The following is a 106,534-nucleotide window of genomic DNA, read 5'->3' as shown; positions in this document are numbered from 1 at the left end:
GTGTCGCGGCTACCCCGGCATCCATGCCGGGGTGCCCACTGCGCACTACCTGCCTGCGGCCATCGTGGTTTAACGGGGCGCCTAAGATCAAGATCAAAAGCCAGATCAAAAGCAGAGCAACAGCAAAGCCAGAGCGCGAAGCTGCCTTCCCCTGTGGGAGCGGGCTTGCCCGCGATGACGGTGTATCAGTCGATAAATCTATTGGCTGACCTGCCGCCATCGCAGGCAAGCCAGCTCCCACAGGGGGACCGCGCACGCCTCGACGATCAGGTCGGCTGTCAGGCCGCCTCGCTTTGCTTGTGATTTTGATCTCAGGCGCCCCGTTAAACCACGCTGGCCGTCATCCGATATTGATTTGGGGGGTAACCCGGCAGGACGCCGGGTTAGCCGCGCTGGGCCATGGATGGCCCATCGCGGCGGCCCCCCAAATCAATGTCGGATGACGGGCACACCGAGCCTGGGCGAGGTGCCGAGTGGTGGGGCAAGAGCCCTTTGCTTACTTTGGGGCTCTTTTCCAAAGTGAGCCGCCGTAAGGGCGGAACCAATAGCCGCCGTAACCGCAGCAACGGATATGTACACAACCCCAGAAGAGAGTTGTATAGCTACCTATGCCCATCGCGAACAAGCCCACATCAATCGGTGCAGGTCTTTAAATTTCGCTCACGTTGACCCACCGCTCCTCCCGCGCCGCCAGCCGAAGCGCTGTCGCCAACCGCTCCACCTCCCACGCCGCTTCAAAATCAGTACCCGCGGCACCTTGCCCGGCCAGGGCCATGATCAACTCCTGCACTTCCAGGGTTTTCAGTTCGTTGTACCCCAACTGATGCCCCGCCGCCGGGCTGAACGCGGCATAGCCGGGCAGGGCGGGGCCCGCCAGTAAACGCTGGAACCCCTGTTCACCGGCACGAAACAGGCGCAACTCATTCAATCGCTCCTGATCGAACGCCAGGGTGCCGTGTGTGCCGCTGATCTCGAAGCTCAAGTGATTCTTGTAGCCGTGCTTGAGCCAACTGCTGCTGACGGTGCCGCGTGCGCCATTGGCAAAACGCAGCAAGGCATGTACCTGATCATCCACCGCAATCGAACGCCACTCGGTACTGCCAGGGCTGGCCGGGCGTTGGGCGTGGACGGTCTGGCTGTCGGCGCACACCTTGCTCACATCGCCCACCAGGTAACGCGCCATCGCCAGCAGATGACTGCCCAGGTCCGCCAGGGCGCCACCGGCATGCTCCACCTCACAGCGCCAGGACCAGGGCGACGCCGGGTCGGCCATAAAGTCTTCACTGAACTCGCCCTGGAAACTGATGATCTGCCCCAGCTCGCCCGCGTCGATCATCTGTCGCGCCAGGGCGATCATCGGGTTGTGCTGGTAGTTGTAGCCGACCCGCGTCACCACTCCAGCCTCGTAGGCGGCGAGGCGCATGGCGTCGGCTTGCTGCAGGCTGGTCGCCAGGGGTTTTTCGCAATACACCGCCTTGCCCGCCGCCAGTGCGGCCATGGCCATGGGGTAGTGCAGGTGGTTGGGGGTGGTGATAGCGACCAGGTCCACGTGCGGGTTATCAATCAATTGTTGCCAGTCGCCATGGGCCTGGGCAAAGCCCCAGGCGCTGGCGCAACGTTGCGCGCGCTTGGTATCGGCATCGGCCAGGGCCGCCAGCGTCAGGTTGAAGGGAAGCTCAAACACCGCACGGGCGTTATTGAACGCCAGTGCGTGGGCACGGCCCATGAAGCCTGTACCGATCAGGCCGATTCCGAGTGAGCGCATGGCGGTGGTCCTTTTGAATTATTGTTTCAGGAGCGCAATTAATAGAATAAAAATTCCCAATGATCAATATATGGAATAAAAATATCGCCTAGCGGATGCGGGCAACTCATCATTTCAGCGAATGCAGCTATATTCAGCGCGAGGGCAAAAGGCCTTTAGTTAACAAAAGATAACGTAGCGCCGATTGTCAGACGATTCGAAAGCCCGATAGGATGGCCCCTGCTTCCTCAAGGGGCTCTAGATTGCAGGTTTGCGCACTGCGAACACCCTGGAAGGTGTTACGACCTAACAATAATAAATGGGAGAAAGGTCTATGAGTGAGCCTGTCATGGGTGTGGGTTTTTGCCGCCCGCTCGCGTCGCGCAAGGTCGCGGTGCTGGCTACAGCGCTCTCGCTGCTGGGGGTTGTCGCGTTATCGACGGCTGCCCAGGCTGCAACCGACGCCGCAGAACCTGCGGCATTTGCCATTGAATCGCCAAGGGCCGAAAAAGGCCTGATGATCGACGTCGTGCAGGCCGGCAAGCGCCTGGTGGCGGTCGGTGATCGCGGGCATATCCTCTATTCCGATGATCAGGGCGCTACCTGGGTGCAGGCCAAGGTGCCGACCCGGCAATTGCTCACGGCGGTGTTTTTTATCGACGACCAGCATGGCTGGGCGGTCGGGCATGACGCCAAGATCCTCGCCAGCAGCGATGCCGGGGCCACCTGGAGCGAGCAGTTCAAGGACCTCAGCCGCGAAGCACCGCTGCTGGACGTGTTGTTCAACGACCCCAACCACGGCTTTGCCGTGGGCGCCTACGGTGCGCTGATCGAGACCACCGACGCCGGCAAGACCTGGGAGGATGTCAGCGACCGCCTCGACAACGAAGACCAGTACCATCTCAACGCCATTGCCCGGGTCAAGGATGCCGGCCTGTTTATCGTCGGCGAGCAGGGCAGCATGTTCCGCTCCAGCGACGAGGGGCAGACCTGGGAAAAACTCGAAGGCCCTTACGAGGGCTCGCTGTTTGGCGTGATCGGCACCGCCCAGCCCAAGACCCTGTTGGCCTACGGTTTGCGCGGCAATCTGTTCCGTTCCACCGATTTTGGCGACACCTGGGAGCCAGTGGCGCTCAAGGCCGCCCGTGGCGCCCTGGAGTTCGGCCTGTCGGGCGCGACCTTGCTCGACGACGGCACCCTGGTGGTGGTGGGTAACGGCGGCAGCGTGGTGGTCAGCCACGACGATGGCCTGACGTTCAGCGTATTCAATCGCCCGGACCGCATTTCACTCTCGGCAGTGACGGCGGCGGGCAATGGCGACTTGATTCTGGTGGGGCAGGGTGGCGTGCGCGTCGCCGAGCCAACCGGCGCCGAACGCAAAAAACAATAAGAAGGCGGGGACAGAATGAGCAGTCATCACAACGATAAAGCGACCTTTCTTGAGCGCCTGATCTTCAATAACCGCCCGGCAGTGATCGTCATCTGCCTGCTGGTGAGCATTTTCCTGTTCTGGCAGGCGACGTTGATTCGCCCGTCCACCAGCTTCGAAAAAATGATCCCCCTGCAACACCCCTTCATCGAAAAGATGATGGAGCACCGCAACGACCTGGCGAACCTGGGCAACACCGTGCGCATCTCGGTGGAGGCCAAGGACGGTGACATCTTCTCCAAGGAGTACATGGAGACCCTGCGCCAGATCAACGACGAAGTGTTCTACATCTCCGGTGTCGACCGCTCCGGCCTCAAGTCCCTGTGGAGCCCCAGCGTACGCTGGACCGAAGTGACCGAGGAGGGCTTTGCCGGCGGCGAAGTGATCCCGCAGAGCTACAACGGCTCGCCGGAAAGCCTCGACCAGTTGCGCAACAACGTGCTCAAGTCCGGCCAGGTCGGGCGCCTGGTGGCCAACGACTTCAAGTCGAGCATCGTCGATATCCCGCTGCTGGAGTCCTACCCGGACCCGCAGGACCAGGGCAAGTTGCTGGCCCTGGACTACCAGAAGTTTTCCCACGAACTGGAAGACAAGATCCGCACCAAGTTCCAGGAGCAGAACCCCAACGTCCAGATCCATATCGTCGGGTTCGCCAAGAAGGTCGGCGACCTGATCGACGGCTTGATCATGGTGGTGCTGTTCTTCGGTGTCGCGTTCGTGATCACCCTGGTGCTGCTGCTGTGGTTCACCAACTGCGTGCGCAGCACCATCGCAGTGTTGATCACCACGCTGGTGGCGGTGGTCTGGCAACTGGGCTTGATGCACTTTTTCGGGTTCGGCCTGGACCCGTACTCGATGCTGGTGCCGTTCCTGATCTTCGCCATCGGTATTTCCCACGGCGTGCAGAAGATCAACGGCATCGCCCTGCAATCCAGTGAGGCCGACAACGCCCTGACGGCGGCCCGCCGCACGTTCCGGCAACTGTTCCTGCCGGGGATGATCGCGATTCTCGCGGATGCGGTGGGCTTTATCACCCTGCTGATCATCGACATCGGCGTGATCCGTGAACTGGCCATCGGCGCCTCCATCGGTGTGGCAGTGATCGTGTTCACCAACCTGATCCTGCTGCCGGTCGCGATCTCCTATGTGGGCATCAGCAAACGCGCGATTGCCAAGAGCAAAAAGGACGCCAACCGCGACCATCCGTTCTGGCGCCTGTTGTCGAACTTCGCCAGCCCGAAAGTCGCGCCGATCTCCGTCGCCCTGGCCGTGATCGCCTTTGGTGGCGGCCTGTGGTACAGCCAGAACCTGAAGATCGGCGACCTCGACCAGGGCGCCCCGGAACTGCGCCCGGATTCGCGCTACAACAAAGACAATAACTTCATCATCAGCAACTACTCCACCAGCTCCGATGTACTGGTGGTGATGGTCAAGACCAAGGCAGAAGGCTGCTCGCGCTACGAAGCCATGGCGCCCATCGACCAGTTGATGTGGAAGATGCAGAACACCGAGGGGGTGCAGTCGGCGATCTCCCTGGTGACCGTGTCCAAGCAGATGATCAAGGGCATGAACGAGGGCAACCTGAAATGGGAAACCCTGTCGCGTAACCCGGATGTGTTGAATAACTCCATCGCCCGTGCCGATGGCCTGTACAACAACAATTGCTCCCTGGCGCCGGTGCTGGTGTTCCTCAACGACCACAAGGCCGAGACCCTCGACCGTGCGGTGCATGCGGTGCAGGACTTCGCCAAGGAAAACAACAAGGAAGGCCTGGAGTTCATCCTCGCCGCCGGCAACGCCGGGATCGAAGCGGCCACCAACGAAGTGATCAAGGAAGCCGAGCTGACCATCCTGATCCTGGTCTACCTGTGCGTGGCGACCATGTGCATGATCACCTTCCGCTCCTGGGCGGCGACCCTGTGCATCGTGCTGCCGCTGGTACTGACCTCGGTGCTGGGCAACGCGCTGATGGCGTTCATGGGTATCGGCGTCAAGGTCGCGACCCTGCCGGTGGTGGCGCTGGGGGTGGGGATTGGCGTGGACTACGGCATCTACATCTACAGCCGCCTGGAAAGCTTCCTGCGCGCCGGTCTGCCGTTGCAGGAAGCCTATTACCAGACCCTCAAATCCACCGGTAAAGCCGTACTGTTCACCGGCCTGTGCCTGGCGATCGGCGTGTGCACCTGGATCTTCTCGGCTATCAAGTTCCAGGCCGATATGGGCCTGATGCTGACCTTCATGCTGCTGTGGAACATGTTCGGTGCACTGTGGCTGCTGCCGGCACTGGCGCGGTTCCTGATCAAACCGGAGAAACTGGCGGGGCAGAAGGGCAACTCCTTGTTCGCCCACTGACCCAAGAAGCCCCCCCTGTGGCGAGCGGGCAATTCCGCTCGCCACAGCCGGTCAGGGAGCCAGCGGCAGGAACCAGCGCTGCACCAACGCCTTGCCGATCAACCCGCGATGGACATCCACGACTGCCTGGGGGCTTTGCGCCCTGGCCAGTTGCGAGTAGTAACTCTGCTTGCGCTGCTCCCGGGTTTTCAGGTGGGCCGCGGTATACAGTTCCTTGGGCGTATCGGCCGCCGGGTAGTGCAAGTGCGCATACCACAACGGATAGCCGCCCTGGTCGTTCACCGCATACTCCTGGACAAAATCCCGACGCTCGCCACTCAGTTGGATACGCTCCCCCAGCAACCCTATGTTGGCGCGCTTCTGTTCGATCAGGTACTCGAGGTTGCCGTGGGTCGGGGGCAGGTCCAGGCACAGCTGGGTACGCAGCGCCAGGCCTTGCGCACTCAAGCGCAACGCCGCCTGGCGCATGTTGTTAACCAGGGTTTGATCCGCTGACGTACGCGCCTCGGCGGGTTGGGCCTGAATCGCCAGATGCAGTTCGTTGGCCAGTCTGTCGTAACGCACCGCTTCAAATTGCAGCACTTCCTGCACTTCTTGCGGGTGCCGGGAGATTCTCCGGTATTGCTCGCCACGGCGCAGGTGTTCTTCGAGCATGGCCAGCAGCTTGCGGGCTTCACCCTTGACCAGGCTCAGACTGCGCGGTGCTGGCGCAGAGGCCGGTGGTCGCGACTCCTTGTATTCGATCCACTGGTCCCCCCGTTGTGAATACATGGCCAGCAGTTGGTCACTGACCTGGGAGCGAACCTCCACCGTTTCCACCGAGCCCACTGGCTTGACCTCACCGATAAAGGTGCCCTTTTTCGGGGTACGGATCACTTTTTTCAGAGGCTTGCCGATCATTGCCGGGCTGCGTCGGCTCGGGCGCCTGGGGGGCTGGGCGACGGGCTTGATTTCGCCGGCCAGTTGCTTGGCGGCGTCCTGGTACAGTCCCTCTACCAGCGTGACCAGCTTGGCAAAATATTCGCTGTCCAGCTCATCGGCATTGACGATACCCAGCCCCTGCAACGAATCCAGGCCCCGGCCATAGTGTTCCACCAGGCTTTCCAGCACGCTCACGCGGTCCTCGGCCGTCAGTTCCAGGTCGTTCAGCTCACTGTGGGTACGCAAGTGTTCCTGCAGGGGCTCAAGGATGTCGATCAGTACATCGACCAGTGGATGATCCGGGTACTTGTGGGTCATCAGTTCGTAGTTGCGCATCAGCAGATCCTTGACGGCCAGGGCGCTGATTTCCTGCGGACGGTCCCAGGTCAGACGGTTGTAGTATTCGCTGCCGGCGGTGCCCAGGTTGAACAGTTGGTCCAGGTAGCGGTCGCGCAGCTCCAGCCAGTGGATCGAACGCTCATTGATGGCAATCATTTCGCGGATGAACCGCTGGTAAGCCGCAAAGTCACTGAGCACAGCCTCGGCCAGGCGTGTGCTTCGGGACGTGAAGTGACTGTTGTTGCGGTACAGCGCACCGCGATCTTTCTCGGCCACCACCACATGCTTGCGCGTATTGTTGACGATGTTTTCCAGCAAGCTCGCCACCGATTCGGGTGGCAAGGCAATCCCCAGCTCGCTGCGTTCTTTCAGGCTGTCCAACTGCTGCTGGTATTCCAATGTCTGTTCCTGCAGGGCCGTATCGAAGCGCTGGCGACTGTCAGCCTGTTGCGCTTCGCTGAAGCGTGGGTCTTCGGCGGTCCTGGTCATCACCCCCAGGAAAATCTCGATCCGGTTTTGCCGGGCCACCTGACCCTGGATGAACTGTTCGTAAGAACGCTTCAGTTGGCTGACCCGTTCAGCCCGTCGCTGACGTTCGGCGGCGATTCGCCTGGGGGGCATGCCACCGCGCAGGCGCAGGCGGGTGTCTACCGACCACACGCCGTTGGCATCGCTGCGCAGGTAAGGGCCGCTGCGGTTGGGGTCGCCAGGGGCGACGACCCTGATGTCGCCCTCCGGCTCCAGGCTCACTTGCAACCACTCGCCGTTCGCCTCGGCGTGCCAAATGTTTTCAACCAGGTACAGCCCCCTGCGTGGCCCATTCAGCACGGGGCGGGGCAGGGGCGTCGGCCGGATGGCCTTGAAGCTGCTCAGCCGCACGCGCTGGGCTGGCGTCAGGCGTTGACGGGTCTGGGCAAAGCTGAAGTCCAGCACATTGCGGCGGGTGTCCGGCAACACACCTGGCAGGGCCACGGCTCCCTCGCGAACCGTCGGCGCCGCGGGCACCGGCCATTGTTCGGCAATACGCGGCGCGAGGGCCGAAGGCAGTGCACGCGCCTTGAGCCCGGCAGCCAGGGGCGGGTAAGACGCGGTCACCTCGGGCGTCGCCTCGAACAGCAGCAGGCCGAGGTTGAGCAGCAGATCGACGGCAGCCAGTTCCCGGGTCTGGCGGTCGGGCGCATCCAGCGCCGGTATGTCCTGGTCCAGGCTGGCCATCAGGGCCATCAACCAGCCGGTGAGCATCGCCCGACCACGCAGCAACGGCAGCAGCAGGTTGCCGAACAACAGGCTGCTGCCTTCCAGCAGTACCCGCCAGCGGCTCTCGCTGTTGGACACCGACTCGCGGTTGGCCTGTTGCACCAAGCCACGGGCGTGGTCGCTGAACAGGTAGCTCATCAGGCGCCCGGTCACCAGGCATTGTTGTAATTCATCGTTGATGCCATCGCTGGACAGGCGCGCCGGCACCGGCTTATTCAGGGGGGCAAATTCATCGCCCTGGCCGAAGCGCAGGTAATGTGGTTCGCGCAAGCCACCGTGGGCATAGATCGGCCGGGCGCTGTCGCTCAGCCAGGTCAGCACACTGTCCTGTAGCTCGCCGGGCTGGGCGATGGCCTCGAACAGCGCCTCGCGGCTGGCGAATTCCAGAAGCGCTTGGGCATACAACGGGCGGTACAGCAGATGAGGGCCGACCTCGGCGTCCCGCGTTTCGATCAAGTACATGTTGCTGACGCTGTCGGGAGAGGCGCCAGGGGCCCGCACCAACGCCAGATGACGGATCACCACCTGGCGGTTATCAACCTGCTGCTCGGCAACATTGCCCTGCATCAGCGCGGCCACCAGGCGCGTGCCCTGGCGGCTTACGCCGGCCTGTTGTTTGAGGCACAACTCCAGCGCCAGCAACGGCAGTTGCGCGGCCTGCTGATCGGCAAACAACGCTTCACGCTGCTGCGCCTCGGGACTGTCGCCCAGCAGGTGCTGCTCCAGCAGGCGGGGGTAGTGCTGGCCGATATCGACCTTTTCAATGAGGCCACCGGCGCCCATCAAATAGTCGGCGGTCAGCCACGACGGCAGCGCCAGGCCATGGCGATGGGTCAGGGTCACGGTGCCGCTGGGGCGGCTGGCCAGGTTGTCGATGGCCATGTCCGTGAGGCTCATGCGCTCGTGGCGGATAATTCCGACGGTGCCCGGATAGCCAGCGGTGACGGCGAAGGTCAGTTGCAGGTCGTCGGGGTGCAGCGCGGCGACAGACGGCGGCGTCGGCAACAGGGAATCGAAGTTCACGGCGTCGTGTTGCAGCGTTTGCAGCAGGGTCTTGACGGTGTAGGTGCGGATATCGTCCAGATCACTGAGGAAGTGGCGCCCGCCGCCGCGCTGTTTGGCGCTGGCCAGCGCCAGGGCATAACGCCGGTAAGTCGCGCGGTCGTCGGCGCTGGCCTGTTGCAGCCAGCTCGGCAGGTGTGGGCGCAGGGTGTCCAGGGCCTGGGGTGGGGCGGCCGGCGAGTCGCGGAAAAACCGGCCGGGATCGGTGAGTTCAGCATACAGCGCCTGCCAGGCGCTGAAGGGCTGGGCCGTGGGCAGGCGCAGGTTGCCCAGGTCTGCCAACTGGCGATTGAGGATCATCGCCGCCTGGTGTTCGAAGATATCGCCGTCGGGCTCGTAGCGCTGGATGAGGATATCGTCGACCTGATATTGGCTGCCCAGGCGCTGGCCGTAGGCCTGGACCAACCCATCCATGGAGGCGAACACTTCAATGCCGCCGCCGGGGCTGCACAGCAGCACCGGCATCTTGCCGTTCACGGCGCGGACCAGCACCAGTTCCGGACTCAGCAGGTGGCTGCTCTGTTCCCCGCTCTTGAGGGTGACTTCCAGGCCATAGGCGAACACCACACCCTGGCCATGGCGGGCGATTCGCGCTTCACGGTCGGGGATGGCCACCAGTTGGTCGATCGCCTCCTGCGCCTGGGCATCCAGGCCTGTGGGGCGAAGGGCGGATACGCGCAAGGTGTCCATCAGCACGTGCGCAAGCCAGCGCCAATGCCCGGCGTCCCAATACTCGGCCAAGGCATTTTGCAGGGCGATGGGCAGGGTCTGGGGCAGTTCGCCAACCAGGCGTGCGATGACCTGCATATTGAGTTGTTCCCCGGTCAAACCGGGCAGTTTCAGACGTTTTGGCGGCTCGTCGGAGAGGTACCAGGGCACGTTGTCCACATCGCTGAAGTCCAGCGCTATGCCACTGGCCAGCGCATCCTGTACCACTGGCATAAATGGCTGTAACAGCCAGCTGCGGCGTTGCGGCCGGGCCAGGCGCGTGCGACTCAGGTCTATCGTCAGCGTTGGGTACTGGGCGCCGATGGCCGCGGCGAGTTGTTGGCGGATCACCGTTTCCAGCGCGGGGCGATCAGCAAATCGAGCGCTCACGGCATGGGCGATGGAGGAGGGGGTGAGGTTTTGCATAAACATCCTTTTTATTGGCAGTAGATGCCTTCATGGCGGGGTTTTAGGCGGGCAACAGGCTGAGAAACAGGCGTTGGTCAAACGGCGCGGTGATCGGGTGGTACAGGTCTCGCACGATGGCCTGGCTGTCTGCACCGGCCTGGGCGATCAAGTCCCGCAGGGTCACAAAGCGCTGTTCGGGGCGCTTGAGATGGGCGGCGGTGTAGGCACTGGGCAAACTGTCGGCCTGGCTGTAGTGGAAGTGGGCGTACCACAGCACCGTGAGGCTGTTTTTCTCGCGCACGGCGAACTCCGACACGTAGTCCCTGGACGCGGTACGTTGGGCGCCGTGGACCAGGCCGATATCAATCGCGCCGTGGCTACGCAGGAACTCAATGTGTTCCTGGCGCGGGCGCTGGGCCTTGTAGCCCTCGATGCACTGCTGCGTGCCTTGGCAGCGCAAGTCGCTGGCGCGCCGGCGCAAGCGTTCCACGGTCTGCGGCATGTCCGGTTTGTCCCCATGGTGGTTGGCCAACTCGGTCGCGACCGTTTCGAGGCGCTCGGCCTGGTGCGCGAGCATGTCGCGCCAGTCTTGCGGGTTGAGTTCATCGCGGCGTGTCGGGTCGCTGAGCTTCTTTTTCTGGAATTCGATAGAGCGCTCGATACCGGGCACCTCTTCCAGCAGCCGTTGTGCCTGGGTGCGCAAGGTCGCCAGGGACGGCGCCGGTGATGGCTCGACCGGCGCGGTGGGCTGGGCGTCGACAATCTCTACCCAGCCCTCATTGGGATGCTCCATAAAGCGCCCGCTGACCTGCTGGGTAATCGGGTTACGGGTCACGATGGTGGGGAAGGGGATGTCGCTTTGCGCGGGTTCCAACTCGCCGACCAGGGCACCCTTGTCCCGTGATTTGAATACGCGTTTGGTTCGCGACGTCGTGCGTACCGGTTTAAACGGCGTCGGTTGTGGCGGCAGGAATTCATCCTCGCGCAACAGGGCCGCCAGATCCGTCTCGGCGCTGTCACGGGAGGTGTGCAGGCGCTCGATCAGCAGCGGCATATACCTTGGGTGTGCCAGGGGCGAGTCCAGTTCCAGCAGGCTCTGGTAAATCTGCAGTCGGCGGCGGTAATGTTTGATCAGGTTGCTCAGCACGGCCTTGCGCTCGGCTGGGGTGAAGCCTTCGGTGGTCAGTAGCTCCAGGTGTGAGTCTTCCAGAGGCGACAGCGAGGATTGCAGGTGGTCATGGCGCGCCAGGAAGTAGTGTTCCTGGGGCGTGGTGGCCGGGATCGTCTGGTCGATGCTCAACTCGGTCAGCACATCCAGGGATTCGAGGGTGGCGTTGAGGCGGTTGTAGAACCGGCGCTTGGGGTGACCATTGAGGTACTTGAGGCGTTGCGCGGGGCCGGTCTTCAAGCGTGCGGCCATTTCCTCCAGGGTGTTCTCAATGGCAGTCATCGCCTGGGCGTGGCGCTCGGAAACCGCAAAGTTGGTCTCCAGCAGATCCTTGACATAGCGCATCGCCCCGACATCGTGGGCTGCGCCTTGCAGTTCGATCAGCGACTCGCCCTGTTCGGAAATGAATGTTGCCAGGTAGAGGGATGACAACTGGCTGACGCGGATTTCATCGGTGGCCAGAATCGACTGATATTGCTCGATGCACTGCCCTTCGTAGTCGAAGCGACTGTCCACTTCTTTCATTTGGCCATAGGCCGTGATCAGCTCGCGCCGCTGTTGCAGCAATTCGGCGGCGGCCTGATCGAAGCGCTCCTGAAAAAGCTGGAAGGCGGTCCTGGTCCGGGAGCGTTGGGCGACTTTGTCGCGGTGCTCGGCTATCAGCGCCGGGTCGTCCGGTTTGCTGCGCAAGCTTAGGCGCGTTTTGCCCAAGGCGTTATGCGCTTGCTCGAACTTCAAGCGGGCGGCATCCAGCACCTGGTCGATCGGTTGCAGGCGCTTGATCAGGACGCTGATCTGATCACCGATGCGATTAATTTCCTCCGACACCTGGCTGCGTTGCTGATCGATTTGCGCCAGCTTGGCCTTGAGCCGGTTCTTCGGCCCGCCACCGCGCAGTTTCAGGCCCAGGTCCAGGCTCCAGCGACCCTGGGCATTGCGTGTCAGCTGGAAGCCGGGGTGCTGCGGTTTGTGCGGATGAACCAGGAACACTTGGCCCAGGTCCGGCAGGACATTCACGCGAAACAGCAGGCCGGCCACCGAGGCATGCCACTGCTGATCAATGCGGTACAGGCCCTTGAAGGCACCGATGCTCACCGGTAAGGGCGGCGGCACCGGCCAGGGTACATGCAGTTCGTGCAGGGCCTCCAGCAGGCGCTGGCGACTGCTGTCCCGCGCGTTGGAGTGGATAAAGTCCACCAGGGTCTGGTCGCCGGCCGGTGGCTCGGCGGGCAGGCCCACCGTGCCTTGTTCGATCACTGTCGGCGGGTGGGCCGTCGTCGCCGGGCGGCGCAGTGCCGCGAGGGTCAGCGCCAAGGCCGGCTCGGTGGTGTGCGCCGCCTGCTCAAGGGTAGGGGTGGGCCGGGAGGCCACGTGCAACAGAATCAGGCCGATGTTGAGCAGCACATCGACCCAGGCCAGTTCCCGCGCAGCGGCGTCATTGCCTTGCAGGGCGAGAATATCGTGGCGCAGGCTGACCGCCAGTTGTGCCATCCAGCCCGCCGCCATTGCCGGCCCGCGCAGCAGCGGCAGCAGAGCGTTAAACAGCAGCCAGCCACCTTCCAGCAGCACTTTCCAGCGGCTTTCGGCATTGGACACCGAGTCCCGGTCTGCCAGGTCCACCAGTGCCCGGGCATTGCTGCCGTACAGGTATTGGGTCAGGTTGCCCGTGGCCAGTGCCTGCGCCAGGGAACCGGGGATTTCGCCGCCATGGCTGTCCTGCGCCAACTGGGCGGGCGGTGGGGCAGGCCATTGCACGCTGTCGTCACCCTGGCCGAAGCGCAGGATATGTGGGCTGTGAAAGCCATTATGGCTGTAGATCGGCCGGGCCTTGTCCGTCATCCAGGACAATACGCTGTCTTGTAGCGCGCCGGGTTGTGCGATGGCGTCGAACAGGGCCGCACGGCTGCTGAATTGCTGCAGCGCGTCCTGGTACAACGGGCGGTAGAGAATCGGCGGCCCGGCGTCGCTAGCGCGCGGTTCGATGATAAACATGTTGCTGACGATATCCGGCACGGCACCGGGCTTATGGGCGAAGGCCAGAGGGCGGATCACGATGTCCTGGGCATCCACCACCCGCCCCGACAGGTTGCTGTGCAGTACCGCCTTGACGTAGCGATAACCCAGGAAGGTAAACCCCTGTTGCCCGCGAATCGCCAACTCCAGGGCTTGGCGCGGCAACTGTACCGCCAGCTCCTGGCCGAACAGCGCTTCACGCCGACGGGCTTGGGCGGTGTCCCCCAACAGCTGTTCGCGGATTGTCTGCGGGTAGTGCCGGCCGACGTCCACCTGGCGGATCAGCCCTGGGGTGCTATGGAGCAGGCCCTTTCCCCCCAGGACGTAGTCTTCGGTCAGCCACTGCGGAACGTCCGCCCCCGAGGTGTCGCGCAGGGTCAGGCGACCCTGGGGCGCGGCGGCGAGGTTGTTGATCGCCAGTTCGCTCAGGCTCATGGTCTGCTGTGCCAGATAGCCGCTACGCAGGTCTCCCACTGGGACATGGAAGGTCAGCGCCAGGTTGTCCGGCTCCACGCTGGACTCGGGGTGGTCGCGGCGCATCTGCTCGCGCAGGGTGCGGGTGGTGAAGGCTTGCAGGTTTTCGACGCCGCTCAGAAAGGATGCACCGCCGGTTTGCCGTTGCAGGCGCGCCTGGTCCAACAGCCCTTGGCGATAGGCAAAGCGCTGCTCGGCATCGGCTGCCAGCAGCCAGGGGGGCAGCGCCGCCTGCAGGACAGGCTGCAGCGTCGGGTCCGGCGCGGGGGCGGCGATAAACAAGGGCACAGGGTCGCTGGCGTCGGTGACCTGCTGCTCCAGGGCGCGTAGCCCTTCGGTAGCCGGCAAACGGATGGCTTGAAGGTCGTCCAGTTGCTGGTTGAGCAGTAAGGCGGCCTGGGTATCGAAGAGATTGCCATCGGGCTCGTAACGCTTGACCACCAGCGTGTCCGCTTGCAAGCGGCTGGCCAGGCGTTGGCCCCAGGTGTGGGTGAAGGCCTCGATTGAGGCAAAGGGCTCGACATTGCCCGACGCCTGGCACAGCAGGATCTGGGTGCCCTGCACCAACAGCAGGTCGGTGCTTAGCAGGCGGGCTTCGCGGTCCTGGTTGCTCACGCAGGCTTGCAGGCAGTAGGCATGCACGAAACCTGCGGGCGCGGCCTGGCGCTCGCGGCGATCGGGCTCGCCGGTCACGCTATCGAGCATGTTCCGGGCGGGGCCGCTCGGCAGCAGGCTTGCGGTGTTTTTCAGGGTGTCGCACAGCAGGTCGCCAAGCCATTGCCAGCGGCTGACGCCGGTTTCTGCGTCGAGGTTCCAGTAGCTCGTCAGGGCGTGTTGCAAAGCGATAGGCAGGGTAAAGGCGAGGTCCAGAATCACCCGTTCAATGACGGTCATATCCGGCTCGCGGGGGCCATTGGCTTCATAGGTCAGGCGCGACGGCGGTCGTTGGGACAGGAAGCAGCGGCGTTCGTCGATGACCAGGGTCAGGTTCAGGGCCGTGCCCTTGCCCAGGTGATCGAGGACGACGTCGATCAGGCGCTTGAGATCCCAGCCGCGCCGTTGGTTGGGGGTGGCCAGCCTGACCGTAGACACATCCAGGCGCAGCACTGGAAAGTGTTCCAGCAGGCGTTCCTGCAGGTGTTGCTCAAGCACCTGGCGCAAGCCCGGGCGATCGGCGAACTGGCGGGCGACGGCCAGGGCCGGGGTGTTGCTGCGGTGAGTGAACAGCGATGGGCCAGGGGGTGGGGCGGGTAAAGTGTCCGGCATAAAAGATTCCGTTCTGCGCGATGGGGTTCCTCCGCAGAATGGCAAGCCGCTGGGGCCGCAGTGTGGTAGCCGGTTATCGCGACACGACGGCGAACACGGTTTGGCCTATCATCAACGTTTTTCCACTGATGAATGATCCTGATGACTGCTGCCACTCTGCCTACTGCACTCCACACCAGCGACATGCTCGAAATCGATGGCCTGCATGCTTTTGATTTCACCTTCGATGACCGGCAGTTGCTGATCAAGAGCATGGACGGTCGGGCCGAGAAACGTTGGACGTTCAGCATCGCCCAGGTGCAGGCCGCGACGTTTGATGAAGCCTTGCAAAGCTGGACGCTCACCGGTGACTCGGGCGAGCACCGCCTGGTGTGCCTGAGCGCCATCACCGGCAGCAACGAAGACGAGGACGACGAACATGCTGATGCGTAAATTCTGGCCCCTGCTGATGGCCGGCAGTGTCGGTGCGATGTCGGTCCAGGCCGCTACGGCCGATACCTTTGATCTGCTGGTGGGCAGCTACACCGCCGGCACCAGCGAAGGCATCTATCGCCTGCAGTTCGACAGCCGTACCGGCCAGTTCAGCGGCCCGCCGGTGCTGGCGGCCAAGGCGCAGAACCCGTCCTGGCTGACCTTGTCCCCGGACCAGAAACGCCTGTTCGTGGTCAATGAAAACGGCCCGGGCCAGCAGGACGAAGTCGGGCGTGTCAGCAGCTATCGCATTGACCCGGCCAACCACCAACTGACCCTGATCAACCAGGTGCAGAGCCTGGGCAACGAACCCACCCACTCAAGCCTGGCCGCCGATGGGCGTTACCTGTTTGTTGCCAACTACTCGGTGCTGCAAGATCCGGGCGGCAGCCTGGCGGCCCTGCCGGTCGATGCCGAGGGCAGGCTGGCGCCACCGGTGCAACTGAGCGGGCACCCGGCCAGCGGCGTCAACCCCGAGCGCCAGGCGTCCAACCATGTGCATTCGGTGGTGTCGTCGCCGGATGGCAAGTACGTGTTTGTACAGGACCTGGGGGCGGACCGGATTTTTGCCTACCGCTACGACCCCAAGGCCAACCCTGAGCGGCCGCTGACCCCCGCCGATCCGGATTCCGTGCAGTTGCCGCCGGGCAGTGGCCCGCGTCACCTGCTGTTCAGTGCCGATGGCAAGCATGCCTGGCTGACCACCGAGATGAGCGCGCAGGTCGCGGTGTACGACTACCAGGACGGCAAGCTGAGCGAACGCCAACGGGTGGACTTTGCCGCCGGGCAACCGCTGTCGGACAAGGCCGGCGCGGCATTGCACGCCTCCAGCGACGGCAGGTTCCTCTACGTCAGTAACCGTGGCACCGCCAATCAGATCGTGGTGTTCGCCATTGATCCGGCCAACGCACAGCTGAAAGAGATCCAGCGCCGCGCCGTGGACGGCGATCATCCCCGTGAGTTCAGCCTGGATCCGAGCGGCAGGTTCCTGTTGATTGCCAACCAGAAGAGCAACCAGATCGTGGTGATCGAGCGCGATAGCCAGACCGGCCAACTGGGCAAAACGGTACAAAAACTGCCGATTGATGCTCCCAGCGATCTCAAGTTCCTGGTGCGTCAATAAGCCACAGGCCCCGGTGTACGGGGCCTGACTCCTTGTATTAATCCCAGTGATAACGGCTACTGTTTCAAAGCATTTCAGCGAGCCGGAACCCAGGCGTAAGTTTGCTCCAGGGCCTTCACAAGCCATCCAGCCAACTGAACACAAGGGTTACCGCCATGAACTTCAATCTCTTCTCGATCATTGCCGCTTCCGCTGTTTCCGCCACCGTCGCCTTGCCAGCCAGCGCCAGCGTGGAGATCAGCAGCAAAAAATCCAGCACCAGCGCCTACACCCAGAAATACCTGCAACAGAGCGCCAACTTCTACGCCGCCCTGGATCACAAGACCCAGCAGTGAGCAGCACTCGGCTTCAGGTTTTTGCCATCACTGCGGTAAACAACGGCGCCGCCAGAAAACGCTGCAGCCACTGCTGCAAACGTAGATACGGCGTTGTTGCAAACCACTCCCGATCCACATGGGCAAACTGGCGTATGAACGGCATCAGCGCCACGTCCGCCAGGCTCAGGTGATCGGCCAGCAGGTAATCACGTTGCGTCAGCAATCCCTCCAGCTGGCGCAAAAACACCTCGCCTTCGGCGCGATAGTGTTCCATCGGCTGCTCCGGGTAGCGCTCGGCGTATTTGTAGCGATTCAAATGCACCTTGAAGGCCTGGTCATTCTCGCCAATCAATTGCGCCATCAGCCTCTGCGCCGCCGGATCAGCCTCGAGCAGCCAGTCCTCGGGGTCGTTCTGCGCCAACGCCCAGTGCATGATCGCCAGGCTCTCGTCGATCACCTGGCCACCCACACACAACACCGGCACCGTGCCCTTGGGTGACAGCGCCAACATCTCGGCCGGCTTGGCCTTGAGGCTGACCTCGACAATCCGCAGCGCCACCCCTGAATACCGCAGGGCCATTCGCGCGCGCATGGCGTAGGGGCAACGACGGAACGAAAACAGCAGCGTCTCGCTCACTTGACCTCCAGGGTGCTCAGGCCATTGCCCTGGCGCTTGACCTGGATCTGCACCGGTATCCGCTCGTGCATTTCCTGCACATGGGAAATCACCGCCACCTTGCGCCCCTGGGCCTGCAGGCCGTCGAGGGCATCCATCGCCAATTGCAGGGATTCGGGGTCCAGGCTGCCGAAGCCTTCGTCGATAAACAGCGACTCGATCTTCAAGGTGCTGGAGGCCATCGACGCCAGCCCCAGGGCCAGCGCCAGGGAGACCAGGAACGTCTCGCCGCCGGACAGCGAGTGCACCGAGCGCAGTTCATCGCCCATTTCCGTGTCCAGCACCAGCAGGCCGAGCATGCTGCCGCCGCGCTTGAGGCGATAACGGCGTACCAGTTGGCGCAGTTGCACGTTGGCGTGGTGCACCAGCAGGTCGAGGTTGTAGGCCTGGGCGAACTTGCGGAACTTGTCGCCGGTGGCCGAGCCGATCAGCGCATCCAGCCGCGCCCAGCGCTGCCACTCTTCATAGGCCTTGGCGGTGGTGAGTGCCAGGCTCTGGTTGGCGTCCTGGCGTCGCTGGTCTTCGGCTTGTTGGGCGCGCAGTTCGGCGCAGTGTTTCTCGGCGTTGTGCAATTGCTGATTAAGGTCGGCCAGGGCCGCATCCAGCTGTTCGGCGTCGAGGTTGCCGTTGTGCAGGGCCTGGTGGTCCTTGAGGCGTTGCTCGCGCTCTTGTAGCAGGACTTTGGCCTGTTCGATGGCTTTTTCGCTGTGCTGCACCTGCTGGCGCAGCGCGCTGACAGCCGCCTCGTCGAACGCCAGCAGGTGCGCCAGGCCGGCGTCGTCGAGCTGCGGATGCTGGGCGCGCCACTCGCTGATACGGCTGTGCAACGCCTGGAGTTCGCTGTCCAGGGCTTGCTGGCGCTCCTGGCGGGCCTTGAGGTCGGCGGCCAATTGGATCAGTTCGCTGCGGGTGTCCTGCAACTGCTGATTGGCCTGGGTTTCGCTCTGGCGTGCCTGTTCCACCGCCTGCTCAAGGTGCTGCTGCCAGTGCTCGGCACTGCTGTGCTCACCCACCAGGGCGCTGAGTTGTGCCTGGGCGGCCTGCTGTTGGGCGCTCAGCTCAGCCAATTGTTGCTGCAACACGGCCAGCTGTTGTTGGCGATGTTGCTGGCGGTCCTGTTCTTTTTCGAGGGTTTGCTGGCGCTGTTGCTGCTCGGCCAGTTCATCCTTCTGGTAGCCGAGCTGCTCCAGGCGCTGGCTGATCTGTTGGTCCAACAGCATGAACGTGGCCGCGGGCTCCGTGCGCAGGCCTTCGAGGGTCTCGGCCGGTAGCAGGCTGGCGAAAGCATTGAGCTCTTCGTCCAGGCGCTCGCGGTCGCTGGCCAGCTCCCGTTGCTGGTCGATCAACTGCTGGCGGGCCTGTTGGCTGGCATCCTGGGCGGCTTGCAACTGTTGCTGCAGGCGCCCGGCATTTTGTTGCAGGTTGAGCAGGGCGCCCTGGCGCTGTTCGTCCTGGGTGATGCTCTGGCTGAGCTGGCCCAGTTGCTGCGCCAGCCAGGCGCTGCGTTTGTCGCTGTCCTGGTTGAACAGGGTGGCGCTCAACGGATGGGCCTCGAGGCTCGGCGCCAGGGCCTGGCGCTGGCTCGCCAACTGCTCCTGCTGTTGCAGGAACTCCTTCTGCTGGGCGATCAAGCCGCCAACTTCGCCGCGCAGGTCGGTGAGCTTTTCCTTGAGGGTCTCGACGGCGAGCTGTGCAGTGGCCTCTTCGTTTTCATCGTGGCGCGTGAGGCTGTGCAACAAGGCTTCGGGCTGATGGTAAGGATGCTCGACGCTGCCGCACACCGGGCAGGGCTGATCATCCTGCAATTGCCCGCGCAACTCCTCGACACTGGCACTGCGTGCCAGCCGCTGACGCTCCAATAACTGCTTGGTCACGCTCAGGGTCTGCTCGGCCACTGTCAGCTCGGCCTTGGCTTGCAGGCCGGTCTGGTTCAACTGCTCGCGTTGTTGCTGGGCGGTGGCCTGCTTTAGGGCCAACTCCTGTTGTTGCTGGTCCAGCTGCTGCTGGCTGTCCCAGAGCCGCGTCAGGTCTTCGAAGGCCCGTTGCTGCTTGCGATTGTCCTTGAGCAGGCTGTCGAGCAACTGGATCTGCTCGGCCACGGCGTGGGGTTCGGCGCCGGCTTCCTGATACAGCAGGTCCAGGGCTGCGCGCTGCTGAGTCCATTGCTCGCTGACGCGGTTGGCGCGTTCTTCCAGTTGCGGCAGTTCGGCCTGGCCCTTGTTCAGGCGATTGCCGATCAGCATCAGCTGTTGCAGGCGGTCGCGGTAGGCGTTCCAGGCGTCGCTCAAGGGCGCCAGCCCGGCGCTGCGCTCAAGCTGTGCCGCCAGTTGTTGCAGGCGGCTGGCGACCTGCTGTTGCTGGGCGTGCAAGGCATCGAGCGCGGCCTGGCCCTCGGTGCAGGCGGTTTGCCCCAGTTGCAGCTGTTCGTTGCTTTGGGCCAGCTCGCGGGTCAGGCGGGCGAGGCTGCTTTGTTCGTCGAAGGCCTGGCGCAGCAGCGGCACCGCGTCGGTCTGTTGTTGCAGGGCTGCGGCCAAGGCGCTGTGTGCGCTGGCTTGCTGCTGTTGCAACTGCTCCTGGCGCGTGTGCAGGGCGCTTTGTTGTTCAAGGTGCTGGCGGATCTGCACGGCCAGGGGGGCCAGTTGGCCGGTCAATTCGCTGTGCCGCGCGAAATGATGACGCTGCGGTGCCAGTTGCTCCAGGTGGTTCAAGTCCTGGCGCTGCTGGCCTTGGCTGTCCCATTGCTGTTGGGCTTGCTGCAACTGTTCGGCTGCACTGTGCTGGCGCTCTTGCCACTCGCGCAGTTCCTTGAGCCAGGTGTGCTGCAGTTCCAGTTGCTTGAGCTGGGCCTGCTGGGTCTTGAGCTGGTGCTGGGCTGCGCTCAACTGTTGATCCAGCTCGGCGCGGGCCTCGGCCGGCAACGGCGTGACGCCGGTCGCCTGGTCTTGCAGCAGCTTGTGGGCTTCCTTGGCCTCCCGTGCCTTGACGAACGCACGCTGGCCCAACTGGGTGTAGAGCGCGGTGTCGGTGAGCTTTTCCAGCAGTTCGCTGCGCTCGTTGTCGTTGGCCTTGAGAAAGGCGCTGAACTCACTTTGCGCCAGCAGCACGGCGCGGGTGAACTGTTCGAAGTTCAGGCCCAGGGCCAGTTCCAGCTGGGTCTTGTATTCGGTTTTCTGGCTGGCCAGCAGTTGCTCGCTGTCCAGGTCGATCAGGCTTTGCCGGCTGTTCTGCAGCTTGCCGCTGGCCTTGTCGCGGGCACGGTTGGCTTCCCAGCGCGCGCGGTAGCGCCGGCCGCTGACGCCGATAAAGTCCACCTCGGCATACCCGCCGCCGGTACCGCGGCGGATCAGGGTGCGCGGGTCGCCGATGGAGATATCGGTATCGGCATCGGGCATTTTCGCCTGGCCGGTATCGCCCAGGCGTGGCACGGCGCCAAACAGCGCCAGGCACAGGGCGTCGAGCAAGGTACTTTTGCCGGCGCCGGTGGGCCCGGTGATCGCAAACAGGCCGGCACTGGCCAGGGGCTCGGCGGTAAAGTCGATCTCGAATGGCCCGGCCAGGGACGCGAGGTTTTTCAGGCGGATGGCGAGGATCTTCATGGCAGTTGCTCCTCCTGTTGTACTTCCTGGAGCAGCACGGCGAAATCCTTGAGGGTCTGTTCGTCCACGTCATTGCCGTAGCTTTCCTGCCAGGCACGGCTGAACAATTCCTGGGGCGTGAGCTGGTCGAGTTCGATCAACTGCTCTTGGCCATGGTCCTGGCCTGCGCCGCTGCCGGCATACTCGGCGGCGATGCGCACCAGGCGCACGGCCTTGCCCAGCAGGGCGTTTTCCACTTGCTGGCGCAGGTCGGGCTGGGGTTCGTCGAGGCGCACCCGCACCTCCAGCCACGGCTGGCGCTGGGTTTCGGCCAGCAGGTCGACATCGGGCAGCTCCGCCAGTTGCTTGAGGATCTCGGCCAGGGGTGCGGCTTCCAGGCGTTGCAGATGCACGGCGCGGGGGATCAGGCGCGATTCGACGCTGATCAGGGTGTCGCCGTCCAGTTGCACGTCGAGAATCTGGTGTTGATAGCCGATTTCGGAGAACGACAGCGGGATCGGCGAGCCGCAATAACGGATGCGCTCCTCACCATTGACCCGCTGCGGCTTGTGCAAATGGCCGAGGGCGACATAGCTGACACTGGCATCGAACAGACTGGCCGGCAGCGCTTCGGCGTTGCCGATGATCAGGCTGCGCTCGGAGTCTTCCGACACCGAGCCGCCGGCCATATGTGCGTGGCTGATGGCAACCAGCGCCTGGCCCGGCTGGCGCTTGGCGTTGGCCGCCGCGATCAGGCGCTCATGCACCTGGCCGATACCCTTGAGGTAATCGTCGCCCAGCAGTGCGCCAGTGACCTCGGCCGGGCGCAGGAACGGCAGCGCCAGGCACCAGCCGGCCACAGCCCCGGTTTTGTCCGGTAGAGCAATCAGCAAGCGCTCCACATCCAGTTGCCCGTCATCCAGCCACAGCACCCGGCCCAGGGCATGGGTGCGCAAACGCCGCATCAACGGCGCCGGCAGCTCAATGCGCGAGCCGGAGTCGTGGTTGCCGGCGATCATCACAATCGTCAGGTCGGGGTTTTGTTCATGGGCGTTGATGATGAAGTCATACAGACGCTCCTGGGCCTTGAGCGGCGGGTTGACCGTGTCGAAGATATCGCCGGCAATCAACAGCACATCGGGGCAGTGCAGCTTGATCTGGCCCAGCAGCCACTCGAGAAAACAGGCGTGCTCGAAGTCGCGTTCCTGGCCGTGGAGGTTTTGGCCCAGGTGCCAGTCGGAGGTGTGAAACAGACGCAAGGCGAACTCCGTGGGGAATAGAGAAAGGAGGGGAGTTTACCTGTAAATGGTAATGGGGCGCCCAAGATCAACAGCAAAGCCAGAGCGCGAAGCTACGGGGCTTTGTGGGAGCTGGCTTGTCGGTGATGGTGGGTTTGTGTACATATCAGTTGCTGCGGTCACGGCGGCTATTGGTTCCGCCCTTACGGCGGGTCACTTTGGAAAGCCCCAAAGTAAGCAAAGGGCTCTTGCCCCACCACTCGGTGCCTCGCCTAGGCTCGGCATGCCCGCAGTCAGGCATTGCTCCGTGGGCCCGCCGCGATCGGCCATCCCTGGCCGTGTCGCGGCTACCCCGGCATCCATGCCGGGGTACTCACTGCGCAATACCTGCCTGCGGCCATCGTGGTTTAACGGGGCGCCTAAGATCAAAAGCAGAGCAACAGCAACAGCAAAGCCAGAGCGCGAAGCTGCCTTCCCCCCTGTGGGAGCTGGCTTGCCTGCGATGACGGTGTATCAGTCGATAAATATATTGGCTGATACACCGTCATCGCAGGCAAGCCAGCTCCCACAGGTGTATGCGCACGCCTCGACGATCAGGTCGGCTGTCAGGCCGCCTCGCTTTGCTTTTGATCTGAGGCGCCCCGTTAAACCACGCTGGCCGTCATCCGATTTTGATTTGGGGGGTAAACCGGCAGGACGCCGGTTTAGCCGCGCTGGGCCATGGATGGCCCATCGCGGCGGCCCCCCAAATCAATGTCGGATGACGGGCACACCGAGCCTAGGCGAGGTGCCGAGTGGTGGGGCAAGAGCCCTTTGCTTACTTTGGGGCTCTTCCAAAGTGAGCCGCCGTAAGGGCGGAACCAATAGCCGCCATGACCGCAGCAACGGATATGTACACAAACCTAAGAATCACTAAAAAGATGTGTAGATACCTATGCCGCGATGGGGCCAGTGACCCCCCCCAAAAAAAACCTCACTCCACCCGAGTCTCCCCGGTAAACACCAACGTCCCCCGACACTTGCGGCACAAATACCGCCGCCCCTGATTCACCAACCCATGGCGCTGGGCCGAGAACGGGAAGTCACTGTCGGCACACGGGCACCGATAGATATAGCGGGTCACCCGCCGACGCTGAATCTCATAGGTATGGCAGCGATCGGGCGGCAGTTCGTAGACCCCGCGCATGATCAACTGCCATTCCTCGCCATGGGGCTGGATGCGCTCGCCGAACAATTGGTGGGCGATCAGGTGCGCCACTTCGTGGGCCACCGTCTGTTTGAGGAAGTGTTGGCTGTTTTCCCGGTACAACTGGGGATTGAAGCGCAGCAGGTTCTCGTGCAAATGCGCGACACCGGCTTTCTGCCCACGCAGCTTGAGGCTGACCTGGGGGCGTTTGAAGCTTCGTTTGAAAAAGGATTCGGCTTGCAGGAAACAATCTTCGACGCGGGTATTGAGTTGCTCGGGCATGCTGTACATATCTCCAGAGATGTCCAGTATGCCGCATCCAGGGGTGTTTCCGAATCGGTCAGGCGCCGAATGGTCATGCATAACGCAAAAGCCACCTTGCGGTGGCTGTTCCTGCGCTGAAAAGACGGCTAGTTGGTGTAGATCGGACCGACGCCCAGGCCCCAGACAATCACGGTAAACGCCATGATCGCCACCAGGACCACCAGGCCTACCGCCAGCACCGAGCTGGAAAACAGGAAGCCTTCATCGGGGTCGATGCTCATAAAGGTCGGCAGCCCCACATAGAGCAGGTACACCGTGTAGCAGATGGCGGCCGTACCGACGACCATGCCCAGCCACATATGCGGATACAGCGCTGCCAGCCCGCCGATAAACAGGGGCGTGGCGGTATAGGTAGCGAACGCCACGCAGCGCGCCATGCTGGGGTTGGCGTCATAGGTGCGCGCCATCCAATGGATGAAGGCGCCCATTACCGCAACGCCGCCGAGCATCGCCAGGTAGGACATGATGGTCATCCACAGCGCACTTTCCTGGGTCAGCATGACCGGGGAGCGATTGCCGATGACCCAGCCGACCTGGGTGGTGCCGATAAAGGCTGATACGGCGGGGATCGCCGCGAGAATCAGCGTATGGGTGAGGTACATGTGGCCGATGCTTTCTTCTTTATCGCCACGAATTTCCCGCCATTCCTGGTCGGGATGGGTGAAAAGCCCCACGACGTGATGGATCATGCCAGTCACTCCTGTCGTTATTGCCATCGCCCCCCAAGCGGAGCGCCCGCCGGCCAAGTGGCCTGAAAGGTCTGGATATGTGTGCGACCTTATGTCGCAGTATAGGAAGTCATGACCGGAAAAAGTGTGGGGTTTTAGAGCAAATTGCGCTGTAAACACTGGGCTTAATCGCGCCTGGGTCTGTGACGTGGAATGCAGCCCCCTGTGGGAGCTGGCTTGCCTGCGATGGCGGTGGGTCAGCCATGCATTTGTCGACTGACCTACCGCCATCGGGAGCAAGCCCCTCCCACATTGGAACTCGGTCGTTCATATCGTTAAAATACTCGGCTTTTCGTCCCACACCTTTTCGCGGATCCAAGCGCCATGGGCACCCTTACCGTCAATCAGAACAAACTGCAAAAACGCCTGCGGCGCCTGGCCGGTGAGGCTGTCGCTGACTTCAACATGATCGAAGAGGGCGACAAGGTCATGGTCTGCCTGTCCGGCGGCAAAGACAGCTACACCATGCTGGACGTGCTGCTGCACCTGCAAAAGGTCGCGCCGATCAAATTCGACATAGTGGCGGTCAACATGGACCAGAAGCAGCCCGGGTTCCCCGAGGACGTGCTGCCGGCCTACCTCAAGACCCTGGGCATCGAGTACCACATCGTCGAGAAAGACACCTATTCGGTGGTCAAGGAGCTGATTCCGGAAGGCAAGACCACCTGCTCGCTGTGTTCGCGCCTGCGCCGTGGCACGCTGTACACCTTTGCCGATGAAATCGGTGCGACCAAGATGGCCCTGGGTCATCACCGCGATGACATCGTCGAGACCTTCTTCCTCAATATGTTCTTCAACGGCTCCCTCAAGGCCATGCCGCCCAAGCTGCGCGCCGACGACGGGCGCAACGTGGTGATCCGCCCGCTGGCGTATTGCAACGAGAAGGACATCCAGGCCTACTCCGACTTCAAGCAATTCCCGATCATCCCCTGCAACCTCTGCGGCTCCCAGGAGAACCTGCAGCGCCAGGTGGTCAAGGACATGCTCCAGGAGTGGGAGCGCAAGACGCCGGGGCGTACCGAAAGCATTTTCCGCAGCCTGCAGAACGTGATCCCCTCGCAGTTGGCCGACCGCAACCTGTTTGACTTCACCAGCCTGCGCATCGACGAAACCGCGGCTTCGCGCTTCGTCAACATTGTGAACCTCTGAGCCTTTTCCAGGCTCTGACAGACGGCGCTGATGGGCGCCGTTTTCATTTCAACCCGTAGGAGAGGGCATGCGCGATTACAAATGGCTGCACGAATACTGTCTGAACCGCTTTGGTTCGGCAGCCGAGCTGGAAGCCCACCTGCCCGTGCCCAAGACCCCGGCGCAACTGCGCCAGATCAGCGACGACCGCTACCTGTCGACCCTGTCGCTGCGGGTGTTCCGCGCCGGGCTCAAGCACAGTGTGGTGGACGCCAAATGGCCGGCGTTCGAGCAGGTGTTCTTCGGCTTCGATCCCGAGAAAGTCGTGCTGATGGGCGCCGAGCACCTTGAGCGCCTGATGCAGGACACGCGGATCATCCGCCACCTGGGCAAGCTCAAGAGCGTGCCGCGCAATGCGCAGATGATTCTCGACGTCGAGCAGGAAAAGGGCAGCTTCGCGGCATTGATCGCCGACTGGCCGGTGACCGACATCGTCGGCTTGTGGAAATACCTGAGCAAGCACGGCCACCAGTTGGGCGGGTTGTCGGCACCGCGCTTCTTGCGCATGGTCGGCAAGGACACGTTTGTGCCGAGTTATGACGTGGTTGCGGCATTGAATGCGCAGGAGATTGTCGACAAGGCCCCCACCAGCCTGCGGGACCTGGCGACGGTGCAGGCGGCGTTCAACCAGTGGCATGCCGAGAGTGGGCGGCCGATGTGCCAGTTGTCGATGATGCTGGCGTTTACCGTCAACCATTGAGACCGCGATGGGGCCTGATCGGCCCCACATAACCCTCAGGCTGGCTGACCTTCCCCCGCCAACCGCCGATTCAGCTGGAACCGCCAGCGCACATACAGCAGCGCCGTGCAGAACACCGCCAGGCTTGCCAGCATCTCCAGCACGCCAAACCACTGGCGGTTCGGGTCATAGGCCGCCAGGGCGCCCTTGATGAAATACAGGTTCACCACAAAACACATCCACGAATGCCCGCGCGCACTGCCCATCAGCATACCCGGCGCGAGGATCAGCAGCGGCACCAGTTCGATCAGCAGAATGACCCAGGGCCGTGCACCATGCAGGTCGGCGATCAGCAGGTAATACACGCAGAGCAACCCCACCAGGCCGAAAAACGCCAGCAGGCTCAAGGCCCGTGCCACTTTGACCCGGGGCTCCAGCCAGGCCTGGGCCGGCAGGACTTTAGGCTTCTTGGCCACGGCCACTCTCCAGTTTCGCCGCAGTCTTCGCCAGGCGCAGGCCCAGGGCACGGCACAGGGCGATTTCATGGGGGTCCAGGGCACGTTTGCCATCGGCGCCGGAATGGTGGCTGGCGCCGTAGGGCGTACCGCCGCCCTGGGTGTCGAGCAGGGCCTGTTCGCTGTAGGGCAGGCCGGTGATCAGCATGCCGTGGTGCAGCAACGGCAGCAGCATCGACATCAAGGTGGTTTCCTGGCCGCCGTGCAGGCTGGCGGTCGAGGTGAAGACCCCGGCCGGCTTGCCGACGAGGGCGCCGGTCAGCCACAGGTTGCTGGTGCCGTCGAGAAAGTACTTCAAGGGCGCGGCCATGTTGCCAAAGCGCGTCGGGCTGCCCAGGGCCAGGCCCGAACAGTTCTTCAGATCGTCGAGGCTGGCATACAGCGCGCCTTCGGCCGGGATGCTCGGGGCGATGGCTTCGCACTCGCTGGAGATCGCCGGCACGGTGCGCAGGCGCGCTTCCAGGCCGCCTTGCTCGATGCCTCGGGCAATCTGCCGGGCCATTTCACTGACCGAGCCGTTGCGGCTGTAATACAGCACCAGGATGTAGGGCGCGCTCACGGCAGAAGCTCCAGGATGTTTTCCGGCGGCCGGCCAATCACGGCCTTGTCGGCAGTGGCCAGGATCGGCCGTTCCATCAGCTTGGGATGGGCGGCGATGGCGGCAATCAATTGCGCCTCGCTGAGGCTGGCGTCGGCCAGGTTGAGGGTCTTGTATTCGTCTTCGCCGGTGCGCAGCAATTGCCGGGCGCTGATCCCCAGCTTGCCGAGCAGGGCTTCAAGCTGCGTGGCGTCCAGCGGGGTTTCCAGGTAGCGCACCACGTTCGGCGTGAGGCCACGGGCTTGCAGCAGTTCGAGCGCACCGCGGGATTTCGAGCAGCGCGGGTTGTGATAAAGCGTCAGATCGGTCATGTGCGGGTCGCATCTTGCGTAAGGTGGCGGGTATTCTACCTGCGCTGCGGCGTGTCCTTAAACCGTAAGAGGCGATCGGCCGCAGCCCACGTTCATTTTTGCTAAGGATTACCCCATGACACGGCGACTGATAGGCGCACTGGCAGTTATCACCACACTCCTGCTCAGCGGCTGCGGCAATGATTATGGCGTTGACCAATACGGCCAGAAAGTCGCGTCCGAGCGCGTCGACAAACAATGGTTGGTGATCAATTACTGGGCCGAATGGTGCGGCCCGTGCCGCATCGAAATCCCCGAGCTCAACGCCCTGGCCGAGCAGCTCAAGGGCCAGCCGGTCAGCGTGTTCGGCGTCAACTTCGATAATGTGCAGGGCGAAGAGCTCAAGAGCGCCAGCGAGAAGCTGGGCATCAAGTTCACGGTACTGGCACAGAACCCCGAGGCGATTTTTGATATCCCGCGCAGCGAAGCGTTGCCGGTGACCTACATCATTGATGACAAGGGCAAGGTGCGGGCGCAGATGTTGGGCGAGCAGACGGCGGCGGGGGTATTGGCCAAGCTCAAGGAACTGCGCGGCTAAACGGTTGCTCGCTGGCGATTGCGGTATGCCCGGCACACCGCAATCGTCAACGGATCAGCCTTCTTCCAGCCACAAACGCAGTGGCTTGCCCTCGGCAGGCCAGAAACGGGTCTGCTCGATGGGCGAGATGTCCCAGCGCTGCACGGTTTCCAGGGCCTTGAAGAAGCGCTGTTCCTGCTCCATCAGGGCTTCGGCACACAGCTTGCGGGTGCTGCCGATCTTGCCGAAGCTGAGTTTGTCACCCTCCAGGCTGTACGGCGCGAACCAGTGGTTGCAGCCGCCATTGCCATAGGCCCGGCCATCGGCACCGAGGGTCACGGTCAGGTGGGCGTAATCCATCAGGGGCCGTTCGCCGATCCACTCCACGATGTAGCTGTGATCCTGCTTGAGCTTGACCTCGTCGCTGGCGCAGCCGGCAAGGCCTGCGCCCAGCACTGCGATCATCAGCAGGCTCTTCATGGCGCGGCCTGCTGGCATTTCGGGCAACGGTGCTTGTCGCCGACGGTGGCCCAGCCCAACTCGGCAATGCGCGCAGTGGCGGCCGGTTGCAACGGTTCCTTGGTCAACTTGGTTTCCACCGCGAACTCAAACTCCAGCACGGCGTCGCAGCTGTCGCAATTGACCTTCCAGGTGTGAATCTCCAGCTCGCCGAACTTCGGCCCTTGCGCCATGGCAACCCATTGCCCGGCCGGGCGGATGGAGTAGCGCGCATCGCCTTCGACGGTCAGGCGCATCGACAGGGTCTTGCTGCCGCGCAAAGTGACGATCAGCACGTCGCCATGCTTGATCGAGCCACCATTGCCGGTGACTTGATAACGACCGGGCACCAGGGCGCGGCATTCGATCAGGGTGTGTTGTGGGCTCAGCAAACTGAAGCGGAAATCGTGTTCGGCCATGGATCCTCCAAATAGGCGCGGCATCCTATCACGCTCGCCTGTTCACCATGCGCGCGGTAGATGACCGTTGATCATCCCTGTACCAGGTTTTGCGCCTGGCCGTTGGCCCAGGCCTGGATGTTGGCCAGGGTGGTCCCGGCAATCGCCGCCAGGGCCTCGCGTGTGAGGAATGCCTGGTGCGCGGTAATGATCACGTTGGGGAAGGTCAGCAGGCGTGCTAGCACGTCGTCCTGCAAGGGCAGGTCCGAACGGTCTTCAAAAAACAGCTGGGCCTCTTCTTCGTACACATCCAGGCCCAGGTAGCCCAGCTGTCCATCCTTGAGCGCTTCGATCAATGCAGGGGTGTCCACCAGGCCGCCGCGCCCGGTGTTGATCAGCATCGCTCCCGGCTGCATATGGGCCAGGGATTGCGCATTGATCAGGTGCTTGCTGTCGGCGGTCAGCGGGCAGTGCAGGCTGATGATTTGTGCCTCGGCCAACAAATGGGGCAGGCTGACATAGCGCGCGCCAAGGGCTTCGACCTGCGGATTGGGGTAGGGATCGTATGCCAGCAAGCTGCAGCCAAAGCCGGCCATGATCTTGGCAAAGGTCGCGCCGATCTGCCCGGTCCCCACCACACCCACGGTCTTGCCCACCAGGTCGAAGCCGGTCAGGCCGTGCAGGCTGAAGTCGCCGTCGCGGGTACGGTTGTAGGCGCGGTGCAGGCGGCGGTTGAGGGCCAGCACCAGGGCCACGGCATGTTCGGCCACTGCATGGGGCGAGTACGCGGGCACCCGCACGATGGTCAGACCCAGGCGCTTGGCGGCGGCCAGGTCCACATGGTTGTAGCCGGCCGAGCGCAGGGCAATCAGTTGTGTGCCGCCGGCCGCGAGGTGTTCGAGCACCGGGGCGCTGAGGTCGTCGTTGATAAAGGCACAGACCACTTCGTGCTTATCGGCCAGGGCCACGGTGTCGAGGTTCAGGCGTGCCGGTTGGAACTGCAACTCCATGCCCGCGGGCAAGGGTTCGGCGAGAAAGCTGTCGCGGTCATAGGTCTGGCTGCTGAAGAGGATGATGCGCATCAAGGGGCTCCCTGCAAAATAGCGTGTGGTGACACAAAACCTGTGGGCGCCGGCTTACCGGCGCCCACAGGAGATGTTGCCCGTCATTGGCGTTGGGCGTGTTGCTCTGCATCAGGCGTTGACCCGGGCCTCGCTGGCAAGGCGGGCGATGGCCATGTCCAGTTCATCCAGGGCAGCCATGGCCTTGGCGTCATCCTGCTTGAGCAAGGTTTCGGCGCGTTGGCAGGCTGCGCGCAATTGCGGCACGCCGCAGTAGCGGGTGGCGCCGTGCAGGCGGTGGACCCGTTCGATCAGGGCATTGTTGTCGTTGGCTTCGCGGGCGACGCAGACGGCCTCACGGTCAGCTTCCAGGGACGCCAGCAACATGGCCAGCATATCGGCGGCCAAGTCCGCCTTGCCGGCCGCCAGGCGCAAGCCCTCCTCATGGTCGAGTACCGGCAGTTGCGCGGCGGGGCCGTGGCCTTCGACTGCGCGTTCCGGGCCTTGATTGCGCAAGGCCAGGCCGGTCCATTTCAGCACCACCTGGGCCAGTTGCCGCTCGCTGATGGGCTTGGTCAGGTAGTCATCCATGCCGCTTTGCAGCAGGGCGCGTTTTTCATTGGCCATGGCGTGGGCCGTCAGGGCGACGATAGGCAGTGGCGTGCCGTGGCGCTCGCTTTCCCACTGACGAATCGCCTCGGTGCTCTGGCGCCCGTCCATGCCGGGCATCTGCACGTCCATCAGCACCAGGTCGAAGGCTTCTTTCTTCACCGCTTCGATGGCGCTGTAGCCACTTTCCACGGCCTGGACCTTGGCACCCATGTCTTCGAGCAGGGTCTGTACCAGCAGCAGGTTGGCCGGGTTGTCGTCGACACACAGCACCCGTGGCGCACGGCTGGACAACGGCTCGCCCGGTTCACTGCGCAAGGGGCGCGGGCTGATCAGGTCGGACAGCGCCCTGCGCAATTTACGGGTGCAGGCCGGCTTGGCCTGCAACTGGCTATTGGGGTTGGGCACCGACAGGTTGAACAGCATCTGCTCGGTGGTCGGGCACAGCACCAGCACTTTGCAGCCCAGGTGCTCAAGGTCCCACAGGTGTTGGTTGAGGCGCTCCGGCGGAATATCGTTGGCGGTGATGCCCAGTACCGCGAGGTCGATGGCCTGCTCGGTCTGGTGTGCGCTGGTGATGCCGTTGGTCAGGTTCTCCAGGCTGTTGAACGGCGTGACCTCCAGGCCGCAGTCTTCCAACTGGTGTTGCAGGGCCTGGCGCGCCAGTTCGTGGTTCTCCAGCACCGCCACACGCCGGCCCAACAGCGGCGGGGCGGGCAAGTCTTCGATATCGTCGCGGGTTTTTGGCAGGTTAAGGCTGATCCAGAACTCCGAACCCTCGCCTGGCGTGCTGTCGACGCCGATTTCGCCGCCCATCTGCTCGATCAGGCGCTTGGAAATCACCAGCCCCAACCCGGTGCCACCGGGCTGACGGGACAAGGAGTTATCCGCCTGGCTGAAGGCCTGGAACAGGGCGCGCACATCCTGGTTCGACAGGCCGATGCCGGTGTCCTGCACGCTGATGCGCAGTTGCACGCTGTCTTCATGCTCGTCTTCGAGCATGGCCCGGGCGACGATGGTGCCTTCGCGGGTGAATTTGATGGCGTTGCTGACCAGGTTGGTGAGGATCTGCTTGAGACGCAGCGGGTCGCCCACCAGGGACAGCGGAGTATCGCGGTAGACCAGGCTCACCAGTTCCAGCTGTTTGGCATGGGCGGCCGGGGCGAGGATGGTCAGGGTGTCTTGCAACAGGTCGCGCAGGTTGAACGGGATACTGTCGAGCACCAGCTTGCCGGCTTCGATTTTCGAGAAGTCGAGAATCTCGTTGATGATGCCCAGCAGGTTGTCGGCGGATTTTTCAATGGTGCCCAGGTAATCCAACTGACGGGGCGACAGTTCGCTTTTCTGCAACAGGTGGGTGAAACCGAGGATGCCATTGAGCGGTGTGCGGATTTCATGGCTCATATTGGCCAGGAACTCCGACTTGATGCGGCTGGCCTCCAGGGCCTCCTTGCGGGCCAGGTCCAGCTCGATGTTCTGGATCTCGATGGTTTCCAGGTTCTGGCGCACATCTTCGGTGGCCTGGTCGATGCTGTGTTGCAGTTCTTCCTGGGCGTTTTGCAGGGTTTCGGCCATGCGGTTGATGCCGGACGCCAACTGATCCAGCTCTTGGCTACCCAGGGGCGGCAAACGGGTTTCCAGGTTGCCGTCCTTGAGCTGCGCCACCGCTTGTTTGATCTGGCCGATAGGCGAGTTGATCGTGCGGCTGATACGCAGGGCCAGGGCCGCCGTGCAGATCAGGCCGATGGCAATCAACAGCAGGCTGGCGAACAGGCTGCGATAGCCGCGCAGCAGCATGCCGTTGTGGGACAGTTCCAGTTCGACCCAGCCCAGCAGGCGATCGGCTTCGTCGGGAATCAGCTCGCCGGCGAGGTTGCGATGGCGGCCGAACACCGGCAGCAGGTAGCGGGTGGCGTCATTGCCGGTGCGTTGCAGCAGGTGTGAGCTGTTGCCGATGGGCGGCTGGTTGAGCATGGTCGGGCCAGCATGGGCCAGGGCCGAGCGGTCGGGCGCCAGGAAAGACACGGCCCGCACGTCGACTTGCTCCAGAGACTGGGTGGCGATGCGTTCCAGCAGGTCGGTGTTCTTGTTACCCAGTGCCGGTGCCACCAGCGGCGCCAGCTGTTCGGCGATCATCTCGCCGCGATTGAGCAGTTGGGTTTGCAGCTCCGAGAGCTGCATCCAAGTGAAATATCCGCCCAGGAGCAATGCCATCAGGCTGGTAGGCAACAAGGTCAGCAACAGTACGCGGCCTTTTATCCCCATTCTTCTTAGCACGCCACTCTCCTGCTACCACACTGATGTCGAGATTCTACGCAGGCATCCGGCCTGCGCTACCTGCGCAGTGTAGCCATATGAGGGGCTTGGAATCTTGCAAAAGATGCTTGAGGGGGGTGATGGCGGGCTTATTGAACCCATATCCACTGCTGCGGTGCTCACCGGGACACCGCGGGTTGTCAGGCAGACAAACCAGCTCACAACAGGGGCGTTCGCCGACTACCGATTACGTTGCTGCCGTTTTTTCCACTGATGCCCCACCCACCACCGCCAATACACCATGGTCATGCAGTACGCCAGCGCGCCCAAGACCAGGCCCAGCACCACCGAGCCCAGGAGGAACGGCTGCCACATGGTCGACAGTTGCCCGCTGATCCATTCCCAGGTCAGTTCATCGGGCAGGGTGCGGGCGGGGATGTTCATCAGCCAGGTGCCGGTCATATAGGTGCAGAAGAACACCACGGGCATGGTAATCGGGTTGGTCAGCCACACCAGGCTCACGGCAATGGGCATATTGCCGCGCACGGAAATGGCGAGGAAGGCCGCCAGCAACATCTGCAAAGGTATGGGAATGAAGGCGGCAAACAGGCCGACAGCCATGGCCCGGGCAACTGAATGCCGATTGAGGTGCCAGAGGTTGGGGTCATGGAGCAGCGTGCCGAGAAAGCGTAAGGACTTGTGTTCCCGAATGCTGGTCGGATCGGGCATGTACCGTTTGAATAAGTGCCGTGGCATAAGGGGTCCAGATCAGTTCGAGGGTCAAGTATGCCCGTATTCTACGAACGGGAAATTCAGACTTTGTGACAAAAAATCATAGTTCGCCCTGAACCACTCGGCTAACACTCAATGGGTCACTCTCAAGGAATGATCCATGCGTACAGGGATGTTTGCGCTAGCGTTGGGGCTGCTGGCGTTGCGCCTGCTGCCCGTCTTGCCGCCGGTCGGTTGGTTGCTGGTGTTGCCGGTGGTGGCGTTGATGCTACTGCCGTTTCGTACTTATCCGCTGGCATTTTTCCTGTTGGGCCTGGCGTGGGCCTGTTTCAGCGCGCAACGGGCGCTTGACGACCGGCTCATGCCCGCGCTGGACGGCCAGACCCGCTGGCTGGAAGGGCGTGTCAGCGGGCTACCGCAGCAGAGTAGTGGGGTGGTGCGCTTCGAACTGAGCGACAGCCGGTCACGCCAGGACCGGCTGCCCCAGCGCATCCGTGTGAGCTGGCAGGGCGGCCCTCCTGTGCGCAGTGGTGAGCGCTGGCGTTTGGCCGTGACCCTCAAGCGACCCTCCGGCCTGTTGAATTTCCAGGGCTTCGATCAAGAGGCCTGGCTGTTGGCCCAGCGTGTGGGGGCGACGGGGTCGGTCAAGGATGGCCAGCGCCTGGCGCCGGCCCGACATGCCTGGCGCGATGGGGTCCGCCAGCAGCTATTGGCGGTAGACGCCCGGGGGCGTGAAGCCGGGCTGGCCGCATTAGTGCTGGGCGATGGCTCCGGCTTGGCCGCCGAGGATTGGCGCATTTTGCAGGACACCGGCACCGTGCATCTATTGGTCATTTCCGGCCAGCATATCGGCCTGTTGTCGGGGTTGATCTATGCCTTGGTGGCCGGGCTGGCCCGCTACGGCTGCTGGCCCAGGCGTTTGCCCTGGCTGCCTTGGGCCTGCGGCCTGGCATTTGCCGCAGCGCTGGCCTATGGCTTGCTCGCCGGCTTTGCCGTGCCAGTGCAGCGGGCCTGTGTGATGGTGGGGCTGGTGTTGCTGTGGCGCCTGCGGTTTCGCCACCTGGGGATCTGGTGGCCACTGCTGCTGGCCCTGAATGCGGTGCTGCTCCTCGAACCCCTGGCCAGCTTGCAACCGGGTTTCTGGCTGTCATTTGCCGCCGTGGCCGTGTTGCTGCTGGCCTTCAGCGGCCGCCTGGGGCCCTGGCGGGCGTGGCAGGCCTGGACCCGTGCCCAATGGCTGATCGCGATTGGGCTGTTTCCGCTGCTACTGATCCTCGGTTTGCCGATCAGCTTGAGTGCGCCGCTGGCCAATCTGTTTGCAGTGCCGTGGATCAGCCTGCTGGTGTTGCCGCTGGCGCTGGCGGGCACGCTGTTGCTGGCGGTGCCATGGCTGGGCAGTGGCCTGTTGTGGCTGGCGGGGGGCGCGCTGGATTGGCTGTTCAAGGCCCTGGCCTGGCTGGCCGGGCACGTGCCAGCCTGGATGCCGGCCGAGGTGCCTGTGGGCTACTGGTTGCTCAGTCTGCTGGGCGCGGTGCTGTTATTGATGCCCAAGGGCATTCCCTTTCGCCTGCTGGGTTGGCCCCTGTTGCTGCTGGCGGTGTTCCCGCCCCGTGAGTCGATCCCGTTGGGCCAGGTGGCGGTGGAGCAACTGGATGTCGGCCAGGGCTTGTCGATCGTGTTGCGCACCCGCAACCACGTGCTGTTGTATGACGCCGGGCCACGGGTGGGGGATTTCGATCTCGGCGAGCGCGTGGTATTGCCGGCGCTGCGCAAGCTGGGGGTTGGCCAGGTGGACTTGATGCTGCTCAGCCATGCCGACGCCGATCATGCCGGTGGCGCGGCGGCGGTGGCCCGTGGGTTACCCGTCCTGCGCGTGGTGGGCGGGGAAACCCGGGGGTTGCCGGCGTTCCTCGGCACCCAGGCCTGTATCAGCGGTGAGCAGTGGGAGTGGGACGGCGTGGTGTTCCAGCTGTGGCAATGGGCAGATGCCCGCAACGGCAACGCGAAGTCGTGCGTGCTGCAGGTCCAGGCCAATGGCGAGCGGTTGCTGCTGACCGGCGATATCGACCGCGAGGCCGAGCGGGCCTTGCTGGCCACGCCCCTGGCGGTCGCCACGGATTGGCTGCAAGTGCCCCATCATGGCAGCCGCAGTTCCTCGTCCTGGCCGTTTGTCCAGCAACTGGCCCCCAAGGCGGTGCTGATCTCCCGTGGGCGAGGCAATGGTTTCGGTCATCCGCACCCGCAAGTGATGGCGCGTTACCAGTATTTGCGCAGCACCCTTTATGACAGCGCCGAACAGGGCGCGGTGCGTCTGCGCCTGGGGGCTTTCGAGGCGCCGGTCATGGCACGCAGCCAGCGCCGTTTCTGGCGCGCGCCTGTCATCGACAGTTACCAAAGGCCGGTGCCTGCGACATGATGGCTGTCGGCCGGCAGGCCCTTCCTCGCCAGCCTATATGCTAAAGTGGCGCACTTTTTCGAGGGGACATTCACTGTGTGGGAATTGGTCAAATCCGGCGGCTGGATGATGTTGCCGATCATTCTGAGCTCCATCGCCGCACTCGGCATTGTTGCCGAACGCCTGTGGACCCTGCGCGCCAGCCGTGTAACCCCTGATCATCTGCTGGGGCAGGTCTGGCGCTGGATCAAGGACAAGCAACTGGACAAGGAAAAGCTCAAGGAACTGCGGGCCAATTCCCCTCTGGGCGAGATCCTCGCTGCGGGCCTGGCCAACTCCAAGCACGGTCGCGAGATCATGAAGGAGTGCATTGAAGAAGCTGCCGCCCGGGTAATTCACGAACTGGAGCGCTACATCAATGCCCTGGGCACCATCGCGGCAATGGCGCCATTGCTGGGCTTGCTCGGTACCGTGCTGGGCATGATTGATATCTTCAGTGCCTTCACCGGGTCCGGCATGACCACCAACGCCTCGGTATTGGCCGGGGGTATTTCCAAGGCCCTGATCACCACGGCGGCGGGCCTGATGGTGGGTATCCCTGCGGTGTTTTTCCACCGATTCCTGCAACGCCGCATCGACGAGTTGGTGGTTGGCATGGAGCAGGAAGCCATCAAGCTGGTGGAAGTGGTCCAGGGCGACCGTGATGTCGACCTGGTCGAGGGCAAAGCGTGAAATTTCGCCGCAAACCCCGGGAAACGGTCGATATCAACCTGGCGTCGTTGATTGATGTGGTGTTCATCCTGCTGTTGTTTTTTGTCGTCACCACCACCTTTACCCGGGAAACCCAACTACGGGTCGAACTGCCGGAAGCCGTCAGCGGCTCGCCGGCCGAAGACCAGCAGCTCAAGCAACTGGAGATCACCATCAGCGCCGAAGGGGTGTTTTCGGTGAACAACCAGTTACTCGAGAAAAACGACGTGGCCAGCGTGATGGATGCGCTGCAGAAGGAGTCCGGCGGCGATACGCAAATGCCGCTGTCCATCAGCGCCGATGGCAAGACCCCACACCAGGCTGTGATCACCGCGATGGATGCAGCCGGCAAGCTCGGTTTCAGCCATTTGCGCATGACCACCGTCGAGGCGGCGGGGCAACCCTGATGGCCTTGTCCGATCGTTTGCTCAAGGCCTGGTATGACGGCCACCCGGCGCTCAAGCTCCTGCAACCACTGGAGGCACTCTATCGCCGGGTGGTCAGGCGCAAGCGCGAGCGGTTCCTGGCGGGTGAGGGCACGATCTACCAAGCGCCGGTGCCTATAGTAGTGGTCGGCAATATCACTGTGGGTGGCACGGGCAAGACGCCGTTGATCCTGTGGTTGATCGAGCATTGCCAGCGCAGTGGCCTGCGGGTCGGTGTGGTCAGCCGTGGCTACGGGGCCAAGCCTGCGCAGTTGCCATGGCGGGTGCAGGCCAGCGACAGCGCGCAAGTGGCCGGCGACGAGCCCTTGTTGATCGTGCAGCGCAGCGGCGTCCCGCTGATGATCGACCCCGATCGCAGCCGGGCGGTGCAGGCCCTGTTGGCCAGCGAGACCCTGGACCTGATCCTGTCCGACGATGGCTTGCAGCATTACCGTCTGGCCCGTGACCTTGAGTTGGTGCTGATCGACAACGCCCGTGGCCTGGGCAATCGCCGCTGCCTGCCTGCCGGGCCGTTGCGCGAGCCGGCCGAGCGCCTGCACAGCGTCGATGCCCTGCTATATAACGGCGCCGGGGCTGATCGCGAGGATGGTTTTGCTTTCCGTCTGCTGCCGACCACGTTGGTCAACCTGCTGACCGGCGAGCGGCGGCCGCTGGACCATTTTCCCGTGGGGCAACGGGTGCATGCGGTCGCGGGCATCGGCAACCCGCAACGTTTCTTCAATACCCTCGAAACGCTACACTGGTTGCCGATACCCCATGCGTTTGCCGACCATGCGCCCTACAGCGCCGAGGTCCTGAATTTTACGCCGTCACTGCCCCTGGTCATGACCGAAAAGGACGCGGTGAAGTGCCGCGCCTTTGCCCAGGCACACTGGTGGTACCTTGCAGTCGATGCCGCACCGTCACCGGCGTTTATCGCCTGGTTCGACACGCAACTGATGCGTCTGCTGCCTGCTCGACTTTTGCCTTAAAACGTTTTTATCCAGGAAACCCCCATGGACACCAAACTGCTCGATATCCTCGCTTGCCCGATCTGCAAAGGCCCGCTCAAGCTCAGTGCCGACAAGACTGAACTGATCAGCAAGGGCGCCGGCCTGGCGTACCCGATCCGCGACGGCATCCCGGTGATGCTGGAAAGCGAAGCCCGCACCCTGACGACCGACGAGCGCCTGGATAAATGACCACTGCCTTCACTGTTGTCATCCCCGCGCGCTACGCCTCCACCCGCCTGCCCGGCAAACCGCTGCAGATGATCGGCGCCAAGCCGATGATCCAGCTGGTCTGGGAACAGGCCTGCAAAAGCAGCGCCCAACGCGTAGTGGTGGCCACTGATGATCTGCGGATCATTGAGGCCTGCAAGGGTTTTGGCGCCGAAGCGGTACTGACCCGTGAAGATCACAACTCCGGCACCGACCGCCTGGCCGAAGTGGCCACGCACCTGGGCCTGGCGCCGGACGCCATCGTGGTCAATGTGCAAGGCGACGAGCCGTTGATCCCGCCGTGTGTCATCGACCAGGTCGCGGCCAACCTGGCCGCCCACGCCGAAGCGCGCATGGCGACCCTGGCCGAGCCTATCGAAGACCTCGAGACCCTGTTCAACCCGAACGTGGTCAAGGTGGTCAGCGACATCAATGGCCTGGCCCTGACCTTCAGCCGTTCGACCCTGCCCTGGGCGCGCGACGAATTCGCCAAACAGCGTGATGTGTTGCCGGCGGGCGTGCCGTATCGCCGCCATATCGGCATTTACGCCTACCGCGCCGGCTTCCTGCATGACTTCGTCACCTGGGGCCCGTGCTGGCTGGAAAACACCGAGGCCCTGGAGCAATTGCGGGCCCTGTGGCACGGCGTGCGCATTCATGTCGATGATGCGATAGAAGCGCCGCCGGCCGGTGTCGATACGCCGGAAGACCTCGAGCGCGTGCGTCGGTTGCTGGGGGCTTGATGGAAGTCCTGTTTGTCTGCCTGGGCAATATCTGCCGCTCGCCCACCGCCGAGGGTGTGCTGCGCCACAAACTGCGGGTCGCCGGGTTGGCGGACCAGGTCGAGGTGGCGTCTGCCGGTACCGGTGAATGGCATATCGGCAAGGCCCCGGACAAGCGCAGCCAGCAAGCAGCGCTGCGTCGTGGCTACGACTTGTCGGCCCAGCGCGCCCAGCAGGTGTCGCGCGCCGACTTTGCGCGCTACGACCTGATCCTGGCGATGGACCAGAGCAACCTGCGCAACCTCAAGGCCATGCAACCGGCCCAGGGCAAGGCCGAGCTGGACCTGTTCCTGCGCCGCTACGATGGGGCAGTGGATGAAGTGCCGGATCCGTACTACGACGGCGAGCAAGGTTTCGAGCAGGTCCTGGACCTGATCGAGGCCGCCTGTGATTTGCTGGTGATCGAATTGAAGGGGCGGTTATGAGTCTGGATGTGCAGCCCCAGGTTTCCCTGAAGGCCTTTAACAGTTTTGGCATTGATGTGCGTGCGCAATGGTTCGCCGAAGCCCATAGCGACGCCGATGTGCGCGAGGGCCTGGCCTATGCGGCCGCACAGCAGTTGCCGTTGCTGGTGATCGGGGGCGGCAGCAACCTGCTGCTGACCCAGGATATCCCGGCGTTGGTGTTGCGCATGGCAACCCAGGGGATCCGAGTACTGCACGACGACGGCCAGCAGGTGGTGGTGGAAGCCGAGGCGGGCGAGGCCTGGCATCCGTTTGTGCTATGGACCCTTGCACAAGGGTTCTCTGGCCTGGAAAACCTCAGCCTGATTCCCGGCACTGTCGGGGCGGCACCGATGCAGAACATTGGCGCCTACGGTGTCGAGATCAAGGATGTCTTCGCCGGGCTGACCGCCCTCGACCGCCAGACGGGCGAGTTGCGGGATTTCAGCCTGGAGGAATGCAACTTCGCCTACCGCGACAGCCTGTTCAAGCACGAAGTGGGGCGCTGGCTGATCCTGCGGGTGCGTTTTGCCCTGAACCGCGTCGCACACCTGAAACTCGGCTATGGCCCGGTGCAGCAGCGCCTGGCGGAGCAGGGCATTGCCCAGGCGACCCCGAGCGATGTCAGTCGGGCCATTTGCAGTATCCGCAGTGAAAAGCTGCCCGATCCTGCGGTCTTGGGCAACGCCGGCAGTTTCTTCAAGAACCCACTGGTCTCCCAGGAGCTGGCGGCGCAGTTGCAGCTGCAATATCCCGATCTGGTGGCCTATCCCCAGGCCGATGGGCAAGTGAAGCTGGCGGCCGGCTGGTTGATTGAAAAGGCCGGCTGGAAGGGCTTTCGCGAGGGTGATGCCGGCGTGCATCGCTTGCAGGCGCTGGTGCTGGTCAATTATGGCGCGGCCACCGGCCTGGATATTTCCAGCCTGGCCCAGCGCATCCAGCGCGATATCGCCGAGCGCTTCAAGGTCGACCTGGAAATGGAGCCCAATCGTTATTGAGCTACGCTTCTAGCGTGTTGAACCAAGCCCTGCATTGCAGGGCTTTTTTGTTAATGCTGGGTTAACTTAGCAGGCTAACGATGCCTGTTTATTGTTCGATAGACCCTGTTTATCAAAGGCCCGGTGAAGACCTGTCTTCACAAGAGAGCCCGATTAGCCTGAGCCATCTGCGTGTACCGACTCCGCTCCCTTGAAAGCGGCAGATAGCTCGACCCCATAATCCAATCACTATGCGGGCGTGCCCATGATTACTCTGAAACTCAACGGTCAAGATCATCCACTGGATGCCACCGAGGATATGCCTCTGCTGTGGGCGATCCGTGATGTAGCGGGTTACAACGGCACCAAGTTCGGTTGCGGCATGGGCCTGTGTGGCGCCTGCACCATCCATATCGACGGTGCGCCGGCGCGCAGTTGCATCACGCCCATCGGCTCGGTCAAAGGGCAGAACGTCAGTACTATCGACAACCTGCATAACGACCCGATTGGCCAGGTGGTGCAGCAGGCATGGCTGGATACGGCGGTGGCGCAATGCGGCTACTGCCAGGGCGGGCAGATCATGTCGGCCACGGCCTTGCTGAAAACCAACCCCAACCCCAGCGATGCACAGATTGAAGAAGCCATGGTCGGCAATATCTGCCGCTGCGGCACCTATAACCGCATCAAGACGGCGATCCGCCAGGCCGCGACTCAGTTGCAGGGAGCCAAGGCATGAGCCAGTTACCGAGCAATTTCGCCCTGAGCAACCTTAGCCGGCGCGGTTTCCTCAAGGGCGTCGGCGCGACCGGCGCGCTGGTGGTGGCTGCCAGTTGGGGCTTGCCCCAGGCCTTTGCCGACGAAGTGAAGCAATACGGTGGGGCCGCGATGCCCAATGGCCTGGTTGATGATCCCAAGGTCTATGTCAGCATCGCCACCGATGGCACCGTCACCGTGATCTGCAACCGCTCGGAGATGGGCCAGGGCGTGCGCACCAGCCTGACCATGGTGGTGGCCGATGAACTGGAGGCCGATTGGGCGCTGGTGAAGGTTGCGCAGGCGCCGGGCGATGAAGCGCGTTTTGGCAACCAGGATACTGACGGTTCGCGCAGCATGCGCCATTGGTTCGAACCGATGCGCCGGTGCGGCGCCGCCGTGCGAACCATGCTGGAACAGGCCGCTGCCGAGCAGTGGAAAGTCCCGCTGGGCGAATGCCGTGCACAGCTGCATAAAGTCATTCACCAGCCCAGCGGCCGCGAACTGGGCTATGGCGCCCTGGCCGCTGCCGCCAGCGCGTTGGCAGTGCCGGCGCGCGACAGCCTGCGACTCAAGCAGCCCTCGGAGTTTCGCTATATCGGCAAGGAAGCCACCAAGGCCATCGACGGTGCCGATATCGTCAACGGCCGGGCGGTGTACGGCGCCGATGTGCATTTTGACGGCATGCTGTTCGCGACCATTGCGCGGCCCAAGGTATACGGCGGCAAGGTCAAGTCGTTCGATGCCAGCGCGGCGCTGAAAGTCCCCGGGGTGATCAAGGTCCTGCAAATCGAAAGCCGACCCATACCCTCGGAATTCCAGCCATTGGGTGGTGTGGCGGTGGTTGCCAGCAATACCTGGGCGGCGATCAAGGGCCGTGAGGCGTTGCAGATTGTCTGGGACGACGGCGCGAATGCTGGCTACAACTCCACCGACTATCGCAAGACCCTCGAGGCCGCGGCGCTCCAGCCCGGCAAAGTGGTGCGCAATACCGGCAGTATCGAGCAGGCCCTGAACGATGCCGACAGCACCCTCGAAGCCACGTATTACTTGCCACACCTGGCGCAGTCGCCGATGGAGCCGATGGTGGCCGTAGCCCGTTATCAAGACGGGCGATGCGAGGCCTGGGCTCCGAGCCAGGCACCTCAGGTCACGCGGGAACGGGTGGCCGAGCGCCTGGGCCTGCCGTTCGATAACGTCACGATCCACGTCACCCTGTTGGGCGGTGGCTTTGGGCGCAAGTCGAAACCGGATTTCATCATCGAAGCTGCGCTGCTGGCCAAGGAATTCCCCGGCAAGGCCGTGCGGGTGCAGTGGACCCGTGAAGACGATATTCATAACTCCTACTTCCATACCGTCTCCGCCGAGTACCTCAAGGCCGGCCTGAACAAGGACGGCCTGCCCTCTGGCTGGCTGCACCGCACCGTGGCACCCAGCATCACTGCGCTGTTTGCGCCGGGCATGAACCACGAGGCGGCGTTCGAGTTGGGCATGGGCTTTACCAACATGGCCTACGCCATTCCCAATGTGCGCCTGGAAAACCCCGAAGCGGCTGCCCACACCCGCGTTGGTTGGTACCGTTCGGTGTCGAACATCCCCCATGGGTTTGCCATTCAGAGCTTTGTCGATGAACTGGCCCATAAGGCCGGCCAGGATCCGCTGAAATATCAACTCAAGCTGCTGGGCCCGGATCGTCAGATTGATCCGCGAACCTTGAGTGAAGAGTGGAACTACGGCGAGTCCCCCGAGCGTTATCCGATTGATACCGCGCGCATGCGCGGCGTGCTGGAAACCGCCGCCAAGGCCGCCGGCTGGGGGCGCACGCTGCCCAAGGGGCGCGGCCTGGGGCTGGCGGTGCACTACAGCTTTGTGACCTATGTGGCGGCGGTGATCGAGGTGGAGGTCAAGGATGATGGCACGCTGATCGTGCATAAGGCTGATATTGCGCTGGACTGCGGACCGCAGATCAACCCGGAGCGCATCCGCTCACAGTTCGAGGGCGCCTGCGTCATGGGCTTGGGCAATGCGGTCCTGGGAGAAATCAGCTTCAAGGATGGCAAGGTCCAGCAGGACAACTTCCATATGTATGAAGTAGCGCGCATGTCCCTGGCCCCCCGGGAAATCGCCATACATTTGGTCACGCCAGAAGGAGAGGTGCCCCTGGGGGGCGTCGGTGAGCCAGGCGTGCCACCGATTGCGCCGGCGCTGTGCAACGCGATATTTGCCGCCACCGGCAAGCGTATCCGCAGCTTGCCCGTGCGTTATCAACTGCAGGGCTGGCAGCAGGCGGCGAAAGCCTGATGGACAGCGTGGATCTGAACGTCCTGCGCAGCGTGCTGGAGTGGCGCCGCGCGGGGCAGCGGGTGGTGCTGTACAGCGTGGTCCAGACCTGGGGCAGCGCGCCACGGCCGCCGGGGGCGATGCTGGCCCTGCGCGGCGATGGGGTGGTGATCGGCTCGGTTTCCGGTGGCTGCATTGAAGATGACCTGATCGCTCGGCTTTACGATGGTCGCTTGCCTGACGAAGGGCCGCCGGTGCAACTGGTGACCTATGGCGTGACCCGGGATGAAGCGGCGCGCTTTGGCCTGCCCTGCGGCGGCACCTTGCGCCTGACGGAGGAGCGGGTAAGTGATCCTGCCTGGGTCGCCGAGTTGTTGGCGCGTTGTGAGGCCCATGAAATAGTGGCCCGGGAGTTGGACTTGGCGACGGGCACCGTGCGTCTGAGCGCGGCGAGCCAGTCCGACATTGTCAGTTTTGATGGTGAGCGCTTGCGGGCCATCTACGGCCCGCGCTGGCGCCTGTTACTGATCGGTGCGGGGCAGCTGTCGCGCTATGTGGCAGAAATGGCGCGGCTGTTGGATTTTGAAGTGCTGATCTGCGATCCACGCCAGGAGTTTGTCCATGGCTGGGAAGAGCAACACGGGCGCTTTGTGCCGGGAATGCCCGATGAGGCCGTGCTCAATATCCAGACGGACGAGCGCACGGCCATTGTGGCCCTGACCCATGATCCGCGCCTGGACGACATGGCGCTGCTGACCGCGTTGAACTCCCGAGCGTTCTACATTGGAGCCCTGGGCTCGCGGGCCAATAGTCGCAAGCGTCGGGAAAACCTGGCGGTGTTGGGGCTGGGAGCCGAGGCGATTGCGCGGCTGCATGGTCCGATCGGACTTCATATCGGCAGTCATACGCCGGCAGAGATTGCCTTGTCGTTGATGGCACACATCGTCGCGATCAAGAACGGTGTGGAACTGCTGCAAGCAAAACCGGTGCGGGAGGCGGTCAGTTGACGAGCGCCATTACCGCCATCGTCCTGGCCGCGGGGCAGGGCAGCCGGTTCCGCGCGCAAACCGGCCAGGACAAACTGCTGGCCCCTTGTAGGGGGCGAGATGGAGTGACACGGCCGGTCTTCGAGCAGGTGTTGGTCAATTTACCGACCTGTATCACCCGGCGCTGGGTCATCACCTCGCCTGCGCGCAGCGAGGTCATTCGCCTGGCCAGGGCATACGGTTGCGAAGTGCTGCTTGTGGATTCGGCGGGCATGGGCGACAGCATTGCGGCTGCCGTGGCCGCCAGTGGCCCGGCGGCGGGTTGGCTGGTGGTGTTGGGGGATATGCCGTTTATCCAGGCGGCGAGTATTGAGCGGGTGATAGAGCGGGTGGAGGGTGTCAGTGTGCCGGTGCATGCTGGTCAGCAGGGCCATCCTGTTGCGTTTGGCCCGGCACTGGGGCCTGCCTTGATGGGGTTGACTGGGGATCGTGGGGCCAGGGCGGTGTTTGCCCTGGCTGAGGTGCGGGAAGTGCCGGTGGATGATCCTGGGGTGTTGTGGGATGTGGACGTGCCGCAATCACTGGAATTCAGGTAGGGGCTGGAAGAGCTGGTCGGGGTGTCAGGTATTTATCCGTCATCGTTAACGATCATCGCAGGCAAGCCAGCTCCCACATGTCGCATAAAAAAGCCCCGCCTGATTGCTCAGGCGGGGCTTTTTAATTGCCGTTGGAATTAAGCGAGGGGTTTAGGCTCGTGCTCTTCTTCCAGGGCTTTTGGGTTGTGCTCTACCACTTCTTCAACGGAACGCAGGTTCTCGTCGATGGTTGGGGCAGTGTGCTCAACTTCTGCTTCGATGGCCGGAGCTGGCGCAACCGCTTCGACGACGGCCGGGGCCGCCGCCGCTGCTGCTTCGGCTTCTTTCTGCAGACGCTCGGCTTCACGCTTGCGACGACGCACTTCACGCGGGTCGTTAGGCGCACGGCCGTTTTCGGTCAGGGCGCTGACAGGGGCTTCAACCACTGGGGCGACCACTTCGGCAACCACTGGGGTTTCCACAACCACCGGAGCAGGCTCGGCAACCACAACCGGTTCTGCAACCACCGCTGGTTCGGCGATAACCACTTCAGCAACCGGTGCTGGAGCTTCTTCTACCGGTGCCGGGGCAGGTGCTTCGGCGACGACGGCCGGCTCGGCAGTCCACTGGAAGGCGGTCTGTTCTTCGCGAACTTCACGCACTTCTGGGGTTGCTTCAGCGGCTGGCGCGTCGACAACAGCTTCGACCACAGGCTGGGGCTCAACCACGATTGCAGGTGCAGCCACTACTTCGGCTTCAGGCTGGGCTTCGCGGACCGGTGCAACTTCCACTTCTACAGCGGCAGGTGCTTCGACCACGGTGGTGGCTTCGACAACCGGTGCTTCAACTGCGGCAGTTTCCTGCACGGCAGCGGTGGCACGTTCGGCCTGCTGGTTGGCTTCGGCTTCGGCAGGTGCACTGATGACCGAGCTGGCAACTGCAGCGGTAACGGCCAGGCCAGCAGCCAGTTCGGTGCTGGTGGGTTCGTTGTTGGCGCTTTCTTCAGTGGCTTCGCCGGTCTCTTCCGAGCCTTCGATCACATTGCCGTTGGCGTCACGCTGACGCTCACGGCGGTTGCTGCGGCGACGCTGGCCACGGGAGCGGCGGCGTGGACGATCGCCTTCGGCGTTGTCCTGGCCATCTTCCTGTGGCTGTTCGTCGTTGTTCAGCAGTTCTTCTTCGCTGGCTGCGGCAGCCTGCTCGGCGCGTGGTTGACGCTCTTCACGCGGTGGGCGTGGAGCGCGTTCTTCACGGGGCTGGCGGGCCGGGCGTTCTTCGGTCGCGACATCAGTTGCTACGGCGGCAACAGCTGGGGCTGCGTCCAAAGGTTCACGCAGTTCACGTACACGTTCTTCACGCTCGCCACGTGGCTTGCGATCTTCACGCGGGGCGCGAGGGGCACGCGGTGCGCGTTCTTCACGTGGTGCACGCTCTTCGCGCGGAGCACGTTCTTCACGGGCTACGGCCGGGGTTTCTTCACGGGCTTCGCGCGGCTGGCGCTCTTCACGGGGTGCGCGCTCTTCACGCGGTGCACGTTCTTCGCGAGGCTTGCGCTCTTCGTCACGGCGACCGTTGCGGTTACGGCTCTGCTGGCGACCGTTGCGACGCTCTTCGTTGCGGGCAGGGCGTTCAGCGGCTGGCTTCTCGACCACGGCTGGAGCAACAGGCTCTTCCTTGGTGGCGAACAGGCTGACCAGCGACTTCACCAGGCCCTTGAACAGGCTTGGCTCCGGCAGGACGGCAGGCGCGGCCACCGGGGCGGCGACTTCAGTCGGTACCGGTGCGTTGGCACGGGCCGGTGCGGTCTTGACCGCGGCTTCCTGGCGCACCAGGGTGCGGGTTGCGGCGGCTGGCTGGACTTCTTCGACTTCGGCAGCGGCAGCGGCGATTTCGTAGCTGGACTGGCCGCTGTGGGCTTCCGGGCTGTCATCACGCAGGCGCTGGACTTCGAAGTGCGGCGTCTCGAGGTGATCGTTCGGCAGGATCACGATACGGGCACGGGTGCGCAGTTCGATCTTGGTGATCGAGTTGCGTTTTTCGTTGAGCAGGAAAGCTGCAACCGGGATCGGCACTTGTGCGCGGACTTCGGCGGTGCGGTCTTTCAGGGCTTCTTCTTCGATCAGGCGCAGGATCGCCAGGGACAGCGATTCAACGTCACGGATGATGCCGGTGCCGTTGCAACGCGGGCAGACGATGCCGCTGCTTTCGCCCAGGGATGGACGCAGGCGCTGACGGGACATTTCCAGCAGGCCGAAGCGCGAGATACGGCCAACCTGTACGCGGGCACGGTCGGCTTCCAGGCATTCGCGGACTTTTTCTTCCACGGCGCGCTGGTTCTTGGCCGGGGTCATGTCGATGAAGTCGATCACGATCAGGCCGCCGATATCACGCAGGCGCAGTTGGCGAGCGATTTCTTCGGCTGCTTCCAGGTTGGTCTGCAACGCGGTTTCTTCGATGTCGCTGCCTTTGGTGGCGCGCGCCGAGTTGATGTCGATGGACACCAGGGCTTCGGTCGGATCGATCACGATGGAGCCGCCGGACGGCAGTTCGACCACGCGCTGGAAGGCGGTTTCGATCTGGCTTTCGATCTGGAAGCGGTTGAACAGCGGTACGCTGTCTTCGTACAGCTTGATCTTGCTGGCGTACTGCGGCATCACCTGGCGGATGAAGGTCAGGGCTTCGTCCTGGGCTTCAACGCTGTCGATCAGCACTTCGCCGATGTCCTGGCGCAGGTAGTCGCGGATGGCGCGGATGATCACGTTGCTTTCCTGATAGATCAGGAATGGCGCGGAGCGGTCCAGGGACGCTTCTTTAATAGCGGTCCACAGTTGCAGCAGGTAATCGAGGTCCCACTGCATTTCTTCGCTGCTGCGGCCAAGGCCGGCAGTGCGCACGATCAGGCCCATGTCGGCCGGAGCGATCAAGCCGTTCAGCGCTTCACGCAGTTCGTTGCGCTCTTCGCCTTCGATGCGACGGGAGATGCCGCCGGCACGCGGGTTGTTCGGCATCAGGACCAGGTAACGGCCAGCCAGGCTGATGAAAGTGGTCAGGGCGGCGCCCTTGTTGCCACGTTCTTCTTTTTCGACCTGGACGATGACTTCCTGGCCTTCGCTCAGGACGTCCTTGATGTTCACGCGGCCTTCAGGGGCTTTCTTGAAGTATTCGCGGGAGATTTCTTTGAGGGGCAGGAAGCCATGGCGCTCAGAGCCAAAATCGACAAAGGCAGCCTCAAGGCTTGGCTCGATGCGAGTAATCCGGCCTTTATAGATGTTGGCCTTCTTCTGCTCGCGTGCACCGGACTCGATGTCCAGGTCGTAGAGGCGTTGGCCATCTACCAGTGCAACACGCAACTCTTCGGGTTGAGTTGCGTTAATCAGCATTCTTTTCATGTTGTACCGTCGGTTTCCGGGCTGCCGGAAACGGCGTTCGGCACACACGACTTCTCACGGTCGGTGTCAGGTGCGTCAAGAGTGGTTGGCCACTCCAGTGTCCAGCAATACCGGCCAATTGGGCTGGTATCGCGACTTACGCGTCCTGCTTGCTGTGGTGACTTAATAAGCACTCAGTCAGGAGGAGGAATCAACCGGCGACTGTGGACGAGATGAAGCGTCTAAATATAAGCCTAGTGCTACACAGTCCGACGGTTGTGCATCTCCACCCTACACGTATCCCTGATAATTCGGGTGCTGCCGCGCGCAGAATCCGCAGCGGGTTGGCATTTACCGTGTTCTCCAATGGGGAGTTCACGCTCATGGCTAATAACAGGCGTTGTTTCCGAAGCATTCGCCGTGGTCTGGTACAAGACTGACTGCACTTTGTGAACTGGCCGTAAATATCGGCGCAAGAGACGAGTAATCACTCTGTTTCTTGCACTCGCTTCAGGCCTCATGTCACCTGCGCTTGTTACAATCTTGAGCCTTCCAGTGTGGCAAGAGCCCCGTAGGACGGCCTCGCGTCCTGATGAATTGCGATGGTCAGGGGCGGCAGTTTGCCGCGAGTCCTCTGTCCAGGCCGCTTTTGGCGGCGTTCGCGACTATAGCAGCAATGATTAAGTGCTTCAATTCCATAAAAAATTGTTATCATTCCCGACATGACGACTACCACCCCCCCGACCCCCAGCGTCCAGCTGCTTGAGGTCTCGCCGGAATATGCCGGCCAACGCATCGACAATTTTCTTCTGGCCAGGCTCAAGGGCGTGCCCAAGACCTTGATTTATCGCATTTTGCGTAAAGGCGAAGTGCGCGTGAACAAGGGCCGGATCAAGCCTGAGTACAAGCTGCAGGCGGGCGATATCGTCCGGGTGCCGCCGGTTCGCGTGCCTGAGCGTGACGAGCCTGTGCCGCTGGCCCAGGGCCTGTTGCAGCGCCTTGAAGCGTCGATTGTCTTCGAAGACAACAAGCTGATCGTGATCAACAAGCCGTGCGGCATTGCGGTGCACGGCGGTAGCGGCCTGAATTTCGGGGTGATCGAAGCCTTTCGTCAGTTGCGTCCGGATGCCAAGGAGCTGGAACTGGTCCATCGCCTGGACCGCGACACCTCCGGCCTGTTGATGATTGCCAAGAAGCGCAGCATGTTGCGTCACCTGCATACCGCCCTGCGCGGCGATGGCGTGGACAAGCGCTATATGGCCCTGGTGCGTGGCAACTGGGCATCTTCGATCAAGAGCGTGCGGGCACCGTTGCAGAAGAGCAACCTGCGCTCCGGCGAGCGCATGGTCGAGGTAGACGAGGAGGGCAAGGAGGCGCTGACCCTGTTCAAGGTGCTGCGGCGCTTCGGTGACTTCGCAACCATGGTCGAGGCCAAGCCGGTGACCGGGCGTACCCACCAGATTCGTGTGCATACCCTGCATGCGGGTCACTGTATTGCGGGCGATACCAAGTACGGCGACGAGGGTTTCTCCAAGGAGATTCGTGACCTTGGCGGCAAACGCCTGTTCCTGCATGCCTACATGCTGACGGTGCCGTTGCCCGATGGTGGCGAATTGAAATTGCAGGCCCCTGTGGATGAGATGTGGGCCAAGACCGTGGAGCGCCTGAGTGTCGCGCCCTGACTACAAACTGCTGATTTTTGACTGGGATGGCACCCTGTGTGATTCCATTGGTCGGATTGTCGAGTCCATGCACGTGGCCTCGACCCGTTCCGGCTTCGAGCTGTGCAGTGATCTGGCGGTCAAGGGCATTATTGGTCTGGGATTGCCCGAAGCCATTCGCACCTTGTACCCGCAGATCGCTGACAGTGAGCTGGTGGCGTTTCGCGAGCATTACGCCGATCACTACATTGCCCTTGAGTCCGAGCCTTCGCCTTTGTTTGAGGGGGTGGTGCAGTCGTTGGCGGCATTGCGTGAGCAGGGCTATCACCTGGCCGTGGCCACCGGCAAAGCCCGGCGTGGCCTGGATCGGGTGCTCAAGGCCAATGGTTGGGAAGACTATTTCGACGTCACCCGCGCTGCCGATGAAACCGCGAGCAAGCCCCATCCATTGATGCTGGAGCAGATCATGGCTCATTGCGGCGTGTCTGCCCGTGAGTCGTTGATGGTCGGCGATGCTTCGTTCGATCTGTTGATGGCGCGCAATGCCGGCATGGACAGTGTCGCCGTCAGCTACGGCGCCCAGTCCCCCGAAGCCTTGCAGGCTTACGAGCCGCGACTGACGATTGATCGGTTTTCGCAATTGCACGCCTGGCTCAACCAGGCCCATTAAGTTTTTGCTGGGGTAGATGGCATGACCGATGAGTGGAAGGCACCGACCAAGTCCGGTGCTGACAATGGCGATGATAAAAGCTGGAAGTTGTTGGAAAAGACCCTTCTGGCGGGCGTCCAGGAACAGCGCCGCGCCCGGCGCTGGGGGATCTTCTTCAAACTCCTGACCTTCACCTACCTGATTGGCATGCTGGTGTTGTTCAGTCCTTTGGTCGATATGGAAAAAAGCGCCGCCCGCAGTGGTAGCTATACCGCGTTGATCGAGGTGAGCGGGGTGATTGCCGACAAGGAGTCGGCCAGTGCCGACAATATCGTCAGCAGCTTGCGCACGGCCTTCGAGGATCCCAAGGTCAAGGGCGTGGTGTTGCGCATCAATAGCCCTGGCGGCAGTCCGGTGCAGTCGGGTTACGTCTATGACGAGATTCGCCGGCTGCGTGCCTTGCATCCAGAGACCAAGCTGTACGCGGTAATCTCTGACCTGGGCGCCTCGGGTGCCTATTACATCGCCAGCGCCGCCGACCAGATCTACGCCGACAAGGCCAGTCTGGTGGGTTCCATTGGCGTGACGGCGGCCGGCTACGGTTTTGTCGGGGCAATGGAGAAGCTGGGGGTTGAGCGTCGTACCTACACCTCCGGGGAGCACAAGTCGTTCCTTGACCCGTTCCAGCCGCAAAAGGCTGACGAAACCCAGTTCTGGCAGAGCGTGCTCGACACCACTCATCGCCAGTTCATTGCCAGCGTCAAGCAGGGGCGCGGTGAGCGGCTCAAGGATAAAGAACATCCGGAGTTGTTCTCGGGCCTGATCTGGTCGGGTGAGCAGGCATTGCCGCTGGGCTTGATTGATGGTCTGGGCAGTGCCAGTTCAGTGGCGCGGGATGTGATTGGCGAGAAGGAGTTGGTGGACTTTACCGTCCAGGAATCGCCGTTCGACCGTTTCTCCAAGAAGCTGGGGGCCAGTGTGGCGGAGAAGCTGGCGCTGTACATGGGCTTCCAGGGGCCGGCCTTGCGCTGATCTCGCGATTGGCATAGCTCAAAATGTGGGAGCGGGCTTGCCCGCGATTGCGGTGGGTCAGCCAACCAATGGGTTGCTGACAGGCCGTCATTGCGGGCAAGCCCGGCTCCCACATTGTTTTTTGTGGGGTTCTCAGGGGATTTGCACGCCTTCGGCCAGCAACATATCCACCAGGCGGATCAGCGGTAGGCCGATGAGGCTGGTGGCGTCTGGCCCTGCGGTGCTCTGAAACAGGCTCACTCCCAGTCCCTCGGCCTTGAAGCTGCCAGCGCAATCGTAGGGCTGCTCAATCCGCAGGTAGCGCTCGATCTGTGCCGGCGCCAGTTGGCGCATTGTGACGGTGAAGGGGATGCAGTCCACCTGGCAGTGCCCGGTGTCACTATTGAGCAGGGCCAGGCCGGTCAGGAAGCTGACCTGTCTGCCGCTGGCCGCCAGCAATTGCTCGCGGGCCCTTTCAAAGGTGTGGGGCTTGCCGATGATCTGGCCGTCCAGGGTCGCCACCTGGTCCGAACCGATGATCAGGTGCCCTGGATGGCTGCCGGCCAGGGCGCGGGCTTTCTCTTCGGCCAGGCGCTTGACCAAGTCGATCGCGGACTCATTTATGCGATGGCTTTCGTCGATATCCGGAGAGCTGCAGATGAACGGCAGATGCAGGCGGTTCAACAGTTCCCGGCGATAAACCGAGCTGGAAGCGAGTAATAAAGGCAACATGTGGCTCTCCTCAAGGCAGTCGCGGATTCTAGCGAGCGGACAGTCTGGCGCACAGGGCTGAATTTCCTTTGACATGGGCGGGTGCATCCCTATAATGCTGCGCCTATGTTGAATGACCCGATTCCACCTCACGTTGACCCGCGCAAATTGGCTGATCGTGGCACCACCCTCCAAGGTGAAGTGTTGCTGGCCGATTTGGAGAGACTCTGCGACCCGCTTTCCGACACTGTCGGTACGGTGCAGGCTAAATTCGTTTTTGAGCGAGATGAACGTAAATCTGTGGTAATCCACAGCTTTATCGACACCGAGGTCAAAATGGTTTGCCAGCGTTGTCTTGAGCTGGTCACCCTGCCGATCCACAGCGAATGCAGTTATGCTGTGGTGAAAGAGGGTGCGAATACCCAGTCGTTGCCGAAAGGTTATGACGTGCTGGAACTGGGCGAAGATCCTTTGGATCTGCATGCACTGATCGAGGAGGAGCTTCTGCTCGCCTTGCCCATTGTGCCTGCTCATCATCCGGAAGAATGCCAGCAGCCGGCGGGGCTCGATGACGAGTCCGAACCGAGCGAGGACGAGGTAACGCGGTCCAACCCGTTCAGTGTATTGGCGCAGTTAAAGCGTGACCCAAACGTTTAGGAGTTAATCAATTATGGCTGTTCAGCAGAACAAAAAATCCCGCTCTGCCCGTGACATGCGTCGTTCGCACGATGCCCTGACGGCAAGCACTCTGTCTGTAGAAAAAACCACCGGTGAATTTCACCTGCGTCACCACGTATCGCCAGAAGGCGTATACCGTGGCCGTAAAGTGATCGACAAGGGCGCTGACGAGTAATCACTTGTCTGCTCAAGTCATCGCGATTGACGCAATGGGCGGGGACTTCGGTCCCCGCAGCATTGTCCAGGCATGCATTGCCAGCCTGTCTGCTACGCCCTCGCTGCACCTGACCCTCGTCGGTCAACCTTCCCTTCTTGAAGAACTGATTGCCAGTCATCCGGCTGTGGATCGCGCGCGCCTGACAATAATGCCGGCCAGCGAAACCATCGGCATGGATGAAAAGCCGGCCCAGGCCCTGCGTGGCAAACCTGATTCGTCAATGCGCGTGGCGCTTGAGTTGCTGCGCGATGGCAAGGTCCAGGCCTGTGTCAGCGCTGGCAATACCGGGGCCTTGATGGCGCTGTCGCGGCATGTGCTGAAAACCCTGCCGGGTATTGATCGGCCGGCGATGGTCGCGGCGATTCCGACGCAGGGTGGCTATTGCCAGTTGCTGGACCTGGGGGCAAATGTCGATTGCAGCGCCGAGCACCTGCTGCACTTTGCCCTGATGGGCTCGGTCGCGGCCGAGGCGCTGGGTGTGGTGCGGCCACGGGTGGCCTTGCTGAACATCGGCACCGAGGACATCAAGGGCAACCAGCAGGTCAAGTTGGCCGCTAGCCTGTTGCAGCAGGCGCGGGGCTTGAATTACATCGGGTTTGTCGAAGGCGATGGGTTATATCGTGGCGAGGCCGATGTGGTGGTTTGTGACGGGTTTGTCGGAAATATCCTGCTTAAGTCCAGCGAAGGCCTGGCTACGATGATTGCTGCGCGGATCGAGGCGTTGTTCAAGCGCAATCTGGCTTCGCGGCTGGTGGGTGCCTTGGCGTTGCCGTTGATGCGGCGCTTGCAGGCGGACCTGGCTCCGGCGCGGCATAACGGCGCAAGCTTCCTCGGTCTGCAGGGTATTGTGGTAAAAAGCCACGGTTCTGCAGGTGTCCAGGGCTTTCAGAGTGCTATTGCGCGCGCGCTGATCGAGATCCAGGAGAACCTGCCGCAACGCTTGCATGGCCGTCTTGAGGATCTGTTGCCTTAGGCGAATCGGGCCGGGAATGCTTAAATGTGACCGGCCAGTTCAATTGACCATCCAATCTGTCAGTTTCTTGCGCTCCCAGCTGTGGGGCGTCAATTCACCGACGACCAGATCATTAGGGGCTTGTTACATGTCTACATCCCTCGCATTCGTCTTTCCAGGGCAGGGTTCGCAGTCCCTCGGCATGTTGGCCGAGCTGGGCGCGCAATACCCGCTGATCCTGGAAACATTCAAGGAAGCTTCCGCGGCCTTGGGCTACGACCTCTGGGCATTGACCCAGGACGGTCCGGAAGAACTGCTCAATCAAACCGATAAAACCCAGCCGGCCATCCTGACGGCGTCCATCGCGCTGTGGCGCGTTTGGCTGGCCGAAGGCGGCGCACGCCCGGCTTTTGTTGCCGGTCACAGCCTGGGCGAGTACAGCGCCCTGGTTGCGGCAGGCAGTCTGACCCTCGCTGAAGCGGTCAAGCTGGTAGAGCGCCGTGGCCAACTGATGCAAGAGGCGGTTCCGGCCGGGCAGGGCGGCATGGCCGCGATCCTGGGCCTGGACGACGCGGTGGTGATCGAAGCCTGTGCCGAAGCGGCCCAGGGCGAAGTGGTCAGCGCGGTAAACTTCAACTCCCCTGGCCAGGTGGTGATCGCCGGTGCCAAGGCTGCAGTTGAGCGTGCCATCGAAGGCTGCAAGGCCCGTGGGGCCAAGCGTGCCTTGCCGCTGCCGGTCAGCGTACCGTCCCACTGCGAACTGATGCGCCCGGCGGCCGAGCGTTTTGCCGAGTCCGTCGCCGCCATCAACTGGCAGGCACCGCAGATCCCGCTGGTGCAAAACGTCAGCGCCGACGTGGCCCCGGACCTGGAAACCCTCAAGCGCGACCTGCTGGAGCAACTGTACAAGCCGGTGCGCTGGGTTGAATCCGTGCAGACCCTGGCTGCCAAGGGCGCGACCCAACTGGTTGAGTGTGGCCCGGGCAAAGTCCTGGCCGGTCTCAACAAGCGCTGCGCCGAAGGCGTGTCGACTTCCAATCTCAATACCCCGGATGGCTTCGCAGCCGCCCGCGCCGCACTGGCCTGAACTAAGGAGAAGCCTGCATGAGTCTGCAAGGTAAAGTTGCACTGGTTACCGGCGCAAGCCGTGGCATTGGCCAGGCGATTGCCCTGGAACTGGGCCGTCAGGGCGCGGTAGTGATTGGTACTGCCACCTCCGCCTCGGGCGCCGAGCGTATCGCCGCGACCCTCAAGGAAAACGGCGTGCAGGGCACCGGCCTGGAGCTCAACGTGACCAGCGATGAGTCCGTGGCTGCCGTGCTTGCCGAGATCACCGCACAATTCGGTACGCCGGCTATTCTGGTGAACAACGCCGGTATCACCCGTGACAACCTGATGATGCGCATGAAAGACGACGAGTGGTACGACGTGGTCGATACCAACCTGAACAGTCTGTTTCGCCTGTCCAAGGGTGTTTTGCGCGGCATGACCAAGGCGCGTTGGGGGCGAATTATCAATATTGGCTCCGTAGTGGGTGCCATGGGCAACGCAGGCCAAGTAAACTACGCCTCTGCCAAGGCCGGCCTGGAAGGTTTCAGCCGTGCCCTGGCGCGTGAAGTCGGCTCGCGGTCGATTACGGTCAACTCGGTGGCTCCAGGGTTCATCGACACCGATATGACCCGCGAACTGCCAGAAGCGCAGCGTGAAGCGTTGCTGACGCAAATTCCGCTGGGTCGTCTGGGCCAGGCTCAAGAGATCGCCAATGTGGTCTCTTTCCTGGCATCTGACGGTGCGGCATACGTGACTGGGGCTACAATCCCGGTGAACGGCGGGATGTACATGAGTTAAATTGTGACGGATCGCTTCAAAAAAATGTCATACGAGCTGTCTAAAATCCGTTATAAAGCTGCAATCTATTTATAGACAGGTGGTCGGTAGGGTACGAGGGTGAAGCTTTCAGTTGAAAAGCTGAAAAGCCTTTCTATACACTTACCCACTGGCCAGCTGCCTGAATTTGTCCATTAGGAGTGAAAACAAGGTATGAGCACCATCGAAGAGCGCGTCAAGAAAATCGTTGCCGAGCAACTGGGCGTTAAAGAAGATGAAGTGAAAAACACTTCTTCCTTCGTTGAAGACCTGGGTGCCGACTCCCTTGACACCGTTGAGCTGGTGATGGCTCTGGAAGAGGAATTCGAGACCGAAATCCCGGACGAAGAAGCTGAAAAAATCACTACTGTTCAAGCTGCTATCGACTACGTTACTGCTCACAACGACAAGTAATTTGTAGTCGTCGCTTGCTGTTGGGAAAAACCGCACTGCTATAACGGCGTGCGGTTTTTTCTTTAGGTTTGATGCAAAGTGTCGTCATCAAGAAAAAGGAGAGTGCTGTGTCGCGTAGACGCGTCGTAGTCACCGGTATGGGTATGTTGTCGCCACTGGGCACGGATGTGCCGAGCAGTTGGCAGGGCATTCTGGCTGGCCACAGTGGTATTGGTCTGATTGAGCATACGGACCTTTCTGCCTATTCCACCCGTTTTGGCGGCTCGGTAAAGGGCTTCAATGTCGAGGAATATCTCTCGATCAAGGAATCCCGCAAACTCGACCTGTTCATTCAATACGGCCTGGCAGCCGGTTTTCAGGCAGTGCGTAATGCAGGCCTGGAAGTCACCGATGCCAACCGTGAGCGCATCGGCGTGGCCATGGGTTCGGGTATTGGCGGTTTGACCAATATCGAAGAAACCAGCCGCACGCTGCACGAATCCGGCCCTCGTCGAATTTCACCGTTCTTCGTCCCGGGCTCGATCATCAATATGATTTCCGGTTTCCTGTCCATCCATCTGGGTGCCCAGGGGCCTAACTACGCCATTTCCACGGCGTGCACCACGGGCACTCACTGCATCGGCATGGCGGCGCGCAATATCGCCTATGACGAGGCGGACGTGATGATTGCCGGTGGCGCCGAAATGGCCGCCTGTGGCCTGGGCATGGGCGGCTTCGGCGCGTCCCGTGCGCTGTCGACGCGCAATGACGAGCCAACCCGCGCCAGTCGTCCGTGGGACAAGGGCCGTGATGGCTTTGTACTGTCCGACGGTGCCGGTGCCCTGGTCCTCGAAGAGCTGGAGCACGCCAAAGCGCGCGGCGCAACGATCTATGCCGAGTTGATCGGTTTTGGCATGAGTGGCGACGCGTATCACATGACGTCGCCACCCGCCGACGGCGCAGGTGCTGCGCGCTGCATCAGCAATGCGTTGCGCGATGCGAAGATCAATGGCGATCAAGTGCAGTACATCAATGCCCACGGCACCTCGACACCCACTGGCGATCTGGCGGAAGCGCAGGCCATCAAGTCGGTGTTCGGTGAGCACGCCTACAAGCTGGCGGTCAGTTCTACCAAGTCCATGACCGGTCACCTGCTGGGTGCGGCAGGCGCGGTTGAGGCGATCTTCAGTGTGCTGGCGATCAAGGACCAGGTCGCACCGCCGACCATCAACCTGGATGAGCCGGATGAAGGCTGCGACCTGAACTTCGTACCTCACGAGGCGCAGAAAATGCCGATCGACGTGGTGCTGTCCAACTCGTTCGGCTTTGGCGGTACCAACGGTTCCCTGGTGTTCCGCCGGTTCGCCGAGTAATGCGCAGCTGGGTCGACGGTCAGCCAGCGGACGCAGTGCCGCTCAAAGATCGCGGCCTGGCCTACGGCGATGGTTTGTTTGAAACCCTCGCGGTCAAGGCCGGGCAGCCCGTGCTGCTCGACCGCCACCTGCAACGCCTCGACGAGGGTAGCAGGCGCCTGGCGCTCGTTGCGGATCAGGCACTGATCCGCGACGAGTTACTGGCCTATGCGGCGGCCCTCGGTGACGGCGTGCTCAAGTTGATCCTGACCCGGGGCGATAGCCTGCGGGGGTATGGCATCAACGCAGGCGCACCCGTGCGCCGTATCCTGCAAGGCAGCCCGCCTGCTACCTATCCCCCGGCCCACGGTTCATCAGGTGTACGCCTGTTCCCATGCGCCACGCGTTTGTCCGAGCAACCCTTGCTCGCCGGCCTCAAACACCTCAATCGCCTTGAACAGGTCCTGGCTCGCGCCGAGTGGCAGGATGCCGATCACGCGGAAGGATTGATGCTGGATATGTCCGGGCGCGTCATCGAAGGCGTGTTCAGCAACCTGTTCCTGGTGGATAACGGCCAGTTGCTGACCGCCGACCTGAGCCGCTGTGGTGTGGCTGGCGTCATGCGGGCCGAGCTGTTGGCCCGTGCCGAGGCGTTGGGGGTCGTCACGACCGTGACCGATATCAGTCTTGCGCAGCTGCAGCGGGCTGACGAAGTGTTTGTCTGCAATAGCGTATATGGCATTTGGCCGGTGCTTGGATGTGGGCCAATGAGCTGGTCGGCCGGGCCGCTCACCCGTAAACTGCAAGGCATTGTTCGCGCGCTATTGGGTGTTTGATTTGAGACGTAAAATTGTATTGCTGCTGGAGATCGGTCTGGTCCTGGCGGGTTTGCTATTGGGCTTTTCCGCCTGGAAGCTGAACTCGGCCTTGAAGCAACCGCTGAATCTGCCCCAGGAGCAATTGCTGGATGTAGCTGCTGGCGCGACCCCTACGGGTACTTTCAATCGTCTGGAAAGTGACGGTGTGCTGGAGGATGCCTTTTGGCTGCGTCTCTACTGGCGCTTCAACCTTGACGGCCAACCGCTGCACAGTGGCGAATACCGCATGACGCCAGGCCTGACGGCCCAGGGCCTGATTGGCCTGTGGCAGCGTGGCGAAGTGGTGCAGTACAGCCTGACCCTGGTGGAGGGCTGGAACTTCCGCCAGGTACGCAGTGCCTTGGCCAAGCATGAAAAGATCGAGCAGACTCTGTCGGGCTTGAGTGACACTGAGGTGATGGAAAAAATCGGCCATCCCGACGTGTTCCCCGAAGGGCGGTTCTTCCCCGATACCTACCGTTTCGTGCGCGGCATGACCGATGTCGAATTCCTGAAGAAAGCCTATAACCGCCTGGACGACGTACTGGCCCAGGAATGGCAGCGACGTGCCCCGGATGCGCCCTATACCGACCCCTACCAGGCGCTGATCATGGCGTCTCTGGTCGAGAAGGAAACCGGCGTGCCTGAAGAGCGTGGGCAGATTGCCGGGGTGTTTGTGCGGCGCCTGAAGATTGGCATGCTGCTGCAAACCGATCCCACGGTGATCTACGGCATGGGCGAGCGCTACAACGGCAAGTTGACGCGCGCGCACCTGAAAGAAGCCACACCCTATAACACCTACATGATCAGCGGCCTGCCGCCGACGCCGATTGCCATGGTTGGCCGCGAGGCGATTCATGCCGCGTTGAATCCGGTGCCGGGCAGCAGCCTGTATTTCGTGGCCCGGGGCGATGGCAGCCATATTTTTTCCGATAGCCTGGACGCCCATAACGCGGCGGTGCGCGAGTACCAACTCAAGCGCCGCGCCGATTACCGCTCCAGCCCGGCACCCGCGCCGACCACCGTTGAGCCTGCCGCGCCTGACGCTGCGCCCGCGCAAAGCCCGCAATGACTCTGACTAAGGACTGCCTGTGACTGGCTTGTTTATTACCCTGGAAGGCCCGGAAGGCGCTGGCAAGAGTACCAACCGTGAATACCTGGCCGAACGCTTGCGGGCTGAAGGTATCGAGGTGCTGCTGACCCGCGAGCCTGGCGGCACGCCCCTGGCCGAGAAGATCCGTGAGGTGCTGCTGGCCACTGGCGACGAGGTCATGCACCCGGACACCGAGCTGTTGCTGGTGTTTGCCGCCCGTGCCCAGCACTTGGCCGAAGTGATTCGCCCGGCGCTGGCCCGGGGCGCGGTGGTGATCTGCGACCGCTTCACCGATTCCACCTACGCCTATCAGGGCGCTGGCCGCGGCCTGTCCCTGGAGCGCATTGCGACCCTGGAGACCTTCGTCCAAGGCGACCTGCGCCCGCACTTGACCCTGGTCTTCGACCTGCCGGTAGACATCGGCCTGGCCCGGGCCAGCGCCCGTGGGCGCCTGGATCGTTTCGAGCTGGAAGGCCGAGCCTTTTTCGAGGCGGTGCGTGCGGCCTATCTCAAGCGTGCCGAAGCCGCGCCGTCGCGCTACTGCCTGCTGGATGCCGCTCAGCCCCTGGAACAGGTGCAGCGGGCCATCGATGAGCTGCTCCCCAAACTGTTGGAGCTGTACCGTGGCTGAAGCCTATCCGTGGCAGGACAGCCTCTGGCAGCAATTGGCCGGGCGTGCCCAGCACGCCCATGCCTATCTGCTCCATGGGCCGGTAGGCATCGGCAAGCGTGCCCTGGCCGAGCGCTTGATGGCCCGCCTGCTCTGCCAGCAGCCGGCAGGGCTGGAGGCGTGCGGGCACTGTAAGTCGTGCCTGCTACTCAAGGCCGGCAGCCATCCGGACAACTACGTGCTGGAACCGGAGGAGGCGGACAAGGCGATCAAGGTCGACCAGGTGCGCGACCTGGTGAGCTTCGTGGTGCAGACCGCGCAGATGGGCGGGCGCAAGGTGGTATTGATCGAGCCGGTGGAGTCGATGAATATCAACGCCGCCAACGCCTTGCTCAAGAGCCTTGAGGAGCCTTCTGGCGATACGGTGTTGTTGCTGGTGAGTCACCAGTCCAGTCGTCTGCTGCCGACCATTCGCAGTCGCTGCGTGCAACAGGCCTGCCCACTGCCAAGCGAGGCCATGAGCTTGCAGTGGCTGGGCCAGGCCTTGCCCGAATGCACTGAGCAGGAGCGGGTCGAATTGCTGACCCTGGCAGCCGGCTCGCCCTTGGCAGCGGTCAGCCTGCAGGCCCAGGGCGTACGCGAGCAGCGTGCGCTGGTGGTCGACGGGGTGAAGAAGCTGCTCAAGCAGGAGCAGTCTGCCACGCAGTTGGCCGAAGGCTGGAAAGACGTGCCGCTGTTGCTGCTGTTTGACTGGTTCTGCGACTGGTCCAGCCTGATCCTGCGCTACCAATTGACCCAGGACGAAAACGGCCTGGGCTTGATGGACATGCGCAAGGTGGTGCAATACCTGGCGCAGAAAAGTGCCCAGGACAAGGTATTGAACATCCAGGACTGGATCCTCGCCCAACGCCAGAAGGTGCTGGGCAAGGCCAACCTGAACCGGGTGCTGCTGCTTGAGGCCCTGCTGGTGCAGTGGGTCGGGCTGCTCGGTCGACGTTGATATTTTCGGGGCCGAAGGATGTTTTGTCGGCCAGACACTTCCTGTGACGCAAGTTGTAACTTCTTATGCTCGTAGATTCCCATTGCCACCTTGATCGCCTCGACCTCGCCGCCCACAACGGCTCCCTGGACGCTGCCCTCGACGCTGCGCGTCAGCGTGGCGTCGGGCACTTCCTGTGCATTGGCGTCAGCGCCGAGAACGCCGCCGACGTCAAGGCCCTGGCCGAACGCTATGCCGATGTGGATTGCTCTGTGGGCATCCACCCCCTGGACCTCAAGCCCGGTGAAGCCCCGGCCCTTGAGTGGCTGCTGGACGAACTCAATCACCCGCGGGTGGTGGCTATTGGCGAGACCGGCCTGGACTACCACTACGAGCCGGAAGCCGCCGAGTTGCAGCAAGCCTCGTTCCGCCTGCACCTGCAAGCGGCGCAGCAGACCGGCAAGCCGGTGATCGTGCATACCCGCGGCGCCCGCGCCGACACCCTGGCCTTGCTGCGCGAAGCCGCTCTGCCCCAGGCGGGTGTGTTGCACTGTTTTACCGAGGACTGGGAGATGGCCAAGGCGGCCCTCGACCTGGGGTTCTATATTTCCTTGTCGGGCATCGTCACCTTCCGCAACGCCGAGGCCCTGCGGGACGTGGCGCGCCAGGTGCCGGCCGATCGCTTGCTGGTCGAGACCGATTCACCCTACCTGGCGCCGATCCCCCATCGCGGCAAACCCAACCTGCCGGAATATGTGCGGGATGTGGCGGATTACCTGGCAATGCTGCGCGGCGAGTCGGTGGAGCGTTTTGCCGAGCAGACCACCGCCAACTTCAAGCGTCTGTTCCCGCTGGCCCACGTTCGCTGAATCCCAGGCAAAAAAAACCCGGGTTCTGGGGGGTGAATCCGGGCTAAGACCATTAGGAGTAAACAAGGATACGCGGTCCGTTGGTACCCATATCGGTGTGTCACTTGGGGGAGATGTCACACCGACAGATGAAGTATTGATCAGTATCCCGTGCAGTCCAGCCGCTTCTGGTCGTTTTTTAAACAGATTTGGAATACATCCGCTTCGCTTGAGTTCTCATGGGCGGCAGTACATCGTGCGAATCTATGCTTTATTTCTGACCGATAGCGCCTGATTCGTTGGCGTGCTGTAAGTTTAGTGTATGGGTTGTTCATATAGGCGTTGCCCAACGACCGTGCAGTCGGGATAATCCCTCGCACCGGGTAAAACGTTCCGTCATCGGCACGCTCATCCCTTCCAATACTGACCTCTGCAGACCTCTTTCTATGCACAAAGAACCCCGTAAGGTCCGTGAGTTTCGCCGCCGTGAGCAGGAAATTCTCGACACCGCGCTCAAATTGTTCCTCGAACAGGGTGAAGACAGCGTCACCGTCGAGATGATTGCGGATGCCGTGGGTATCGGCAAAGGCACGATCTATAAGCACTTCAAATCCAAGGCCGAGATTTACTTGCGCCTGATGCTCGACTACGAGCGCGATTTGAACGAGTTGCTGCATTCGGCCGATGTCGACAAGGACAAGGAAGCCCTGTCCCGGGCGTACTTTGAGTTCCGCATGCGGGACCCGCAGCGTTACCGCCTGTTTGACCGCCTGGAAGAAAAAGTGGTCAAGGGCCACCAGGTGCCGGAAATGGTCGAGGAACTGCACAAGATCCGTGCCTCGAACTTCGAACGCCTGACCCTGCTGATCAAAGGCCGGATCAGCGAAGGCAAGCTGGAAGACGTGCCGCCTTACTTCCATTACTGCGCCGCGTGGGCGTTGGTGCATGGCGCCGTGGCGCTGTACCACTCGCCATTCTGGAGCAATGTGCTGGAAGATCAGGAAGGCTTCTTCCAATTCCTGATGGACATCGGCGTGCGCATGGGCAACAAGCGCAAGCACAGCAGCGACCAGCCTAACCCCGAGACGCCTGCCACCTAAGGCATTCATCCGGGCAATGGCCGGCTGATTTACTGCCGTATGTGATAACCCAGGAATATACTCAGGCAAGGACCTTGCTAAAATCTGATTTATGAGTCAGGTTTTAGCGCGCCCGAATTATCCTCTGCCGGAGTGATCCATGATCGTTGATCGTCAAGGCAGGCGTTTTCGCAATTTGCGGATCAGCCTGACCTCAGCCTGCAATTATGCCTGTACCTACTGCGTGCCCAACGGCAAGCGGCTGGTGGCTGCGCAGGACGAACTCTCGGCCGAGGCCATGGCGCGTGGCGTGGCCTACCTGATCGAGGCAGCGGGCATTGATCGCCTGCGGATCACCGGCGGCGAGCCGCTGGTCAGCCCCAAGCTCGAAACCTTTATGCAGGCCGTCGGGCAGATGGGCTTGAGTGATATCAGCCTGACCACCAATGGCCAGTTACTGGCGCGCAAGTTGCCACTGCTGGTGGATGCCGGCATTCGTCGTATCAATGTGTCCCTCGACACCCTGGATGCCGATGCCTTTCGCGGGATTGCCCGGGGCGGCGACCTGGCCACGGTGCTCGATGGCATGGACCAGGCGCGTGCGGCGGGGATCAAGATCAAGGTCAATATGGTGCCGCTGCGCGGGCAGAACCTCGACCAGGTGATGCCGCTGCTGGAGTATTGCCTGGCGCGCGGTTATGAATTGCGTTTTATCGAGTTGATGCGCATGGGCCACCTGGCCAGCGACTCCAACGCCTTCCTGCAGCAATTTGTCAGCCTGCAACAACTGTTGAGCCTGATTGGCGAACATCACGAATACCTGCAGGCCGACGCCCCGGTGGATGCCACGGCCGTGCGCTATGAAATTCCCGGCCAGGGCTACTTCGGCGTGATCGCCAATGAAAGCGTGCCGTTTTGCCGAACCTGTTCACGCCTGCGCCTGTCTTCCACAGGTTGGCTGCACGGCTGTCTGTCTTCGAGCAACCGCCACTATGTCGGCGACTTGTTGGACAAGCCGCGTCATCAGGCCTTGCCGGCGTTACAGGGCTTGCTGGTCAAGGCCTTGGGCGATAAGCAGGAAGTGGCGTTTTCGGGCGGGGCGACGGTGATGAAGATCATTGGCGGCTAGCCAGGCAAGCTGGCGCAAAATCTGCATCTCGTGCCCATTCGCCGGTTTTCCGTCACCGGCTTCTGGAGGATAGGATGCGTAGTCTGGTTTTGTTGCTGGCGTCGTTTGCGCTGGGTGGCTGCATGACAGTCAGCGATATGGCCGAAGGCACTCGCTATCAGATGAGCGATGCCGGTTTGCTGGACCACAGCGACACACGTCGTTCCAACTCGGTTCGCATTCAGCCCGATTCCTTTGTGTTTATCGCCCAGGGTGCGTTCACGCCGCCGGGCAGTGCCTACCCGCGACCCAATGTGGTGGCCGAAGAGGCCTTCAACGGTTTTATCGAATACTTCCCCATGGTCCGCCGCGCCCGCGCCCCGGAAGGTTTGGAGCAGGCCATGGCCGAAGCCCGTGAAGCAGGTGCCCATTACCTGTTGTACACGCGGTTCGCCAAGGCTGATGATCGCATTGGCAATGCAGATGAATGGGCCGACCAGGAAGCCCTGGACCGGCTGGGTGTCGACAGTGGCGTGATCCAGATTATGTTGATCGAGACCAGCACCCAATATTTGATTGATACTGCACGGATTCGCAGTCGTGGCGGTTTACTGACGTTCCACGACAATAAACCCGAAGATTTGCTTGGCCCACCGTTGCGGCAATACGCCCGCAGCCTGCTGGGCATGAGCGACCAGTAATTCAAAGGAGAACAGCATGACGGGTTCGGCCAAGGCCAATGATTTGTTGGCACAGTTGCCCAAGGGCAAGGGACCGGCTCCGGTTCATCTGTGGAACCCGGATTTCTGTGGCGATATCGACATGCGTATCGCCCGCGACGGCACCTGGTACTACCTGGGCACCCCCATCGGGCGTAAACCGATGGTCAAGCTGTTCTCCAATATCATCCGCCGCGATGGCGATGATTACTTTTTGATCACTCCGGTGGAAAAGGTCGGGATCAAGGTAGATGACGCGCCATTTGTGGCGGTGTCGATGGAGGTCGAGGGGCAGGGCGAAAGCCAACTCCTGCGGTTTACCTCCAATGTCGAAGACGTCATCGAAGCCGGCCCCGAACACCCGTTGCGGGTGGTGATTGATCCGCAGACCCAGGAACCGTCGCCCTACGTGCGGGTGCGCAACAACCTTGAAGCACTGGTTCATCGCAACGTGTTCTACCAGATGGTGGAGCTGGCGGTGACGCGCCTGATCGACGGCGAGAGTTGGCTGGGCATCTGGAGTGGCGGGGTGTTCTTTCCGATAGGCCTGGAACCCAGGGATTGATACCGGCGTGACGCAGAATATCTACGATACCCCAGCCTTTTTCGCGGGCTACAGTCAAATGGGCCGCTCCCTGCAAGGGTTGGCAGGTGCGCCGGAATGGCCCGCGTTGCAGGCGTTGTTGCCGCTGATGCAGGGATTGAAGGTGGTGGACCTGGGCTGTGGTTATGGCTGGTTCAGCCGCTGGGCCCAGGAACAGGGCGCCGAACAGGTGCTGGGGCTGGACGTCTCACAGAAGATGCTGGCGCGGGCGAAGGAAATGACTTCATCCTCGGCCATTACTTATGCCATTGCCGACCTCGAGCAGCTTGATCTGCCCGATGCGGCTTATGACCTGGCCTACAGCTCGCTGGCCTTTCACTACATCGCCGATCTACCCGGGCTGTTTGCCCGTATTCATAAAGCCCTGAAGCCGGGAGGACGGCTGGTTTTCTCCATCGAGCACCCGATCTTCATGGCGCCCCGGCAACCGGGCTGGCAGGTCGATGAGCAAGGGCGTAAAAGCTGGCCGCTGGACAGTTATCAACTGGAAGGGCCACGGGTCACCGACTGGCTGGCCAAGGGTGTGATCAAGCAGCACCGTACCCTGGGCACGCTGCTCAACATGTTGATCAAAGCAGGCTTGAGCCTGAGCCATATTGAAGAATGGGGCCCGAGTGCCGCGGACCTTGTGGCCCGGCCAGAGTTGGCGGAGGAGCTGGAGCGGCCGATGATGTTGCTGGTGGCTGCGCAACGCCCAACGCTGTAGGTGATGCCTGGCGAAAGGGCGAGCGCTGCGCACTCAAGCGCAGCCTCGCCAGGGCTCGACAGCCGCTACGGCTGGCTTTCCAGCTTGCGGGCGGCGTCCACGCCAGAGGCCGTCAGTTTGATCGGCAGGTGCAGCGCGTGTTCGCCGGCCTCGTTGCAGGTCACGTGGCCTTCCTTGATCAGTCCACGCTCCTGAAGAGTGGCCAGGGTGCTGGCCACGATTTTTTCGCCCCGGTAGTTATCCAGCACCTCCTTACCCAAACCGTTCGGGTGCGCGTGCAGCAGGCGGGTGAGGACTTCTTTCTCCAGGTTTTTATCGACGTTCATGCATACCTCTTCAGGGTCAGTGGTGGGGTAGTGTTCGTCTGTCGGTCAAGGGGTCAAGGTTGTTTCGGTGCGCCGGGCAGGTTGTCATCGTTGCCGCTCGGGGCGGCGTTCTTGCCGGGGCCGATCTTGCCGTTCTCCACATCGGTACCCAGGCCTTGGCGGTTGCCGTCATTGCCTTGGGTGCGTGGGTCGGCACCGTTCTGGATGATGGCTCCGCCATTGGTATCCAGGCCGGTGCCCATGGAGTCTTTGCTCTCTTGGGTGGCAGGGTTGGGCGGGCTGCCAATCGGGTCGGTCTTGCCGGTGGAAGGGTCGGATGCGGCGAAGCTGCCTAGAGATACCGCAGACAGCAAACCGGCGAGGGCGAGGGCAGTCACTTTGGAAGTATTCATGGTGGAGCCTCCATAGGAATAAAGTCCTTACCTTAGGTTGGTCTGCCCGCCCTTATTGTTGGTGCCTGGATCACGACGAACGGTGTCAGCTCACCTGTAAGATTTTGTGTTTGGCAACCCGGCGCCAGATCAAGCGCGCCAGCGTAATCAGCCAGTTGAGCAAGGCGATGCCCAGTACGCTCGCCAGTAGGGTCGGTACGCCTTGCTCGACGATCAGCTTGCCGGCCAGCAGCGGGAAGCCGAAGACGCCTATAAAGTACGACAGGCTGAACAGCAGCAAGGCCTGGGACGTGCTGGCGTTCGGCGCTTCATTGGCGGCCAGGCCGTTGATCACCGAATAGGTCAGGCCGTAACCGACCCCCAAGGTAACGGCCGCCAGCAAGTAGCTGAAGCTGTCATGCACGCCGAAGCTCAACAGCAGGATCGACACCACCATCAACCCAGACAACACACAGGCCGACCAGTACGCATCGCGCCTGACCACAAAGCTGGCAATCAACAAACGACTGGTGATTGCCGCCCCCATGAAGCCCAGAAAGAACAGCGAATAATCCAGCCCATGGCTTGCCGCGTAGCTGGTCTGGAAACTCGACAGCCCGCCAAATACACAGCCGCCCAGGCCGACCATGATGATCGCGAACACCGCCTTGGACCCCAGCACACGCCGGGTGCTGGCCCAGGAGATTTTCGAGACGGCGCCGGCGCCCAGCGAGTTGGGTTGTTGCTGGAGATGGCTGCCCAGGCGCCAGAAGATCAGCACGCCCACAAGGCTTGCGAGGGCCGCGATATAAAACGCGGTTTCCAGGGGCAGGCCCAGGGCGCTGGCCGCCCGTCCCAACAAGGGGCCCGAACCGATGCCGGTCATCATGCTGCCCGACAGCCAGGCGAAATATTGGGCTCTTTGGCTGGGCTGCACCAGCATCGCCACGATGATCGGGCCCAGGGTATAGAACACGCCCCAGCCCAGCCCGAGGGCCAGGCCGAACAGCATCAGGCCCTGGCCAAAACCCGGCGTCAGAGCAAAGCCCAGGCAGGCGGCCACCAGCAGGCTCCCCAGGCAGGCAATCGCGCGCGCGGCACCCAGGGCGTCGGCCAGGTGCCCGGACACAATCACCGCGATAAACGTACTGAGCATCGCCATGGAGATCACGCTGCCGGCGTCATGCTCATTGCCGCCTCTGGAATCAATCAGCAGCGATAACAAAAACGTCGAACCGTACGACAGTGACAGCAGGTAGCTGGCAAGGCACAACAAGGCGAAGAGCTTTCCGCCAACCGGAGCAGTGGGGTGCATGGGCGAACCTGGGCGTCTGTTGGATTTATGGCGGACTTTTTACCATGCGCTACCGCCCGGTTTGTTCTGTGGTTACCGGTGCCAACATTGCTGCAGGGCGGAGTAATCACCTGCATAAAACCCTGCAAGCGGTCATCAAAGGGCCTTAGTATGTGTCCTTTCTTTTTTAGCCGCAGGCCTGTTCATGACCATCGAGATTCGTCCCGCCGTGCCCAGCGATGCTGCGCAGATCCTGACCTTCATCACTGAACTGGCCGAGTACGAAAAAGCCCGCCACGAAGTGATCGCCAGCGTGGTGGACATCGAGCGCAGCCTGTTCAGCGAAGGCGCTACTGCCCATGGCCTGATCTGCCTGCGTGATGGCTTGCCGATTGGTTTTGCGGTGTTTTTCTTTAGCTATTCCACCTGGCTGGGCAGCAACTGCCTGTACCTGGAAGACCTGTATATCAACCCGGAGCAGCGCGGCGGCGGGGCGGGCAAGAAGTTGCTGCGCCACCTGGCCAAGATCGCCTATGACAATGGTTGTGGGCGCTTTGAATGGAGCGTGCTGGACTGGAACGAGCCGGCCATTGCCTTCTATAAGTCCATCGGTGCCCAACCCCAGGAAGAATGGGTGCGGTACCGTATGGAAGGCGACGCATTGCGCGACTTTGCCCAGGGCTGAGATCGGCCCTGTCTTGGGGCCTGGCATTTGCCATAATGGCCGCCGCTTTCGCATTTCTAGATAGGCCCTACATGCAGGAAAACCCACCCATTCCCGCCAAAGACCCCGCGCCCACGGGCACCCAGACCCTGCTGCGCGGCCTGGGCGTGGTGCAGGCGGTGGCGGCCGGCGCGCGTGACCTCAAGGAAATCGCCCGGCGCATCGGCACCACCCGCAGCACCACCCACCGCCTGGCCAGTTGCCTGGTGGATGAGCGCTACCTGCGAGTGGTGCCGCAAGTCGGTTACCTGTTGGGACCGAAGCTGATCGAGCTGGGCTTCCAGGCGCGGGACGAGCTGCCGCTGGTGACGCTGGCGATACCCTATCTGGACGAGCTGTCGGCGCTGACCGGCGACACCATCCACCTGGCGATCCGCGAGTTCGACGATGTGCTGTACCTGCACAAGAACCCCGGGCGCAATGGTCCGGAAATGCGTTCGCGGGTCGGTCACCGCATGCCCCTGGCACGTACCGGGATCGGCAAGGCCTTGTTGCTCGATGACTCGCAAGAGGAGTGGCAGCGCCTGTATCAGGTCAGCTTGCCGGTAGGCGGGAAAAACCTGCACTGGCCGCAGCACCCGGAGCAATCCTGGGAGCAGTTTGAGCAGCGTATGCGTGAATACGTGGCGGGTGGCTATGCATTCGACCTGGAAGACAACGAGCCGTCGATCCGCTGCGTCGCCGCACCGGTGCGCGATGCCAGCCGGCGGATTGTCGCCGGCATCAGCATCGCCAGTACGGTGCCCTACATGCCGCTGGAAAAAATGGCCGAGCTGATCCCCCTGGTCAAGCAGGTCGCAGCGCGGCTGTCCGCGGAGTTGGGCGCGAAGGCCTGATCAGGCTTTCAAGGTGGCCATGTCGATCACGAAGCGGTACTTCACGTCGCCCGCAATCATGCGCGCATAGGCTTCGTTGATCTGGCGGATATCGAGCATTTCGATTTCGCAGGTAATGCCGTGCTCGGCGCAGAAATCCAGGACTTCCTGGGTTTCGGCAATGCCGCCGATCAGCGAGCCGGCCAGGACTTTACGGCCCAATACCAGCTTGGCGGCATTGACCGGCGGGTCGACCGGTTCGATCAAACCTACCAGGATATGCACGCCGTCAAAGCGCAGAACATCGAGGTAGGGGTTCAGATCGTGCTGCACCGGAATGGTGTCCAGCAGGAAGTCGAAGCTGCCGGCGGCGGCTTTCATCTGCTCGGCATCGGTGGACACGATCACATGATCGGCACCCTGGCGTCGGCCTTCTTCTGCCTTGTTCGCCGAGCGGGTGAACAGCGTCACTTCGGCGCCCATGGCCTTGGCGAACTTGATGCCCATATGGCCCAGGCCGCCCATGCCGAGAACCCCCACCTTGTCGCCGGCCTTGACCCCGTAGTGCTTGAGTGGCGAGTAAGTGGTGATGCCCGCGCAGAGGATCGGCGCGGCGCTGGCCAGGTCGAGCTTGGCCGGGATCTTCACCACAAAGTGCTCGCTGACCACGATGCTGTCGGAGTAGCCGCCCATGGTGTTGCTGCCGTCTACCCGGTCCGGGGTGGCGTAGGTCATGGTCGGGCCTTCGAGGCAGTATTGCTCCAGGTCCGATTTGCACGCTTCGCAGTGGCGGCACGAATCCACCATGCAGCCCACGCCGACCAGGTCGCCAACCTTATGGGCGGTGACGCTGGCGCCGACGGCAGTGACCTTGCCGACAATCTCGTGGCCCGGCATCAATGGGTACACGGCGATGCCCCATTCGTTGCGCGCTTGGTGGATGTCGGAGTGGCAGACGCCGCAGTACAGGATTTCGATCGCCACGTCATCGGCGCGTGGGCTACGGCGCTCGAAGGACATGGGGGCGAGGGGAGTGGTGGCCGACTGGGCGGCATAACCGATGGCAGTGTACATGGTGAAAACCTCGCAAAAGCGTGGACGGGAGAGGTGGCGAATTCTGCGCGTCGACCCTGTGGGCGAACATGGCAAATGCTCCGAGTCTCATGCCTATTCGTCCGGGAGTGCCCGTGGATTGGATTCATTGGCCGCCAGACCTGCGATGATGTTCCTATCCCTTTTTCGCGAAGTTTTTTGCCATGTTGTTGACCCGCCATCTTGATGCCAACGCCACGCTGGTTTCCTTGATTGAGGGGCTTACGCCCTGCGACGGTTTCTCCCCGACCCACCTGGCAGGCGTGCAGGTGCTGCGCGCCAGTTGCGACGTGGCGCGCGGGCCGCAGATCTATGAGCCGAGTCTGATGTTCGTGGCCCAAGGCAGCAAGCTCGCCTACCTGGGCCCGCGCACCCTGGAGTACGGCGCCGGGCATTACCTGATCCAGGCGATGCCGGTGCCGTTCGAATGCGAGACGTTTGCCATGGCCGCCGATGCCCCGCTGTATGGCGTGACCGTAGGCATTGATCGGGTGGTGCTGGGCGAATTGGTGATGGCTATGGGTATGCAGGCCGGCCCGCCGCCGGCGGCGCAGACCTTGGAGTCGATGAGCTCGGTGGTGCTCGATGACGCGATGCGCGGTTGCGTCGAGCGGCTGTTGCAGTGCCTGCACGATCCACTGGAAGCCCGGATCATGGGACCGGCGAGGGTGCGGGAATTACTGTTCACCGCCTTGCGCGGGCCACAGGCCGATGTGCTGCGGGCGCTGGTGGAACAGCAGGGGCAGTTCTCGCGGATTGCCACCTCATTGAATCACCTGCATGCCCATTACGCCGAACCGCTGAACATCGAGACCCTGGCCGGTTATGCGCATATGAGTGCGTCGACGTTTCATGAGCATTTCAAGCGCTGCACCCTGCTGTCGCCGGTGCAGTACCTCAAGCGCTTGCGCCTGCTCAAGGCCCAGCAGTTGTTACTGGCAGAAGGCATGGGTGTGGCGCAGGCGGCGCATAACGTGGGGTATCAGAGTACGTCGCAGTTCAGTCGGGAATATAAGCGCTATTTCCTGCGCAACCCGGGTGAAGAGCGAGCAGCATAGATGATCGCTCCCTCGCGGAGCGGGGGAACGAGCAGGCAAGCCCACATTGACTCGAGTCGCCCATAAAAAAAGGCTCCCATTTGGGAGCCTCAGTTGGCTTACATATTCGGGTAAGTCGGCCCACCCGCGCCTTCCGGCGTCACCCAGGTGATGTTCTGCGAAGGGTCCTTGATGTCACAGGTCTTGCAGTGCACACAGTTCTGGGCGTTGATCTGGAAGCGCTTCTCGCCGTCTTCCTGGGTGATCACTTCGTACACGCCAGCCGGGCAGTAGCGTTGCGCCGGTTCATCGTAGAGCGGCAGGTTGGTGCCGATCGGGATGCTCGGGTCCTTGAGTTTCAAGTGGCACGGCTGTTCTTCTTCATGGTTGGTGCTGGAGAGGAACACCGAACTCAGCTTGTCGAAGCTCAGCTTACCGTCGGGTTTGGGGTAGTCGATCTTCTGGCTGTCCTTGGCCAGCTTGAGGCAGGCGTAGTCCGGCTTGGTGTCATGCAGGGTGAACGGCATTTTGCCGCCGAGGATGTTCTGGTCCAACCAGTTGAAGCCGGCACCGATGATCGGGCCGAACTTGTGCATCGCCGGGCCGAAGTTACGGGTGGCGAACAGTTCCTCATAGAGCCAGCTGGATTTGAAGCTGTCGACGTAGGCCGTCAGTTCATCACCGCCTTCGGATTCGGCGAACAGACGGTCAGCCACGGCGTCTGCGGCGAGCATGCCGGACTTCATGGCGGTGTGGCTGCCCTTGATCTTGGCCACGTTCATGGTGCCCAGGTCGCAACCGATCAGGGCGCCGCCCTTGAATACCATCTTCGGCAGCGAGTTGATGCCGCCCTTGGCCAGGGCGCGGGCGCCGTAGCTGATGCGCTTGCCGCCTTCCAGGTACTGGGCCAGCACCGGGTGATGCTTGAGGCGCTGGAACTCATCGAACGGCGACAGGAAGGTGTTGCTGTAGGACAGGTCGACGATCAGGCCTACGACCACCTGGTTGTTTTCCAGGTGATAGAGGAACGAACCACCGGTGTTCTCGTTGCGCATGATGTCCAGCGGCCAGCCGGCGGTGTGGACCACCAGGCCTGGTTGGTGCTTGGCCGGGTCGATTTCCCAGATTTCCTTGAGGCCGATGCCGTAGTGCTGTACGTCGGCATCGCTGTCCAGGTTGAAGCGCTGGATCAGTTGTTTGCCCAGGTGCCCACGGCAGCCTTCGGCGAACAGCGTGTACTTGCCGCGCAGTTCCATGCCTGGGGTGTACAGGCCTTCTTTGGGATGACCTTCACGGTCGACGCCGAGGTCGCCGGTGATGATCCCGCGCACTACGCCGTTTTCGTCGAACAGTACTTCCTGGGCCGCGAAACCTGGGTAGATTTCCACGCCCAGGTTCTCGGCCTGCTGGGCCAGCCAGCGGCACAGGTTGCCCAGGGAGATGATGTAGTTGCCTTCGTTGTGCATAGTCTTGGGCACAAAGAAGTCAGGCACCTTGGTGGAGGTGTCGCTGCTACGCAGTACATAGATGTCGTCGCGCACCACCGGGGTGTTGAGTGGAGCGCCCAGTTCTTTCCAGTCCGGGAACAATTCATTCAGGGCGCGTGGTTCAAACACGGCGCCGGACAGGATATGTGCGCCGACTTCCGAGCCTTTTTCGACCACGCAGACGCTGATTTCCTTACCGGCTTCGGCGGCCTTCTGCTTCAGTCGGCAGGCGGCAGACAGGCCCGACGGCCCTGCGCCGACGATGACCACGTCGAATTCCATGTATTCGCGTTCCACAGGCTATCTCCTACTCAAGGCTCAACAGTTTTTTTTCTAATGGGTGGAGGTTCGGTGTTTTATCTGTCGTCTTCTGCGCCAATTTCTTACAAAAGGGCAGGGGACGACCCACCTTTCTCTCTAGGTGGCGCATTATATCTACACCACTCTCAGCGTCCAATACAAACGTTTGTTTGAATTGCCCGCGAGCTAGGTAAATCAAAGCAACGCGGCTTATATCTGACCATTTTGCTGTATTGACCGGAAAAGGTGTTCCGGTCAATATACGGTCGGTTTTGCGCTTCTCGTAGGCGGACTGCCGGTTTCAAGGCCACGTCCAAAGACAAGGCACTGCTCATGCAGGTTGACGCGCACGTAATGCTGGCGCGCAGTTTACACGTTGCAAGGATGAATGACTTGTCAGTCACCCCTGACGAACGGTCTTTATTATTGAGTACGTGCAACGTTACCTGTCATGAAGGCCTGCGTTTTTAGAGGTGCCCTTGTGCGCCGTTGAGCATCTACCGCCAGGTTTATCCGGGCGGCTTCCTTTTCACCGGAGAGTAACGAGGAATCCATGAAGGTTCTTGTAGCTGTCAAACGCGTTGTCGATTACAACGTGAAAGTTCGCGTCAAGGCGGACAATTCCGGCGTCGATCTGGCTAACGTCAAAATGTCGATGAACCCCTTCTGCGAAATCGCCGTGGAAGAAGCCGTACGCCTGAAAGAAAAAGGTGTCGTGACTGAAATCGTCGTCGTTTCCATCGGTCCGACCACTGCTCAAGAGCAGCTGCGTACCGCCCTGGCCCTGGGTGCCGATCGCGCGGTTCTCGTCGAATCCGCTGAAGAGCTGACCTCGCTGGCCGTGGCCAAGCTGTTGAAAGCCGTTGTCGACAAGGAACAGCCGCAACTGGTGATCCTCGGCAAACAGGCCATCGACAGCGACAACAACCAGACTGGCCAGATGCTGGCTGCACTGACCGGTTACGGCCAGGGTACCTTTGCCTCGAAAGTCGAAGTCAGTGGCGACAGCGTTGCCGTGACCCGCGAAATCGACGGCGGCGCGCAGACCGTTTCCCTGAAACTGCCGGCCATCGTCACCACCGACCTGCGTTTGAACGAGCCGCGTTATGCGTCCCTGCCAAACATCATGAAAGCCAAGAAGAAGCCGCTTGAAGTGCTGACTCCGGATGCTTTGGGCGTTTCCACCGCCTCTACCAACAAGACCGTCAAAGTCGAAGCGCCAGCTGCACGCAGCGCGGGTATCAAGGTCAAGTCGGTGGCTGAACTGGTCGAGAAACTGAAAAACGAAGCGAAGGTGATCTGATCATGACTATCCTCGTAATCGCCGAACACGATAACAAGGTGCTGGCCCCGGCCACCCTGAACACCGTGGCTGCCGCTGCGAAAATCGGTGGTGATATCCACGTGCTGGTCGCTGGCCAGAATGTGGGTGCCGTGGCTGAAGCCGCCGCGAAAATCGCCGGTGTGAGCAAAGTACTGGCCGCCGACAACGCTGCCTACGCTCACCAGTTGCCGGAAAACGTTGCCCCTCTGGTTGCAGAGCTGGGCGCTGGCTACAGCCACATCCTGGCTGCCGCCACTTCCAACGGCAAAAACATCCTGCCGCGCGTTGCTGCGCAACTGGACGTTGACCAGATCTCCGAGATCGTTTCGGTCGAAAGCGCCGACACGTTCAAGCGCCCGATCTACGCCGGTAACGCCATTGCCACCGTGCAGTCCACTGCTGCGGTCAAAGTGATCACCGTCCGTGCCACCGGTTTCGACCCGGTTGCCGCTGAAGGTGGTTCGGCTGCCGTTGAAGCGGTGGCTGCCGCGCACGACGCTGGTACTTCCAGCTTTGTTGGCGAAGAGCTGGCCAAGTCCGATCGTCCTGAGCTGACCGCTGCCAAGATCGTCGTTTCCGGCGGGCGTGGCATGCAGAACGGTGACAACTTCAAACACCTGTACGCCCTGGCCGACAAGCTGGGCGCTGCGGTCGGCGCTTCCCGCGCGGCTGTTGACGCAGGTTTCGTACCCAACGACATGCAGGTCGGCCAGACCGGCAAGATCGTTGCGCCACAGCTGTACATCGCGGTCGGTATCTCCGGCGCGATCCAGCACTTGGCCGGTATGAAAGACTCCAAGGTGATCGTTGCGATCAACAAGGACGAAGAAGCACCGATCTTCCAGGTGGCGGATTACGGCCTGGTTGCGGACTTGTTCGAAGCCGTACCTGAGTTGGAGAAGCTGGTCTAAACCAGCCGCTTCACTTATAAAGAGCCCGGTCTTATGACCGGGTTTTTTTTTGCACGCCACTCTTGATCGGGAAACACGCCATGGAACTGCGTCGCTGGACTGTACTGCTGGGCCTGTCACTGCTGCCGACCGTGTCTATCGCGGCTGGCAAATGCGAGCGCCTAGTGGTGACCGGCAGCCCGGATGCGCCGCCCTACCTGTGGCGTGACCCCCAAGCCCCCACCCACCTGATCGGCGCGAATGCCGATGTGTTGCAACAAGTGGCCAAGGAACTGGGGCTGAAAATCGACCTGCTGTACGGCGGCAAGCGTTCCCTGGCTCTTGAAGAAGTGCGCAGCGGGCGCATGGACATGCTGCTCGACGCGCCGCTGAACGTCAGCGAGCTGGAGACCCTGGACTACATCCACCCGGCGCTGATGCAGGCCGATTACCGGGTGTGGACCCGGGTCGACTCGCCCCTGGTCTACGCCAGCGCGGCCGATTTGCATGGCCACAAGGGTGCGGTCTCGGAGCGGGCGCGCCTGTCCCCTGAGTTTGAAACCTTTGCCAGCGAGCACCTGACCCTGGAACGCGTGCCAACCCTGACCCCGGCCTTGCAGAAACTGTTGCTGGGTGAAGTGGACTACGTGCTGGCGGGACGTTACTCCGGCATGGCCATGGCCCAGACCCTGGGGATGAGCAAAGACTTGCTGGCCCGTGAGCTGCCGATTGATCAGCCGGGGCTGTTCCTGGCGATTTCCCACAACTCTGCCTGCAATGATCCGTGGTTGCGCGGACAGCTCGCGAAAAAGATGACAGAATTGGCCGCGTCCGGTCTGACGGAAGCCGCGTTGCAGCGCAATATCGAACGCTGGAAGACGCAGTTGCAGCAACCCGTCGGTACCTCAACAAAGTAGGGATTTTTAGTGACTATTCGACCTCTTTTCGCCGCCCTCGCCGTAGTAACGCTGGCGGGCTGTGCCGCAGATCCTGCGCCGAATGAGCAAATGCGCCTGACCCAGCAAGCCCTGGAGCAAGCCGCCGCCGTGGGGGCCGTTGCTGACGACGTGCCCGAGTTGAAACTCGCCGAAACGAAGCTGGCCCAGGCCAAGGCCGATATGGCGGATGAATCCTACAAGGATGCCCGCATGCTGGCTGAACAGGCCGAACTGGATGCCCGCTTGGCAGAGGCACGGGTGCTGACGCAAAAAAGCCAGGAACAGTTGAATGTCCTCGACACCCGTATCACCCGCCTGCGCAAACAGCTGGGAGATGCTCAATGAACCGTCTGACCTGTGGGCTGCTATTGAGCAGCTTGGTGCTCGGCGGCTGTGCCAGCCACCCCAATAGCGACACTGCGTTGCAACAGGCCGGCAGCGACTTCCAGAAGGTCAAGGAAGACTCCAATGTATTGCGCATCGCGCCCAAGGACGTGATCCGCGCCGGTGAGTCCCTGGCCCGCGCCGACCGTCTGTCCAGCTACTGGGGCAGTGGTGGCGACGTGGTGCATTACGCCTACCTGAGCCAGCGCTACAGCGCGATTGCCCGGGAACATACGCAACTGGTGCTCAACGAAGAACGTGCCGCCAAACGCGAACTGGAGCGCCAACGCCTGCAACTGGCGCTGCGCGAGGCCAAATTGTTGAGCGTGCAACAACAGGGCAAGTGGCTCGAAGAGCAGATCGCCAGCCTGACCACCACCCAGACCGATCGTGGCCTGGTGATGACCCTGGGCGATGTGCTGTTCGACACCGGCCAGGCTGAACTGAAAAACTCCGCCAACCGTACAGTGCTGAAGATCGTGCAATTCCTGCAACTGAACCCCAAGCGCGTAGTGCGGATCGAGGGCTATACCGACAGTACCGGCGGCGAGCAGGAAAACCTCAAACTGTCCCGTGACCGGGCACAGGCCGTGGCGGACGTACTGGTTGACCTGGGCATTGATGACAAACGCATCCAGGTGGAAGGTTATGGCGATCAGTACCCGGTGGAAGTGAATGCTTCCGAACGGGGGCGGGCGCAGAACCGGCGTGTGGAGATTGTCTTCTCCGATGACAAGGGCCAGCTCGGCGCCGCGCGCTGAACCTCAGTTCTTGTGGGCGCCGACTTGCCTGCGATACAGGCCACGCGGACTTTCAACTGAACCGCAGCGATGCCATTGCAGGCAAGCCAGCTCCCACAGGGAATAGGCTGTGTGTCTCGCCCCGTAACCCGATCCTCGATCGGGTTTTTCATGCCCGCCATTGCGTGCTCAACCCCTACAGTTTTTTCTATCACTGCCGCCCGTCCTCGACTATTGTGGCAACTGTCCCCGTACACTTCTAAACTGTGCCGGTATGTTTCACACAAAAATAAAATACCCGTGAAATCGAGTGCTGCGTCATGACCAATCTCTTGCTTTACCAACGTATCGCCCAGCAATTGGCTGAGGATATCCGGCGCGGTGTCTATCAACCGGGTGAGCGCGTGCCTTCGGTGCGCAAGATGAGCTCCCAGCTCAATGTCAGTCATGCCACGGTGTTGCAGGCCTACGCCAATCTCGAGGATCAGGGGTTGATCCGCGCGCGGCCGCAGTCCGGGTATTACGTGCACCAGACCCCGGCCCTGACCGCACCGACGCCGGATATTGCGCGGGTCGAGCGCCCGGGCCTGGTCACACGCAGCAGTATCATTCAACAGGTCTTGGTCGAGTCCCGTCGTGAAGGGGTGTTCCCGCTGGGGGCCGCCGTGCCCAGTGTCGATTACCTGCCGGTACGCGCGCTGCACCAGCAACTGGCCAAGGTCACGCGCTTTCAGAGCCCACGGGCGTTCAGCTATATGTTCAGCCCGGGCTTTGAGCCGTTGCGGCGCCAGGTCGCGATTCGCATGCGCGATGCCGGCGTGGTGGTCGACCCGTCTGAAGTGGTGATCACCCACGGGTGTGTCGATGCGTTGCAGATGTCCTTGCGCGTGCTGACCCGTCCCGGCGACCTGATCGCTGCCGAGTCCCCCACCTATTACGGCCTGTTGCAACTGGCGGACTTGCTCGGCCTCAAGGTCATCGAGATCCCCAGCGACCCGGCCACCGGCATGAGCCTGGAGGCTCTGCAACTGGCGGCCAACCAATGGTCGATCAAGGCCCTGGTGCTGACCACGCGCCTGAGCAATCCCCTGGGCGGCACCATGCCCGAAGAGCGGCAGAAACAGTTGCTGCGCCTGGCCTCGGATTTCGATATCCAGATTGTTGAAGATGATATCTACGGCGAATTGATGTTTGAATTGGGCCGCACCAAGGCCCTCAAGGCGTATGACCGCCTGGACCGGGTGATCTACTGCTCGAGTTTTTCCAAGACCCTGTCCCCCGGCGTGCGCATCGGCTGGATGATTGCCGGCAAATACCAGCAGGAGATCCAGCGCCTGCAGATGTTCAGCACCCACTCGGCGTGCAGCGTCACGCAGATGGGGGTGGCGGCGTACCTGGAGAACGGCGGTTACGACCGGCACCTGCGCTACATTCGCCAGGAATACCGCAAGAACCTCAGCGCCTTCCAGTTGGCGGTGCAGCAGTATTTCCCCGAAGGCACGCAGATGAGCCGACCGACCGGCGGTTTTATCCTGTGGGTCAGCCTGCCGGGCAGGGTCAACACCCAGGAACTGCACGTGCGCGCCCTGCAGCAGGGCATCAGCATTGCGCCGGGGCTGATCTTCAGCAATACAGAACAGTTCAACCACTGTATCCGGCTTAATTGCGGTACCCCGTGGAACCGTGAAGCCGAGCGCGCCTTGATGACCCTGGGCATGCTGGCCAACCAGTTGTGCCAGGAGGCGGCGAGCGGGTTTTGAAGGGCCAAAGACGGGCAGGAACGGTAGGTGGCTAATCACCGCGCTTGTCATGCCGCGCTCAACAAGCGAGCATATGGCCTTCTGCCGTTAATGCTGTAGGCGATATGACTTATATTTTTCCTGCCGCGCTGTTGATCTGTCTGGCGGGCCTGTGCAACGCCACGCCTGTACTGGCAGCACCTGCCAGTGCGCCGATCGTGCTGGCAGCCGCTGAACAAAAGCCGGCCCCGGCTAAAAAAACGGTCCAGGCGAAAAAGCCCGCCCCGGTTAAAAAAGCCGCCAAGGTGAAAAAGCGCGCACCTACCGCCAGCAAATCCAAGTCGGCCCGTGAAGTGGCCCAGACCAAGCTGGCGCCTGCACAACTGGACCTCAGTCTGCCCCAGGAAATGGTCCGCCATCTGCAGCCCCTTGGCACCATGCCGCAACCTAGAAACGTACCGTTGTTGCCGCCGATGTTTGATGAGAAGCCGGTCGATAACAGTGCATTCCAGATCAACGGGCGTTTGCTCAGCAATGAAATGCAGTTGCAAATGCGCAATGAAGAGCGACGCGACGTTGAAGGCGCGGCTCTGGATTTTGAATTCAAGAATTAATCTTCCCCGCAAAGTGACCTGATCCACTGACCTTCTGTCGCAGACTGGTCGGTCACTTTTGTTTTCTGCGAAAAACCCCTGTTAGACCATTTTAAAACGGATGTTTTAGGGCGTACTCTAGCCCGGCCATCAACACTATGTCGTCGAGGACCTGTTGGTCATGAAATGCCGTGAAGGCTGTGGCGCCTGCTGTATAGCCCCCTCCATCAGTTCGCCGTTGCCCGGTATGCCTAATGGCAAACCCGCAGGCGAACGCTGCCTGCATCTGTCGGTCGAACAGCTGTGCCAATTGTTTGGCCAGCCGGAGCGGCCTGCGGTGTGCGGTGCCTTTGCGGCAGATCTTGAGGTCTGTGGTAGTAGCCAGGAAGAAGCGATCAGGTTGATCGGCTGGTGGGAGCAGATGACGGCGGCTTAGTGGGCTTTAATGTCAGAACTTCAACAATAAGGAATACACCAATGGGTTCGCTGAAACGAATGGCTGTGTTGTGCGGTTTTACGGTGTTGTTTGCGGCTGCTGCACAGGCAGAAGAGTGGCAGGTTGCCAAGGATGAAGAAGGGATCAAAGTTGCCTTGAGTGAAGTGGCTGGCTCCAAGTACAAGGCTTATCGCGGCGTTACTGTGATCAAGGCGCCATTGGCCAAGGTCCAGGCCCTGCAGGACGATGTCGTCGGTGCCTGTAAGTGGATTCACGAATGCAAGTCGCAGAAGTTGCTCAAGAAGGAAGGCGACAAGAGCTGGACCTACACCCAGTTTAAGGCGCCGTTCCCGGTGACCGATCGTGACTCGATCCTGGAAATCACCACCACCCAGGCTGCCGATGGCAGCGTGACCCGCAAGCTGCTGGAAGTACCCACCTATCTGCCGGAAGAGAAGGGTTATGTGCGTGTGGCCCAGGTAGAAGGCTTCTGGAAACTGGTGCCCAAAGGTGCCGACCAGACCGAAATGACCTACCAGGTCCACACCGAGCCAGGCGGCAGCGTGCCTTCCTGGTTGGCCAACAAGTTTGTGGTTGAAGCCCCCTTCAACACCTTGAAAGCCCTCAAGGCAGCGGCCGAGAAGCCGTAAGCCCAACCGATCAGGTGCCTCCTGCCTTGAGTGGAACGATCGCCGGGCCCTCAAGGTCCAGATAGGTATAAGCCCATCCATGGGCTTTATCGAGGAGGCACTGATGCAAAACTGGCAAGTTACCTTCGTTGATGATCACGGCGTGCAGTCCGTGGAGCAGTTCAGCTGCGCGCAAAAGCCCAGCCTCGAAGTCGCCGCACAGATGATTCGCGCCAAATTACTGCCCATCCCCGCCAAACTGGACCTCAATGACCTGGACGGTCGCATCGCCGAACCGACGGTGAAAAGCCTGAAGGATCAGAACAGTATCCAGATCCTCGACATCTCTCCCGCCCCCTGAATATTCCCTGTACGTTGTTAAAGCGCTGCTGGTGGAGCTGATAGCTTCGCGCTACTCTGCAAGGGAGATCAGCGAATGAATCGCTAAGGTCTGGTCTTGTCAGCTACATGCTTGTTTTCCTGCGGTGATGTCATTGCCGTCTACCTGCGCTGTTCACGCGCAGGCCCTGGGAAGCACGGAAAGTCTATCCATCGGTTCAGGAGGACGTTTCATGAGCACAGCCTATCAAGAAGACATCAGCACCCACGTGTTACGCCGCATGAAAGAGGGCGGCTTTGACTTTTCACGTTTCCACCCCATCGAGTTCTACGCCATTTTCCCGGACGAGGAACGTGCGCGCCGGGCTGCGGGTCGGTTTCGTGGCGAGTCGATCAATGCCCAGGTCAGTGCGCGGGATGATGGCGCCTGGTTCCTGGAATTAAGCAAAGTCATGTTCGCCACCTATGACGGTATAGGTGATTTCGAGCAGGACTTTGAGGCGGTAGTCGAGCCCTTGGGCGGGATTATCGAAGGATGGGGTGTGAAGCACGAGGTTCGTGGGTTACCCATGTAGTCGCATGATCAATAAAGCAGCGTATCGGCTGACCCTTGGGTCGGCCGATTTTGTTTGGGGCGCGGCAAAGTACTGGGAACTTATTGCGAAAAATCCTCCACAAAAAAAAGGCCACCCGAGCAGGGTGGCCAAAAGGGAAGACCGGAAAGAAGGGGAACCGGTCGGTACTTGCACGAGCAAATTACCGGCGGTGCTGTGGGGATGCTGTAGGACGAATCCTGTTCAGCGAATGTGGGTGATTATCCGCAGGCTTTCCCGGGCAGTGAAATCAACTCTGACTATGCTGGTGATAGGCAATGCCTGCGTCGCTTTGAAGCGCGCGTGGCAACGCTTGGGCGTTAACTGCACCAGGACGGTGCGTAGCAGCCTTTTACTGTATCCAACTGATTGATACTTAAGTGTTTATGCCGCTGGCACGGGCCTTGCGACAGTCCGTTGCGTCCGGGTGACAAGGAGTTCGGCATGATCCGCACTTATTACGATGAAATGTACGATGAGGTCGGCCAGGTCCGGCCTCACTATCGCGAGTTTGCCCGCTGGCTGGCTGAAACCCCGACCGAACTGCTGGCCCAGCGCCGCCGTGAAGCCGATCTGCTGTTTCACCGCGCCGGTATCACCTTCACCCTGTACGGCGACGAACAGGGCACCGAGCGCCTGATTCCCTTCGATACCATCCCGCGCAGCATTCCCGCCAGTGAGTGGCGGGTGGTCGAACGTGGCTGTATTCAGCGGGTCAAGGCATTGAACCTGTTCCTCGCCGACCTGTATCACGACCAACGCATTATCAAGGCCGGGATTATTCCTGCCGAGCAAGTGTTGGCCAATGAGCAATACCAACTGGCGATGCAGGGCCTGGACCTGCACCGTGGTCTCTATTCCCACGTCTCTGGGGTCGATCTGGTACGGGATGGCGACGGCACGTACTACGTGCTGGAAGACAACCTGCGCACCCCCAGCGGTGTGAGCTACATGCTCGAAGACCGTAAGATGATGATGCGCCTGTTCCCTGAACTGTTCGCCGCCCAACGCATCGCGCCGATCGACCATTATCCCAACCTGCTGCTCGACACCCTGAAAAGTTCCAGCCCGCTGGACAACCCCAGTGTGGTGGTACTGACGCCAGGGCGGTTCAACAGTGCGTTTTTCGAACATGCGTTTCTTGCCCGGGAAATGGGCGTGGAACTGGTGGAGGGCGCCGACCTGTTCGTGCGTGACGACCGGGTATTCATGCGCACCACCGACGGGCCCAAGGCGGTGGACGTGATCTACCGGCGTCTCGACGATGCCTACCTCGACCCGTTGGCCTTCAACCCGGAGTCGATGCTCGGCGTGCCGGGCCTGCTGGCCGCCTATCGCTCGGGTAATGTGGTGCTGGCCAATGCCATTGGCACCGGGGTGGCGGATGACAAATCGGTGTATCCCTTCGTCACCGACATGATCCGCTTTTACCTGGATGAAGAACCCATTCTGAAGAACGTTCCGACGTTCCAGTGCCGCAAGCCTGACGAGCTGTCCCATGTGCTGGCCAATTTGCCAGAGCTGGTGGTCAAGGAAACCCAGGGCTCCGGTGGCTACGGCATGCTGGTCGGGCCAGCCGCCACGGCCGCCGAGATCGAAGCCTTTCGCGCACGGATCAAGGCCAAGCCCCATGCCTACATTGCCCAGCCGACCCTGTGCCTGTCGACGTGCCCGACCTTTGTCGAAAACGGCATCGCACCGCGGCATATCGACCTGCGGCCGTTCGTCTTGTCGGGCAAGGAAACCCGCGTGGTGCCGGGCGGGCTGACCCGTGTCGCGCTGCGTGAAGGCTCGCTGGTGGTCAACTCGTCCCAGGGCGGCGGCACCAAAGACACCTGGGTGGTGGAGGATTGAAGCCATGTTGAGCAGAACTGCCTCGGATTTATATTGGATGTCGCGCTATCTGGAGCGCGCGGAAAACCTCGCGCGCATGCTGGATGTCAGCTATTCGCTGTCGCTGATGCCCCAGGATGGACGCGGCGATGGCCTGCACGAACTGGCCATGCCCCTGCTGATCACCGGCACCCTGGACGACTATCACGCGCGTCACGGCGAATTGCATGCCGAGCGTTTGTTGCACTTCTTTGCCCTGGACGCCGCCAATCCGGCGAGCATCTACAGTTGCCTGGGTGCCGCCCGCGCCAGTGCCCATGCCGTGCGTGGGCGAATCACCGCCGACATGTGGGAAAACATCAACGCCACCTGGCTGGATATTCGCGTCATCGCCCAGGAAGGCCTGAGCCGTTATGGCATGAGCCGTTTCTGCGAATGGGTCAAGGAACGCTCCCACCTGTTTCGCGGCGCCACCTACGGCACCATCATGCGCAACGACGCTTTTCGCTTTATTCGCCTGGGCACCTTTATCGAACGGGCGGACAACACTTTGCGCCTGTTGGATGCCCGCTACGAGATGGCCGGTGACCAGGCCGAAGTGGTGATTGATGGCACCGCCCACGCCTACTACCAATGGAGTGCGCTATTGCGGGCCTTGTCGTCGTTCGAGGCCTACACCGAAATCTACCGTGATGCCCCCGGCGCTCGTCAGGTGGCCGAACTGTTGCTGCTGTGTGCCGATGTGCCGCGCTCTTTGCGCGCGTGCAGCGAAGAAATCGACCAGATCCTCGCCAGCCTGCCCGGCCTCAACGGCCGCCCGGCGCAGCGCCTGGCCGCCGAGATGGACGCGCGCCTGCGCTTTACCGCGATTGACGAAATCCTCGAGGAAGGCCTGCACGCCTGGCTGACCGACTTCATCCCCCTGGTGCGCCAGTTGGGTAACGCCATTCACCATTCCTACCTGGAGGCGGCATGAGACTTTCTATCAGCCACGAAACCACCTACCGCTATGAAGACCAGGTGCGCGCGAGCATCCAGTACCTGCGCCTGACCCCTCACGACAGCGAGCGTCAGCATGTGCTCAGTTGGCAGCTGGATCTGCCGCGTCCGGTACGGGCCCAGTTGGACCCGTTCGGCAATATCCTGCATGTGCTGACCCTGGATGAGCCCCATGAATCAATCATCATCGGCGCCCGGGGCCAGGTGGATATCGACGAGTGGCGCGAGGCCGAGCATGACAGCCAGTCGCCATTTCCTTTCCAGCGTTGCACGCGCCTGACCGAACCGGACGAGGCCCTGCGTGCCTTTGCCGAGCAGCACTGTGGCAAGCGCCGGGATCGCACTGCCCTGATTGACCTGATGCACGCCCTCAACCAGCACATCGCCTATGTGCCGGGCGCCACCCAAGTGGAGACCAGCGCGGCCGAGGCGTTCGCCGGGCGGGCCGGGGTTTGTCAGGATCATGCCCACGCCTTCCTGGCCTGCGCGCGCAGCCTGGGGATCGCCACGCGCTATGTGTCGGGGTATTTGTACAGCGAGGACAGTGAACACCTGGCCAGCCACGCCTGGGCCGAAGCCTGGCTGGATGACGCCTGGTACAGCTTCGATGTGACCAACCAGTTGGCGCGCCCGGAGCGGCATTTGAAACTGGCAGTGGGCCTGGATTACCTCGATGCATGCCCGGTGCGCGGCATGCGCCGTGGCGGCGGGCACGAGCAGATGCATGCCAGGGTATTTGTGGCACCGAGCCCGGTGATTCTGGTGCAGCAGCAATAATCCCCGCCGCATCCTGCTGAAGCCGGCTAGCCGGCTCTATCAGTGCGCGTCGGTTTTGCGCGTGGCCATATGCTTCAAATACCCTACCAGCAACTCCAGGTCGGCATCCGGCAACACGCTGGCGGCAAACGCTGGCATTTTGGCTTGCGGCCAATGCCTCAGGCTCTGGGGATCACGGATATAACGCTTGAGGAAGTCGCCGCCGAAATACTCGGTCGGGCTGTAGGGCAGATTCAGATCCGGCCCTACCTGCGCGTCACCCGCGCCGTTTAGACGATGACAGGCCAGGCAGTTTTTCTGAAACAGGGCAAACCCCTGGTTGATCGGGTCATTCACCGCCAGCGCCGGGTCCGGCAGCAGCGCCGGGAAGCGTTCGGCAACGGTTCTCAGCTGTTTGATCGTCGAGATCTGAAATGGCCATTGTTCCGGGCTGATCCCGCTCGCCTGGGGCCGGGTCCATACCAGATAGAACGGCCCAGCACTGGGTTTGCCAGTGGCCAGTGGCGGCCAAGGATGAACCGGATCTTCCACCGCCAGCCACGCCTGGGCGCCGCTTTGCTGAAGCAGCGGTGCGGCGGCCAGTTCGGCGGCAAAACCATCCAGCGCCACCGCCTGCACATGGTTATGCGCCAGCAGGCCCGGTAAGAGTGCGGCCAGCGGCACCGCGCGATAGGTCATAGTGCGCTTGTAGGAAACGTCATCGACGATCTGCACGGTCTGCGCAGCCGGGTGCTTGAGCAGGTCTGCGGTTTGCCACGTGGTGCGGCTGTGATCCAGCTCGATGGTCAACGAGGCGGCGTTGGCGGGGTAGGCCAGGATCAGCAGCAACAGAACGATAAGGTGTTTCAAGGCAGGGCCCATCCGGCAATGGCGATAGGGTCTCAGGATACCGGACAACCACCACCAAACCGCAGGCAAAAAAGGCAGCCCCGGTTACGGGAACGCTCTAGGCGGTTTCCCGGACGGTGCTGCCAAAAGCTTGAGTATTCAGGTGTGATCGGCCCGCTCAACCAATGATCTTGGTCAGGTTGGGCAAAATCAGAATCAGTGTGGTGGCGAAGAGAATAAGCCCCGCCTGGCGAACTTTCGATTGTTTGAACATGGCTGACTGCCTTTTGTTGTTATTCCTGAGCCAAGCACCATCATTGGCTACATTAAGCCGGCTAGATGGCATTTTTCTTACAGCTGCTCCAGCAAGACCCGGCAGCAGCGTCATACACTTCTTACTGATTCAACCTTAGAGCCCTTGTCGGGCTTGACTTAGAACGCTTTCGTATCAAGTTATATTGAAAGCCGTTTAAAAAAGCATGAGGCATATAGCCATCTGCGCCCCAGCCCCTTGGCTAGACAGCTAAAACGATTAACCCGGTGTTTCCGATAGTCTCCTACCGTTCGTCTGAGCGTGGTCGTCAAGGTCAATGAGCGCATCGGTCATTGAATCTGCCCTCGCGGCGCTTAAGGTAAGGGCACGGTCGGCTCTCCCCTTGAGAGCTCCATTGCACAGTGGTTCGAGGACGTCATGACCCAAGCTTTGATCTTTGATGCGATACGTACGCCCCGGGGCAAAGGCAAGGCCGATGGCGCCTTGCACAGCGTCAAGCCGGTGAACCTGCTGGCCGGCTTGCTCACCGCCCTGCAACAGCGCAGCGACCTGGACACGCGCCAGGTGGATGACATCGTGCTCGGTTGCGTCACGCCGGTCGGGGATCAGGGCGCGGACATCGCCAAGACCGCCGCGCTGGTGGCCGACTGGGACGTCAGCGTCGCCGGTGTGCAGGTCAACCGCTTCTGCGCGTCGGGCCTGGAGGCGGTCAACCTCGGTGCGATGAAAGTGCGGTCCGGCTTCGAGGACCTGGTGGTGGTGGGCGGTGTCGAGTCCATGTCCCGCGTGCCCATGGGCAGTGACGGCGGTGCCTGGGTGCTGGACCCGCAGACCAATATGCACAGCCACTTCACGCCCCAGGGGATTGGTGCCGACCTGATTGCCACCCTGGAAGGCTTCTCCCGCGAAGATGTCGATGCCTTCGCCTTACACTCTCAGCAGAAAGCGGCGCGGGCCAGGTCAGAGGGTTCCTTCAAGAAATCCCTGATCCCGGTGCAGGACCAGAACGGGATCGTGTTGCTCGATCACGACGAATTTATCCGTGGCGACTCAACGCTCGAGGGCCTGGGCAAGCTCAAGCCGAGCTTCGAAATGATGGGGCAGATGGGCTTTGATGCCACGGCGTTGCGGGTCTACAGCCATGTCGAGCGCATCCAGCATGTGCACACACCGGGTAACAGCTCCGGGATTGTCGATGGCGCGGCCTTGATGCTGATCGGCTCCGAGGCCCGTGGTCGTGAACTGGGGCTGCATGCGCGTGCGCGCATCGTTGCCACGGCGGTGACCAGCACCGACCCGACCATCATGCTTACCGGCCCCGCGCCCGCCACTCGCAAGGCCCTGGCCAAGGCCGGCCTGCGGGTCGAGGACATCGACCTGTTCGAGGTCAACGAAGCCTTTGCCTCGGTGGTGCTCAAGTTCATCAAGGACATGGGCATCGACGCTGCCCGGGTCAATGTCAATGGCGGCTCGATTGCCATGGGCCACCCGCTGGGGGCCACGGGGTGCGCGATCCTCGGCACCTTGCTCGACGAACTGGAGGCGCGCCAGCAGCGCTACGGCCTGGCCACACTCTGTGTGGGCGGCGGCATGGGTATCGCCACCATTATCGAACGCCTCTGAGCCTAAGGAATTTGTCATGACCGACGCCATTCGTTACGAAAAAGGCCAGGACCAGATCGTGGTGCTGACCCTCGACATGCCCGGCCAGAGTGCCAACACCATGAACGCGGCCTACCGCGAGGCCATGGCCGCCACCGTCGCGCGCCTGGACGCGGACAAGGACGCGATTGCCGGGGTCATTATTACCTCGGCGAAAAAAACCTTCTTTGCCGGCGGCGACCTCAATGAACTGATCAAAGTCGACAAGCCCCACGCCAAGGCGTTCTACGACATGGTCCTGGGCCTGAAGGCGCAACTGCGCAGCCTGGAAACCCTGGGCAAGCCGGTGGTAGCCGCGATCAACGGCGCGGCCCTCGGCGGTGGCTGGGAGTTATGCCTGGCGTGCCAGCATCGTGTGGCGCTGGATCACCCAGCCGTGCAGATCGGCTTGCCGGAAGTCACCCTCGGCTTGCTGCCGGGCGGCGGCGGGGTGGTGCGCATGGTGCGCATGCTGGGCCTGGAGAAGGCTTTGCCGTACCTGCTGGAAGGCAAGAAGATCAGCGCGCAAAAGGCTCTGCAGGCCGGTTTGATCGACGAATTGGCGGCGGATCGCGACGAACTGCTGGCCAAGTCCCGGGCCTGGATCCTGGCCAATCCGACGGCCAGGCAGCCTTGGGATATCAAGGGTCATCAGATCCCCGGTGGCACACCGTCCAACCCCAAAGTCGCACAAATGCTCGCCATTGCGCCGTCGATCCTGCGCAGCAAAACCAATGGCTGCTTCCCCGCGCCGGAGAAAATCCTCTGTGCCGCGGTGGAAGGCGCCCAAGTGGACTTCGACACCGCACACCTGATCGAGACCCGCTATTTCACCGAACTCACCACCGGCCAGGTGGCGAAGAACATGATCGGCACCTTCTGGTTCCAGCTCAACGAAATCAACGCCGGTGGCTCACGCCCTGGGGGATTTGCGCCGTATGTCACACGCAAGGTCGGCATCCTCGGCGCCGGCATGATGGGTGCGGGGATTGCCTATACCAGCGCATCGGCGGGCGTGGAGGTGGTGCTCAAGGACGTCACGCTGGCAGCGGCAGAGAAGGGCAAGGCACACTCGGCAGCGTTGCTGGACAAGAAGGTCAGCCGTGGGCAACTGACCCCTGAGCAGCGCGAAAGCACCCTGGCGCGGATCCATCCTACCGATAGCGATGCCGACCTGGCCGGTTGCGACCTGATCATCGAAGCCGTATTCGAAGACCGCGACCTCAAGGCCAAGGTCTCGGCCGCCGCCCAGCAGGTGGTAGGCGCTGACGCCGTGATCGCTTCCAACACGTCCACCTTGCCCATCAGCGGCCTGGCGAGCGCGGTGCCTGATCAAGGCAAGTTTATCGGCCTGCACTTCTTCAGCCCGGTGGAAAAAATGCCCCTGGTGGAAATCATCAAGGGCGCCAACACCAGCGACGAAACCCTGGCTCGTGGTTTTGATTTCGTACTGCAAATCAAGAAGACCCCGATTGTGGTGAATGACAGCCGCGGCTTCTTCACCTCGCGGGTGTTCGGCACCTTCACCAATGAGGGCATTACCCTGCTCGGCGAAGGCGTGGCCGCGCCGATGATCGAGACCGAGGCGCGCAAGGCCGGGATGCCGATTGGCCCGCTGGCGATCTCTGACGAAGTTTCCCTCAGCCTGATGAGCCATATCCGCCAGCAGACAGCCAAGGATCTGCATGCCGAAGGCAAGGCCCTGCCCGAGCATCCGGCGTTTGCAGTGATTGACCTGCTGCTCAATGAGTACAAGCGCCCAGGCAAGGCGGCGGGCGGTGGTTTCTACGAGTACCCCAATGGTGGCCAGAAATACCTGTGGCCAGAACTCAAGGTGCGCTTTGAAAAGCCGGGCCAACAGATTTGCGCCCAGGACGTGCGCGACCGCCTGCTGTTTATCCAGGCCATCGAAACGGTGCGGTGTGTGGAGGAGGGCGTGTTGATGTCCACTGCCGATGCCAATATCGGCTCGATCTTCGGCATCGGCTTTGCGGCCTGGACCGGCGGGGCGCTGCAGTTTATCAACCAGTATGGGCTGAACGACTTTGTGGCCCGGGCGCGTTACCTGGCCGAGCAGTATGGCGAGCGCTTCAGCCCGCCAGCGCTGTTGCTGGAAAACGCCGCCCAGGGCACGACGTTCTAACCTCCCGTCCGGGCCTGGGTGGGGCTTGCCTTGAAAGGGTATTTCAAGGCAGGCTGGTGGGTGTGCGTTATTCCCATCACCGTGTCAGGTATTTTTTATGTCGCTACGCGTCTGCATTCTGGAAACCGATATCCTGCGTCCGGAACTGGTCGATCAATATCAAGGTTACGGGCAGATGTTCCAGCGCCTGTTTTCGCAGCAGCCGATTGCCGCCGAATTCGTCGTCTACAACGTCATGGAAGGTCACTATCCGGCGGACAGCGAAGTGTTCGACGCCTACCTGGTCACGGGTAGCAAAGCGGACTCCTTCGCTACCGACCCGTGGATCGAAACCCTCAAGGCCTACCTGTTGAACCGCTATGAGCGGGGCGACAAGCTGCTTGGCATCTGTTTCGGCCATCAACTGCTGGCGCTGCTGCTGGGCGGCAAGAGCGAGCGTGCGAGCCAGGGCTGGGGCGTGGGCACCCACAACTATCAATTGGCCGCCAAGGCACCGTGGATGAGCCCGGTGGTGGAAGAACTGACCCTGTTGATCAGCCATCAGGATCAGGTCACGGCATTGCCGGAAAACGCCACGGTGATCGCCTCCAGCGACTTTTGCCCGTTTGCTGCCTACCACATCAATGACCAGGTGCTGTGCTTCCAGGGCCACCCGGAATTTATCCACGACTACTCCCGGGCCTTGCTCGATATCCGCCAGCTCAACCTGGGCGAGCAGATCTATCAGCAAGGTGTCGCCAGCCTTGCACGCGACCACCACGGCGTGACCGTGGCGGAATGGATGATGCGTTTTGTGGCCCACAAGCCGCAGGTTGCCTGACTGTGAGCGGTCGGGGTGGGCAGGCTACAGCCACCCCGAGCGCTTGAAGCTGGCCCACAACCCCGTGCACCCCACCGCGATAAACCCCAGCACCGCAAAATAGCCGTAGTGCCATTGCAGCTCCGGCATATTCTGGAAGTTCATCCCGTAGATCCCGGCCACCGCCGTGGGGAAGGCGAGGATCGCCGCCCAGGCTGCAAACTTGCGCTGCACCACGCTCTGGCGCGAGGCTTCCAGCAGCACGCCGATCTCGATGGTCTGGCTGGCGATGTCGCGCAGGGTCGAAAGGTCTTCCATCTGCCGCGTGACGTGGATCTCCACATCGCGGAAGTACGGGCGCATGTTCTTGTCGATAAACGGGAAGTCCAGCTTCTGCAGTTCCTCGCTGATTTCCACCATCGGCGCCACATGCCGGCGCAGCCGCAGTACGTCGCGGCGCAGGCCATGCAGGTTCTGGATATCGCGCTCATTCAGGGAGTTGCACAACACGTTGTGCTCCAGCGCGTCGATCTCGGCATGAATCGCCTCGCTCACCGGCTGGTAGTTTTCGGTGACAAAATCCAGCAGCGCATAGAGTACGAAATCCTCCCCGTGCTCCAGCAACAGCGGCCGCGCCTCACAGCGCTGGCGCACATAGCCGTAGGACGCCGAGTGGCCGTTGCGCGCGGTGATGATATAGCCTTTGCCGGCGAAGATATGGGTCTCGATAAACTCCAGCTTGCCCTCATGGCGCACCGGCGAGTAGGTCACGATAAACAGTGCGTCGCCAAAGGTTTCCAGCTTGGGGCGGCTGTGTTTTTCCAGGGCGTCTTCGATGGCCAGTTCATGCAGGTTGAACTGGCGTTGCAGGTTGGCCAGCTCCTGGGCGTCGGGCTCTTCCAGGCCGATCCACACAAAGTGACCGGGCTTGGCTGCCCAGGCGGCGCCTTCATCGAGGGTGATATTCTGGATTTTTTTCCCGGCGCTATAGACGGCCGCCGCAACAACTCTACCCATAATGCTGATCGCTTCTTTACAAGTGGCAGTAACCGGCCAGCTTAGCCTGAAACGCCATCTTGTAGGAGCCGGCTGGCCTTCAGGGTTGTTGCAGTGCTTGATCCATGGCTTCAATACACTCGACCATCTGCCCCCGGCATTTCTCCATCAACTCGGGCATGTCATCCATCGTCAATCCAGCTGTAGGAATTGGCGCTAATGACCGGATCAAAATATCGCCACTGTTCCAGCGATTGAGCTTCATATGGGTCACATAGGTACTGACGCACACCGGCACAATCGGCACCCCGGCGGCAATCGCCATCTGGAACGCGCCCTTCTTGAACGGCAACAACGATTCGCCCAGGTTGCGCGTGCCTTCCGGAAACACCCAGATCGAAGTTTCTTCGTGTTGCAGGGTATGGGTGGTGGTCAACATCGAGCGCCGCGCCTTCTGCGCATTGCCCCGGTCAATCAGCACATTGCCCGCCAGCCAGAACAGCTGGCCGAAAAGTGGCACCCACTTCAGGCTCTTCTTACCGATGCATACGGTGCGATAGGGCACTACGTTGCCGAATACGAACAAATCATAGTTGGACTGGTGATTGGCAATAATCACGCAACTGTTCGGCTTGTCGCGCAGCGAATCCACTTGTGCCTTGACCTGCAGGCGTAGGATCCACATGGCGGGCAGGGCATACAGGCGTGCGCACAGGCGACTGTTATCCGGGTTGAACGGCCGGCACACACCCAGCAATACTCCGAGCACACCGGCGATCAGAAAATGCAGGCCCATCAATAACATGCGTAAACAATAAAGCATCGACACGGCCCATCGGGACAAAAGGTGGCGCAGTGTACGGACGTGCACTGTATTCGGCAATTACCCCAGTAGAGGTAGGAGATGGGCGATGTTTAAGGACATGTTTCAGCAGATGGAGACAGATGCCATCTAGAGCGGCTGCAAGGCGATTAACACTAGGCCGTAAGAAGAATCCCTGTGGCGAGCGGGCTTGCCCGCGTAGGGCTGCGAAGCAGCCCCAAAACTACCTGTGGGAGCTGACTGGATAATTGCCGTGGCTTTAAAGGGGGCTGCTCTGCAGCCCTACGCGGGCAAGCCCGCTCGCCACGGGCTTTGATTGAGGCCGGTGTGGGTGATTAGCCCAGATGTTCCTGGTCCTGGATGATCGCGTTATCCAGCAACTCCAGCAGGGCCTTACGCACCTTCAGCTTGGTGTGCTTGTGGGCATTCATATTGATCTTCTTCAACTGCCGCGCCGCTTCCAGGGCCGCGGCTTGCAGCTCTTCGGGTGCCACCACCTTATCGAGGAAACCGGCGCTCAGGGCGTCCTGCGGGGTGAACATCTCGGCATTGATCACCGAACGATGAAACGCCGACTTGCGCAAGCGATCCCGCGCCAGTTCAATCCCGGCATGGTGCATGGTCATGCCGATCATCACTTCATTCAGGCCAATGCTAAAGGGCCCCTCGACACCAATCCGGTAATCGGCCGACAACAACAGGAACGCCCCCTTGGCCACCGCATGCCCAGGGCACGCCACAATCACCGGGAACGGGTGCGACAACAGGCGGCGCGCCAGGGTCGAACCCGACGTCACCAGGCTGACCGCCTCTTTAGGGCCAGCCGTCATCACTTTCAAATCATAACCACCCGACAGAATCCCCGGCGTACCGGTGATAATCACCACCGCACGATCCTTCTCGGCCTGGTCCAGCGCTTCATTAAACGCACTGACCACGGCAGGGGAAATGGCATTGACCTTACCGTTGCTCAAGGTCAGGGTCGCGATACCGTCTTCGAGGTGGTAGGCAATCAACTCACTCATGACGCGATTCCTTGTAATACGTTTAATAGAAGGGCAGGCCGCAGACGTTACCCAGCATGACCGCCCCGGTAAAGCGCCATGACTGACTGGCCAGTCAGACTTTCCCCAACCACCGGGCCTGCAGCAGCCTACGACAGCGCTCGCCAGCCCCTGCGCACGCCTGCCGACAAGCCTTGAAAATGGCACAATCGCCACCCTTCACCCCGCGCCGCAGAGAAGGGAGCCGAGATAACCGTCTAAGCGCATGAAAATTCTGAAAAAAACCTTTGCCATCGGAAAAGCTTTCGACTACATTAGCGCGCCTCGACAGACTGAATCAGTTTGACGAGATACGGTGAAGTGTCCGAGTGGCTTAAGGAGCACGCCTGGAAAGTGTGTATACAGGAAACTGTATCGAGAGTTCGAATCTCTCCTTCACCGCCACATTCTACAAACACAAACCCCCGGTTTTCCTAGAGAAAGCCGGGGGTTTGTGGTTTTTGGTGTCTGAAAAATGGGCATATGGGACTGGCAGGCGTTTATGGGGACTCATTTGATCGGCCCGGCTGCCCCTCAATCTGTCGGTCCAGGTTCCGTTCGTGCATGATGGTGTCGGATTAGTGCTCCCTCATTTTTGACCACGTTTGACCTTGTCGTAGAAATAACGGTTCGGGTGGTGAGAATGACACACACTGTGGCGGCTCCCTGAATTTGGCTAGGTGCGTACTGGTGGGTTTGATGTGTCATTTGCGTACGGTTGGAGATGTAGGTGGTAGACCGTGCTCCTACTGTTGTTCTTACAAAATGTAGTGAGCTTCGAAAGGAATCTAAATTTACTGGAGGTTGGTATGGCTTCACCACAGCAAGAGCTAATCGTTAGAGGCGAGCAGGTAGAGCGTATTTACATAAATTATGTAGATAGAAAGTACGTCGTGAATCGGCGCTATCAGCGGAAGCTGATCTGGACTATTGAAGAAAAGCAAAACTTCATTGATTCCATAATTAGCGGGTTTCCTGTACCGATTATTCTGCTTGCGGACCCGCAAGATAATCCGGCGGGTCATTTGGAAATCATTGATGGCATGCAGCGCATGGACGCAATTACGTCATTTATTAGTAATGACTTTTCTGTTGATGATACTTTTTTTGACTTGAATACATTTGCTACAACAAAGGATATGCTGGATCGAGGCGTCTTGGCACAGCGTACTCCATTAATGTCGCGGGAAAAATGCCTTTCGATCGCGGCCTACCCGGTTCCACTTTCTATTTATGAGTTTGCTGATGGCGAGTCAGTTGATGAGGTGTTTAGGCGAATTAACTCGGGCGGCCGTCAACTGTCTCGTCAAGAGTTAAGGGTGGCAGGTGCTACGAACGCTTTCGCTGATTGCGTACGCGTGGTGTCTTCAAGAATTCGCGGTGATACTTCTAACGGTGTTTCGCTATTTTTGAATGAAATGAAAAAAATTAGCATCACTAATAGAGAGCTTTCTTACGGGATTAATGCGGACAACGTCTTTTGGGTGTATCACGGGATTTTAACAAAAGATCATCTTCGACAAAGTCGAGATGAGGAACTTGTGGCTGACGTGATTGCTTATATGGTATCTGATGGGCCGGTAGCATCTAGGACTGAGTTGTTCGATGATTACTACGGTGCCAAAGTCCCCCTTGAAGGTGGGAACCTTGATAGGTTCCGATCCATGGATCAAGCGATTCGGCGTCGAAATCCTGATTTAGTAGATCTTGATTATCAGCGTACTCATGATGCTCTTGTATTAATGTTGGTTCAGGCAGGGGTGTCTTTCTACCAGCTATTATTCCCTGGCAGCGGAGTAGGGAATCCTATTCCTCGATATTTTCAAGCTGTATTCTTGGCCATGCATGACCTGATTGTCAGAAAGAGCATGGTGGTAGCTGATAGGGCTGGTGCAATCGTTGCTTTAACGAACAAAGGTAAGAATATCGTAATTCAAGAGGGTGGTCGCTGGGGTGCTGAAAATAGAGCCGCAGCGGTAAATACTGTTATTGGTATTATTCAGCAGTACTTTGAGGTGGATTCGAATCCAGATCCTGCGAAAGTCCACTGGGTGACTAAACTACAGAATTTACTTACGAACTCTAAAACTGAACAAGCTGCGTTTGATTTTAAGCAAGGGTTTTTGGAGCTTTCTGATAGCCCTAGGTTTGATGATGGGTCGTTTGACAAGATTTTGGAAACCTGTGCTGCAATTGCAAATATCCAGAAGGGGCATAAAGGATATGTGGTTGTAGGTGTTGCTGATAACGCTCCAACTGCGTTACGTGTAGGTAAGCTATTTGGTGTTGAACCACTTTTGTTTGGGGAGTTTCATGTTACAGGTGTTGAGCATGAGGCCAAATTCCTAGATAAAAATTTGGATCAGTTGTTTCAAATAATAACTGATCGTATCAATCGTTCTGAGCTTTCTGAACCATTGAAGTCATATGTTGGTACGCATATGAAATGTGTAAGTTATTTTGATAAAACAGTTTTTGTTATTGAGGTAGAAGGGCAGCAACAGCCATCGCTCTATAAAAAGAAATATTTCACAAGGCGTGGCACGCAAGTTGTTGAGCTGGAACCTGAAGATTTTCCAACCTTGTTCTCAAGGTTTCGATAGTTTTTAAAGTCTTTAGTAGTGCGCCTTTTCGATAGGGCGCATTTTTTGAACGAGACGTTTTCCTTCACGAAAATTCGTTAGGAGGGGGAAGATGCTGCGGGCTATCCGTAATGCCGCACTCGTATTGATTAAGTGCGGTAGCATCATTCGCTATAGTTTCAATGCCAACTGCAACATCCCGATAACATTCAGCCCATCTTCATCGATCCACGTCCCGTAATGCTGACGGATCATGTTTCCGTTGGTATGGCCCATTTGTTCGGCTATCCAGTCTATCGCCGCTATCCCTGTGGTAAGTAGTTGACTGGCATGCGTGTGTCGGCATTGGCCAGGTCCCCGATAGCGAACCCCGGCCGCAAGCAAATGAGTCTTGAAAAACCTATCACGCACCACGAAGTCGCTGATGTGCGGCAGACCGCTTTTCGTATTCAGGAAGACGAAGTGCAGTTTGTGTTTCCGTACCGTCTTGTAGTACCCGCTCAACAATATCGACGGTATCTGCTTTTCTGTTGCGGTTCAGTGCATCGATCTTCTGCAGCGCATCCCAGGCCGGAGCGAGTAGGCGGACCTTGCGCGTCGATCGCCGGATTTTAGTCACCCGATAAGCCCCGCGTACCTTGGATCGACGGAACGTTACAGTGCCTTGCTCCAGATCGATATCCTCCCAGGCCAGGGCGATGGTCTCAGATACCCGGGCGCCGGCCCATATCATGAACTGAATCATCATTAGCTTTTGTGTACGGCTGGTGTGGGTTTCCAGGATCTGTTTGATTTCGGCCCTGGTGAATGGGTCGGGTGCCTCAGGATCTGGTAACCGGACCATTAAACCCTCGGTGGGGTCATGCGCCACTTTCATCCTGGTGCGGTACAGCCTGAACACCTGGCGCACGTTCCTGATGATGTCGCGGATAGTCTTGTTTTTTAACGTTTTCGACAGGCTTCCCTGTATCCACTCCTGCAGGTCTAGGTGGTCGATGTTGTTGATCTGTATTTTCCCCCAGCGCGGTCGTACGTGGACCTCCGCATTGTTAGCGTAGCCTCGATAGCTCGAGGCGGCAACGCTGTTGGCTTTGATCTTTAACCACAAGTCCAGGTAGTGACCGAACGTGTTTTCCACCAACTTTACCGAGTAGGGGAAGTGCCGTGCGTAATCGAACGTGCCGGTCTGGTTTTCGTATTCAATGATGTCGGCCCCGCTGATGATTCCATTTGTTGACCAGGTGCAACTGCGCGACCTGATGCGCCTGGTGGAGGCGACCGCCGGCGGTGACCAGCTCAAGACGTACCGCATCGTCAACGACACGGCGGCCGCGTTCGGCATGCACCAGGTGACGTTCACCGAAGGCGTGAGCGCCCGGGAAGACGACAACCTGCGCGGTTGGCTGATCCAGTTCACCCTCACCGAAAAGCTGTCCAACCCCGAGAAAGTCGAAGGTCGGCGCTCAGGTAACAAGGTGACAGCCCAATCAGGCCCCGGCGGGGCGGTGGGCGGCACCGGCGACGGTGGTGGCTCCAGCGAAGGCCCCGAGGAACTGACAGGCTTTGAAGCCACGCAGAAAAAGGTGGATGGTTGGCTGGGCGGGAGTAACACCCCATGAAGCTGCACAAGGTGTTGGCCATCGGTGGTGAGCCCTATGTCCTGGTCAAAAACGAAGTGCGACTGAACGCCAAAAGCCCCGGCCGGGCGACGTTCACTATCCAGGCCACCGCGCCGGTAAAAGGCCTGGTGACGCTCGATATTGGCTACAACGACAGCACGCTGCAGCGCCACTTCATTGGCTACGTCGAACGCTCCACCACGGCCAGCAGCACCCAGCAGGTGCTGTTCTGTCGCGAACTGGCGGCGATCCTGGCCAACCCGCTGCCGCTGAACCTGCGCCACGTCGATCTGCGCGCCGTCCTGGTCGAGATCAACCAGCGCACCGGCTTGCGCTTTCGCGTGCCGGACAAGCCCTATGCCGGGGTCAAGGCGCCGTTCTTCTACGGCCTGGCCGCTGGTTACCAAGCGATGGACAGCCTGGCCCGGGTGTTCAACATCCCCGACTTTATCTGGCAGCAGCAGGGTGATGGGGAGGTGTTCGTGGGCAGTTGGGCTGACAGCTTCTTTGGCGTTCGCCCGCCGCTGCAGCTGCCGGTGGAGCTGCTCGACGACTACCAGGGCAACCAAAGCGCGATGATTGCAGCCCTTCCCGGGCTACTACCAGGTGCAACGATCAACCACGGCGAGCGCATCACCAGTGTGGCCCTCGTCGATAACCAGATGGCCATCCGATGGACGACGGAATCCGCCGCAGCGTAGAACGACAATTCCCAGAACTCACCGGCGGTTACCACCTGCCACGCTTTGCCCGGGTTGTCGCCGTAGCCGACGCCCCGGCCGGCGCCGGGATCTGTGACGACTTCCGGCCGCGCTATGCGGTTGATATCGAAGTACTGGGGCCGGATGGCGAGCCAGACAGCAAACTGCCGATCCTGGCCGGTGTGCCGTTGCCGCTGCCCACCGGTGGCGAGGAAATGGGCATCTATGCGTTTCCCGAGGAAGGCATCCAGGTAATGGTGTGCTTTGCCTACGGCCTGCCGCACAAGCCCTATATCCAAACGATCCTGCCCCACGGCTTGAGCATGCCCAGCGTGCCGAAGGGTGACCAGGTATGGCAGCACAGCGAGGCGTGCCAGCAGCGTGTCGATGCCGACGGCAACTGGTTACGCCAGACTGACGGCAAGATCCTGGACAAGGCGATTGAGCGGGAAGTGGAGGCCATGGGCAACACGGAGCGGTTCCAGAGCCACACCAGGACGGTAGACGACCATCCCAGCGAGTCAGTGGGCGGGATCAAGACGATTGATGCCCTGGGCGCGCTCAAGCTCTTGTCAGGCGGTTCCGCGAGCTTGGCGGCGGTGGATGATCTGCACCAGGCTACCGGGCGGGACTTGAACCTAGTAGTGGGGCAGAAGCTCAACGCAATGGTGGGAGGGGATATAGTGGAAAGTATTGAGGGGTTGCGTGAGAGCGTCGCCGGAATCAGTCGGCAACTGAAAGCGCCAAAAAGTTGGGTTGGCTCTGAAACGATCAATATTTTCAAGATACTGTGTGAAACGCTTGAACTGGTTGAGTTAATGGCTGCACAAATTGCAGTGCACATCCACCCTGTAGAACAGCCCACGACCACGGCCCCCGCATTCATATCTTTTTCACAGGCTGCTGCGGGGCTGTCTAAAGATCTTCGAGTTATTACCCTATAGCTATAATTTCTAAAGGTTTTGCAAGTTGTTCGAATTCATCGATAAGCAAATGTATTTGCGTACTTGGATTTGGGTCGCCACTTCGAGCAACATCAGCGATTACTCGAGGGGCTTGCCTGCGTGCCTCGTTAAAAGGTTCGCCAAGAAGCTTTTGGAAGTATCCAGCTGCTCCAGATTTTCGATAGTTTTCCATGCCTGGCTTTTCTTTTAGATCTATCGATACAAGATCTCCTGCCGAATGTCTTCCTGAGCGAGCAAAAGGCTTGCGCGAATACCCAAAATGTAAAAGTAACCAGAATTCAAAGCAGGGATATGAAGCAATAATCGTAATCTTAGGATGGGTATCAGCTAAGCGTAATGCCTCGTCGAAACTTTCATGAGTGTCTCGATCAAAGGCGCAGAAAACTTTATCGAATTTACTCTGTCTTCCTATTGCGTGTTCAACTATCCCCTTTGGATGTGTGACGCCGCAATGCGCAATTTCAACTTTTGCATTTGCCCGAAAGTGCAGTGCCGCATCCTCAAGGTACGTTTTTCCAGATTTCAAGTCTTCACACAAAACCAGCACCGTAGGCAGTTGCCTAAAGCGCGATTCTTTACGCCTAAAGGAATCAGCGGTGCGCGCCATATTTAAGACCTCCTAAGTATTGGAAGGCCTCTATATCTACCCTCGTAATAACGTTTCTCAACATCCTCGCTATCCCTTCCCTGAAAATCATGTACAGAGAACAAAGTAGTAGCACCATAAGCGTCCCGCTCTGTGATCCAAAACTGGTCCCTGCGCAGAATTTTTGTGTTCATAAGATGCGTATCATGTGTTGTAAAGATAAGCTGCGCGCATGTGCCGCTATCAATATGAGTTTCAACCAGGTTTTCAACGATTTTGGGGTGGAGGCTACTGTCTAACTCGTCTACAACCACAACGCCAGTGCTGTTTTCATTGCAAAGAAGTTGCCAAGGCAACCAAAAGCCCATCAAGTTTTGCGTCCCGCCGGACTCTTCATCAAAATCGAACTCGGCTTCTCCTAGGAGAGTAGTGTGCGTCAATATCGTTTTGACTGACTCGGTAGCCTTTACATGTTCTAAAAATTTAGTTGGTTGGCTTACTTTGAATGCTTCAGAGTGTAAGTTTTCAAAGCGTATGTCGGTAACAGGGACATCAACTTTTTGAAGGAAGTTTTTCAAGTTGTCTTTGTGTTTTTGGTTATGTATAAGCATCGACCTGGATAGTACTCCCCAGTTACTCATGCCGTCCTGACTTATGCATACGGCCGAAGATCTAAACCAATTAAAAGGAGTTCTGAGTTGATTAAGTTCTTCGCTGCTGTTTGCCACCGCTTGGCTTAAGAAAAGCGACTTCGGACTTGTGAGGTTTCTCCAGGCGTTATGAACAACTACGCCACCCTCTAAATCTTTGCTGAGTATGTACTGTTCTCCAGATGCCTCGTTATAAGTTCGAGAGTATAATTGCGTCTCTTTACCCTTTTGGTAACTAGTCAGAGTCTCTTCGTAGATGCGTTCACTTGTTGCGGCTAGTACGAACTGATAGCGTTTTCCCTCAGCTATGAAGTGATATTCAAACCAGCTCGGCTGATCTTTCAATTCAGGGTCGAATCGAAATGAATTTACCGGCAGCTTTTCTCTATCAACTATAGAGGGGTGCAAGAGGCTACATACGATATTTATAGCCGAAACTAAACTTGATTTACCAGACGCGTTAGGTCCGTAAATAGCAGCGACCTTAAGCAGATTAGGAAGGTCTTCCCCAGGAACGTTAGGTTTAAAGACGTTCCGTTTTTTCCCTAGCCTAGGAGCCGCGACCATTGACAGCGTCTGCTTGCTACGAAATGACTTAAAGTTGCGTACCGAAAACTCGATCAACATGTAGAAAACCTGCAGCTAGATGGCTATTGATGGGAAATATAGCCCTTTTTGTGTGGTAGCTGCATTTTTTTTGCAGTCGACGCATAAATCGCCCGCCGGGCCTTCGTTTGAAGGTGGAGGGAGTCCTTGGCAATGGTTTTCGGTTTTCTCTTACTAGGTACTGCTAACCGCTATCTGCGTAGCAGTAGACCTAGTCGCTGGTGGCAGATAATGCATTGACAGGAAAAATTACCCGAAAAAAGCACTTATCCCCCTCCCGCCGACGGGCTTTGTGTCCCTTTTTTGTGTAAACGGGTAGTGGGGTGTAAACGGTGCCCCAGCTCAAGCCCGCTGCGGGCTCTGGGGGAGGTTTCGCAATTGCATAGAGTGCAAGGCTTTGCAAAAAAATGCAGTGGCCTTGCACATGCGTCACAAGGCGGCAGGGGAGTGGTCACGCAGACGAGGTGCCCGGTTTACGGGGGCTATGGCTGTGAAAACCTGCTGCAGGCGGTGTTTTCGTTTTCGGAACCGTTCATATCAGAGCTCAACCAGTCGCTGTCGAACCCTACGCAAAAACGACTGTGAGGCCCAGCCTGTCGGGGTTTCCAGCATTCTGCGGCATTGCACAGCATCACCATCAACTTCAGGCTGTCAGTACCAATCTAGAGCGTGTGGAAAAAACGCCGAAACGATGGGCGCATGGCTATTTTCCAGGCGAGGGGTGGGAAAAGGGTAATTTTAGTAATTGGCAGGTCAGAATTGGATGGAGCCCTTATGGAGCGTGGCTTTCAGCTATTACCTCGGAGGGTAATATAAGGTAACGAGAGAGGTAATATTTTGTTCAGCCTCCCATTTTACTGGGTTTGGCAGCTCACTGGTATTACTGTCTCTGAAAGTAATTTTCTAACCACTTAATTACCTTATTATTACCTCTATAAACTATATAAACTACCTGATTTTATTGGGCTTTATCCGGTTCTTGATAGCTCATTACCAAAATTACCTTTTTCCCATGGCTCAACATAAATCGTTCAAAACGCCTGTTGTGACCGTTTTCTGCAACCTGGTGCATTTAAGCCATGGGACAGATCCTGTGCGCACCACCGGGCTGCAGCCCTTATAAACCGGGGGGGCTTGGTTTCGAAAACCGCGAACGGGTAGTTTCGAATTTCTCCTTCACCGCCATATTATTAAAACGCAAATCCCTGATTTTATTAGAAAAAGTTGGGTTTTTGTGGTTTTTTGCGTTTGAAAAACGGCCACGTGGGACAGGGGGGCTCGTCTGCGAAAGTACCCCCTCCGCGCCAGCCGGTTTGTCTACACCCGGTCAATGGCGGGCGTTTTACAGAAAATAAATCTGTCCCCTTTCCCGTACCTTTCTCGTAAAGCACCTCGCCTATAAATCCAATCTCAAAAATACGCCTCCCAAATATGCGCTCCCAAAAAATTGGGGCGGGGATGGCTTTAGTCACGATTTTGGCTGTATTTATCAGTTTTCCTACAGTAGCATAATGCTATTAATGGACGAATGTGCGGGTTTGTGGATATGAGTGATGAATTGGATGTAGATAGCGATTTCAAAAAGGCGAGGGCATTTCTAGTTATATACTCTACGTTGGCAATGTTGTTATGGTACTTTTCTGCTGACTTATCTTCGATAAGTATTCTTGGTAACACAGTTAAGCTCAAGGAGAATACAAATAACGCTTGGGCGGTGGCTTCGCTAATAAATATCTATTTTTTGTTGCGGTTCATTCAGAAGGTTCCGGCAGGAGGTTTTTCACCCGACGATGCAATGCGACTGTCTACTGATGGAGTATTGATATGGCTAACTAGGAATCAATATAAGTCAGAAATTGTAAAGCATGCCGAATTCATTTTCTCTGGTATTAGTGCTGGGTCGGATGATGAGTCAAAAAGTAAGATTATTGATGTTCAAGCACGGGGTATAATGCCTTATTGGAAAGACTATGATGTAAATAAGAAAAAAAGCAGGATCGGGGTGCTGAGAAGTTCTTTGCCTACGTATGACCGTAAAACTGTTGTTTTCGCAGTTGGGTTTTCCTATATGACTGAACAAGGAGTTGGATACGCGCCCCAGACGACTAAAGAATTTTCTGCTTCCTCTTGGGTGAGGTTAGTAAGTCAGGTTTATGGTTTTTTTAAGGCTGGTTTGTTGACTCCGTGGTTTACGGATTACATTATTCCTGTGTTATATGCTTTGGCCTCGATAATTGTTTCACTTGTCGCGTGGTGGCAAGTTAATCATGTGTATTTAGTCTGCTGATCAAATGTTTTATATAGAAGAAAGCCCCTGGGCTTAGGGGCTTTTTGCTAGCTGTACTTGGTTAACGGTTATTAAGCTTCTTCAGTTCGTCAAGTATTCCGGTTGATACAAACCAGAAGCCGTATAGCAGTGCCCAACCTACAACTGCCCCAAGTCCTATCGCGATAATCATCCATGAGTTTTGGAGTGGTGCAAATACTGAAACAACTGCGACAATACCTACGATTAAGAAGAATGCAGCAAATGCCATGAAATTATTAATGCCAATGGCTAAGTCTCTGATGTTCTGTCTGATGCTCATGTGTTGCTCCTTGTTGTAAGCTTTCTACTCTTGCTGGCAGATAGCCATGCTAGCACCGCTTAGGCATGACGAGTACGAATGACAGCTAGTTTCTTGATTGCGGCCAACTTCTGGGCGGTGCTTGCACCCTTGGAGTAGACGTCATGAGTCACAGACCCCGTTTCGTGTCCGACCAGCTCTTTCACTAATGCGTCTGTTACCTCCGCCCTGATCAACGCGGTCACGATCGTGTGACGGAAGCTGTGGAATACATGGAGCTTGCTGAAGCCCGTTGCTGTACGCAGTCTGCCAAACGCCTTGGAAATCGCATGAGAGCGCTTACCGTAATGGTCATGGGAGCTTGTAGGGATCAGGAAACCACCTTTGGTTTCTTCCATCAGGCGTTCAATGGTCGGCAATAGCTTTGGGTGTATTGGCACGATGCGTTGGCTTGCCTTGCTTTTGCTTCTGGGAAAGTCGAAACATTTAATGCCCTCGACAGTGATAACGCTGTCTTTGCTAAGTCGGCAAAGCTCTTCGATCCTGGCACCGGTATACCAGCCTAACCTAATGAGGTCGGCTAGTGGTTTGTCTTGGTTGTCGGTAGCAGCCTGACGTAGTTTGGCTGCATCATCTGGCGTGTAAATTTTCCTGACTTGTCCAGATAACTCGGAGCCGCCACCTTGTGGCAGGTCATTGAATCGCCCCGGATTCTCTAGACACCTTGCAAGCTCATTGCGTAACGTTTTTCAAACTCTACCGGTGACAGCTGATTGTTGAAACCATGGCGGCGTTTTGGGTTGTAGAACATCTCGATGTAATCG

The 106,534-nt window shown here is 60.4% G+C and carries 98 protein-coding genes, 1 tRNA gene and 2 pseudogenes; 67 read left to right on the top strand and 34 right to left on the bottom strand.

From position 1 onward, the window contains the following. Nucleotides 1-649: 649 nt before the first annotated feature. On the bottom strand, nucleotides 650-1,765 hold the full coding sequence (locus HBR93_RS18880; RefSeq protein ID WP_057438653.1) for a Gfo/Idh/MocA family oxidoreductase: 1,116 nt from the start codon (nucleotides 1,763-1,765) through the stop codon (nucleotides 650-652). 328 nt (nucleotides 1,766-2,093) lie between these two features. Here HBR93_RS18880 and HBR93_RS18875 point away from each other — a divergent pair, with 328 nt between their 5' ends. Together HBR93_RS18875 and HBR93_RS18870 are read left to right on the top strand one after the other, a co-directional pair. Further along, nucleotides 2,094-3,134 carry a YCF48-related protein gene (locus HBR93_RS18875; RefSeq protein WP_057438652.1) on the top strand — a complete coding sequence of 347 codons (1,041 nt, stop codon included), beginning with the start codon at nucleotides 2,094-2,096 and terminating at the stop codon, nucleotides 3,132-3,134. 15 nt (nucleotides 3,135-3,149) lie between these two features. Further along, on the top strand, nucleotides 3,150-5,525 hold the full coding sequence (locus HBR93_RS18870; protein ID WP_057444729.1) for an RND family transporter: 2,376 nt from the start codon (nucleotides 3,150-3,152) through the stop codon (nucleotides 5,523-5,525). Between the two features lie 51 nt (nucleotides 5,526-5,576). Here HBR93_RS18870 and HBR93_RS18865 read toward each other — a convergent pair whose 3' ends face one another. Both HBR93_RS18865 and HBR93_RS18860 read right to left on the bottom strand, forming a co-directional pair. Further along, nucleotides 5,577-10,238 carry a hypothetical protein gene (locus tag HBR93_RS18865; RefSeq protein ID WP_169960829.1) on the bottom strand — a complete coding sequence of 1,554 codons (4,662 nt, stop codon included), beginning with the start codon at nucleotides 10,236-10,238 and terminating at the stop codon, nucleotides 5,577-5,579. A 43-nt stretch (nucleotides 10,239-10,281) separates the two neighbouring features. Continuing rightward, a complete protein-coding gene (locus HBR93_RS18860; protein ID WP_169960828.1) occupies nucleotides 10,282-15,141 on the bottom strand; it encodes a DUF6543 domain-containing protein in 4,860 nt (1,619 codons plus the stop codon). Nucleotides 15,142-15,282: 141 nt separating this feature from the next. Between HBR93_RS18860 and HBR93_RS18855 the strand changes: the two genes are divergently transcribed. From HBR93_RS18855 to HBR93_RS18845, 3 genes are all read left to right on the top strand, one after another. Continuing rightward, nucleotides 15,283-15,573: a DUF5629 family protein gene (locus HBR93_RS18855; protein WP_057959839.1), complete on the top strand. Its 291-nt coding sequence runs from the start codon at nucleotides 15,283-15,285 to the stop codon at nucleotides 15,571-15,573. Then, nucleotides 15,560-16,735, top strand: coding sequence for a lactonase family protein (locus tag HBR93_RS18850; RefSeq protein ID WP_057438650.1), 1,176 nt, complete (start codon nucleotides 15,560-15,562; stop codon nucleotides 16,733-16,735). The genes HBR93_RS18855 and HBR93_RS18850 overlap by 14 nt, the downstream gene beginning before the upstream one ends. A 155-nt stretch (nucleotides 16,736-16,890) precedes the next feature. Further along, nucleotides 16,891-17,070, top strand: coding sequence for a hypothetical protein (locus HBR93_RS18845; RefSeq protein ID WP_057959838.1), 180 nt, complete (start codon nucleotides 16,891-16,893; stop codon nucleotides 17,068-17,070). Nucleotides 17,071-17,083: 13 nt separating this feature from the next. On the opposite strand, the gene HBR93_RS18840 is transcribed toward HBR93_RS18845, so the two are convergent. The 5 genes from HBR93_RS18840 to HBR93_RS18820 all read right to left on the bottom strand — a co-directional run bounded on the left by HBR93_RS18840 (nucleotide 17,084) and on the right by HBR93_RS18820 (nucleotide 24,740). Continuing rightward, nucleotides 17,084-17,689, bottom strand: a complete 606-nt coding sequence (locus HBR93_RS18840) for a glutathione S-transferase (RefSeq protein WP_169960827.1) — start codon at nucleotides 17,687-17,689, stop codon at nucleotides 17,084-17,086. After that, nucleotides 17,686-21,324, bottom strand: a complete 3,639-nt coding sequence (locus HBR93_RS18835; RefSeq protein ID WP_169960826.1) for an AAA family ATPase — start codon at nucleotides 21,322-21,324, stop codon at nucleotides 17,686-17,688. Before HBR93_RS18835 ends, HBR93_RS18840 begins: the two co-directional genes overlap by 4 nt. After that, a complete protein-coding gene (locus tag HBR93_RS18830) occupies nucleotides 21,321-22,562 on the bottom strand; it encodes an exonuclease SbcCD subunit D C-terminal domain-containing protein (protein WP_169960825.1) in 1,242 nt (413 codons plus the stop codon). Before HBR93_RS18830 ends, HBR93_RS18835 begins: the two co-directional genes overlap by 4 nt. A 952-nt stretch (nucleotides 22,563-23,514) precedes the next feature. After that, nucleotides 23,515-24,009 carry a SprT family zinc-dependent metalloprotease gene (locus tag HBR93_RS18825; RefSeq protein ID WP_057960419.1) on the bottom strand — a complete coding sequence of 165 codons (495 nt, stop codon included), beginning with the start codon at nucleotides 24,007-24,009 and terminating at the stop codon, nucleotides 23,515-23,517. A 128-nt stretch (nucleotides 24,010-24,137) separates the two neighbouring features. After that, on the bottom strand, nucleotides 24,138-24,740 hold the full coding sequence (locus HBR93_RS18820) for a Yip1 family protein (RefSeq protein ID WP_057439628.1): 603 nt from the start codon (nucleotides 24,738-24,740) through the stop codon (nucleotides 24,138-24,140). A gap of 363 nt (nucleotides 24,741-25,103) precedes the next feature. On the opposite strand from HBR93_RS18820, the gene ttcA reads away from it, so the two are divergent. Together ttcA and HBR93_RS18810 are read left to right on the top strand one after the other, a co-directional pair. Then, entirely contained in the window at nucleotides 25,104-25,928 is an 825-nt protein-coding gene (ttcA, locus tag HBR93_RS18815) for a tRNA 2-thiocytidine(32) synthetase TtcA (protein ID WP_057439627.1), read from the top strand. A gap of 67 nt (nucleotides 25,929-25,995) precedes the next feature. After that, nucleotides 25,996-26,667 carry a DNA-3-methyladenine glycosylase I gene (locus tag HBR93_RS18810; protein WP_057960415.1) on the top strand — a complete coding sequence of 224 codons (672 nt, stop codon included), beginning with the start codon at nucleotides 25,996-25,998 and terminating at the stop codon, nucleotides 26,665-26,667. Nucleotides 26,668-26,702: 35 nt separating this feature from the next. Here the strand turns inward: HBR93_RS18810 and HBR93_RS18805 are convergent, their stop codons facing one another. From HBR93_RS18805 to arsC, 3 genes are read right to left on the bottom strand one after another with little or no spacing between them, the layout of a single operon-like run. Continuing rightward, nucleotides 26,703-27,122: a DUF2069 domain-containing protein gene (locus tag HBR93_RS18805; protein WP_057439625.1), complete on the bottom strand. Its 420-nt coding sequence runs from the start codon at nucleotides 27,120-27,122 to the stop codon at nucleotides 26,703-26,705. Beyond that, nucleotides 27,106-27,720 carry an NAD(P)H:quinone oxidoreductase gene (gene wrbA / locus HBR93_RS18800; RefSeq protein ID WP_057439624.1) on the bottom strand — a complete coding sequence of 205 codons (615 nt, stop codon included), beginning with the start codon at nucleotides 27,718-27,720 and terminating at the stop codon, nucleotides 27,106-27,108. The genes HBR93_RS18805 and wrbA overlap by 17 nt, the downstream gene beginning before the upstream one ends. Further along, nucleotides 27,717-28,070: an arsenate reductase (glutaredoxin) gene (arsC, locus tag HBR93_RS18795; protein WP_057439623.1), complete on the bottom strand. Its 354-nt coding sequence runs from the start codon at nucleotides 28,068-28,070 to the stop codon at nucleotides 27,717-27,719. The genes wrbA and arsC overlap by 4 nt, the downstream gene beginning before the upstream one ends. 115 nt (nucleotides 28,071-28,185) lie before the next feature. On the opposite strand from arsC, the gene HBR93_RS18790 reads away from it, so the two are divergent. After that, nucleotides 28,186-28,647 (top strand): TlpA disulfide reductase family protein, encoded by a 462-nt coding sequence (locus HBR93_RS18790; RefSeq protein WP_057439622.1) that lies wholly within the window; start codon nucleotides 28,186-28,188, stop codon nucleotides 28,645-28,647. Nucleotides 28,648-28,701: 54 nt separating this feature from the next. On the opposite strand, the gene HBR93_RS18785 is transcribed toward HBR93_RS18790, so the two are convergent. From HBR93_RS18785 to HBR93_RS18765, 5 genes are all read right to left on the bottom strand, one after another. After that, nucleotides 28,702-29,106 carry an META domain-containing protein gene (locus HBR93_RS18785; protein ID WP_057439621.1) on the bottom strand — a complete coding sequence of 135 codons (405 nt, stop codon included), beginning with the start codon at nucleotides 29,104-29,106 and terminating at the stop codon, nucleotides 28,702-28,704. After that, the gene (locus tag HBR93_RS18780; protein ID WP_057439620.1) at nucleotides 29,103-29,543 is read right to left on the bottom strand and encodes a hypothetical protein; all 441 of its coding nucleotides are present in this window, start codon (nucleotides 29,541-29,543) and stop codon (nucleotides 29,103-29,105) included. Before HBR93_RS18780 ends, HBR93_RS18785 begins: the two co-directional genes overlap by 4 nt. A gap of 71 nt (nucleotides 29,544-29,614) precedes the next feature. Next, nucleotides 29,615-30,604 (bottom strand): 2-hydroxyacid dehydrogenase, encoded by a 990-nt coding sequence (locus HBR93_RS18775; protein WP_169960824.1) that lies wholly within the window; start codon nucleotides 30,602-30,604, stop codon nucleotides 29,615-29,617. Between the two features lie 111 nt (nucleotides 30,605-30,715). After that, nucleotides 30,716-33,469 (bottom strand): response regulator, encoded by a 2,754-nt coding sequence (locus tag HBR93_RS18770; protein WP_169960823.1) that lies wholly within the window; start codon nucleotides 33,467-33,469, stop codon nucleotides 30,716-30,718. A gap of 219 nt (nucleotides 33,470-33,688) precedes the next feature. Continuing rightward, the gene (locus HBR93_RS18765; protein WP_057439617.1) at nucleotides 33,689-34,204 is read right to left on the bottom strand and encodes a DUF2062 domain-containing protein; all 516 of its coding nucleotides are present in this window, start codon (nucleotides 34,202-34,204) and stop codon (nucleotides 33,689-33,691) included. Between the two features lie 136 nt (nucleotides 34,205-34,340). On the opposite strand from HBR93_RS18765, the gene HBR93_RS18760 reads away from it, so the two are divergent. From HBR93_RS18760 to HBR93_RS18705, 12 genes are all read left to right on the top strand, one after another. Then, nucleotides 34,341-36,596: a DNA internalization-related competence protein ComEC/Rec2 gene (locus tag HBR93_RS18760; RefSeq protein ID WP_169960822.1), complete on the top strand. Its 2,256-nt coding sequence runs from the start codon at nucleotides 34,341-34,343 to the stop codon at nucleotides 36,594-36,596. A gap of 75 nt (nucleotides 36,597-36,671) precedes the next feature. Further along, nucleotides 36,672-37,307 carry a MotA/TolQ/ExbB proton channel family protein gene (locus HBR93_RS18755; protein ID WP_029299724.1) on the top strand — a complete coding sequence of 212 codons (636 nt, stop codon included), beginning with the start codon at nucleotides 36,672-36,674 and terminating at the stop codon, nucleotides 37,305-37,307. After that, nucleotides 37,304-37,732: a biopolymer transporter ExbD gene (locus HBR93_RS18750; RefSeq protein ID WP_029299722.1), complete on the top strand. Its 429-nt coding sequence runs from the start codon at nucleotides 37,304-37,306 to the stop codon at nucleotides 37,730-37,732. The genes HBR93_RS18755 and HBR93_RS18750 overlap by 4 nt, the downstream gene beginning before the upstream one ends. Next, nucleotides 37,732-38,742: a tetraacyldisaccharide 4'-kinase gene (lpxK, locus tag HBR93_RS18745; protein ID WP_120733918.1), complete on the top strand. Its 1,011-nt coding sequence runs from the start codon at nucleotides 37,732-37,734 to the stop codon at nucleotides 38,740-38,742. The genes HBR93_RS18750 and lpxK overlap by 1 nt, the downstream gene beginning before the upstream one ends. A gap of 24 nt (nucleotides 38,743-38,766) precedes the next feature. Beyond that, complete coding sequence (locus tag HBR93_RS18740) at nucleotides 38,767-38,952, top strand: Trm112 family protein (protein WP_003174668.1); 186 nt, start codon at nucleotides 38,767-38,769, stop codon at nucleotides 38,950-38,952. After that, on the top strand, nucleotides 38,949-39,713 hold the full coding sequence (gene kdsB, locus HBR93_RS18735; protein ID WP_057960406.1) for a 3-deoxy-manno-octulosonate cytidylyltransferase: 765 nt from the start codon (nucleotides 38,949-38,951) through the stop codon (nucleotides 39,711-39,713). Before HBR93_RS18740 ends, kdsB begins: the two co-directional genes overlap by 4 nt. After that, nucleotides 39,713-40,177 (top strand): low molecular weight protein-tyrosine-phosphatase, encoded by a 465-nt coding sequence (locus HBR93_RS18730; RefSeq protein ID WP_169960821.1) that lies wholly within the window; start codon nucleotides 39,713-39,715, stop codon nucleotides 40,175-40,177. The genes kdsB and HBR93_RS18730 overlap by 1 nt, the downstream gene beginning before the upstream one ends. Beyond that, on the top strand, nucleotides 40,174-41,193 hold the full coding sequence (gene murB, locus HBR93_RS18725; protein WP_169960820.1) for a UDP-N-acetylmuramate dehydrogenase: 1,020 nt from the start codon (nucleotides 40,174-40,176) through the stop codon (nucleotides 41,191-41,193). Before HBR93_RS18730 ends, murB begins: the two co-directional genes overlap by 4 nt. Nucleotides 41,194-41,437: 244 nt before the next feature. Next, on the top strand, nucleotides 41,438-41,908 hold the full coding sequence (locus tag HBR93_RS18720) for a (2Fe-2S)-binding protein (RefSeq protein ID WP_057960403.1): 471 nt from the start codon (nucleotides 41,438-41,440) through the stop codon (nucleotides 41,906-41,908). Continuing rightward, a complete protein-coding gene (locus tag HBR93_RS18715; protein ID WP_169960819.1) occupies nucleotides 41,905-44,226 on the top strand; it encodes a xanthine dehydrogenase family protein molybdopterin-binding subunit in 2,322 nt (773 codons plus the stop codon). The genes HBR93_RS18720 and HBR93_RS18715 overlap by 4 nt, the downstream gene beginning before the upstream one ends. After that, a complete protein-coding gene (locus HBR93_RS18710; RefSeq protein WP_169960818.1) occupies nucleotides 44,226-45,212 on the top strand; it encodes an XdhC family protein in 987 nt (328 codons plus the stop codon). The genes HBR93_RS18715 and HBR93_RS18710 overlap by 1 nt, the downstream gene beginning before the upstream one ends. After that, the gene (locus HBR93_RS18705; protein ID WP_169960817.1) at nucleotides 45,209-45,787 is read left to right on the top strand and encodes a nucleotidyltransferase family protein; all 579 of its coding nucleotides are present in this window, start codon (nucleotides 45,209-45,211) and stop codon (nucleotides 45,785-45,787) included. The genes HBR93_RS18710 and HBR93_RS18705 overlap by 4 nt, the downstream gene beginning before the upstream one ends. A gap of 137 nt (nucleotides 45,788-45,924) precedes the next feature. Here HBR93_RS18705 and rne read toward each other — a convergent pair whose 3' ends face one another. Continuing rightward, nucleotides 45,925-49,155, bottom strand: a complete 3,231-nt coding sequence (gene rne, locus HBR93_RS18700) for a ribonuclease E (protein WP_169960816.1) — start codon at nucleotides 49,153-49,155, stop codon at nucleotides 45,925-45,927. 701 nt (nucleotides 49,156-49,856) lie between these two features. Between rne and rluC the strand changes: the two genes are divergently transcribed. The 3 genes from rluC to sppA are packed head-to-tail and all read left to right on the top strand — an operon-like array spanning nucleotide 49,857 to nucleotide 52,476. Beyond that, nucleotides 49,857-50,816, top strand: coding sequence for a 23S rRNA pseudouridine(955/2504/2580) synthase RluC (gene rluC / locus HBR93_RS18695; RefSeq protein WP_005790558.1), 960 nt, complete (start codon nucleotides 49,857-49,859; stop codon nucleotides 50,814-50,816). Then, nucleotides 50,803-51,465 carry an HAD-IIIA family hydrolase gene (locus HBR93_RS18690; RefSeq protein ID WP_057439607.1) on the top strand — a complete coding sequence of 221 codons (663 nt, stop codon included), beginning with the start codon at nucleotides 50,803-50,805 and terminating at the stop codon, nucleotides 51,463-51,465. The genes rluC and HBR93_RS18690 overlap by 14 nt, the downstream gene beginning before the upstream one ends. A gap of 21 nt (nucleotides 51,466-51,486) precedes the next feature. Then, nucleotides 51,487-52,476, top strand: coding sequence for a signal peptide peptidase SppA (gene sppA / locus HBR93_RS18685; RefSeq protein WP_057439606.1), 990 nt, complete (start codon nucleotides 51,487-51,489; stop codon nucleotides 52,474-52,476). Nucleotides 52,477-52,608: 132 nt separating this feature from the next. Here sppA and HBR93_RS18680 read toward each other — a convergent pair whose 3' ends face one another. Next, the gene (locus HBR93_RS18680) at nucleotides 52,609-53,187 is read right to left on the bottom strand and encodes a nucleoside triphosphate pyrophosphatase (protein WP_057960397.1); all 579 of its coding nucleotides are present in this window, start codon (nucleotides 53,185-53,187) and stop codon (nucleotides 52,609-52,611) included. A gap of 105 nt (nucleotides 53,188-53,292) precedes the next feature. On the opposite strand from HBR93_RS18680, the gene HBR93_RS18675 reads away from it, so the two are divergent. From HBR93_RS18675 to HBR93_RS18595, 17 genes are all read left to right on the top strand, one after another. Further along, entirely contained in the window at nucleotides 53,293-53,823 is a 531-nt protein-coding gene (locus HBR93_RS18675; protein WP_057960396.1) for a YceD family protein, read from the top strand. 13 nt (nucleotides 53,824-53,836) lie between these two features. Beyond that, nucleotides 53,837-54,019: a 50S ribosomal protein L32 gene (gene rpmF, locus HBR93_RS18670; protein ID WP_169960815.1), complete on the top strand. Its 183-nt coding sequence runs from the start codon at nucleotides 53,837-53,839 to the stop codon at nucleotides 54,017-54,019. Between the two features lie 4 nt (nucleotides 54,020-54,023). Further along, nucleotides 54,024-55,034, top strand: a complete 1,011-nt coding sequence (gene plsX, locus HBR93_RS18665; RefSeq protein ID WP_081044296.1) for a phosphate acyltransferase PlsX — start codon at nucleotides 54,024-54,026, stop codon at nucleotides 55,032-55,034. 127 nt (nucleotides 55,035-55,161) lie between these two features. After that, a complete protein-coding gene (gene fabD / locus HBR93_RS18660; RefSeq protein ID WP_057960394.1) occupies nucleotides 55,162-56,100 on the top strand; it encodes an ACP S-malonyltransferase in 939 nt (312 codons plus the stop codon). Between the two features lie 17 nt (nucleotides 56,101-56,117). Beyond that, entirely contained in the window at nucleotides 56,118-56,861 is a 744-nt protein-coding gene (gene fabG, locus HBR93_RS18655) for a 3-oxoacyl-ACP reductase FabG (RefSeq protein WP_057439602.1), read from the top strand. Between the two features lie 192 nt (nucleotides 56,862-57,053). Beyond that, nucleotides 57,054-57,293: an acyl carrier protein gene (gene acpP / locus HBR93_RS18650; protein WP_057439601.1), complete on the top strand. Its 240-nt coding sequence runs from the start codon at nucleotides 57,054-57,056 to the stop codon at nucleotides 57,291-57,293. Nucleotides 57,294-57,400: 107 nt separating this feature from the next. Continuing rightward, entirely contained in the window at nucleotides 57,401-58,645 is a 1,245-nt protein-coding gene (fabF, locus tag HBR93_RS18645; RefSeq protein ID WP_057960393.1) for a beta-ketoacyl-ACP synthase II, read from the top strand. Then, a complete protein-coding gene (gene pabC / locus HBR93_RS18640; protein WP_169960814.1) occupies nucleotides 58,645-59,460 on the top strand; it encodes an aminodeoxychorismate lyase in 816 nt (271 codons plus the stop codon). Before fabF ends, pabC begins: the two co-directional genes overlap by 1 nt. Before the next feature lies 1 nt (nucleotide 59,461). Beyond that, entirely contained in the window at nucleotides 59,462-60,553 is a 1,092-nt protein-coding gene (gene mltG, locus HBR93_RS18635; RefSeq protein WP_057960418.1) for an endolytic transglycosylase MltG, read from the top strand. 19 nt (nucleotides 60,554-60,572) lie between these two features. Continuing rightward, complete coding sequence (tmk, locus tag HBR93_RS18630; protein ID WP_057960391.1) at nucleotides 60,573-61,205, top strand: dTMP kinase; 633 nt, start codon at nucleotides 60,573-60,575, stop codon at nucleotides 61,203-61,205. Beyond that, nucleotides 61,198-62,184 carry a DNA polymerase III subunit delta' gene (locus HBR93_RS18625; protein WP_057439598.1) on the top strand — a complete coding sequence of 329 codons (987 nt, stop codon included), beginning with the start codon at nucleotides 61,198-61,200 and terminating at the stop codon, nucleotides 62,182-62,184. Before tmk ends, HBR93_RS18625 begins: the two co-directional genes overlap by 8 nt. Nucleotides 62,185-62,249: 65 nt before the next feature. Next, nucleotides 62,250-63,032 carry a TatD family hydrolase gene (locus tag HBR93_RS18620; RefSeq protein ID WP_120733904.1) on the top strand — a complete coding sequence of 261 codons (783 nt, stop codon included), beginning with the start codon at nucleotides 62,250-62,252 and terminating at the stop codon, nucleotides 63,030-63,032. A 425-nt stretch (nucleotides 63,033-63,457) separates the two neighbouring features. Continuing rightward, nucleotides 63,458-64,111, top strand: a complete 654-nt coding sequence (locus tag HBR93_RS18615) for a TetR/AcrR family transcriptional regulator (protein WP_057439597.1) — start codon at nucleotides 63,458-63,460, stop codon at nucleotides 64,109-64,111. 139 nt (nucleotides 64,112-64,250) lie between these two features. Further along, nucleotides 64,251-65,219 carry a radical SAM protein gene (locus tag HBR93_RS18610; protein WP_057439596.1) on the top strand — a complete coding sequence of 323 codons (969 nt, stop codon included), beginning with the start codon at nucleotides 64,251-64,253 and terminating at the stop codon, nucleotides 65,217-65,219. A 74-nt stretch (nucleotides 65,220-65,293) separates the two neighbouring features. Next, complete coding sequence (locus HBR93_RS18605; RefSeq protein WP_057439595.1) at nucleotides 65,294-65,899, top strand: DUF4823 domain-containing protein; 606 nt, start codon at nucleotides 65,294-65,296, stop codon at nucleotides 65,897-65,899. A gap of 16 nt (nucleotides 65,900-65,915) precedes the next feature. Continuing rightward, a complete protein-coding gene (locus tag HBR93_RS18600; RefSeq protein WP_057439594.1) occupies nucleotides 65,916-66,482 on the top strand; it encodes a DUF1285 domain-containing protein in 567 nt (188 codons plus the stop codon). Nucleotides 66,483-66,489: 7 nt separating this feature from the next. Beyond that, complete coding sequence (locus tag HBR93_RS18595; protein WP_169960813.1) at nucleotides 66,490-67,227, top strand: class I SAM-dependent methyltransferase; 738 nt, start codon at nucleotides 66,490-66,492, stop codon at nucleotides 67,225-67,227. A gap of 65 nt (nucleotides 67,228-67,292) precedes the next feature. On the opposite strand, the gene HBR93_RS18590 is transcribed toward HBR93_RS18595, so the two are convergent. The 3 genes from HBR93_RS18590 to HBR93_RS18580 form a co-directional block, all read right to left on the bottom strand. Beyond that, complete coding sequence (locus HBR93_RS18590; RefSeq protein WP_057960387.1) at nucleotides 67,293-67,553, bottom strand: hypothetical protein; 261 nt, start codon at nucleotides 67,551-67,553, stop codon at nucleotides 67,293-67,295. A 53-nt stretch (nucleotides 67,554-67,606) separates the two neighbouring features. Further along, nucleotides 67,607-67,945 carry a hypothetical protein gene (locus HBR93_RS18585; protein ID WP_057439593.1) on the bottom strand — a complete coding sequence of 113 codons (339 nt, stop codon included), beginning with the start codon at nucleotides 67,943-67,945 and terminating at the stop codon, nucleotides 67,607-67,609. A gap of 85 nt (nucleotides 67,946-68,030) precedes the next feature. Then, complete coding sequence (locus HBR93_RS18580) at nucleotides 68,031-69,239, bottom strand: MFS transporter (protein ID WP_169960812.1); 1,209 nt, start codon at nucleotides 69,237-69,239, stop codon at nucleotides 68,031-68,033. 184 nt (nucleotides 69,240-69,423) lie between these two features. Between HBR93_RS18580 and HBR93_RS18575 the strand changes: the two genes are divergently transcribed. Continuing rightward, complete coding sequence (locus HBR93_RS18575; protein ID WP_057439591.1) at nucleotides 69,424-69,903, top strand: GNAT family N-acetyltransferase; 480 nt, start codon at nucleotides 69,424-69,426, stop codon at nucleotides 69,901-69,903. Between the two features lie 71 nt (nucleotides 69,904-69,974). Next, the gene (locus tag HBR93_RS18570; RefSeq protein WP_115128745.1) at nucleotides 69,975-70,778 is read left to right on the top strand and encodes an IclR family transcriptional regulator; all 804 of its coding nucleotides are present in this window, start codon (nucleotides 69,975-69,977) and stop codon (nucleotides 70,776-70,778) included. Here HBR93_RS18570 and HBR93_RS18565 read toward each other — a convergent pair whose 3' ends face one another. Further along, entirely contained in the window at nucleotides 70,779-71,831 is a 1,053-nt protein-coding gene (locus HBR93_RS18565; protein ID WP_115128744.1) for an NAD(P)-dependent alcohol dehydrogenase, read from the bottom strand. 182 nt (nucleotides 71,832-72,013) lie between these two features. On the opposite strand from HBR93_RS18565, the gene HBR93_RS18560 reads away from it, so the two are divergent. Further along, a complete protein-coding gene (locus HBR93_RS18560; RefSeq protein ID WP_057439589.1) occupies nucleotides 72,014-72,907 on the top strand; it encodes an AraC family transcriptional regulator in 894 nt (297 codons plus the stop codon). A 98-nt stretch (nucleotides 72,908-73,005) separates the two neighbouring features. Here HBR93_RS18560 and HBR93_RS18555 read toward each other — a convergent pair whose 3' ends face one another. Beyond that, nucleotides 73,006-74,670, bottom strand: a complete 1,665-nt coding sequence (locus tag HBR93_RS18555) for an electron transfer flavoprotein-ubiquinone oxidoreductase (RefSeq protein ID WP_169960811.1) — start codon at nucleotides 74,668-74,670, stop codon at nucleotides 73,006-73,008. A 556-nt stretch (nucleotides 74,671-75,226) separates the two neighbouring features. Between HBR93_RS18555 and HBR93_RS18550 the strand changes: the two genes are divergently transcribed. From HBR93_RS18550 to HBR93_RS18480, 15 genes are all read left to right on the top strand, one after another. After that, on the top strand, nucleotides 75,227-75,976 hold the full coding sequence (locus HBR93_RS18550) for an electron transfer flavoprotein subunit beta/FixA family protein (RefSeq protein ID WP_057960382.1): 750 nt from the start codon (nucleotides 75,227-75,229) through the stop codon (nucleotides 75,974-75,976). 2 nt (nucleotides 75,977-75,978) lie between these two features. Then, entirely contained in the window at nucleotides 75,979-76,908 is a 930-nt protein-coding gene (locus tag HBR93_RS18545; protein ID WP_057960381.1) for an FAD-binding protein, read from the top strand. An 80-nt stretch (nucleotides 76,909-76,988) separates the two neighbouring features. Then, nucleotides 76,989-77,804: a transporter substrate-binding domain-containing protein gene (locus tag HBR93_RS18540; RefSeq protein WP_057439586.1), complete on the top strand. Its 816-nt coding sequence runs from the start codon at nucleotides 76,989-76,991 to the stop codon at nucleotides 77,802-77,804. A gap of 9 nt (nucleotides 77,805-77,813) precedes the next feature. Continuing rightward, on the top strand, nucleotides 77,814-78,170 hold the full coding sequence (locus HBR93_RS18535) for a DUF4398 domain-containing protein (RefSeq protein ID WP_057439585.1): 357 nt from the start codon (nucleotides 77,814-77,816) through the stop codon (nucleotides 78,168-78,170). Continuing rightward, complete coding sequence (locus tag HBR93_RS18530; RefSeq protein ID WP_057960379.1) at nucleotides 78,167-78,970, top strand: OmpA family protein; 804 nt, start codon at nucleotides 78,167-78,169, stop codon at nucleotides 78,968-78,970. The genes HBR93_RS18535 and HBR93_RS18530 overlap by 4 nt, the downstream gene beginning before the upstream one ends. A 299-nt stretch (nucleotides 78,971-79,269) precedes the next feature. Then, on the top strand, nucleotides 79,270-80,709 hold the full coding sequence (locus tag HBR93_RS18525) for a PLP-dependent aminotransferase family protein (protein WP_057960378.1): 1,440 nt from the start codon (nucleotides 79,270-79,272) through the stop codon (nucleotides 80,707-80,709). Nucleotides 80,710-80,813: 104 nt separating this feature from the next. Beyond that, nucleotides 80,814-81,302, top strand: a complete 489-nt coding sequence (locus tag HBR93_RS18520; protein WP_115128740.1) for a translation initiation factor 2 — start codon at nucleotides 80,814-80,816, stop codon at nucleotides 81,300-81,302. A 160-nt stretch (nucleotides 81,303-81,462) separates the two neighbouring features. Further along, nucleotides 81,463-81,717, top strand: coding sequence for a YkgJ family cysteine cluster protein (locus HBR93_RS18515; protein ID WP_076961156.1), 255 nt, complete (start codon nucleotides 81,463-81,465; stop codon nucleotides 81,715-81,717). A gap of 41 nt (nucleotides 81,718-81,758) precedes the next feature. After that, nucleotides 81,759-82,367 carry an START domain-containing protein gene (locus HBR93_RS18510; RefSeq protein ID WP_169960810.1) on the top strand — a complete coding sequence of 203 codons (609 nt, stop codon included), beginning with the start codon at nucleotides 81,759-81,761 and terminating at the stop codon, nucleotides 82,365-82,367. A gap of 103 nt (nucleotides 82,368-82,470) precedes the next feature. Then, nucleotides 82,471-82,707 carry a hypothetical protein gene (locus HBR93_RS18505; RefSeq protein ID WP_225923814.1) on the top strand — a complete coding sequence of 79 codons (237 nt, stop codon included), beginning with the start codon at nucleotides 82,471-82,473 and terminating at the stop codon, nucleotides 82,705-82,707. 211 nt (nucleotides 82,708-82,918) lie between these two features. Beyond that, nucleotides 82,919-83,260, top strand: coding sequence for a ribonuclease E inhibitor RraB (locus HBR93_RS18500; protein ID WP_029299641.1), 342 nt, complete (start codon nucleotides 82,919-82,921; stop codon nucleotides 83,258-83,260). A 4-nt stretch (nucleotides 83,261-83,264) separates the two neighbouring features. Continuing rightward, nucleotides 83,265-83,651, top strand: a complete 387-nt coding sequence (locus HBR93_RS18495) for a hypothetical protein (RefSeq protein ID WP_157717258.1) — start codon at nucleotides 83,265-83,267, stop codon at nucleotides 83,649-83,651. Nucleotides 83,652-83,722: 71 nt separating this feature from the next. Further along, on the top strand, nucleotides 83,723-85,132 hold the full coding sequence (locus HBR93_RS18490) for a circularly permuted type 2 ATP-grasp protein (protein WP_057960374.1): 1,410 nt from the start codon (nucleotides 83,723-83,725) through the stop codon (nucleotides 85,130-85,132). Nucleotides 85,133-85,136: 4 nt separating this feature from the next. Next, nucleotides 85,137-86,087, top strand: coding sequence for an alpha-E domain-containing protein (locus HBR93_RS18485; RefSeq protein WP_169960809.1), 951 nt, complete (start codon nucleotides 85,137-85,139; stop codon nucleotides 86,085-86,087). Further along, a complete protein-coding gene (locus tag HBR93_RS18480; protein WP_057960372.1) occupies nucleotides 86,084-86,887 on the top strand; it encodes a transglutaminase family protein in 804 nt (267 codons plus the stop codon). The genes HBR93_RS18485 and HBR93_RS18480 overlap by 4 nt, the downstream gene beginning before the upstream one ends. Before the next feature lie 39 nt (nucleotides 86,888-86,926). On the opposite strand, the gene HBR93_RS18475 is transcribed toward HBR93_RS18480, so the two are convergent. Together HBR93_RS18475 and HBR93_RS18470 are read right to left on the bottom strand one after the other, a co-directional pair. Next, the gene (locus tag HBR93_RS18475; protein WP_262377326.1) at nucleotides 86,927-87,736 is read right to left on the bottom strand and encodes a cytochrome c; all 810 of its coding nucleotides are present in this window, start codon (nucleotides 87,734-87,736) and stop codon (nucleotides 86,927-86,929) included. A 157-nt stretch (nucleotides 87,737-87,893) separates the two neighbouring features. Further along, on the bottom strand, nucleotides 87,894-88,103 hold the full coding sequence (locus HBR93_RS18470; protein WP_169960798.1) for a hypothetical protein: 210 nt from the start codon (nucleotides 88,101-88,103) through the stop codon (nucleotides 87,894-87,896). Between the two features lie 303 nt (nucleotides 88,104-88,406). Between HBR93_RS18470 and HBR93_RS18465 the strand changes: the two genes are divergently transcribed. The 3 genes from HBR93_RS18465 (at nucleotide 88,407) to HBR93_RS18455 (ending at nucleotide 92,593) form a co-directional block, all read left to right on the top strand. Beyond that, a complete protein-coding gene (locus HBR93_RS18465; RefSeq protein WP_169960807.1) occupies nucleotides 88,407-89,612 on the top strand; it encodes an acetyl-CoA C-acetyltransferase in 1,206 nt (401 codons plus the stop codon). A 16-nt stretch (nucleotides 89,613-89,628) separates the two neighbouring features. Continuing rightward, the gene (locus HBR93_RS18460; protein ID WP_169960806.1) at nucleotides 89,629-91,773 is read left to right on the top strand and encodes a 3-hydroxyacyl-CoA dehydrogenase NAD-binding domain-containing protein; all 2,145 of its coding nucleotides are present in this window, start codon (nucleotides 89,629-89,631) and stop codon (nucleotides 91,771-91,773) included. A 97-nt stretch (nucleotides 91,774-91,870) separates the two neighbouring features. Beyond that, nucleotides 91,871-92,593: an amidotransferase gene (locus tag HBR93_RS18455; RefSeq protein WP_057439578.1), complete on the top strand. Its 723-nt coding sequence runs from the start codon at nucleotides 91,871-91,873 to the stop codon at nucleotides 92,591-92,593. 24 nt (nucleotides 92,594-92,617) lie between these two features. Here the strand turns inward: HBR93_RS18455 and HBR93_RS18450 are convergent, their stop codons facing one another. The 3 genes from HBR93_RS18450 to HBR93_RS18440 all read right to left on the bottom strand — a co-directional run bounded on the left by HBR93_RS18450 (nucleotide 92,618) and on the right by HBR93_RS18440 (nucleotide 95,416). Then, the gene (locus tag HBR93_RS18450; RefSeq protein WP_057960369.1) at nucleotides 92,618-93,589 is read right to left on the bottom strand and encodes a magnesium and cobalt transport protein CorA; all 972 of its coding nucleotides are present in this window, start codon (nucleotides 93,587-93,589) and stop codon (nucleotides 92,618-92,620) included. A gap of 79 nt (nucleotides 93,590-93,668) precedes the next feature. After that, nucleotides 93,669-94,391, bottom strand: a complete 723-nt coding sequence (locus HBR93_RS18445; RefSeq protein WP_057439577.1) for a 1-acylglycerol-3-phosphate O-acyltransferase — start codon at nucleotides 94,389-94,391, stop codon at nucleotides 93,669-93,671. A gap of 335 nt (nucleotides 94,392-94,726) precedes the next feature. Then, nucleotides 94,727-95,416, bottom strand: a complete 690-nt coding sequence (locus tag HBR93_RS18440) for a crotonase/enoyl-CoA hydratase family protein (protein WP_057960362.1) — start codon at nucleotides 95,414-95,416, stop codon at nucleotides 94,727-94,729. A 333-nt stretch (nucleotides 95,417-95,749) separates the two neighbouring features. Between HBR93_RS18440 and HBR93_RS18435 the strand changes: the two genes are divergently transcribed. Together HBR93_RS18435 and HBR93_RS18430 are read left to right on the top strand one after the other, a co-directional pair. Beyond that, nucleotides 95,750-95,839: transfer RNA gene (locus tag HBR93_RS18435), tRNA-Ser, on the top strand. A gap of 404 nt (nucleotides 95,840-96,243) precedes the next feature. After that, the gene (locus HBR93_RS18430) at nucleotides 96,244-98,037 is read left to right on the top strand and encodes a DUF262 domain-containing protein (protein ID WP_169960805.1); all 1,794 of its coding nucleotides are present in this window, start codon (nucleotides 96,244-96,246) and stop codon (nucleotides 98,035-98,037) included. A 150-nt stretch (nucleotides 98,038-98,187) separates the two neighbouring features. Here HBR93_RS18430 and HBR93_RS18425 read toward each other — a convergent pair. Continuing rightward, nucleotides 98,188-99,277: pseudogene (locus HBR93_RS18425) on the bottom strand (tyrosine-type recombinase/integrase). Here HBR93_RS18425 and HBR93_RS18420 point away from each other — a divergent pair. The 3 genes and pseudogenes from HBR93_RS18420 to HBR93_RS18410 all read left to right on the top strand — a co-directional run. Further along, a pseudogene (locus HBR93_RS18420) lies at nucleotides 99,264-99,635 on the top strand (DNA-binding protein); the annotation flags it as partial. The pseudogenes HBR93_RS18425 and HBR93_RS18420 sit on opposite strands and share 14 nt — an antisense overlap. Further along, nucleotides 99,632-100,336: a hypothetical protein gene (locus HBR93_RS18415; RefSeq protein WP_169960804.1), complete on the top strand. Its 705-nt coding sequence runs from the start codon at nucleotides 99,632-99,634 to the stop codon at nucleotides 100,334-100,336. The pseudogene HBR93_RS18420 and the gene HBR93_RS18415, both read left to right, overlap by 4 nt. Beyond that, the gene (locus tag HBR93_RS18410) at nucleotides 100,309-101,280 is read left to right on the top strand and encodes a hypothetical protein (RefSeq protein WP_169960803.1); all 972 of its coding nucleotides are present in this window, start codon (nucleotides 100,309-100,311) and stop codon (nucleotides 101,278-101,280) included. The genes HBR93_RS18415 and HBR93_RS18410 overlap by 28 nt, the downstream gene beginning before the upstream one ends. On the opposite strand, the gene HBR93_RS18405 is transcribed toward HBR93_RS18410, so the two are convergent. After that, a complete protein-coding gene (locus HBR93_RS18405; RefSeq protein ID WP_169960802.1) occupies nucleotides 101,270-101,908 on the bottom strand; it encodes an RloB family protein in 639 nt (212 codons plus the stop codon). The two genes, HBR93_RS18410 and HBR93_RS18405, sit on opposite strands and share 11 nt — an antisense overlap. Nucleotides 101,909-101,910: 2 nt before the next feature. After that, nucleotides 101,911-103,164 carry an ATP-binding protein gene (locus tag HBR93_RS18400; RefSeq protein WP_169960801.1) on the bottom strand — a complete coding sequence of 418 codons (1,254 nt, stop codon included), beginning with the start codon at nucleotides 103,162-103,164 and terminating at the stop codon, nucleotides 101,911-101,913. Between the two features lie 1,525 nt (nucleotides 103,165-104,689). Between HBR93_RS18400 and HBR93_RS18395 the strand changes: the two genes are divergently transcribed. After that, entirely contained in the window at nucleotides 104,690-105,430 is a 741-nt protein-coding gene (locus tag HBR93_RS18395; RefSeq protein ID WP_169960800.1) for a hypothetical protein, read from the top strand. A 61-nt stretch (nucleotides 105,431-105,491) separates the two neighbouring features. On the opposite strand, the gene HBR93_RS18390 is transcribed toward HBR93_RS18395, so the two are convergent. The 3 genes from HBR93_RS18390 to HBR93_RS18380 all read right to left on the bottom strand — a co-directional run. Then, nucleotides 105,492-105,731 (bottom strand): hypothetical protein, encoded by a 240-nt coding sequence (locus tag HBR93_RS18390; RefSeq protein ID WP_169960799.1) that lies wholly within the window; start codon nucleotides 105,729-105,731, stop codon nucleotides 105,492-105,494. Nucleotides 105,732-105,790: 59 nt separating this feature from the next. Continuing rightward, the gene (locus HBR93_RS18385; RefSeq protein WP_346266852.1) at nucleotides 105,791-106,357 is read right to left on the bottom strand and encodes a site-specific integrase; all 567 of its coding nucleotides are present in this window, start codon (nucleotides 106,355-106,357) and stop codon (nucleotides 105,791-105,793) included. 68 nt (nucleotides 106,358-106,425) lie between these two features. Further along, nucleotides 106,426-106,534 (bottom strand): IS3 family transposase (locus tag HBR93_RS18380; protein ID WP_146047486.1); only part of this gene is annotated, 109 nt, incomplete at its 5' end.

The organism is Pseudomonas sp. WS 5411, from assembly GCF_012985595.1.
Taxonomy (GTDB): Bacteria; Pseudomonadota; Gammaproteobacteria; order Pseudomonadales; family Pseudomonadaceae; genus Aquipseudomonas; species Aquipseudomonas shahriarae.
The sequence above is the reverse complement of the archived record's forward strand: the minus strand, read 5'-3'. Positions and strand labels throughout refer to the sequence as shown.

Excerpts from the sequence above, each read along its gene's own strand:
- HBR93_RS18880 (WP_057438653.1), bottom strand. The coding sequence starts at position 1,765 with ATGCGCTCACTCGGAATCGGCCTGATCGGTACAGGCTTCATGGGCCGT.
- HBR93_RS18875 (WP_057438652.1), top strand. The coding sequence starts at position 2,094 with ATGGGTGTGGGTTTTTGCCGCCCGCTCGCGTCGCGCAAGGTCGCGGTG.
- HBR93_RS18870 (WP_057444729.1), top strand. The coding sequence starts at position 3,150 with ATGAGCAGTCATCACAACGATAAAGCGACCTTTCTTGAGCGCCTGATC.
- HBR93_RS18865 (WP_169960829.1), bottom strand. The coding sequence starts at position 10,238 with ATGCAAAACCTCACCCCCTCCTCCATCGCCCATGCCGTGAGCGCTCGA.
- HBR93_RS18860 (WP_169960828.1), bottom strand. The coding sequence starts at position 15,141 with ATGCCGGACACTTTACCCGCCCCACCCCCTGGCCCATCGCTGTTCACT.
- HBR93_RS18855 (WP_057959839.1), top strand. The coding sequence starts at position 15,283 with ATGACTGCTGCCACTCTGCCTACTGCACTCCACACCAGCGACATGCTC.
- HBR93_RS18850 (WP_057438650.1), top strand. The coding sequence starts at position 15,560 with ATGCTGATGCGTAAATTCTGGCCCCTGCTGATGGCCGGCAGTGTCGGT.
- HBR93_RS18845 (WP_057959838.1), top strand. The coding sequence starts at position 16,891 with ATGAACTTCAATCTCTTCTCGATCATTGCCGCTTCCGCTGTTTCCGCC.
- HBR93_RS18835 (WP_169960826.1), bottom strand. The coding sequence starts at position 21,324 with ATGAAGATCCTCGCCATCCGCCTGAAAAACCTCGCGTCCCTGGCCGGG.
- HBR93_RS18825 (WP_057960419.1), bottom strand. The coding sequence starts at position 24,009 with ATGCCCGAGCAACTCAATACCCGCGTCGAAGATTGTTTCCTGCAAGCC.
- HBR93_RS18820 (WP_057439628.1), bottom strand. The coding sequence starts at position 24,740 with ATGATCCATCACGTCGTGGGGCTTTTCACCCATCCCGACCAGGAATGG.
- ttcA (WP_057439627.1), top strand. The coding sequence starts at position 25,104 with ATGGGCACCCTTACCGTCAATCAGAACAAACTGCAAAAACGCCTGCGG.
- HBR93_RS18810 (WP_057960415.1), top strand. The coding sequence starts at position 25,996 with ATGCGCGATTACAAATGGCTGCACGAATACTGTCTGAACCGCTTTGGT.
- arsC (WP_057439623.1), bottom strand. The coding sequence starts at position 28,070 with ATGACCGATCTGACGCTTTATCACAACCCGCGCTGCTCGAAATCCCGC.
- HBR93_RS18790 (WP_057439622.1), top strand. The coding sequence starts at position 28,186 with ATGACACGGCGACTGATAGGCGCACTGGCAGTTATCACCACACTCCTG.
- HBR93_RS18785 (WP_057439621.1), bottom strand. The coding sequence starts at position 29,106 with ATGAAGAGCCTGCTGATGATCGCAGTGCTGGGCGCAGGCCTTGCCGGC.
- HBR93_RS18780 (WP_057439620.1), bottom strand. The coding sequence starts at position 29,543 with ATGGCCGAACACGATTTCCGCTTCAGTTTGCTGAGCCCACAACACACC.
- HBR93_RS18775 (WP_169960824.1), bottom strand. The coding sequence starts at position 30,604 with ATGCGCATCATCCTCTTCAGCAGCCAGACCTATGACCGCGACAGCTTT.
- HBR93_RS18765 (WP_057439617.1), bottom strand. The coding sequence starts at position 34,204 with ATGCCACGGCACTTATTCAAACGGTACATGCCCGATCCGACCAGCATT.
- HBR93_RS18760 (WP_169960822.1), top strand. The coding sequence starts at position 34,341 with ATGCGTACAGGGATGTTTGCGCTAGCGTTGGGGCTGCTGGCGTTGCGC.
- lpxK (WP_120733918.1), top strand. The coding sequence starts at position 37,732 with ATGGCCTTGTCCGATCGTTTGCTCAAGGCCTGGTATGACGGCCACCCG.
- HBR93_RS18740 (WP_003174668.1), top strand. The coding sequence starts at position 38,767 with ATGGACACCAAACTGCTCGATATCCTCGCTTGCCCGATCTGCAAAGGC.
- kdsB (WP_057960406.1), top strand. The coding sequence starts at position 38,949 with ATGACCACTGCCTTCACTGTTGTCATCCCCGCGCGCTACGCCTCCACC.
- HBR93_RS18730 (WP_169960821.1), top strand. The coding sequence starts at position 39,713 with ATGGAAGTCCTGTTTGTCTGCCTGGGCAATATCTGCCGCTCGCCCACC.
- murB (WP_169960820.1), top strand. The coding sequence starts at position 40,174 with ATGAGTCTGGATGTGCAGCCCCAGGTTTCCCTGAAGGCCTTTAACAGT.
- HBR93_RS18720 (WP_057960403.1), top strand. The coding sequence starts at position 41,438 with ATGATTACTCTGAAACTCAACGGTCAAGATCATCCACTGGATGCCACC.
- HBR93_RS18715 (WP_169960819.1), top strand. The coding sequence starts at position 41,905 with ATGAGCCAGTTACCGAGCAATTTCGCCCTGAGCAACCTTAGCCGGCGC.
- HBR93_RS18710 (WP_169960818.1), top strand. The coding sequence starts at position 44,226 with ATGGACAGCGTGGATCTGAACGTCCTGCGCAGCGTGCTGGAGTGGCGC.
- rne (WP_169960816.1), bottom strand. The coding sequence starts at position 49,155 with ATGAAAAGAATGCTGATTAACGCAACTCAACCCGAAGAGTTGCGTGTT.
- rluC (WP_005790558.1), top strand. The coding sequence starts at position 49,857 with ATGACGACTACCACCCCCCCGACCCCCAGCGTCCAGCTGCTTGAGGTC.
- sppA (WP_057439606.1), top strand. The coding sequence starts at position 51,487 with ATGACCGATGAGTGGAAGGCACCGACCAAGTCCGGTGCTGACAATGGC.
- HBR93_RS18680 (WP_057960397.1), bottom strand. The coding sequence starts at position 53,187 with ATGTTGCCTTTATTACTCGCTTCCAGCTCGGTTTATCGCCGGGAACTG.
- HBR93_RS18675 (WP_057960396.1), top strand. The coding sequence starts at position 53,293 with ATGTTGAATGACCCGATTCCACCTCACGTTGACCCGCGCAAATTGGCT.
- rpmF (WP_169960815.1), top strand. The coding sequence starts at position 53,837 with ATGGCTGTTCAGCAGAACAAAAAATCCCGCTCTGCCCGTGACATGCGT.
- fabD (WP_057960394.1), top strand. The coding sequence starts at position 55,162 with ATGTCTACATCCCTCGCATTCGTCTTTCCAGGGCAGGGTTCGCAGTCC.
- fabG (WP_057439602.1), top strand. The coding sequence starts at position 56,118 with ATGAGTCTGCAAGGTAAAGTTGCACTGGTTACCGGCGCAAGCCGTGGC.
- acpP (WP_057439601.1), top strand. The coding sequence starts at position 57,054 with ATGAGCACCATCGAAGAGCGCGTCAAGAAAATCGTTGCCGAGCAACTG.
- pabC (WP_169960814.1), top strand. The coding sequence starts at position 58,645 with ATGCGCAGCTGGGTCGACGGTCAGCCAGCGGACGCAGTGCCGCTCAAA.
- HBR93_RS18620 (WP_120733904.1), top strand. The coding sequence starts at position 62,250 with ATGCTCGTAGATTCCCATTGCCACCTTGATCGCCTCGACCTCGCCGCC.
- HBR93_RS18615 (WP_057439597.1), top strand. The coding sequence starts at position 63,458 with ATGCACAAAGAACCCCGTAAGGTCCGTGAGTTTCGCCGCCGTGAGCAG.
- HBR93_RS18610 (WP_057439596.1), top strand. The coding sequence starts at position 64,251 with ATGATCGTTGATCGTCAAGGCAGGCGTTTTCGCAATTTGCGGATCAGC.
- HBR93_RS18605 (WP_057439595.1), top strand. The coding sequence starts at position 65,294 with ATGCGTAGTCTGGTTTTGTTGCTGGCGTCGTTTGCGCTGGGTGGCTGC.
- HBR93_RS18600 (WP_057439594.1), top strand. The coding sequence starts at position 65,916 with ATGACGGGTTCGGCCAAGGCCAATGATTTGTTGGCACAGTTGCCCAAG.
- HBR93_RS18590 (WP_057960387.1), bottom strand. The coding sequence starts at position 67,553 with ATGAACGTCGATAAAAACCTGGAGAAAGAAGTCCTCACCCGCCTGCTG.
- HBR93_RS18585 (WP_057439593.1), bottom strand. The coding sequence starts at position 67,945 with ATGAATACTTCCAAAGTGACTGCCCTCGCCCTCGCCGGTTTGCTGTCT.
- HBR93_RS18580 (WP_169960812.1), bottom strand. The coding sequence starts at position 69,239 with ATGCACCCCACTGCTCCGGTTGGCGGAAAGCTCTTCGCCTTGTTGTGC.
- HBR93_RS18575 (WP_057439591.1), top strand. The coding sequence starts at position 69,424 with ATGACCATCGAGATTCGTCCCGCCGTGCCCAGCGATGCTGCGCAGATC.
- HBR93_RS18570 (WP_115128745.1), top strand. The coding sequence starts at position 69,975 with ATGCAGGAAAACCCACCCATTCCCGCCAAAGACCCCGCGCCCACGGGC.
- HBR93_RS18565 (WP_115128744.1), bottom strand. The coding sequence starts at position 71,831 with ATGTACACTGCCATCGGTTATGCCGCCCAGTCGGCCACCACTCCCCTC.
- HBR93_RS18560 (WP_057439589.1), top strand. The coding sequence starts at position 72,014 with ATGTTGTTGACCCGCCATCTTGATGCCAACGCCACGCTGGTTTCCTTG.
- HBR93_RS18550 (WP_057960382.1), top strand. The coding sequence starts at position 75,227 with ATGAAGGTTCTTGTAGCTGTCAAACGCGTTGTCGATTACAACGTGAAA.
- HBR93_RS18545 (WP_057960381.1), top strand. The coding sequence starts at position 75,979 with ATGACTATCCTCGTAATCGCCGAACACGATAACAAGGTGCTGGCCCCG.
- HBR93_RS18540 (WP_057439586.1), top strand. The coding sequence starts at position 76,989 with ATGGAACTGCGTCGCTGGACTGTACTGCTGGGCCTGTCACTGCTGCCG.
- HBR93_RS18530 (WP_057960379.1), top strand. The coding sequence starts at position 78,167 with ATGAACCGTCTGACCTGTGGGCTGCTATTGAGCAGCTTGGTGCTCGGC.
- HBR93_RS18525 (WP_057960378.1), top strand. The coding sequence starts at position 79,270 with ATGACCAATCTCTTGCTTTACCAACGTATCGCCCAGCAATTGGCTGAG.
- HBR93_RS18520 (WP_115128740.1), top strand. The coding sequence starts at position 80,814 with ATGACTTATATTTTTCCTGCCGCGCTGTTGATCTGTCTGGCGGGCCTG.
- HBR93_RS18515 (WP_076961156.1), top strand. The coding sequence starts at position 81,463 with ATGAAATGCCGTGAAGGCTGTGGCGCCTGCTGTATAGCCCCCTCCATC.
- HBR93_RS18510 (WP_169960810.1), top strand. The coding sequence starts at position 81,759 with ATGGGTTCGCTGAAACGAATGGCTGTGTTGTGCGGTTTTACGGTGTTG.
- HBR93_RS18505 (WP_225923814.1), top strand. The coding sequence starts at position 82,471 with ATGCAAAACTGGCAAGTTACCTTCGTTGATGATCACGGCGTGCAGTCC.
- HBR93_RS18500 (WP_029299641.1), top strand. The coding sequence starts at position 82,919 with ATGAGCACAGCCTATCAAGAAGACATCAGCACCCACGTGTTACGCCGC.
- HBR93_RS18495 (WP_157717258.1), top strand. The coding sequence starts at position 83,265 with ATGATCAATAAAGCAGCGTATCGGCTGACCCTTGGGTCGGCCGATTTT.
- HBR93_RS18490 (WP_057960374.1), top strand. The coding sequence starts at position 83,723 with ATGATCCGCACTTATTACGATGAAATGTACGATGAGGTCGGCCAGGTC.
- HBR93_RS18485 (WP_169960809.1), top strand. The coding sequence starts at position 85,137 with ATGTTGAGCAGAACTGCCTCGGATTTATATTGGATGTCGCGCTATCTG.
- HBR93_RS18480 (WP_057960372.1), top strand. The coding sequence starts at position 86,084 with ATGAGACTTTCTATCAGCCACGAAACCACCTACCGCTATGAAGACCAG.
- HBR93_RS18470 (WP_169960798.1), bottom strand. The coding sequence starts at position 88,103 with ATGACGCTGCTGCCGGGTCTTGCTGGAGCAGCTGTAAGAAAAATGCCA.
- HBR93_RS18465 (WP_169960807.1), top strand. The coding sequence starts at position 88,407 with ATGACCCAAGCTTTGATCTTTGATGCGATACGTACGCCCCGGGGCAAA.
- HBR93_RS18460 (WP_169960806.1), top strand. The coding sequence starts at position 89,629 with ATGACCGACGCCATTCGTTACGAAAAAGGCCAGGACCAGATCGTGGTG.
- HBR93_RS18455 (WP_057439578.1), top strand. The coding sequence starts at position 91,871 with ATGTCGCTACGCGTCTGCATTCTGGAAACCGATATCCTGCGTCCGGAA.
- HBR93_RS18450 (WP_057960369.1), bottom strand. The coding sequence starts at position 93,589 with ATGGGTAGAGTTGTTGCGGCGGCCGTCTATAGCGCCGGGAAAAAAATC.
- HBR93_RS18445 (WP_057439577.1), bottom strand. The coding sequence starts at position 94,391 with ATGCTTTATTGTTTACGCATGTTATTGATGGGCCTGCATTTTCTGATC.
- HBR93_RS18440 (WP_057960362.1), bottom strand. The coding sequence starts at position 95,416 with ATGAGTGAGTTGATTGCCTACCACCTCGAAGACGGTATCGCGACCCTG.
- HBR93_RS18430 (WP_169960805.1), top strand. The coding sequence starts at position 96,244 with ATGGCTTCACCACAGCAAGAGCTAATCGTTAGAGGCGAGCAGGTAGAG.
- HBR93_RS18415 (WP_169960804.1), top strand. The coding sequence starts at position 99,632 with ATGAAGCTGCACAAGGTGTTGGCCATCGGTGGTGAGCCCTATGTCCTG.
- HBR93_RS18410 (WP_169960803.1), top strand. The coding sequence starts at position 100,309 with ATGGACGACGGAATCCGCCGCAGCGTAGAACGACAATTCCCAGAACTC.
- HBR93_RS18405 (WP_169960802.1), bottom strand. The coding sequence starts at position 101,908 with ATGGCGCGCACCGCTGATTCCTTTAGGCGTAAAGAATCGCGCTTTAGG.
- HBR93_RS18400 (WP_169960801.1), bottom strand. The coding sequence starts at position 103,164 with ATGTTGATCGAGTTTTCGGTACGCAACTTTAAGTCATTTCGTAGCAAG.
- HBR93_RS18395 (WP_169960800.1), top strand. The coding sequence starts at position 104,690 with ATGAGTGATGAATTGGATGTAGATAGCGATTTCAAAAAGGCGAGGGCA.
- HBR93_RS18390 (WP_169960799.1), bottom strand. The coding sequence starts at position 105,731 with ATGAGCATCAGACAGAACATCAGAGACTTAGCCATTGGCATTAATAAT.